The organism is Yoonia sp. R2331, assembly GCF_041103235.1.
Lineage (GTDB): Bacteria > Pseudomonadota > Alphaproteobacteria > Rhodobacterales > Rhodobacteraceae > CANMYO01.
Window position 1 is genome coordinate 1 of sequence record NZ_JBGCUN010000003.1, and the last position, 109,606, is coordinate 109,606.

119 protein-coding genes and 1 pseudogene (1 of these 120 cut by a window edge) are annotated in these 109,606 nt (G+C 59.7%); 54 read left to right on the plus strand and 66 right to left on the minus strand.

What is annotated here, in order from left to right:
- Positions 1-123: GTP-binding protein (locus AB3Y40_RS17905; protein WP_240611103.1), on the minus strand; the 123-nt coding region annotated here is incomplete at its 3' end.
- A 196-nt stretch (positions 124-319) separates the two neighbouring features.
- Between AB3Y40_RS17905 and AB3Y40_RS17910 the strand changes: the two genes are divergently transcribed.
- Positions 320-694 (plus strand): VOC family protein, encoded by a 375-nt coding sequence (locus AB3Y40_RS17910; RefSeq protein WP_369440255.1) that lies wholly within the window; start codon positions 320-322, stop codon positions 692-694.
- Between the two features lie 10 nt (positions 695-704).
- Here the strand turns inward: AB3Y40_RS17910 and AB3Y40_RS17915 are convergent, their stop codons facing one another.
- The 3 genes from AB3Y40_RS17915 to AB3Y40_RS17925 are packed head-to-tail and all read right to left on the minus strand — an operon-like array spanning position 705 to position 3,648.
- Complete coding sequence (locus AB3Y40_RS17915) at positions 705-1,733, minus strand: glycosyltransferase family 2 protein (RefSeq protein WP_369440256.1); 1,029 nt, start codon at positions 1,731-1,733, stop codon at positions 705-707.
- Positions 1,734-1,738: 5 nt separating this feature from the next.
- Positions 1,739-2,131 carry a GtrA family protein gene (locus tag AB3Y40_RS17920; protein ID WP_369440257.1) on the minus strand — a complete coding sequence of 131 codons (393 nt, stop codon included), beginning with the start codon at positions 2,129-2,131 and terminating at the stop codon, positions 1,739-1,741.
- Positions 2,128-3,648 (minus strand): glycosyltransferase family 39 protein, encoded by a 1,521-nt coding sequence (locus AB3Y40_RS17925; RefSeq protein WP_369440258.1) that lies wholly within the window; start codon positions 3,646-3,648, stop codon positions 2,128-2,130. The genes AB3Y40_RS17920 and AB3Y40_RS17925 overlap by 4 nt, the downstream gene beginning before the upstream one ends.
- A gap of 248 nt (positions 3,649-3,896) precedes the next feature.
- On the opposite strand from AB3Y40_RS17925, the gene AB3Y40_RS17930 reads away from it, so the two are divergent.
- Positions 3,897-4,418: a cell wall hydrolase gene (locus tag AB3Y40_RS17930; RefSeq protein ID WP_459554007.1), complete on the plus strand. Its 522-nt coding sequence runs from the start codon at positions 3,897-3,899 to the stop codon at positions 4,416-4,418.
- 259 nt (positions 4,419-4,677) lie between these two features.
- Positions 4,678-5,520, plus strand: a complete 843-nt coding sequence (locus AB3Y40_RS17935; RefSeq protein WP_369440259.1) for an abortive infection family protein — start codon at positions 4,678-4,680, stop codon at positions 5,518-5,520.
- Between the two features lie 70 nt (positions 5,521-5,590).
- Here AB3Y40_RS17935 and AB3Y40_RS17940 read toward each other — a convergent pair whose 3' ends face one another.
- The gene (locus tag AB3Y40_RS17940; protein WP_369440260.1) at positions 5,591-7,927 is read right to left on the minus strand and encodes a DNA topoisomerase IV subunit A; all 2,337 of its coding nucleotides are present in this window, start codon (positions 7,925-7,927) and stop codon (positions 5,591-5,593) included.
- A 140-nt stretch (positions 7,928-8,067) separates the two neighbouring features.
- Here AB3Y40_RS17940 and AB3Y40_RS17945 point away from each other — a divergent pair, with 140 nt between their 5' ends.
- The 6 genes from AB3Y40_RS17945 to AB3Y40_RS17970 all read left to right on the plus strand — a co-directional run bounded on the left by AB3Y40_RS17945 (position 8,068) and on the right by AB3Y40_RS17970 (position 12,164).
- Positions 8,068-8,616: an SH3 domain-containing protein gene (locus tag AB3Y40_RS17945; RefSeq protein ID WP_369440261.1), complete on the plus strand. Its 549-nt coding sequence runs from the start codon at positions 8,068-8,070 to the stop codon at positions 8,614-8,616.
- 39 nt (positions 8,617-8,655) lie between these two features.
- Entirely contained in the window at positions 8,656-9,483 is an 828-nt protein-coding gene (locus AB3Y40_RS17950) for an SDR family NAD(P)-dependent oxidoreductase (protein WP_369440262.1), read from the plus strand.
- A gap of 53 nt (positions 9,484-9,536) precedes the next feature.
- Positions 9,537-9,740 (plus strand): twin transmembrane helix small protein, encoded by a 204-nt coding sequence (locus AB3Y40_RS17955; RefSeq protein ID WP_369440263.1) that lies wholly within the window; start codon positions 9,537-9,539, stop codon positions 9,738-9,740.
- Between the two features lies 1 nt (position 9,741).
- Complete coding sequence (locus AB3Y40_RS17960) at positions 9,742-10,314, plus strand: cob(I)yrinic acid a,c-diamide adenosyltransferase (protein WP_369440264.1); 573 nt, start codon at positions 9,742-9,744, stop codon at positions 10,312-10,314.
- A 165-nt stretch (positions 10,315-10,479) separates the two neighbouring features.
- A complete protein-coding gene (locus AB3Y40_RS17965; RefSeq protein WP_369440265.1) occupies positions 10,480-11,238 on the plus strand; it encodes an electron transfer flavoprotein subunit beta/FixA family protein in 759 nt (252 codons plus the stop codon).
- Positions 11,238-12,164, plus strand: a complete 927-nt coding sequence (locus tag AB3Y40_RS17970; RefSeq protein WP_369440266.1) for an electron transfer flavoprotein subunit alpha/FixB family protein — start codon at positions 11,238-11,240, stop codon at positions 12,162-12,164. The genes AB3Y40_RS17965 and AB3Y40_RS17970 overlap by 1 nt, the downstream gene beginning before the upstream one ends.
- An 80-nt stretch (positions 12,165-12,244) precedes the next feature.
- Here the strand turns inward: AB3Y40_RS17970 and AB3Y40_RS17975 are convergent, their stop codons facing one another.
- Entirely contained in the window at positions 12,245-13,096 is an 852-nt protein-coding gene (locus AB3Y40_RS17975) for a DUF6473 family protein (protein WP_369440267.1), read from the minus strand.
- 165 nt (positions 13,097-13,261) lie between these two features.
- On the opposite strand from AB3Y40_RS17975, the gene AB3Y40_RS17980 reads away from it, so the two are divergent.
- The gene (locus AB3Y40_RS17980) at positions 13,262-14,137 is read left to right on the plus strand and encodes a 3-hydroxybutyryl-CoA dehydrogenase (RefSeq protein ID WP_369440268.1); all 876 of its coding nucleotides are present in this window, start codon (positions 13,262-13,264) and stop codon (positions 14,135-14,137) included.
- Here AB3Y40_RS17980 and AB3Y40_RS17985 read toward each other — a convergent pair.
- The 7 genes from AB3Y40_RS17985 to AB3Y40_RS18015 form a co-directional block, all read right to left on the minus strand.
- Complete coding sequence (locus AB3Y40_RS17985) at positions 14,134-14,982, minus strand: lysophospholipid acyltransferase family protein (protein WP_369440269.1); 849 nt, start codon at positions 14,980-14,982, stop codon at positions 14,134-14,136. The two genes, AB3Y40_RS17980 and AB3Y40_RS17985, sit on opposite strands and share 4 nt — an antisense overlap.
- A gap of 62 nt (positions 14,983-15,044) precedes the next feature.
- Positions 15,045-15,314 (minus strand): HPr family phosphocarrier protein, encoded by a 270-nt coding sequence (locus AB3Y40_RS17990; protein ID WP_369440270.1) that lies wholly within the window; start codon positions 15,312-15,314, stop codon positions 15,045-15,047.
- 2 nt (positions 15,315-15,316) lie between these two features.
- Positions 15,317-15,709: a PTS sugar transporter subunit IIA gene (locus tag AB3Y40_RS17995; RefSeq protein WP_369440271.1), complete on the minus strand. Its 393-nt coding sequence runs from the start codon at positions 15,707-15,709 to the stop codon at positions 15,317-15,319.
- On the minus strand, positions 15,706-16,608 hold the full coding sequence (rapZ, locus tag AB3Y40_RS18000; RefSeq protein ID WP_369440272.1) for an RNase adapter RapZ: 903 nt from the start codon (positions 16,606-16,608) through the stop codon (positions 15,706-15,708). The genes AB3Y40_RS17995 and rapZ overlap by 4 nt, the downstream gene beginning before the upstream one ends.
- Positions 16,605-17,027 (minus strand): HPr kinase/phosphorylase, encoded by a 423-nt coding sequence (locus AB3Y40_RS18005; protein WP_369440273.1) that lies wholly within the window; start codon positions 17,025-17,027, stop codon positions 16,605-16,607. Before AB3Y40_RS18005 ends, rapZ begins: the two co-directional genes overlap by 4 nt.
- Positions 17,028-17,030: 3 nt before the next feature.
- Positions 17,031-18,761 (minus strand): sensor N-terminal transmembrane domain-containing protein, encoded by a 1,731-nt coding sequence (locus AB3Y40_RS18010; RefSeq protein ID WP_369440274.1) that lies wholly within the window; start codon positions 18,759-18,761, stop codon positions 17,031-17,033.
- A gap of 3 nt (positions 18,762-18,764) precedes the next feature.
- Positions 18,765-19,466 (minus strand): response regulator transcription factor, encoded by a 702-nt coding sequence (locus tag AB3Y40_RS18015; RefSeq protein WP_369440275.1) that lies wholly within the window; start codon positions 19,464-19,466, stop codon positions 18,765-18,767.
- Between the two features lie 297 nt (positions 19,467-19,763).
- Here AB3Y40_RS18015 and AB3Y40_RS18020 point away from each other — a divergent pair, with 297 nt between their 5' ends.
- Positions 19,764-21,362: a phosphoenolpyruvate carboxykinase gene (locus AB3Y40_RS18020; protein ID WP_369440276.1), complete on the plus strand. Its 1,599-nt coding sequence runs from the start codon at positions 19,764-19,766 to the stop codon at positions 21,360-21,362.
- Between the two features lie 41 nt (positions 21,363-21,403).
- Positions 21,404-21,937 carry a DUF3859 domain-containing protein gene (locus AB3Y40_RS18025; protein ID WP_369440277.1) on the plus strand — a complete coding sequence of 178 codons (534 nt, stop codon included), beginning with the start codon at positions 21,404-21,406 and terminating at the stop codon, positions 21,935-21,937.
- Positions 21,938-21,954: 17 nt separating this feature from the next.
- On the opposite strand, the gene AB3Y40_RS18030 is transcribed toward AB3Y40_RS18025, so the two are convergent.
- The gene (locus AB3Y40_RS18030) at positions 21,955-22,689 is read right to left on the minus strand and encodes a TSUP family transporter (RefSeq protein WP_369440278.1); all 735 of its coding nucleotides are present in this window, start codon (positions 22,687-22,689) and stop codon (positions 21,955-21,957) included.
- A gap of 168 nt (positions 22,690-22,857) precedes the next feature.
- On the opposite strand from AB3Y40_RS18030, the gene AB3Y40_RS18035 reads away from it, so the two are divergent.
- From AB3Y40_RS18035 to AB3Y40_RS18045, 3 genes are read left to right on the plus strand one after another with little or no spacing between them, the layout of a single operon-like run.
- Positions 22,858-24,534 (plus strand): acyl-CoA dehydrogenase family protein, encoded by a 1,677-nt coding sequence (locus tag AB3Y40_RS18035; RefSeq protein ID WP_369440279.1) that lies wholly within the window; start codon positions 22,858-22,860, stop codon positions 24,532-24,534.
- Positions 24,535-24,590: 56 nt separating this feature from the next.
- Complete coding sequence (locus AB3Y40_RS18040) at positions 24,591-25,619, plus strand: SDR family oxidoreductase (RefSeq protein ID WP_369440280.1); 1,029 nt, start codon at positions 24,591-24,593, stop codon at positions 25,617-25,619.
- A gap of 2 nt (positions 25,620-25,621) precedes the next feature.
- Positions 25,622-26,014 (plus strand): META domain-containing protein, encoded by a 393-nt coding sequence (locus AB3Y40_RS18045; RefSeq protein ID WP_369440281.1) that lies wholly within the window; start codon positions 25,622-25,624, stop codon positions 26,012-26,014.
- Here AB3Y40_RS18045 and recO read toward each other — a convergent pair.
- The 3 genes from recO to era are packed head-to-tail and all read right to left on the minus strand — an operon-like array spanning position 25,999 to position 28,073.
- Positions 25,999-26,733, minus strand: a complete 735-nt coding sequence (gene recO, locus AB3Y40_RS18050; RefSeq protein ID WP_369440282.1) for a DNA repair protein RecO — start codon at positions 26,731-26,733, stop codon at positions 25,999-26,001. The genes AB3Y40_RS18045 and recO overlap by 16 nt on opposite strands.
- 59 nt (positions 26,734-26,792) lie before the next feature.
- Positions 26,793-27,122, minus strand: coding sequence for a DUF1491 family protein (locus AB3Y40_RS18055; protein ID WP_369440283.1), 330 nt, complete (start codon positions 27,120-27,122; stop codon positions 26,793-26,795).
- A 42-nt stretch (positions 27,123-27,164) separates the two neighbouring features.
- Complete coding sequence (era, locus tag AB3Y40_RS18060) at positions 27,165-28,073, minus strand: GTPase Era (protein ID WP_369440284.1); 909 nt, start codon at positions 28,071-28,073, stop codon at positions 27,165-27,167.
- A gap of 125 nt (positions 28,074-28,198) precedes the next feature.
- Between era and AB3Y40_RS18065 the strand changes: the two genes are divergently transcribed.
- A complete protein-coding gene (locus tag AB3Y40_RS18065) occupies positions 28,199-28,771 on the plus strand; it encodes a thermonuclease family protein (RefSeq protein WP_369440285.1) in 573 nt (190 codons plus the stop codon).
- Here AB3Y40_RS18065 and rnc read toward each other — a convergent pair.
- The 10 genes from rnc to folK all read right to left on the minus strand — a co-directional run bounded on the left by rnc (position 28,768) and on the right by folK (position 36,146).
- On the minus strand, positions 28,768-29,448 hold the full coding sequence (gene rnc, locus AB3Y40_RS18070) for a ribonuclease III (protein WP_369440286.1): 681 nt from the start codon (positions 29,446-29,448) through the stop codon (positions 28,768-28,770). The genes AB3Y40_RS18065 and rnc overlap by 4 nt on opposite strands.
- On the minus strand, positions 29,445-30,281 hold the full coding sequence (lepB, locus tag AB3Y40_RS18075; RefSeq protein ID WP_369440287.1) for a signal peptidase I: 837 nt from the start codon (positions 30,279-30,281) through the stop codon (positions 29,445-29,447). The genes rnc and lepB overlap by 4 nt, the downstream gene beginning before the upstream one ends.
- 55 nt (positions 30,282-30,336) lie before the next feature.
- Positions 30,337-30,765 (minus strand): holo-ACP synthase, encoded by a 429-nt coding sequence (gene acpS, locus AB3Y40_RS18080; protein ID WP_369440288.1) that lies wholly within the window; start codon positions 30,763-30,765, stop codon positions 30,337-30,339.
- Positions 30,762-31,217, minus strand: a complete 456-nt coding sequence (locus AB3Y40_RS18085) for a hypothetical protein (protein ID WP_369440289.1) — start codon at positions 31,215-31,217, stop codon at positions 30,762-30,764. Before AB3Y40_RS18085 ends, acpS begins: the two co-directional genes overlap by 4 nt.
- Positions 31,214-31,522: a Dabb family protein gene (locus tag AB3Y40_RS18090; RefSeq protein WP_369440290.1), complete on the minus strand. Its 309-nt coding sequence runs from the start codon at positions 31,520-31,522 to the stop codon at positions 31,214-31,216. Before AB3Y40_RS18090 ends, AB3Y40_RS18085 begins: the two co-directional genes overlap by 4 nt.
- Entirely contained in the window at positions 31,519-32,277 is a 759-nt protein-coding gene (locus AB3Y40_RS18095) for a pyridoxine 5'-phosphate synthase (protein WP_369440291.1), read from the minus strand. Before AB3Y40_RS18095 ends, AB3Y40_RS18090 begins: the two co-directional genes overlap by 4 nt.
- Positions 32,278-32,304: 27 nt before the next feature.
- A complete protein-coding gene (locus AB3Y40_RS18100) occupies positions 32,305-32,943 on the minus strand; it encodes a DUF2062 domain-containing protein (RefSeq protein ID WP_369440292.1) in 639 nt (212 codons plus the stop codon).
- A 31-nt stretch (positions 32,944-32,974) separates the two neighbouring features.
- A complete protein-coding gene (locus tag AB3Y40_RS18105; RefSeq protein ID WP_369440293.1) occupies positions 32,975-35,113 on the minus strand; it encodes a RelA/SpoT family protein in 2,139 nt (712 codons plus the stop codon).
- Between the two features lie 40 nt (positions 35,114-35,153).
- Positions 35,154-35,510: a DNA-directed RNA polymerase subunit omega gene (gene rpoZ / locus AB3Y40_RS18110; protein ID WP_369440294.1), complete on the minus strand. Its 357-nt coding sequence runs from the start codon at positions 35,508-35,510 to the stop codon at positions 35,154-35,156.
- Between the two features lie 84 nt (positions 35,511-35,594).
- Entirely contained in the window at positions 35,595-36,146 is a 552-nt protein-coding gene (gene folK, locus AB3Y40_RS18115) for a 2-amino-4-hydroxy-6-hydroxymethyldihydropteridine diphosphokinase (protein ID WP_369440295.1), read from the minus strand.
- 135 nt (positions 36,147-36,281) lie between these two features.
- Here folK and AB3Y40_RS18120 point away from each other — a divergent pair, with 135 nt between their 5' ends.
- A complete protein-coding gene (locus tag AB3Y40_RS18120; protein ID WP_369440296.1) occupies positions 36,282-36,860 on the plus strand; it encodes a LabA-like NYN domain-containing protein in 579 nt (192 codons plus the stop codon).
- 43 nt (positions 36,861-36,903) lie between these two features.
- On the opposite strand, the gene AB3Y40_RS18125 is transcribed toward AB3Y40_RS18120, so the two are convergent.
- Entirely contained in the window at positions 36,904-38,808 is a 1,905-nt protein-coding gene (locus AB3Y40_RS18125) for a hypothetical protein (protein WP_369440297.1), read from the minus strand.
- Between the two features lie 136 nt (positions 38,809-38,944).
- Here AB3Y40_RS18125 and ispH point away from each other — a divergent pair, with 136 nt between their 5' ends.
- From ispH to AB3Y40_RS18160, 7 genes are all read left to right on the plus strand, one after another.
- On the plus strand, positions 38,945-39,895 hold the full coding sequence (ispH, locus tag AB3Y40_RS18130; protein ID WP_369440298.1) for a 4-hydroxy-3-methylbut-2-enyl diphosphate reductase: 951 nt from the start codon (positions 38,945-38,947) through the stop codon (positions 39,893-39,895).
- A gap of 64 nt (positions 39,896-39,959) precedes the next feature.
- A complete protein-coding gene (locus AB3Y40_RS18135) occupies positions 39,960-40,631 on the plus strand; it encodes an HAD family hydrolase (RefSeq protein ID WP_369440299.1) in 672 nt (223 codons plus the stop codon).
- Between the two features lie 10 nt (positions 40,632-40,641).
- Positions 40,642-41,100 carry a YdeI/OmpD-associated family protein gene (locus AB3Y40_RS18140; RefSeq protein WP_369440300.1) on the plus strand — a complete coding sequence of 153 codons (459 nt, stop codon included), beginning with the start codon at positions 40,642-40,644 and terminating at the stop codon, positions 41,098-41,100.
- Between the two features lie 2 nt (positions 41,101-41,102).
- Positions 41,103-41,543, plus strand: coding sequence for a DUF3429 domain-containing protein (locus AB3Y40_RS18145; protein WP_369440587.1), 441 nt, complete (start codon positions 41,103-41,105; stop codon positions 41,541-41,543).
- The gene (locus AB3Y40_RS18150) at positions 41,543-42,139 is read left to right on the plus strand and encodes a class I SAM-dependent DNA methyltransferase (protein WP_369440301.1); all 597 of its coding nucleotides are present in this window, start codon (positions 41,543-41,545) and stop codon (positions 42,137-42,139) included. The genes AB3Y40_RS18145 and AB3Y40_RS18150 overlap by 1 nt, the downstream gene beginning before the upstream one ends.
- Positions 42,132-42,584, plus strand: coding sequence for a ribonuclease HI (gene rnhA / locus AB3Y40_RS18155; RefSeq protein ID WP_369440302.1), 453 nt, complete (start codon positions 42,132-42,134; stop codon positions 42,582-42,584). Before AB3Y40_RS18150 ends, rnhA begins: the two co-directional genes overlap by 8 nt.
- Complete coding sequence (locus AB3Y40_RS18160) at positions 42,581-43,204, plus strand: trimeric intracellular cation channel family protein (RefSeq protein WP_369440303.1); 624 nt, start codon at positions 42,581-42,583, stop codon at positions 43,202-43,204. Before rnhA ends, AB3Y40_RS18160 begins: the two co-directional genes overlap by 4 nt.
- Before the next feature lie 70 nt (positions 43,205-43,274).
- On the opposite strand, the gene AB3Y40_RS18165 is transcribed toward AB3Y40_RS18160, so the two are convergent.
- The 7 genes from AB3Y40_RS18165 to AB3Y40_RS18195 all read right to left on the minus strand — a co-directional run bounded on the left by AB3Y40_RS18165 (position 43,275) and on the right by AB3Y40_RS18195 (position 50,849).
- Positions 43,275-44,246, minus strand: a complete 972-nt coding sequence (locus tag AB3Y40_RS18165) for an NAD(P)H-quinone oxidoreductase (RefSeq protein WP_369440304.1) — start codon at positions 44,244-44,246, stop codon at positions 43,275-43,277.
- A 545-nt stretch (positions 44,247-44,791) separates the two neighbouring features.
- Positions 44,792-45,679 carry a branched-chain amino acid ABC transporter permease gene (locus AB3Y40_RS18170; protein WP_369440305.1) on the minus strand — a complete coding sequence of 296 codons (888 nt, stop codon included), beginning with the start codon at positions 45,677-45,679 and terminating at the stop codon, positions 44,792-44,794.
- Between the two features lie 3 nt (positions 45,680-45,682).
- Positions 45,683-46,396, minus strand: coding sequence for an ABC transporter ATP-binding protein (locus AB3Y40_RS18175; RefSeq protein WP_369440306.1), 714 nt, complete (start codon positions 46,394-46,396; stop codon positions 45,683-45,685).
- 10 nt (positions 46,397-46,406) lie between these two features.
- Positions 46,407-47,555, minus strand: coding sequence for an ABC transporter substrate-binding protein (locus AB3Y40_RS18180; RefSeq protein ID WP_369440307.1), 1,149 nt, complete (start codon positions 47,553-47,555; stop codon positions 46,407-46,409).
- A complete protein-coding gene (locus tag AB3Y40_RS18185; RefSeq protein WP_369440308.1) occupies positions 47,552-49,435 on the minus strand; it encodes a branched-chain amino acid ABC transporter ATP-binding protein/permease in 1,884 nt (627 codons plus the stop codon). Before AB3Y40_RS18185 ends, AB3Y40_RS18180 begins: the two co-directional genes overlap by 4 nt.
- Entirely contained in the window at positions 49,435-50,079 is a 645-nt protein-coding gene (locus AB3Y40_RS18190; protein ID WP_369440309.1) for a cysteine hydrolase family protein, read from the minus strand. Before AB3Y40_RS18190 ends, AB3Y40_RS18185 begins: the two co-directional genes overlap by 1 nt.
- Complete coding sequence (locus AB3Y40_RS18195) at positions 50,076-50,849, minus strand: N-formylglutamate amidohydrolase (protein WP_369440310.1); 774 nt, start codon at positions 50,847-50,849, stop codon at positions 50,076-50,078. Before AB3Y40_RS18195 ends, AB3Y40_RS18190 begins: the two co-directional genes overlap by 4 nt.
- A gap of 81 nt (positions 50,850-50,930) precedes the next feature.
- Here AB3Y40_RS18195 and AB3Y40_RS18200 point away from each other — a divergent pair, with 81 nt between their 5' ends.
- From AB3Y40_RS18200 to AB3Y40_RS18210, 3 genes are read left to right on the plus strand one after another with little or no spacing between them, the layout of a single operon-like run.
- Positions 50,931-51,770: a MurR/RpiR family transcriptional regulator gene (locus tag AB3Y40_RS18200; RefSeq protein WP_369440311.1), complete on the plus strand. Its 840-nt coding sequence runs from the start codon at positions 50,931-50,933 to the stop codon at positions 51,768-51,770.
- Positions 51,771-51,772: 2 nt separating this feature from the next.
- A complete protein-coding gene (locus AB3Y40_RS18205) occupies positions 51,773-53,074 on the plus strand; it encodes a type I glutamate--ammonia ligase (RefSeq protein WP_369440312.1) in 1,302 nt (433 codons plus the stop codon).
- A gap of 10 nt (positions 53,075-53,084) precedes the next feature.
- A complete protein-coding gene (locus AB3Y40_RS18210; protein WP_369440313.1) occupies positions 53,085-56,078 on the plus strand; it encodes an aminotransferase class III-fold pyridoxal phosphate-dependent enzyme in 2,994 nt (997 codons plus the stop codon).
- Positions 56,079-56,192: 114 nt separating this feature from the next.
- Here the strand turns inward: AB3Y40_RS18210 and AB3Y40_RS18215 are convergent, their stop codons facing one another.
- Positions 56,193-57,074, minus strand: coding sequence for a LysR family transcriptional regulator (locus AB3Y40_RS18215; protein WP_369440314.1), 882 nt, complete (start codon positions 57,072-57,074; stop codon positions 56,193-56,195).
- Between the two features lie 97 nt (positions 57,075-57,171).
- Here AB3Y40_RS18215 and AB3Y40_RS18220 point away from each other — a divergent pair, with 97 nt between their 5' ends.
- The 5 genes and pseudogenes from AB3Y40_RS18220 (at position 57,172) to amaB (ending at position 64,300) form a co-directional block, all read left to right on the plus strand.
- Complete coding sequence (locus AB3Y40_RS18220) at positions 57,172-58,368, plus strand: pyridoxal phosphate-dependent aminotransferase (RefSeq protein ID WP_369440315.1); 1,197 nt, start codon at positions 57,172-57,174, stop codon at positions 58,366-58,368.
- Positions 58,365-59,567 carry an acyl-CoA dehydrogenase gene (locus tag AB3Y40_RS18225; protein WP_369440316.1) on the plus strand — a complete coding sequence of 401 codons (1,203 nt, stop codon included), beginning with the start codon at positions 58,365-58,367 and terminating at the stop codon, positions 59,565-59,567. Before AB3Y40_RS18220 ends, AB3Y40_RS18225 begins: the two co-directional genes overlap by 4 nt.
- Before the next feature lie 11 nt (positions 59,568-59,578).
- Positions 59,579-61,765 carry a dehydrogenase E1 component subunit alpha/beta gene (locus AB3Y40_RS18230; RefSeq protein ID WP_369440317.1) on the plus strand — a complete coding sequence of 729 codons (2,187 nt, stop codon included), beginning with the start codon at positions 59,579-59,581 and terminating at the stop codon, positions 61,763-61,765.
- Positions 61,762-62,790, plus strand: a complete 1,029-nt coding sequence (locus tag AB3Y40_RS18235; RefSeq protein WP_369440318.1) for an ACP S-malonyltransferase — start codon at positions 61,762-61,764, stop codon at positions 62,788-62,790. Before AB3Y40_RS18230 ends, AB3Y40_RS18235 begins: the two co-directional genes overlap by 4 nt.
- Before the next feature lie 12 nt (positions 62,791-62,802).
- Positions 62,803-64,300, plus strand: a pseudogene (gene amaB / locus AB3Y40_RS18240) (L-piperidine-6-carboxylate dehydrogenase).
- Between the two features lie 346 nt (positions 64,301-64,646).
- On the opposite strand, the gene AB3Y40_RS18245 reads toward amaB, so the two are convergent.
- Positions 64,647-65,336: a COQ9 family protein gene (locus AB3Y40_RS18245; RefSeq protein ID WP_369440319.1), complete on the minus strand. Its 690-nt coding sequence runs from the start codon at positions 65,334-65,336 to the stop codon at positions 64,647-64,649.
- Positions 65,337-65,444: 108 nt separating this feature from the next.
- Here AB3Y40_RS18245 and rpsU point away from each other — a divergent pair, with 108 nt between their 5' ends.
- Positions 65,445-65,651: a 30S ribosomal protein S21 gene (gene rpsU / locus AB3Y40_RS18250; protein WP_072857096.1), complete on the plus strand. Its 207-nt coding sequence runs from the start codon at positions 65,445-65,447 to the stop codon at positions 65,649-65,651.
- A 113-nt stretch (positions 65,652-65,764) separates the two neighbouring features.
- Positions 65,765-66,277, plus strand: a complete 513-nt coding sequence (locus AB3Y40_RS18255) for a redoxin domain-containing protein (protein WP_369440320.1) — start codon at positions 65,765-65,767, stop codon at positions 66,275-66,277.
- 3 nt (positions 66,278-66,280) lie between these two features.
- Here the strand turns inward: AB3Y40_RS18255 and AB3Y40_RS18260 are convergent, their stop codons facing one another.
- Together AB3Y40_RS18260 and AB3Y40_RS18265 are read right to left on the minus strand one after the other, a co-directional pair.
- Positions 66,281-66,634 (minus strand): hypothetical protein, encoded by a 354-nt coding sequence (locus AB3Y40_RS18260; protein WP_369440321.1) that lies wholly within the window; start codon positions 66,632-66,634, stop codon positions 66,281-66,283.
- 118 nt (positions 66,635-66,752) lie between these two features.
- Positions 66,753-67,211: an Lrp/AsnC family transcriptional regulator gene (locus AB3Y40_RS18265; RefSeq protein WP_369440322.1), complete on the minus strand. Its 459-nt coding sequence runs from the start codon at positions 67,209-67,211 to the stop codon at positions 66,753-66,755.
- A gap of 137 nt (positions 67,212-67,348) precedes the next feature.
- On the opposite strand from AB3Y40_RS18265, the gene ald reads away from it, so the two are divergent.
- Complete coding sequence (ald, locus tag AB3Y40_RS18270; RefSeq protein WP_369440323.1) at positions 67,349-68,467, plus strand: alanine dehydrogenase; 1,119 nt, start codon at positions 67,349-67,351, stop codon at positions 68,465-68,467.
- 209 nt (positions 68,468-68,676) lie between these two features.
- Here ald and AB3Y40_RS18275 read toward each other — a convergent pair whose 3' ends face one another.
- The gene (locus AB3Y40_RS18275; protein ID WP_369440324.1) at positions 68,677-69,492 is read right to left on the minus strand and encodes a response regulator; all 816 of its coding nucleotides are present in this window, start codon (positions 69,490-69,492) and stop codon (positions 68,677-68,679) included.
- A gap of 99 nt (positions 69,493-69,591) precedes the next feature.
- Between AB3Y40_RS18275 and AB3Y40_RS18280 the strand changes: the two genes are divergently transcribed.
- From AB3Y40_RS18280 to AB3Y40_RS18295, 4 genes are all read left to right on the plus strand, one after another.
- Positions 69,592-69,756 (plus strand): NepR family anti-sigma factor, encoded by a 165-nt coding sequence (locus AB3Y40_RS18280; protein WP_369440325.1) that lies wholly within the window; start codon positions 69,592-69,594, stop codon positions 69,754-69,756.
- Positions 69,753-70,313 (plus strand): RNA polymerase sigma factor, encoded by a 561-nt coding sequence (locus tag AB3Y40_RS18285; protein ID WP_369440326.1) that lies wholly within the window; start codon positions 69,753-69,755, stop codon positions 70,311-70,313. The genes AB3Y40_RS18280 and AB3Y40_RS18285 overlap by 4 nt, the downstream gene beginning before the upstream one ends.
- Before the next feature lie 14 nt (positions 70,314-70,327).
- Positions 70,328-72,001, plus strand: a complete 1,674-nt coding sequence (locus AB3Y40_RS18290; RefSeq protein ID WP_369440327.1) for a sensor histidine kinase — start codon at positions 70,328-70,330, stop codon at positions 71,999-72,001.
- 94 nt (positions 72,002-72,095) lie between these two features.
- Positions 72,096-72,221 carry a hypothetical protein gene (locus AB3Y40_RS18295; RefSeq protein WP_369440328.1) on the plus strand — a complete coding sequence of 42 codons (126 nt, stop codon included), beginning with the start codon at positions 72,096-72,098 and terminating at the stop codon, positions 72,219-72,221.
- Positions 72,222-72,291: 70 nt separating this feature from the next.
- Here the strand turns inward: AB3Y40_RS18295 and mscL are convergent, their stop codons facing one another.
- Positions 72,292-72,720: a large conductance mechanosensitive channel protein MscL gene (mscL, locus tag AB3Y40_RS18300; RefSeq protein WP_369440329.1), complete on the minus strand. Its 429-nt coding sequence runs from the start codon at positions 72,718-72,720 to the stop codon at positions 72,292-72,294.
- Between the two features lie 154 nt (positions 72,721-72,874).
- Here mscL and AB3Y40_RS18305 point away from each other — a divergent pair, with 154 nt between their 5' ends.
- Positions 72,875-73,573 (plus strand): glutathione S-transferase family protein, encoded by a 699-nt coding sequence (locus tag AB3Y40_RS18305; protein ID WP_369440330.1) that lies wholly within the window; start codon positions 72,875-72,877, stop codon positions 73,571-73,573.
- Positions 73,574-73,621: 48 nt separating this feature from the next.
- Here AB3Y40_RS18305 and AB3Y40_RS18310 read toward each other — a convergent pair whose 3' ends face one another.
- Genes AB3Y40_RS18310 through pheT form a run of 3 tightly spaced genes read right to left on the minus strand, consistent with a single transcriptional unit; the run spans position 73,622 to position 76,907 of the window.
- Positions 73,622-74,071, minus strand: a complete 450-nt coding sequence (locus AB3Y40_RS18310) for a YtoQ family protein (protein ID WP_369440331.1) — start codon at positions 74,069-74,071, stop codon at positions 73,622-73,624.
- Positions 74,072-74,086: 15 nt separating this feature from the next.
- Positions 74,087-74,518: a GNAT family N-acetyltransferase gene (locus tag AB3Y40_RS18315; protein WP_369440332.1), complete on the minus strand. Its 432-nt coding sequence runs from the start codon at positions 74,516-74,518 to the stop codon at positions 74,087-74,089.
- Complete coding sequence (pheT, locus tag AB3Y40_RS18320; protein WP_369440333.1) at positions 74,511-76,907, minus strand: phenylalanine--tRNA ligase subunit beta; 2,397 nt, start codon at positions 76,905-76,907, stop codon at positions 74,511-74,513. Before pheT ends, AB3Y40_RS18315 begins: the two co-directional genes overlap by 8 nt.
- 131 nt (positions 76,908-77,038) lie before the next feature.
- Between pheT and AB3Y40_RS18325 the strand changes: the two genes are divergently transcribed.
- Both AB3Y40_RS18325 and AB3Y40_RS18330 read left to right on the plus strand, forming a co-directional pair.
- Positions 77,039-77,302 carry a hypothetical protein gene (locus AB3Y40_RS18325; RefSeq protein ID WP_369440334.1) on the plus strand — a complete coding sequence of 88 codons (264 nt, stop codon included), beginning with the start codon at positions 77,039-77,041 and terminating at the stop codon, positions 77,300-77,302.
- Positions 77,303-77,395: 93 nt separating this feature from the next.
- A complete protein-coding gene (locus AB3Y40_RS18330) occupies positions 77,396-77,656 on the plus strand; it encodes a hypothetical protein (protein ID WP_369440335.1) in 261 nt (86 codons plus the stop codon).
- Here AB3Y40_RS18330 and AB3Y40_RS18335 read toward each other — a convergent pair.
- Together AB3Y40_RS18335 and pheS are read right to left on the minus strand one after the other, a co-directional pair.
- The gene (locus AB3Y40_RS18335; RefSeq protein ID WP_369440336.1) at positions 77,653-77,889 is read right to left on the minus strand and encodes a hypothetical protein; all 237 of its coding nucleotides are present in this window, start codon (positions 77,887-77,889) and stop codon (positions 77,653-77,655) included. The two genes, AB3Y40_RS18330 and AB3Y40_RS18335, sit on opposite strands and share 4 nt — an antisense overlap.
- A 25-nt stretch (positions 77,890-77,914) precedes the next feature.
- A complete protein-coding gene (pheS, locus tag AB3Y40_RS18340; RefSeq protein WP_369440337.1) occupies positions 77,915-78,988 on the minus strand; it encodes a phenylalanine--tRNA ligase subunit alpha in 1,074 nt (357 codons plus the stop codon).
- 304 nt (positions 78,989-79,292) lie between these two features.
- Between pheS and AB3Y40_RS18345 the strand changes: the two genes are divergently transcribed.
- Positions 79,293-80,156, plus strand: a complete 864-nt coding sequence (locus tag AB3Y40_RS18345; protein WP_369440338.1) for an OmpA family protein — start codon at positions 79,293-79,295, stop codon at positions 80,154-80,156.
- A gap of 167 nt (positions 80,157-80,323) precedes the next feature.
- The gene (locus AB3Y40_RS18350) at positions 80,324-81,118 is read left to right on the plus strand and encodes a HupA family protein (protein WP_369440339.1); all 795 of its coding nucleotides are present in this window, start codon (positions 80,324-80,326) and stop codon (positions 81,116-81,118) included.
- 73 nt (positions 81,119-81,191) lie between these two features.
- Here the strand turns inward: AB3Y40_RS18350 and rplT are convergent, their stop codons facing one another.
- The 5 genes from rplT to pyk all read right to left on the minus strand — a co-directional run bounded on the left by rplT (position 81,192) and on the right by pyk (position 84,002).
- A complete protein-coding gene (gene rplT, locus AB3Y40_RS18355; RefSeq protein WP_369440340.1) occupies positions 81,192-81,551 on the minus strand; it encodes a 50S ribosomal protein L20 in 360 nt (119 codons plus the stop codon).
- Positions 81,552-81,563: 12 nt separating this feature from the next.
- On the minus strand, positions 81,564-81,764 hold the full coding sequence (rpmI, locus tag AB3Y40_RS18360; RefSeq protein WP_369440341.1) for a 50S ribosomal protein L35: 201 nt from the start codon (positions 81,762-81,764) through the stop codon (positions 81,564-81,566).
- Positions 81,765-81,887: 123 nt separating this feature from the next.
- Positions 81,888-82,268 carry a pentapeptide repeat-containing protein gene (locus AB3Y40_RS18365; RefSeq protein WP_369440342.1) on the minus strand — a complete coding sequence of 127 codons (381 nt, stop codon included), beginning with the start codon at positions 82,266-82,268 and terminating at the stop codon, positions 81,888-81,890.
- Between the two features lie 26 nt (positions 82,269-82,294).
- The gene (locus AB3Y40_RS18370) at positions 82,295-82,519 is read right to left on the minus strand and encodes a hypothetical protein (RefSeq protein ID WP_369440343.1); all 225 of its coding nucleotides are present in this window, start codon (positions 82,517-82,519) and stop codon (positions 82,295-82,297) included.
- Between the two features lie 34 nt (positions 82,520-82,553).
- Positions 82,554-84,002 carry a pyruvate kinase gene (pyk, locus tag AB3Y40_RS18375; protein ID WP_369440344.1) on the minus strand — a complete coding sequence of 483 codons (1,449 nt, stop codon included), beginning with the start codon at positions 84,000-84,002 and terminating at the stop codon, positions 82,554-82,556.
- A 134-nt stretch (positions 84,003-84,136) separates the two neighbouring features.
- Between pyk and AB3Y40_RS18380 the strand changes: the two genes are divergently transcribed.
- Positions 84,137-84,871 carry an N-formylglutamate amidohydrolase gene (locus AB3Y40_RS18380; RefSeq protein WP_369440345.1) on the plus strand — a complete coding sequence of 245 codons (735 nt, stop codon included), beginning with the start codon at positions 84,137-84,139 and terminating at the stop codon, positions 84,869-84,871.
- A gap of 12 nt (positions 84,872-84,883) precedes the next feature.
- Positions 84,884-85,183: a DUF1244 domain-containing protein gene (locus AB3Y40_RS18385; protein ID WP_369440346.1), complete on the plus strand. Its 300-nt coding sequence runs from the start codon at positions 84,884-84,886 to the stop codon at positions 85,181-85,183.
- A 19-nt stretch (positions 85,184-85,202) separates the two neighbouring features.
- Here the strand turns inward: AB3Y40_RS18385 and AB3Y40_RS18390 are convergent, their stop codons facing one another.
- The 4 genes from AB3Y40_RS18390 to AB3Y40_RS18405 form a co-directional block, all read right to left on the minus strand.
- The gene (locus AB3Y40_RS18390; protein ID WP_369440347.1) at positions 85,203-85,811 is read right to left on the minus strand and encodes a LolA family protein; all 609 of its coding nucleotides are present in this window, start codon (positions 85,809-85,811) and stop codon (positions 85,203-85,205) included.
- 185 nt (positions 85,812-85,996) lie between these two features.
- A complete protein-coding gene (locus tag AB3Y40_RS18395; RefSeq protein WP_369440348.1) occupies positions 85,997-88,180 on the minus strand; it encodes a putative bifunctional diguanylate cyclase/phosphodiesterase in 2,184 nt (727 codons plus the stop codon).
- A gap of 9 nt (positions 88,181-88,189) precedes the next feature.
- On the minus strand, positions 88,190-88,900 hold the full coding sequence (locus tag AB3Y40_RS18400; protein ID WP_369440349.1) for a substrate-binding periplasmic protein: 711 nt from the start codon (positions 88,898-88,900) through the stop codon (positions 88,190-88,192).
- 105 nt (positions 88,901-89,005) lie between these two features.
- Positions 89,006-90,238: a urate hydroxylase PuuD gene (locus AB3Y40_RS18405; RefSeq protein ID WP_369440350.1), complete on the minus strand. Its 1,233-nt coding sequence runs from the start codon at positions 90,236-90,238 to the stop codon at positions 89,006-89,008.
- Between the two features lie 64 nt (positions 90,239-90,302).
- On the opposite strand from AB3Y40_RS18405, the gene puuE reads away from it, so the two are divergent.
- A complete protein-coding gene (puuE, locus tag AB3Y40_RS18410; RefSeq protein WP_369440351.1) occupies positions 90,303-91,694 on the plus strand; it encodes an allantoinase PuuE in 1,392 nt (463 codons plus the stop codon).
- The gene (locus AB3Y40_RS18415; protein WP_369440352.1) at positions 91,691-92,182 is read left to right on the plus strand and encodes an ureidoglycolate lyase; all 492 of its coding nucleotides are present in this window, start codon (positions 91,691-91,693) and stop codon (positions 92,180-92,182) included. Before puuE ends, AB3Y40_RS18415 begins: the two co-directional genes overlap by 4 nt.
- A gap of 53 nt (positions 92,183-92,235) precedes the next feature.
- Here the strand turns inward: AB3Y40_RS18415 and AB3Y40_RS18420 are convergent, their stop codons facing one another.
- From AB3Y40_RS18420 to AB3Y40_RS18440, 5 genes are all read right to left on the minus strand, one after another.
- Positions 92,236-93,213: a type I glyceraldehyde-3-phosphate dehydrogenase gene (locus AB3Y40_RS18420; protein ID WP_369440353.1), complete on the minus strand. Its 978-nt coding sequence runs from the start codon at positions 93,211-93,213 to the stop codon at positions 92,236-92,238.
- On the minus strand, positions 93,210-94,025 hold the full coding sequence (locus AB3Y40_RS18425) for a bifunctional allantoicase/(S)-ureidoglycine aminohydrolase (protein ID WP_369440354.1): 816 nt from the start codon (positions 94,023-94,025) through the stop codon (positions 93,210-93,212). The genes AB3Y40_RS18420 and AB3Y40_RS18425 overlap by 4 nt, the downstream gene beginning before the upstream one ends.
- Positions 94,026-94,131: 106 nt before the next feature.
- A complete protein-coding gene (locus AB3Y40_RS18430; RefSeq protein ID WP_369440355.1) occupies positions 94,132-97,110 on the minus strand; it encodes a DNA translocase FtsK in 2,979 nt (992 codons plus the stop codon).
- A 12-nt stretch (positions 97,111-97,122) separates the two neighbouring features.
- Complete coding sequence (locus AB3Y40_RS18435) at positions 97,123-98,325, minus strand: aminotransferase class I/II-fold pyridoxal phosphate-dependent enzyme (protein ID WP_369440356.1); 1,203 nt, start codon at positions 98,323-98,325, stop codon at positions 97,123-97,125.
- Between the two features lie 95 nt (positions 98,326-98,420).
- Positions 98,421-99,749, minus strand: coding sequence for an amidase (locus AB3Y40_RS18440; RefSeq protein WP_369440357.1), 1,329 nt, complete (start codon positions 99,747-99,749; stop codon positions 98,421-98,423).
- A gap of 44 nt (positions 99,750-99,793) precedes the next feature.
- Here AB3Y40_RS18440 and AB3Y40_RS18445 point away from each other — a divergent pair, with 44 nt between their 5' ends.
- Positions 99,794-101,041, plus strand: a complete 1,248-nt coding sequence (locus AB3Y40_RS18445) for a UbiH/UbiF/VisC/COQ6 family ubiquinone biosynthesis hydroxylase (protein ID WP_369440358.1) — start codon at positions 99,794-99,796, stop codon at positions 101,039-101,041.
- Here the strand turns inward: AB3Y40_RS18445 and AB3Y40_RS18450 are convergent.
- From AB3Y40_RS18450 to AB3Y40_RS18460, 3 genes are read right to left on the minus strand one after another with little or no spacing between them, the layout of a single operon-like run.
- Positions 101,038-101,214: a Trm112 family protein gene (locus AB3Y40_RS18450; RefSeq protein ID WP_369440359.1), complete on the minus strand. Its 177-nt coding sequence runs from the start codon at positions 101,212-101,214 to the stop codon at positions 101,038-101,040. The two genes, AB3Y40_RS18445 and AB3Y40_RS18450, sit on opposite strands and share 4 nt — an antisense overlap.
- The gene (locus tag AB3Y40_RS18455) at positions 101,211-101,849 is read right to left on the minus strand and encodes an LON peptidase substrate-binding domain-containing protein (RefSeq protein WP_369440360.1); all 639 of its coding nucleotides are present in this window, start codon (positions 101,847-101,849) and stop codon (positions 101,211-101,213) included. Before AB3Y40_RS18455 ends, AB3Y40_RS18450 begins: the two co-directional genes overlap by 4 nt.
- Positions 101,850-101,875: 26 nt before the next feature.
- The gene (locus AB3Y40_RS18460) at positions 101,876-102,784 is read right to left on the minus strand and encodes a tetratricopeptide repeat protein (RefSeq protein WP_369440361.1); all 909 of its coding nucleotides are present in this window, start codon (positions 102,782-102,784) and stop codon (positions 101,876-101,878) included.
- A gap of 99 nt (positions 102,785-102,883) precedes the next feature.
- Here AB3Y40_RS18460 and AB3Y40_RS18465 point away from each other — a divergent pair, with 99 nt between their 5' ends.
- Positions 102,884-103,519 (plus strand): SGNH/GDSL hydrolase family protein, encoded by a 636-nt coding sequence (locus tag AB3Y40_RS18465; protein ID WP_369440362.1) that lies wholly within the window; start codon positions 102,884-102,886, stop codon positions 103,517-103,519.
- A 71-nt stretch (positions 103,520-103,590) separates the two neighbouring features.
- Here AB3Y40_RS18465 and AB3Y40_RS18470 read toward each other — a convergent pair whose 3' ends face one another.
- Both AB3Y40_RS18470 and AB3Y40_RS18475 read right to left on the minus strand, forming a co-directional pair.
- Positions 103,591-104,379, minus strand: a complete 789-nt coding sequence (locus AB3Y40_RS18470) for an exodeoxyribonuclease III (protein ID WP_369440363.1) — start codon at positions 104,377-104,379, stop codon at positions 103,591-103,593.
- A 10-nt stretch (positions 104,380-104,389) separates the two neighbouring features.
- Positions 104,390-105,385, minus strand: a complete 996-nt coding sequence (locus AB3Y40_RS18475) for an asparaginase (protein WP_369440364.1) — start codon at positions 105,383-105,385, stop codon at positions 104,390-104,392.
- 186 nt (positions 105,386-105,571) lie between these two features.
- Here AB3Y40_RS18475 and AB3Y40_RS18480 point away from each other — a divergent pair, with 186 nt between their 5' ends.
- The 3 genes from AB3Y40_RS18480 (at position 105,572) to AB3Y40_RS18490 (ending at position 107,904) form a co-directional block, all read left to right on the plus strand.
- Complete coding sequence (locus tag AB3Y40_RS18480; RefSeq protein WP_369440365.1) at positions 105,572-106,102, plus strand: invasion associated locus B family protein; 531 nt, start codon at positions 105,572-105,574, stop codon at positions 106,100-106,102.
- 154 nt (positions 106,103-106,256) lie between these two features.
- On the plus strand, positions 106,257-107,432 hold the full coding sequence (gene rlmN, locus AB3Y40_RS18485; protein ID WP_369440366.1) for a dual-specificity RNA methyltransferase RlmN: 1,176 nt from the start codon (positions 106,257-106,259) through the stop codon (positions 107,430-107,432).
- 34 nt (positions 107,433-107,466) lie between these two features.
- A complete protein-coding gene (locus AB3Y40_RS18490) occupies positions 107,467-107,904 on the plus strand; it encodes a relaxase family protein (RefSeq protein WP_369440367.1) in 438 nt (145 codons plus the stop codon).
- Here the strand turns inward: AB3Y40_RS18490 and AB3Y40_RS18495 are convergent.
- Positions 107,901-108,752, minus strand: coding sequence for an LOG family protein (locus AB3Y40_RS18495; protein ID WP_369440368.1), 852 nt, complete (start codon positions 108,750-108,752; stop codon positions 107,901-107,903). The two genes, AB3Y40_RS18490 and AB3Y40_RS18495, sit on opposite strands and share 4 nt — an antisense overlap.
- A gap of 154 nt (positions 108,753-108,906) precedes the next feature.
- Between AB3Y40_RS18495 and dapD the strand changes: the two genes are divergently transcribed.
- Positions 108,907-109,606, plus strand: the 5' portion of a protein-coding gene (gene dapD / locus AB3Y40_RS18500) for a 2,3,4,5-tetrahydropyridine-2,6-dicarboxylate N-succinyltransferase (protein WP_369440369.1). 128 nt of this gene lie beyond the right edge of the window; only the first 700 of its 828 coding nucleotides appear in the window; the start codon lies at positions 108,907-108,909; the stop codon falls past the right edge of the window.

Consider the following 109,606-nt stretch of genomic DNA (forward strand, 5'->3'; position numbering starts at 1 on the left):
GGCCTGGAAGTCGCCAAAGTACTTCGTGATCGCCGCCGTCAGCGTCGTCTTGCCGTGGTCAACGTGACCAATGGTCCCGATGTTCACGTGCGGTTTATTCCGTTCAAACTTTGCCTTTGCCATGGTGCAACTGCCCTTTAGTTTAAGGGGGCCGCTGTGGCCCCTGATCCAACATCGCGGGCGATGTATTGCGGATTGGCGGAGAAATCAAGCGTGGTTTGTGCTAAGCAGTCCCGATACACAAACCATGCAGGAACCATGCACCCCCGATCCGCATGATTTCCTGAATACCGATTAACGCATTTACGGAGCCCCTACGATGAAACTTGGTGCTTTTTCCATCAGCCTGAACGTCAAAGACCTTGCCGCCAGCCGCGCGTTTTACGAGACGCTGGGCTTTGACACCCTGGGTGGCGACATGAGCCACAATTATCTGATTATGAAAAACGAACAGACCCTGATCGGGCTGTTTCAGGGACATATTCCGGCCAATACGTTGACCTTTAATCCCGGCTGGGACCAGAACGCAGGCGAGGTAGAAGGCGAATGGGATGACGTGCGCGCCATTCAGGCGATCCTGAAAAGTGCCGGCATCGCGCTGGAAGCCGAAACCGATGCCGAAGCGACCGGCCCCGGCCATATCATGATGCTGGACCCTGATGACAACGCCATTCTGATCGACCAGCACCGGTAAGGCGCGGAGTTTAGCGCATGGGGTCAGCCGGCACCGGGGCGGGGTCATCGTCTGCGGCGGGTATCGCGCGGGTGGCCTCGCGCGGTGCTTCAAGTGCAGCGGGCCGCGCTGTGTGCACGGCGTTGATAAAATAAAGCGGCCTGTTCTTGACCTCATTAAAGGTGCGGCCAAGGTATTCACCGATGATCCCCAAGCCGATCAACTGCACGCCGCCCAGAAATGAGATTGCCACAAAGAGCGTTGGGAAGCCGGCGACTTCATCGCCGAAGATCAGCGATTTCAGCATGATGAACAGGCCATAGAAGAACGACAGAACCGCGACACAGAACCCAACATAGCCAAAGGCGCGCAGCGGCAGGGTTGAAAAGGACGTGATCCCTTCGAGCGAGAAATTCCACAGCTTCCAGTAGTTAAAGCTGGTCACGCCTCCAAAGCGCGGATCGCGGTCATAGTCGACAAAGGTGCGTTTGAACCCCACAAACGCAAAGATACCTTTCATGAACCGGTGTCGTTCCCGCATGCTGTTGATCGCATCTAGCGCCTTGCGGTCGATCAGGCGAAAGTCGCCGACGTTTGCGGGGATTGACGAATGCCGGTCGAGCCGCTTGATCAGCTTATAGAACAGTGACGCCGTCGCTTTTTTGAGGAACGTTTCCCCCTGCCGGGACCGGCGGCGGGCATCGACGACATCATAGCCCTCGCGCCATTTCGCAATCAAATCCACGATCAGTTCCGGCGGGTCCTGCAAATCCACATCAATCGGAATGGCTGCCCGGCCGCGCGCGTGGTCAAGACCGGCGGTCAGTGCGATTTCCTTGCCGAAATTGCGGCTGAGATCGACCACAACCACACGGGGGTCCTGTGCCTGAAGGGCGATCAGCATGGGCAGCGTGTTGTCCCGGCTGCCATCATTCACGAAGACGATTTCGCCGTCGATTTTGTTGCCGTCAAAGGTCGCGGTCAGGCGGTCATAGAAGGCCTGCAACGAGTCCTCTTCATTATAGGCGGGTGCAACGACCGAGATTTCAGGTGCAGCCATAGTGATTATTCAACCCGTTTGCGAAAAGTGATTTTGTCATGGGCCAGATAATTGCACAGAAATACGATCAGCGTACTGAGAACCTGCGATATCGGGACGGGCCAGCCAAAGACCCGGTAAAACACATAGAACAGGCACGTGTTCAACAGGATCGACAGCACCACAATGATCGCATAGCGCCAGGTGGTTTGCTGGTGGGGCTGGTCGCTTTGGAACGTGTAGACGTAGTTCAGCACATAGCCCAAGATCGCCCCGCAGACGGCCCCAAGGAACGACCAGACGACCGCCGCGTCCCAGACCAGCAGGCCTGCAAACATCACCGCGTAGTGCAGTGCGGTTGCCAGAACACCGGCAAAGCCGAACTTGACGAGTTTGTGCAGCGGTGACTGATCCGTCATCTGCCATCACCCGCCAGCACATCTGTTACGGTGTTCAGGAACTCTGTATCCTGCGACACTACAACAACACGATAGCCTGCAACATCCTGTTCGACATGGCCGGGGTGCTTGGCAATCAACGTGTCGGCCAGCGCATTCCATCGCGCGATAGCATCGGGATCAAAGCGGCTTAGCCGTTCGACGATCAGGATCAGGGACCGGCAGGGGCTGTCGGCCGTCAGGCACTGATCGGACGCCTTTGTGATTGCGGCGATATCGGCGTCCTGACTGTCGTGGCTGATCGGGGTGGCAAGTCCGACCAGGGCAGACCGCGCCACCACCATTTGCGGCATCAAGTATTCCTTGGCAAACACCTGATCCTGCGCCGGGTCCATCAGGGCCACAAATGTGCCGGTCCGGTCGGCAAAGTTGAATTCGCGCGCGGGCACAAAGCTGTTCTGGACGGTTGTCAGAGCATTTGCGACCAACAAGACCGCGCCGATCAGCACCGCAATGGGACGCGGCAGGCGCAACAACAGCATAGCGACAAAAATTGCCGTAAAAACAGTAAAGACCTGAATGGTGCGCACCAGATAGATCGGTTCGTAGATACCGATAACAGCGGCCAGAATCATGCCCCCTGCGGTGAACAGGAAAAACACAACAGCATCGTCACGGTCCCGCATCCAAAGCAGGACAAACCCGGCAACCATGGCCAGAAACGCAACCGGTTTGACCCACATCGGATAGGGGAATGCACCCAGCGTCGTCCCATAGAAGATGCGCAAAGTGGTGGCTTGCATCCATGATTTGTCCGGGTCGCCAAGCGAGCTGGAAAAAAGATGGTTCAGTTGCGGCAGCACCAGAATGGTCGCGATAAAGAGGCCAAGATAGACCCAGAAAAGGGTCATGCGGTCGCCGCGCAGCAGATAATAGAGACCCACCAACGTAAAGAGCATATAGAAAAGCGCCGCTGTGTAATGCGTGTAAAAGGCCAGCGCGAGGCTGACAGCAAAGCCAATGAGTGGCAAAACCCGCGACATGAGGCCGGCCCGGTCAGCACGCGGTGCCGACCGCAATCCCAGAAAGCAAAGGAATGAGAGCAGGAACAAGAGCCGCAACAGCGGATACATTCGGATGTCACGGTCAAACTGAATGGCCGTCGGGAAAGTTGCCAAAAAGGCTGCTGCAATCAGGGCCGCTGGAATGCCGTAGAGCCTTTTGACGATCACGAAGAGCAGACCGATTGCGGCCACGCCCAATGTGGCCGAGAACAGCCTTGCGGCGTCTCGGCTTTCACCGAATAGCGCGACCCATCCTTTGAGGGACAGAAAGTAAAGCGGCGGGTGAATATCGGTGGTGCGTCCGATGTCGATCAGATGTGCAACACTTGTGCGCGCATAGCTGAGCGAATGCAGCTCGTCCCCCCAGGGCGTTTTGTAGCCGATGGCCCAGATGCGCAAGGCAGTACCGACCGTCAGGATGATCAGCAGAAGAAATGGCCAGGACAGTTTGAAAGGGGGCACACTCTTATTCATGACTTTGATCCGTCTTGGACTGTTGAAACGCCTTTGAGCAGAAGATGTTATCGCAGGATATTGCTTTTGATTTTCCAATGCGTAGTGCCTGCAATGCTGTGAAACAAGCGGCGCAGTTTGGGTTTGCTGAAATGGTGTGAGTGGGGTCACAGGACCGCGCTGGGTTTGGCAAACAAAGTGAGGTATCGGTGTGATGCAGAGGTTGCCGGGGGCAACCGATGTTGTCGGAGACAAAAGGGATAGGCCGGATGCTGGGTAGAAGAGCCAAGGGTGCGCAAGTGATTGCTTTGGTGGCGGCCTGTGGCCTGTCCGGTTGTGCGCGGCAGCCGGACCCTGGTGGGGCGGACGTATCTGCGGCAGAGGTGAATTGCATGGCGCGGGCGATGTATTTTGAATCGAACCGGTCCAGCCGGGACGGGATGATCGCGGTGGGCAGCGTTGTGATGAACCGGGTGCAATCGGGTGATTTCCCAAGTTCCGTCTGCGCCGTGGTCAGCCAGCGAAACCAGTTCGCGCCGGGCGTCATGCGCAAGACCATGCGGGGCGAAGCACGGGCGCTGGCCGAAGCCTCGGCCATTGCGGTGCTGAGGGGCGAAAGGCACCCGAACGTCGGGCGCGCGCGCTTCTTTCATGCCGCGTGGTATAACGCCAATTTCAACAATATCCATTATGTTGTGACGGCGGGTGGAAATGCGTTTTACGAAAAGCGGCGACCGGAGGACGTCACATCACCAGAGCCCATACCGCAGGTTGAAGGGATTACCGGTTAAGGGTGATATGCGCGGTCAGAATTGAACAGTCCGGCAGAGGTCGCGGTGTGTCGGGCGATTGAGACGGCGTGGCGAACGTTGGCAATGAGCCCAAGGTGAACATAGTTTGCGGCGTAGCCAATGTCAGCAAAGTCGATCTTCCGCGATCGTCAGACCTAGGCGAACGAGAAACTGCGAAGGTTGTGGAGCACATTTCAGGCACTTGAAAAGTGTCACCAAAAAAAGATAGAACGCGCATCCACCATGTGAGGGCAGCGCTATGGACGGAAAGATACCGTCGCCCGTGATAGGCGTCTTGGGCGAGATTTTCAGTGACCACTATACGCACGCGGATATTGACCGCCTTTTCGCCTACGCCGATGCGCCCGAAGAAAACCCCGGCGGGAACAAGGTACAGAAAACCGTCGATTGGCTGCGCCTCACTAACAAGCGATGTCCGTCGCCTTTAGAGGTGCTTGGCCCACTCTTGGAGGATATTCTTGAGAAACCGGGTTGGGACCCTTCGAGCGGCGATAACTGGATGCGCGTTGAAGAGCCTGAATGGTCAGTCAACCTAAAGCGCAGACAGGAGCGAATACGGAAATCGCTGTCACGCTCCAGGCTGAGCTATTCCGTTGGCGGCAATATCGGCACCGCAAGCGCAACGCCAACGGCATCATTGGACGACATAGTTTCGCAGCGCGGTCTATCTGCCGTCGAAGTCGAAATGAAACGCGCGTTGAAACAAGTCGAAGATGATCCTAATGCAGCGGCGCAGTATGCGGGCAATGTGCTTGAAGCGACGTTCAAGGCCTATCTGAACAAAAGGAAAGTTACGTACAACGAGAACAGGGACACGCTAAACGATTTGTGGCGCTTCACTCGCGATGATCTTGGGATCAACCCAAAAGACTTAGAGGCAAAGGACCTAAAGAAAATCGCCTCCGGGCTTGGGAGCATCGTGGACGGGACCATGTACCTCAGGAACAAGCGCAGTGGCGCTCACGGGCGCACCGAAGCAGAGCACACGACGTCCGCGATACGTCCGCGGCACGCACGGCTTGTCATCCACTCAGCGCATACTTTAGCGGCGTATGTGTTGGAGTGTTTGGAGAACGCCTAAGGTGCACAGGTAACGAAGCGGACGTATGCGGCACTGTGGCAGACGGCAGCTTCGTCCGCAAAGCGGCAGTTCACCCAAACCGGTTGGTCTTCGGGAAACCGTAGGGGGGACGTTTGCCGACGCCGGCGCGGGCGCCTTTCCAGTCGGTCATGTCAGGCTCGGTGCGGGTTTTGTCGCCGCCCATGGGCCAGCTGAGGCCATCGGCCCAGTTGAAGGTGGTCACGTCAGACAGGCCGCCGTCCAGTTCAAGCGTACCCTGCCGGCCGCGGGCGGATTTGTATTTTTGCAGGCGCACGCCCTTGCCCCGGCCCAGTTCGGGCAGTTCATCAAGGGCAAAGACCAGCAGTTTGGCGTTTTCGGACACCACGGCCACGTGGTCACCTGCAACGCGGCGCACGACCTTGGCAACGGTATCCTTGACATTCAGCACCTGTTTGCCGGTGCGGGTCTGGGCGATCACATCGCTTTCGGGCACGACAAAGCCGTTGCCTTCGGCGCTGGCAACCAGCAATTTGGCGTCCGGCAGGTGCTTGAAGATGTCCACGATGGCCGCGTCATTGGGCAGATCGACCATCAGGCGCAGGGGTTCACCCATGCCACGCCCGCCGGGCAGGTTGGCCGCGGAAAGCGTGTAGAACCGCCCGTTTGAGCCAAAAACCAGCAGCCGGTCGGTGGTTTCGGCGTGAAAGATATGGCCCGGCCCGTCGCCGTCCTTGAACTTTAGCTCGCGCGCAAGGTCAATATGCCCGGTCATCGCGCGGATCCAGCCCATTTGCGAAACGACAACGGTAATCGGTTCGCGGTCGATCATCGCCTCGAGCGGGACATCGGGGATGTCGGCGGCATCACCAAAGGTGGTGCGGCGCTTGCCTGTCTCTGTGCTGTTACCGAATTGCTTGCGGGTCTCGCGCAGCTGGTCGGCGATCTTGGTCCATTGCAGGTCTTCGCTGTCCAGCAGGTCTTCGAGTTCGGCGCGTTCGAGCATCAGCGCGTCACGTTCGGCCAGCAGCTCAATCTCTTCCAGCTTGCGCAAGGACCGCAGGCGCATGTTCAGGATGGCTTCGGCCTGAACCTCGGACAGGGACACCTCTGGGTCGGCACCGGGGCTGATCGGACTGATGTAGTCTTTTTCGTCGGTTGCGCGGGGCTTGGGCGCGGCCCAGTCTTCGACCATCAGCGCCTGCTTGGGGTCGTCGTCGTAGCGGATGATGTCGATCACCCGGTCGAGGTTCAGGAAGGCGACGATGAACCCTTCGAGCACCTCTAGCCGGTGGTCGATCTTGTCCATCCGGTGCTTGGAGCGGCGGATCAGAACCGCGCGGCGGTGATCAAGAAAGGCGCGCAACAGTTCCTTGACGCCGCAGACGCGCGGTTCAAGCCCGTCGATCAACACATTCATGTTGAGGCTGAAGCGGGTTTCCAAATCACTGTTCTTGAACAGCAATCCCATCATCATATCCGCGTCCACGGTCTTGGCACGCGGTTCGAGGACGATACGGATGTCTTCAGCACTTTCATCCCGCACATCAGCCAACAGCGGGACCTTTTTGGTCTGGATGACCTCTGCCAGCTTTTCGATCAGCTTGGATTTCTGAACCTGATAGGGAATCTCGGTGACGACGACTTGCCATTGGCCGCGGCCCAGATCCTCGACCTCGTGACGGGCACGGGTACGGATGGAACCGCGCCCGGTGCGGTAGGCCTCTGCGATGTTTTCACGGCTTTCGACGATCACGCCGCCGGTCGGGAAATCGGGGCCTGGGATGTATTCCAGCAAGGTATCATCACGGGCGTTGGGCGCTTTGATCAGATGCAGGCAGGCGTCGATCAGCTCGTGCAGGTTATGGGGCGGGATGTTCGTGGCCATGCCGACCGCAATGCCGCTGCTACCGTTGGCCAACAGGTTGGGAAAGGCGGCGGGGAAGACAACAGGTTCTTCAAGCGTGCCGTCATAATTGGGGCGGTAGTCGACGGCGTTTTCGGTCAGCCCCTCCATCAGGGCCTCTGCCGCGGCGGTCATCCGCGCCTCGGTATACCGCGCCGCAGCCGGGTTATCGCCGTCGATGTTGCCAAAGTTGCCCTGCCCGTCGACCAGCGGGTAGCGCACGTTGAAATCCTGCGCGAGCCGGGCCATGGCGTCATAGATCGCAGCGTCGCCATGCGGGTGATAGTTGCCCATCACATCGCCGGAGATCTTGGCCGACTTGCGAAAGCCCCCCGCAGAAGCGAGCCGGAGTTCACGCATTGCGTACAATATGCGCCGATGCACGGGTTTTAGCCCGTCTCTGGCATCAGGCAGCGCCCTATTCATAATCGTGGATAACGCATAGGTCAGATACCGCTCGCCGATGGCTCGACGGAGGGGTTCAACAATATCCAGTGGGGTGTCGCCTGAATCTTCGCTCATTTGGGTATGGTCTAGCCGAGGGGTCAGTGGCCGTAAAGACGACATGACGCGGCACATGCGGTTTTTCCCCTCATCCGCAGGAACGAATCTCGCTAAGAGACGTTCGTGGGGAAGTAGCTAACGATTCTTTGGGGGTCGCCGTGGGCAAGTTTATCGTCGGAACGTTTCTGATTTTGGGTTGGACATTTTATGAGATGTCCGGCGGTGCAGATTTTGTGCCCGAAGAGCGTATTGTCGCCGAAGCCGAGGTCGTTGAACCTGCCGTCGAAGTGACCGCTGTGACGCGGTCAGCTAGCACGCCGCTGGTGAGTCTTGCAATGCCGGTGGCGACAGAGGTGACCGTGCAGACGCCCGAAGAGACCGCACAAATCGTGCAGGCCAGCGTTGAAACCGTGGTTGAGACCATTGAGACCGCAGCACTGACCGAGACTGCCGCGCTGACCGAAACGGTGCCAACCCCTGCCGCACCTGCACCTGTGGCCGTCCCGATCCTTGATCTGCGCTATGTTGCGGGCACACGCGTGAATATGCGCACTGGACCGGGCACCAATTTTGGCGTCATCGACACCCTGCCCGGCGGGACCGAGGCCGAGGTTATCGACGTGGATGTGAACGGATGGGCGAATATCCGCATCACGTCGACCGGTGTTGAGGGCTGGATGGCCGAGCGGCTGCTGACCGACGGGTAAACGCTTGCACCAACCGAATGGACGCGGCAAAGCTGCGCCATGACACAAAAAACCATACTGATCACGGGCTGTTCATCGGGCATCGGATACGATGCGGCTCACGGGTTGCGTGCCGCAGGCTGGCGCGTTTTCGCATCCTGCCGCAAGGCCACCGATTGCGGGCGGCTGATGTCCGAAGGCTTTGACAGCCCGCTGATCGACTATACCGACAGCGAAAGCATCTATAGCGGGCTGGCCGATGTTCTCGAGGCGACGGGCGGCAGGCTGGATGCGGTATTCAACAATGGCGCCTATGCCTGCCCCGGCTTTGTCGAGGACTTGCCGCGCGGCGCGCTGCGCGAGATATTCGAAACCAATCTTTTTGGTGTGCAAGAGCTGACCAATGCGATCATTCCGGTGATGCGCAATCAGGGGCATGGCCGGATCGTGAATTGTTCCAGCGTGCTGGGGCTTGTTGGCGGCAAGTGGCGCGGGGCCTATGTGGCAACGAAATTCGCCATGGAAGGGCTGACCGATGTGCTGCGGCTGGAAATCGCAGAGAGCGGCATCAAGGTGATCCTGATTGAACCGGGGCCGATCACCTCTGCCATCCGGCAAAACTCTATCCCGCATTTTGAAAAATGGATCGACCGCGAAGGGTCGGCCCGAGCGCGCGATTATGACGCGCTGCATGACCGGCTGTACGAGGACACCGGCCCTGACAAGTTTGAGCTGCCCGCCAGCGCGGTCACCCAAAAGCTGTTGAAGGCGCTGGAAAGCCCCAACCCCAAGCCGCGCTGTTACGTCACACGGCCCACATATTTGATGGGCTTTTTGCGGCGTATCCTGTCCAGCCGCATGCTGGATCGCGTTTTGGCAATGGACTAGCCCTTTTCTTTGCGGCCTGCCCTGCTACATCGGGGCGAACACGGGGGAAGACCATGGCAAATGATCCGCTTTTCATTCTGGTGATTATCGCCTGCCTTGTGGTGCTGGGCATCCTGATGTTTGGGGTCGGCACCTTTGGTAAGGGCGGCGAATACAATCGCAAACACGCCAACAAGCTGATGCGCTGGCGGATCATCGCGCAGTTCATTGCGGTTTGCCTCATCCTGCTGTTTGTCTGGCTGCGCGGAGGAAACTGACATGGTTGTGCTGAACAAGATCTACACCAAGGCCGGTGACGCCGGTGAGACCGCCCTTGGCAACGGCAGCCGGGTGGCCAAGCATTCAATGCGGGTCACGTCTTATGGCACGGTGGACGAATTAAACGCCACCGTCGGCCTCGCGCGGTTGCACGCAGAGGGGGATGTGGATGCCAAGCTGGCGATGATCCAGAACGACCTTTTTGATCTGGGCGCTGATTTGTGTCGTCCCGATATGGAAAAGGACGGCGAGGCGGAATACCCGGTGTTGCGGATGACCGACGCACAGGTGACCCGGTTGGAAACCGAACTGGACACGATGACGCAGGCTGTTGAACCATTGCGGTCCTTTATCCTGCCGGGCGGATCACCACTGGCAGCACATCTGCATCTGTGCCGGACAGTTGCGCGTCGGGCCGAACGGCTGAGCGTCGAGCTGGCCACGATGGAGGCTGTGAACCCCGCAGCGGTCAAATACCTGAACCGATTGTCGGACTGGTTCTTTCAGGCGTCGCGGATCGCCAATGATGATGGCCGCGATGATGTCTTGTGGGTTCCAGGCGCCAACCGGTGATTCTCGAGCGGCGTCCATGACGCTGCGTATTGGTGTGAAAAAGCGACCGATTTTTTCATGGCTGCGTCGATTTTGGATTGTCAGGTGTCTTTTGGTTCTACTAGACATTGGCCTAACTGACGCTTGCGGAATGTCCCGCAGGCCCACCACGAGGAGATACGCCCGATGAAGGTCCTGGTACCGGTCAAGCGCGTGATTGACTACAACGTGAAGGTCCGCGTGAAAGCGGACGGCAGCGGTGTCGATCTTGCAAATGTCAAAATGTCGATGAACCCGTTCGACGAAATTGCTGTCGAAGAGGCCATTCGTCTGCGCGAAGCAGGCAAGGCCGACGAAGTTATTGCCGTCTCGATCGGGGTCAAGCAGTCACAGGAAACGCTGCGCACGGCGCTGGCCATGGGTGCTGACCGCGCCATTCTGGTGGTCGCAACCGACGACGTGCACAACGACATCGAGCCGCTGGCCGTGGCCAAGGTGCTCAAAGCTATTGTCGACGAAGAACAGCCCGGTCTGGTGCTGTGCGGCAAGCAGGCCATCGACAACGACATGAACGCCACCGGCCAGATGCTGTCTGCCCTGCTGGGCTGGTCACAGGCCACATTCGCATCTGAGGTGGATGTCGAAGGCGACAGCGCCACCGTGACCCGCGAAGTGGATGGCGGTTTGCAGACCATCAAGGTCAAGATGCCGACAATCGTGACGGTTGATCTGCGCCTGAACGAGCCGCGCTATGCCTCGCTGCCGAACATCATGAAGGCCAAGAAAAAGCCGCTGGATGAAAAGACACCTGCCGATTACGGCGTTGATGTCACCCCGCGCCTGACCGTGGTGAAGACAACCGAACCCGAGGCCCGCAAGGCCGGGATCATCGTCGGCTCTGTTGATGAGCTGGTCGAGAAACTCAAAGAAGCGGGGGCTGTGTAATGGCTGTTCTTCTGATTGCAGATGTGAACGCGGGCGAATTGTCCGTAGATGCCACCGCCAAGGCGGTATCGGCCGCCGGTGCGCTGGGTGATGTGACCGTGCTGTGCGTCGGTGCCAATTCCAAGGGTGCCGCCGACGAGGCCGCCAAGATCGACGGCGTAGCCAAGGTGCTGTGCGCCGAAGATGCGGTTCTGGGCCACCAAATGGCAGAGCCTGCCGCTGATCTGATCGTGTCGCTTGCAGGGGATTATTCCCACATTGCCGCACCGGGCACGACGGACGCCAAGAACATCATGCCGCGCGTCGCGGCCTTGCTCGATGCGCAGGTTATCAGCGAAGTTACCGCGATTGTGGATGGCGACACCTTTGAGCGCCCGATCTACGCAGGCAACGCCATCCAGACCGTCAAATCGGCGGATGCAACGAAAGTCTTGACCATCCGCACCGCAGGCTTTGACGCCGCGGACTTGAACGGTTCTGCCGCGGTCGAGATGATCGGCGCACCGGCTGATCCGGGCCTGTCGTCCTGGGTGGAAGACAAGGTTGCCGCCAGCGACCGACCAGAGCTGACCAGCGCAGGTGTGGTTGTGTCCGGCGGGCGCGGTGTTGGGTCCGAAGAGGACTTTGCCCTGATTGAAAAGCTGGCTGACAAGCTGGGGGCCGCTGTTGGTGCGTCCCGTGCGGCAGTCGATTCGGGCTATGCGCCGAACGACTGGCAGGTTGGTCAGACCGGTAAGGTTGTGGCCCCCGATCTTTACGTTGCTGTTGGCATCTCGGGTGCGATCCAGCACCTCGCCGGTATGAAGGACAGCAAGGTGATCGTCGCGATCAACAAGGACGAAGAAGCCCCGATTTTCCAGGTGGCGGACTATGGCCTTGTGGCTGACCTGTTCGCGGCTGTGCCGGAGCTGACGGAAAAACTATAACCGGCACCGTCACAAGTTCGAAAAATGCCAAAGTCCCGCCCCCAAAAGGGGCGGGACTTTGCATTGGGAAGAATGATTTATCAGGCCGCGCGCTGCGCCATTGCAGTGCGTAGGCTGGGGACGAGCATATTGGCCGCCTCGTGATGGCAAGCGACGCCCATCATGGAACTGGCCGCCTTGGCCTGCAGCGGTGAATAGAACATCCCCTTGGTGCCCTGCGCGCGGGCCACGTCAGTGGGGTTTACCACGATGACATCACGGACAAGGTGCCGAAGATTGTCGACCATTTCTGCGGTCACAAACAGCGGATCGACCTGCAGCGGATTGTCGTGCTGGTCCCAGGGGTCATCAGTCATAGGTGTCTTGGAAAACCACAACAGAACCGAACGTGGACCGATCTGGCCCAGCATGTTCTTCATCCGCGCAACCCAGGCTTCGCGCAATTCTGACACCACAATGTCGAACCGTTCCGGCGACATGGCATGCAGCGTGCTGAGCATGTGGCGCGTAAAGGTGAAATCGGCAAAGTCGACGTCGTTAAAAATCGCCTCCATCACCGTGGAGGCACGCAGGAACCGGTCATTGCGGCGCGGATGCACCGAATAGAAGCGGTTCGACATGTAATTCGCGCCCATGATCTGCACCACGGTCATTTGCGCATCATTGCAGATGCCCATGATCGTGGGGTCGTTCACAAAGGCATCAACACCGCCGTTCACGCAACCGAGGTTGACGCAGGTCATGCCCATTTCTTTTTCGACCAGGGCAGGCACCGGTTTGTCGATGAATTTGCCAAACGTCTCTGTCCCGCCGATGAACGAGATATACGGACTGTCCAACCGACGTTTTGGGCCACGGAAAAAGATCCGCGACATCCCGTACCGGCAGGGTGCGTAGTGCAGTCCACCGCCATCTATAGCTTCATGTTTCATGGTTCCCAACGCCTCTTGTCTGTTACCCACGCAACAGAGATTCGCTGAAATGCATTTCGAATTCGCTAAAGTGAAAGTTTGAACATTCTTTTAAGCGACCGCCCGCCTTGTGGCGGCCCAGCGGGGGCGGCATAACATGCCCCAGAACAGTAAAGGATTTTGGCCATGACGATCAATTCTGTGGGCATTGTCGGTGCGGGGCAGATGGGCAATGGCATTGCCCATGTTTTTGCCTTGGCGGGATTTGAGGTCAAAATTACCGACATCAGTGATGATGCGCTTAAGGCCGCTGTGGCCCTGATTGACCGCAATCTGGACCGGCAAGTCGGCAAGGGTGCCATTGATGCCGCATCCAAGGCTGCCGCGATGGCGCGGATCAGCACCACCCAGACGCTGACCGATCTGGGCCCCAGCGATCTGATCATTGAGGCCGCAACAGAGCGCGAGACGATCAAGCAGGCCATATTCGAGGACCTTGTTCCGCATTTGAAGCCAGAGACAATCCTGACCTCGAACACCTCGTCCATTTCGATCACACGACTGGCAAGCCGCACGGACCGACCTGAAAAGTTCATGGGCTTTCATTTCATGAACCCCGTGCCAGTGATGCAATTGGTTGAGCTGATCCGCGGCATTGCCACCGATGAACCGACGTTCCGCGCCTGTCAGGATGTGGTCAAGAAGCTGGGCAAGACCAGCACCGCGTCCGAGGATTTCCCCGCGTTCATTGTCAACCGCATCCTGATGCCAATGATCAACGAGGCGATTTATACCCTGTATGAAGGTGTCGGATCGGTGCAATCCATCGATACTTCGCTCAAACTGGGTGCGAACCATCCGATGGGCCCGCTGGAGCTGGCCGATTTCATCGGGCTGGATACCTGTCTGGCGATCATGAACGTGCTGCACGATGGGCTTGCGGATACCAAGTACCGCCCTTGCCCGCTGCTAACGAAATACGTCGAGGCCGGGTGGCTGGGCCGCAAGTCGCAACGGGGCTTCTATGATTATCGTGGCGAGGTACCGGTGCCGACCCGCTAGGGTTTGAGCGCCAGCGTCTGTGCACGCAGCCAGGCCATGAAGCTGCGCGGCTCTGCTGCTTTATCGGCCCATTGGTCAGGGGTGATCGGATCACCAATGATCGGACGGAACACCGTGTTGCGGGACCGCACGATTTCGTGGATCAGCAAGCTTTGCCGCAAGGTCGCCGAGATCTGATGCGCCATTTGATAGGCGCGCGAATTGGCACCGGGAAAGAAGCAGGGCACAACCGTCGCGCCCGATTTGCGGATCATTTTGGCGGTAAAGACGTTCCATTCGGTTTCCACCGCAGGGCCGAACAGAGATTCCGACGTCGCGACAACGCCTGACGGAAAGAGCGCCACCAGCCCATCATTCTTGAGATGCGACATCGCCGCGTGGCGCATTTCGACCATGCGTTGCTGGGCGTCAACATGGTGCGGAAACGGCACCGGGATCAGGAATTGGCTGGCCACGGTATCAATCTCTGTCAGCAGCGAGCGGGTCAGGATCTTGTAGTCCAGCCTGCGGCGGCCGATGATTTCGGCCATAACCATGCCATCAACCATGCCGTGGGGGTGATTGGCGACAAAGACCACGGGGCCAGTTTCGGGGATGCGCGCCAGCTCTTCCGGCGGGGTCTGGATGTCGACACCCAGCACATCCAGCGCAGATGTCCAGAATTCCTGTCCCTGATAGGGTCCGCGGCGTTCAAATTCCCGGATCATGCGCACGACCTGCAACTTGCCGGTCATCCACTCGATCGAGCGGATCAGGCCAGACCTCAACGGGCTGTCGAACGAGGTGGCATAGCTGAGCACACCACGGTCGTAATGCACAGGATTAGCCTTGGTGGCGGGCGGCATGGTGGGCGCCTTGCTGGTCAAATCGGTCAATCCGTTGCCTTCCAATCATGACCGGGCCAACCCTAGTCGCCTTCCCCAAATTTATCGTTCACCAGGTCGGAAATGGCCTGACCCAAGGCGTCAGCCTGCGGGCCGCGCGTTTCCACATCTATAAATGTTCCGATGGTGGCTGCCAACATCAATAGCCCCATGATGCTGTCGCCTTCGGCTGACATCCCGTCCTTGCTGACGGTCGCCTCGGCGTCATGGGCTTCGACCACTTCGGCCAATCTGGCAGAGGCACGGGCGTGCAGGCCTTTGATGTTCTGAATCTCGAGTCGCAGATTTGCCATGTCTAACCGGGGCTGACGATGTGGGTGTTTATGTATTTATGCGCGGCATCAATGGCCGCGTTCACCGCCTCCGGCACGGGTTTGTGCCGGGTCTTGGCAAGCTTGATCAGCATCGGCAGGTTCGCGCCATAGATGATCTGACGCTTGGCAACGCCACAGGCCCGCAAGCTGAGGTTTGAAGGCGAGCCGCCGAACATATCGGTGACGATGATGACACCATTGCCATTGTCGACCGCGTCTGCAGCGGCACAGATCTCGGCCTGCTTGTCGGCACGGTTCTCTTCGGCAGCGATGGTGATGGCGCGGATGCCGTCCTGCTTGCCGACCACATGTTCGACTGCGGCCAGATACTCTGGCGCCAGCCCCCCATGTGCAACGATCACAATACCAATCAACCCAACCGTCCTTTTTGACCACCGGCGCGGCGCTCCATCTCACGATGTCTCTTAGACACCTGCCAACCGTCCGCTGCAAGGGATGCCGCAACCCTTTCGGCCATTGTGACGGAACGATGTTGCCCGCCGGTGCAGCCAAATCCGATGGCAAGGTGGCTGCGCCCCTCGTCCTTGTGGGCGGGCAAGAGCAGGGCCAGCAGGCCCGTCACCCGCTCAAAGAAGGGGGCAAAGTTGGGGTCGGCGGCGACGTAATCGGCAACGCCCGCGTCGCGGCCATCAAGCGGCCGCAGGTCGGGTTCCCAATGCGGATTGCGCAAAAAGCGGCAGTCGAGCACCATGTCCAGCCCGCGCGGCAGGCCGCGTTTGTAAGAAAAGGACTGGACCGAGACACCAAGGGTGGCCGATTGCGGGGCGAACAGACGCTCTACCTCTGCCTTGAGGTCATGGGGTGTCATCGCGGTGGTGTCGATCAGCACATCCGCGCGCGCCCGAATAGGTACCAGCAGATCGGTTTCGGCGGTGATGCCGGCAAGCGGCGGGCCTGCAGGCGCAAGGGGGTGCCGCCGCCGGGTTTCGGAGTAGCGCCGGATCAGGGTATCGGCGTCCGCCTCGAGAAACAGGACCTGCGTGGCGTCCCCCCGACTTTGGCTGACCCGGTCAATCGCGTCGATTAGCGCATTGGTGCCAAAGTCGCGGTTGCGCACATCAATTCCAATGGCCAGCGGGCGTGTTGCAGGGCCATCCAGCAGGCGCGGCAAAAGCGACAGGGGCAGATTGTCGATCACCTCGAACCCGATGTCTTCCAGCGCGCGGATCGCGGTCGACCGGCCACCACCCGACGGACCAGTGACCAAAAGCACCGGCGGATTGTCGTCTTGGATCGGGGTTGCGGTGGTCATGGAGCCTCTCGCCCGTGGCGCAGATAGATCAGGATCGCAGGGGCGAAATGTAGGCCCTCTGCCTTGTGAAGCAAGGGGATGGGACATCCCAAATGCGTGACCTGACGCGAAGGCGGCAGGCGGTTCGTTTCGCCCCGGTTCATGTCGACGGCCAGCGCAATCGCGGTACGATTGGCCAGCGGCGCGTGCATCAGGCCAACGCCGCGCGCCTCGATCAGAGGCGGCAAGTTGGCCGGGCGGCTGGCCCAAAGCTGGCCGTTTTTGGCCACCAGCGCGGTTTGGTCATCCGCGACAAGCCGCGCACCCAAAGCGATCAGTTGCAGGGCAAGGGACGATTTGCCGCTGCCCGATGCGCCGGTGATCAGAACCCCCTGCCCGTCAAGGTCAACCGTTGTGGCATGCAGGGTCGTGGCCGTCATGGCCTAGACCGGAAGCCCCACAACAAAGCGCGCGCCCAAGGGTTCTGACGTCATGTCAGCCTCTCCGGGGCGGATATTCTCGGCCCAGATGACACCGCCATGCGCCTCGATGATTTGCTTGGAGATCGCGAGCCCGAGGCCGGAGTTATTGCCAAACTGCCCTTCTGGCCGTTCCGAGTAGAAACGTTTGAACACCTTTTGCAGGGCTTCATTCGGGATGCCGGGGCCGGTGTCTTCGACAACCACAAGCACGCGGTTTTCACGTTTGCGGGCCCAGACGCGGATGGCGTCACCGTCTTCGCAGAACGAAATCGCATTTGTAATCAAGTTGACAAAGACCTGCGCGAGCCGCCCTTCGAGGCCCACAACACGGATCGGGTGTTCAGGCAGATCAGCGATAAACTCGATCCCCTTGGTCGTCGCCTCTTTGCCCAGAAATTCGTTCAGGTTGCCCAGCATCTTGAGTAGATCAAATGATTCCTCTTCCTCTTTGACCAGTTCACTGTCCAGCCGCGAGGCGTTCGAGATGTCGCTGACCAGACGGTCTAGGCGGCGCACATCATGTTCGATCACTTCGAGCATCTTCTCGCGCTGGTCATCGCGCTTGGCGATCCGCATGGTCCCAACCGCAGAGCGGAGTGAGGCGAGCGGGTTCTTGATTTCGTGGGCCACGTCAGCGGCAAATTGTTCATTGCCTTCAATACGTTCATAAAGCGCCTGCACCATGCCGCGCAGTGCGCCGGACAGACGGCCAATCTCATCCGGGCGGGCGGTCAGATCGGGAATACGCACCTTGGTCGGGGACATCTTGCGCGCGTTCTTGTCCCGGCCCAATTCGGCTGCGGCAGCCAGATCGGCCAGCGGGTTTGCGATGGTCGAAGCCAGCACAAGGCTGAGACCGATGGAAATCAGGATGCCCACAAGCAGGAGGCGGAATATCTGTTCGCGTTCGCGCGCGACAAGCGCGTCCAGCTCACCTGCGGCAGAAGAAATCAGGACAACGCCAACGGCGCGTTCATTTTGCAGAATGGGGGTTGATACAACAAAGGTTGTGCCATCTGCATTGCTGCTGGCGCTGACCCCGGTGCCGTCCTGCATGACGGCGCGGATATCTTCGGGAGTGACGTTTTGCAGCACATCTTCGGGGCGTGTGTCGACACTGACGACCGCGCGCATTGATCCCCAGACCTGCGCCAGAAAGTCGCTGATGAACGTCGCACTGTCGTCGCGTTCCAGACCATCAATGGCAGAGCCGCCGCGCGCACCTTTGGCGGTGGCGATCAGCGTCCCAGCGGGGTCATAGACGGCCACATCAATGCCGCCGCGCAGATCCATCTGCGCCAGCGTGTTGACCACGTCGATCCCGTCCCCGGTGATCAGGTCAACGGGGGCAGTTGCGGGCATCCGTGCTTCCAGCACATCGGCGATCAATTCCGCCTCGTTCACCAGACCGTTGGCCCGTTGGAACGCAAGGTTGTCGCGGCTTGGATTGAGGTACAGCACCCCCGCTACCAGCAAGAGCATCGCCACCAGATTGAAGGTGATGATCTTGCGGGCAATGGGTGAATTGCGCAGCTGGATCAGGCCGCGCTTGCGGCGTTGTTCCAGCATTTCCTGTTCATGAAACGCCGTGGGCGAGACCCAGTCATCCCCCAGCACAAGGTCCGGCTGGCTTTGCGCCGCACGCCGGACCGAGTTCAGATCACGTACATCAATGTCAGAGACATCGGTCATCACTTACTCTTCGTTGTAGCGATACCCGATACCGTAAAGCGTTTCGATTGCCGAAAATTCATCATCGGCCTGACGCATCTTCTTGCGCAGACGCTTGATGTGGCTGTCGATCGTGCGGTCATCGACATAGACCTGATCATCATAGGCCACATCCATCAGCTGATCGCGGGATTTCACGAAACCGGGGCGCTGTGCGAGCGCCTGCAGCAGCAGAAATTCTGTGACGGTCAAAGAGACATCCTGCCCCTTCCATTTCACCGCATGGCGCAGCGGGTCCATCGTCAGCTCACCGCGGACCATGATCTTGGTCTCTTCGGTTTCTTCCACCTCTTCGCCGGAAATCACATCCTGACGGCGCAAGAGCGCACGGATGCGTTCCACCAGCAGCCGCTGGCTAAAGGGTTTCTTGACGTAGTCGTCAGCACCCATGCGCAGGCCCAAGACTTCGTCAATTTCATCGTCCTTGGACGTCAGAAAGATCACCGGCATCGAGGTTTTCTGGCGTAGACGCTGCAACAGGTCCATGCCGTCCATGCGGGGCATCTTGATATCGAGAACGGCCATATCAGGCAGACGCTTGTTGAAGGCGTCCAGTGCCGATTGGCCATCGTTATAGGTTTCAACTTCGAAACCTTCAGCCTCGAGAGTCATGGAGACCGACGTCAGGATGTTCCTGTCGTCGTCCACAAGTGCAATTTTAGACATGGGTTTAACCCTTACTGCTTATTGTTGATCTTGCCTGCTTTTTTCAAAGGTTTCCCCGTTTTGGCGAAACGAATCAAGTCTCAACTACGAATCAGGCGGTCATGTGTGCCTTATTTGCGCCCGGAGGGGTTATTTTGCCATTAACTGCGTTTCAAAAAGGTCACGCTTTGGACTGGTGGCGTTAACATGGGAATGGTTGCGCTAACGTCCTGTCAGGGGGGTATTCGGACGGAAAATCATAGTGCTAAGTGGTGAAGTCCGGGCCGCAAACGGCCCTTTATCATATGGAGCACGCTGATGGACCACGGCACGGTCAACCCGCAGATGACACTTGCGCAACAAGGCATCACAGGGCTGGGTGCTGTCTATTATAACGAGGACGAAGCCACGCTTCAGGCCGCAGCCATCGCCGCTGGCGAAGGGGTTGAAGGCAAGGGTGGCACGTTCCTGGTCAGCACCGGCAAGCACACGGGCCGGTCGCCCAAGGACAAGTTCGTAGTGCGCACGCCAGAGGTCGAAGACACGATCTGGTGGGAGAACAACCCGCCGATGGACCCCGCCGCCTTTGACCGGCTTTACGAGGATATGGTCGCGCACATGCAGGGCGGCACCTACCGGGTGCAGGACCTGTTTGGTGGTGCCGACCCCGCCCACCGGCTGGATGTGCGCGTGGTGACAGAACTGACGTGGCACGGATTGTTCATCCGGCATATGCTGCGTCGCCCCGCCACCGAAGAGCTGGCGACGTTCGCCCCCGACTGGACGATCATCAACTGCCCCGGTTTCAAAGCTGATCCCGCACGGCATGGGTGCCGGTCTGAAACCGTAATCACGCTGAACTTTGCGCGCAAGATGATCCTGATCGGCGGCACCGAATACGCGGGCGAGAACAAGAAATCAGTCTTCACTCTGCTGAACTATCTGCTGCCTGAAAAGGGCATTATGCCGATGCATTGCAGCGCCAACCACGCACCCGGCAATCCGGTGGACACGGCCGTCTTCTTTGGCCTGTCGGGCACCGGCAAGACCACCCTGTCTGCTGATCCAACCCGCGTGCTGATCGGTGATGATGAACACGGCTGGTCAGAGCGCGGCACCTTTAACTTTGAGGGCGGCTGCTATGCCAAGACCATCGGACTGGACCCGGTGGCAGAACCCGAGATCTACGCCACATGTGCGATGCCGCATACGGTGATCGAGAATATGGTGTTTGACCCCGACACCAATGAACTGGATTTCGAGGACGACAGCCTGACCGCGAACATGCGCTGCGCCTACCCGCTGAATTACATCGGCAATGCGTCTGACAGCGCGTTGGGCGGTCATCCCAAGAATATCATCATGCTGACCTGCGATGCCTTTGGCGTGCTGCCGCCAATCAGCCGGTTGACCCCGGCGCAGGCGATGTATCATTTCCTGTCGGGCTTTACGTCGAAAGTGGCGGGCACCGAACGCGGTGTGACAGAGCCGGAGCCGACGTTCAGCACCTGTTTCGGCGCACCTTTCATGCCGCGCCGGCCCGAGGTTTACGGCAAACTGTTGCAGCAAAAGATCGCAAGCCACGGTGCCACCTGCTGGCTGGTCAACACCGGTTGGACCGGCGGGGCGTATGGCACCGGCAGCCGGATGCCGATCAAGGCAACACGCGCCTTGCTTGCCGCGGCGTTGGACGGCTCACTGGTTGAAAACCAGTTCATCAAGGACACAAACTTTGGTTTTGAAGTCCCTGTGACATGCGATGGCGTCGACAGCCGCCTGTTGAACCCGCGCGAGACATGGGCAGATAAGGCCGCTTACGACGTGCAGGCCGAAAAGCTGGTGACGATGTTCAGCGACAACTTTGAAAAGTACGTCCCCTTCATTGACGATGACGTGAAAGCCGCCGCTATCGGCTAAGGCCCGTTTTCAAGCCACGCGAAGATCATTAGGGTCGGGCCATGCGTCCGACCCTTTTTCTTATGGTGCTGCCGGTGGCGGCATGGGCCCAACCGGCCCCCGACACCGTCTCACCGGTTCTTGCCAGCGTGCAAAGCGGCGTGGTCTGCCCGCCGCCAACGGTCGGGTCGGCCCCCGCGCCTGACACGGTTGCGGGCACCACCCATCTGATCGAGGAAGAACCGCCGTTTGTGTCCCTGTCCAACCGGGTGCCTGCGGTGCTGGGGATCGGGTTCGGCGTCAAGGCGCTGTCAGAGGCGGCGATGGGCATCGACACCGTGACCATGACCGTGACCCACCCGCCGATGGGCGATGGCGGGGCTGTGCGCCAAAGCTTTGAGACGCGGATCAGCGGGATCGACCCTTCGCTGACGTTCTATCAGTTCGATTATGACTATGAGCTGGTGCAGGGCATCTGGCAGATGGAGGCGCGCAAGGGCGGCACGATCCTGTATCGCACTACGTTCGAGGTGGTGCCGCCGCAGATGGTGCCAGAGCTGGCGGCGATCTGCGGGTTTGAGAACCTGCTGTCCTAAGACGGGTCAATCGCCCATTACACCAGCGCGCGCCGGATCAGGTTGGCCCCAGCGATCAGCAGCACAAGTAGCGTTGCCCGGCGAAATGCGCGTTGATCAATCCGGTCCTGTATCGCCAGCCCTACCGCCATTCCCAGAAGCGCAGGTGCCAGCATCATCGCCGAAAGTGCCGCCGTTTCGAGCCGCAAGATACCGGACTGCACATGCCCCCCCACCAACAGCACCGCACCCAGCCCAAAGGCCGCACCTTGCAGACGCACCTGATCCACCTTGGGGGTGTCAAGTGCCGTCAGATAGGCCACGGTCGGCGGCCCCCAGACACCTGACAGCCCCCCGATGAAGCCGGTAAAGACACCCACGCCCGCCTCAACCCCTGTGTGTTGCCGCGCCAGTCGCGGCGCCCAGCCCGCCAATTGCAACAGGGCAAAGATGATGATCGGCACCCCGATAATCAGCAACAGCGCCCGCATCGACAAAAGCGGAACAAGCTGCGCCGAGAACAGCATTGTCACCCCGCCTGCGATCAGGAACACCCGAAATTTCACAATAGAGGCCCAGGCCGCACGCGGCACCTGCCGCAACGCCTGCCAGCCGTTTGTCACTAAGGTCGGCAATAACAACGCGGCCAGCGCCAGTTCCGGGGCCATCAGGCTGGATAAACCAGAGATCATGATCGTAGGCATCGCAAAGCCCACAGTGCCCTTTACGACGCCTGCGCCAAAGGCGACCATGGCCGCCAGCACGAACGTCATCAAAGGGAGGAGGTCAAACATGTGCGCAGACTGCCCCAAGCCGGGCGAACAGTGGAGAGAAAATCCAGTGCGACATTTTTTGTCTTTTTTTAGGTTTCTTGCGCATGAATATTGCGCTGCAGTTGCGAAATCTGTATTTCTGCACTTGCAAAATGAGAGGATTCGCCCATGCCCCGCGACATCGCAGAGACCGACATGCCAATCCTGACCGATCTGCTGACCCTGACGGCGGCCGCCCTGCCCGCGGTCGAGGATGTGACAGCCCGCGCCAAGGCCGCAGTCGCAGCGCTGGTCACCGTAGAGGGGCGCACGGCAGGTCATCTGATCGAAGCGCATCAGACGGCGGCCCACGGGCTGGCGTGGCTGGCCACCTATGCGGAGGCGCTGCGCCAGATGCAGGGCTGGGCCGAACGGTTGGACGCAGAGAGCAGGTTTGGCGAAACAGAGCAGCTGATCCACCAGATCGCCTTTGGCGAATACCTTTGGCAGATCTACGGCGGCATCCAGATGAACCAGGGCGAGGTCGTGCGCCTGCAGGACATGGGGCTGACGCAGGATGATATGCGCGCACTGATGCTGCCTGCGGTCATGACGCTATGCGATGCGGGCAACACGCAGGCTGCACGTGCCCGGCTTGTGGCGCTGATGCAGGAACACGCGGCCGATATTACCGTGGGCAAGACCGGTCTGGACGATGAGCTTGAGATGATCCGCGAGCAATTCCGGCGCTTCAGCCTGGACCGCGTGGAGCCACACGCCCATGACTGGCACCTGAAGGACGAATTGATCCCGCTGGAGATCATCAACGAGATGGCCGAGATGGGCGTCTTTGGCCTGACCATCCCCGAAGAATACGGCGGCTTTGGCCTGTCCAAGGCATCCATGTGTGTGGTCAGTGAGGAATTGTCGCGCGGCTACATCGGTGTCGGCTCATTGGGCACCCGCAGCGAGATCGCGGCAGAACTGATCCTGTGCGGTGGCACCGACGCACAAAAGGAAAAGTGGCTACCCGGATTGGCGAGCGCTGAAATTCTGCCGACGGCGGTCTTTACCGAACCCAACACCGGGTCAGACCTTGGGTCCTTGCGCACCAAGGCGCGTAAGGATGGCGACGACTGGGTGATTAACGGCAACAAGACATGGATCACCCATGCCGCGCGGACCCATGTGATGACCGTGCTGGCCCGCAGTGTGGAAGCCAGCGACGACTACAAGGGCCTGTCGATGTTTCTGGCCGAAAAGACCCCCGGCACCGACGCCGAGCCATGGCAAGACCCCGGCATTTCCGGGGGCGAGATCGAAGTGCTCGGCTATCGCGGGATGAAGGAATACACGCTGAACTTTGATGATTTCAAAGTAAAGGGTGAAAACCTGCTGGGTGGGGTCGAAGGCCAGGGCTTTAAGCAGCTGATGCAGACGTTTGAAAGCGCCCGTATCCAGACCGCTGCCCGCGCGGTGGGTGTGGCGCAATCGGCGCTGGACGAAGGCATGGCCTATGCCCAGACCCGCAACCAGTTCGGCAAGGCGCTGATCAACTTCCCCCGTGTGGCAGGCAAACTGGCGATGATGGCGGTGGAAATCATGATCGCGCGGCAAATGACCTATTTCAGCGCCCGTGAAAAAGACAATGATCGGCGCTGCGACCTTGAGGCCGGGATGGCAAAGCTACTGGCTGCGCGGGTCGCTTGGGCTGCGGCGGACAACGCGCTGCAAATCCATGGCGGCAATGGCTTTGCGCTTGAATACAAGATCAGCCGCATCTTGTGTGACGCGCGCATCCTGAACATTTTTGAAGGAGCCGCCGAAATTCAGGCGCAGGTGATCGCGCGGCGCTTGCTGAGTTGACCCCTTGTGATCCGACCCATGAACCCCCACCGTAGGAGGGAACAGGAGGCTGCACCATGACCCAGACCGTTTTTGTGACCGGTGCGTCCGGTTTCATCGCCAAGCACATCGTCGCAGGCCTGCTGAATCGAGGCCACCATGTTGTGGGCTCTGTCCGCTCGCTATCCCGCGCGGATGAGGTGCGGGACGCAGTCAAACCGGTGCTGAGCGACACCAGTGATCTGGACGCGCGTCTGCGGTTTGTGGCCCTTGATCTGGGCAGCGATGAAGGCTGGGACGCGGCGATGGCAGGGGTGGATGTGCTGATGCACACCGCCTCTCCCTTTCCGATGGTGCAACCCGATGATCCGCAGGCGATCATCCGCCCTGCGGTCGACGGTGCGCTGCGCGCGCTGAAAGCGGCCCATGCGGCAGGGATCAAGCGGGTGATCTTTACCTCGTCCATCGTGTCGGTGATGTATGGGAACGCGCCTGCCAATGGCACGGCGTTTACTGAAGAAGATTGGACCGACGTCGATGCCCCCGATGTCCTGCCCTATTCCCAATCCAAGACGCTGGCCGAACGTGCGGCCTGGGATTTCATCGCCTCTGACGCGGCAGAGATTGCGATGACCACGATCAATCCCGCACTTGTGGCTGGCCCGGCGCTGGATGCGCATTTTGGCACGTCCTTACAGATCATCGAGCGGCTTTTGGGCGGCAAAGACCCGATGTTGCCGATGTTCGGTTTCAACATCGTCGATGTCCGCGACGTGGCAGAGGCGCATATTCGCGCCATGGAACGCCCCGAGACGGCGGGCGAACGGCTTATCGTCTCAAACGGCTGGATGTGGTTCCCCGAGGTGGCGCAGGCGATGAAAGAGGGGTTACCGGGACGTCGCATCGTGACCCGCGTGGCGCCAACCTTTGTGGTCAAGCTGATTGGGCTGTTTGACAAATCGGTCAAATCGCTGATCCCAACGTTGAACCGCAAGGACCTGTGTGACGGCAGCAAGGCCGCAAAGATGCTGGGGCTGGATTATATCGCGCCAGAAGCTTCTGTCCTCGCCTCGGCCCAGAGCATCATCACGCACAAGGGTTTATAGCGATGATGCGCGCAACCCTCGTTGCGGGCGTGCTTAGCCTGATGGGCTGCGAGACGGATGAGACTGTCGCGGCCTTTGCCGGGGATGCCACCGTCTTTGCCCTGCAAAGCCTTGATGGCGCGCCTTTCCCGGCTAGTGCCTCGCTTGATGTCGGAACGCCGGGGCAGATCACCGGCGACGCCCCTTGCAACAGCTATTCCGCCGACCAATCCGCCCCTTATCCGTGGTTTGCACTGGGGCCAATCGCCGCCACCCGCCGCGCCTGTCCTGACCTTGCCGCGGAGGCCGCGTATTTCGATGCGCTCGCCGCGATGACATTGGCCGAAGTGGTTGGTGACACGCTGATACTGTCCAACACCGACGGCGGCGAGATGGTGTTTCAGGCCGTACCCTGACGGGCAATCGTTTCCAGCAAACGCGCGCGCGCCGCTGGCATCGGGCGGTCGCCCAGCGAGCGGATCAGGCGGTTGTCGATAAACCAGCCGGTGGTGCCCAGCGCGCGCACGATCTCGGCTTCGCTTGCGTCCCCTTTGCCCGCAAGGACAGGCGGCAGGGGCAGCAAACGGTCGGCCCATTCACCGGCGGCCTCGCGGCTGACCGCACGACCCGATTTGGGCGAGACAAAGGCCAGATCCTCGTTCACACCGCGCACCGCACAGGCCGAAAGGTCCATGCCAAACCCCATCTCTTCCAACAATGCCTGTTCCCAGCGCAGATAGGCCAGCGGCCAAACTTCTGACTGTCCTAGCAGGTCCAGCAGGTTTTGGGTCCGTTCATAAAGCGGCAGATGCGCCTCGCGTTCCGGCAAGATATGGTTGAGCAGCGCGCAGACCGCGTTCAGCCCCGCCAGCGCCAGACGGTCCGCCATCACCGCCGCTGCCCGACTGCGCAGGGGTTCAATGGTAAAGGCACCCAGATGGCCATCCAGCCGCGCCTTCCAGGTCACGGTGATCTGCCCGCCGGGTTGCAAATGCGGGGTCATCTTGCGGCTGACGCCACCGCGCACGACGCCTGCATGCCGCCCGCGCATGGGCGTAAACACCTCTAGAATAACGCTGGTTTCACCATGCGGGCGGGCGGCCAGCACCACGCCTTCATCCGTCCACTCGATCATGGGCGCAGCCTATCATCTTCTTCTGGCTAAAAATATCCCCGCCGGAGGCTCCGCCGTTATCAATCGGCAAGCCCCGGTTCATCCAAAAGGTGCCGTCCGTGCCGATCTTCCACCTCGATCACCCAAAGATCAGGGTCAAAACTGCATTGTTTGGCGACAGAGGCATCCACAGTGGCCTCTTCCCCTTCGACCAGCGCAACCCAGCGCCGATCCCCGGTCAAAAGGTCAAACGACCGCTGGTAACAGCAGGCCTGTCCATCCAATGTGTTCAGCTTGATCAGCACGGCACCCGCCGTGGCATCGCCCTTTTGCACCACAAAGGCCGGGATTTCGACCAGCCGCAGCCGGGTCAGATAGGCCGAAACCCAAACCTCAGCCGTCAGCCGCATGACATTGCGCGGAGCGCGCGCCAGCAAGCGACAAGCCCCCCCTCAGGCATTGCCGTCTTTGAAATCAAGGCCCATTTCGTCATAGCGTTCAGCCTCATCCAACCAGCCGGGCCGCACCTTGACCTGCAGAAACAGATGCACTTTACGGCCAAGAAACTCTTCCAGCTCTTCGCGGGCGGCTTTGCCCACGGCCTTGATCGTCTCGCCCTTGTTGCCCAGCACGATGCCCTTGTGGCCATCGCGGACCACATAGATCAACTGGTCAATCTTGGCAGAGCCGTCTTTGCGTTCTTCCCAATTCTCGGTCTCGACCGTCATTTGATAGGGCAGTTCCTGATGCAGCCGCAGCGTCAGCTTTTCGCGGGTCATCTCGGCGGCAATCATGCGCATTGGCAGATCTGCAATCTGGTCTTCGGGATAAAGCCAAGGGCCCTCTGGCAGTTCGCCCGCCAGCCATGATTTCAGCGCGTCGCAACCGTGGCCGCGTTCGGCGGAGATCATGAAGGTCTCGGCAAAGGGAAAAGTCGCGTTCATGTCTTTGGTGAGTTTCAGCAGAACTTCGGATTTCACCTTGTCGATCTTGTTGATCGCCAGCGCAACCTTCGGGCTGTCGGTGCGTTCGGTCAGTGCATCCAGGATCGCCTTGACCCCTTCGGTCATGCCGCGGTGCGCCTCGATCAGCAGCACCACCACGTCAGCGTCAGCCGCACCGCCCCAAGCCGCCGCGACCATCGCCCGGTCCAACCTGCGCCGTGGCTTGAAAAGGCCCGGCGTGTCCACGAACACAAGCTGCGCGTCACCGTCCAGCGCCACACCCCTGATCCGCGCCCGCGTGGTCTGCACCTTGTGGGTCACAATGCTGACCTTGGCACCGACCATGCGGTTCAGCAGGGTCGATTTCCCCGCATTCGGTTCCCCGATCAAAGCAACAAAGCCTGCGCGTGTGGTCATCTGCGTTTTCCAATCCATGCCGGGACAACCCCGACCTCGCGCCCCATCTAGGGGAGTTTGACGCCAAGGCCAAGCAATGCAACTCTAGGGTGAACGCGTTTGGCATTTTTCGAGAGAAGCATTCATTGGACTTCATACTAGTCATTGCGACAATTGCCTTTGTTGTATGGGTCGTCGCTGACGTGATCCGCAAAGGCAACGCCGCCGAAGATAGCACGCCCCCACGACCAAACACCAAGAAACGGCAAGCACCGCCACCCTACCGCCCCAAGACGTCACCGCGCCCCGCACCCCAACCGAACTGGACCCAACCAGAGGTCATTGCGGGCAAGTGTTATGTGATCGACGGCGACACCATCGTCATCAACAAGGTCCATATCCGTCTTTTCGGGATCGATGCACCGGAACTGAACCACCCGTGGGGCAAGAAAGCGAAGTGGGAAATGGTCAACCTATGCAAGGGGCGTGTGATTACGGCGACGTTGGACGGGTCCAGTAGCCACAACAGGGTTGTTGCGACCTGCCGTTTGCCAGATGGCACCGATCTAAATGAAGAAATGGTGAAGCGCGGTCTGGCGATTGACTGGCCAAAATTTTCCGGCGGCCACTATGCACAATTCGAAGTCGAGGGTATCAGAAAGAAGCTGTGGCGTTGTCACTACAGGCAGCTTGGCAAATTCTTCGAAGTCGAACGCTAACCGTCCACCCGGTCCAACAGCATCTGCGCGGCGGCCTGTTCGGCATGGCGTTTGGAACCGGCCTGGGCGGTGGCTGACGCGCCGCTGGTCAGTTGCACCTGAATCGTAAAAACAGGCTGGTGGTCGGGGCCGGTGCGGGCCATTTCGACGTATGTAGGGGGTGGCTCGCCGCGGGCCTGTGCCCATTCCTGAAGCGCGGTTTTGGCGTCGCGGGCATCATCGGCCACGTTTGTGACGCGGTCACCCCAGAGCCGCAGGATCGTCGCGCGTGCGGCGTCAAATCCCGCGTCCTGATAGACTGCGGCGATCACCGCTTCCATCGCGTCAGCCAGTAGCGCCTCTTTCCGGCGACCACCTGACTTCATCTCGGACCGGCCCAGTTTCAGCACTGCGCCCAGATCAATCTGGCGGGCGACATCGGCGCAAGCCTCGCGCCGGACAAGGGCGTTGTAGCGCGGAGCCAAGGTGCCTTCGGGGGCGTTGGCGTCAGCGGACAGCAGCGCCTCTGCGATCACAAGGCCCAGCACCCGGTCGCCCAGAAATTCGAGCCGTTGATTGTCGTCGCGGTGCACCGATACCATCGACGAATGGGTGACCGCGCGCACCAATAGTTCGGGCTTGGCAAAGGTATGGCCCAGCCGCCCCTGAAAGGCTGTCAGGTCCGCTGCGATCTTCACTCAATCGCCTTGAAGAAACGATCCGAGCGCCAAGTCCAGAAAGCAAACATCGACCTCCCGGCAGAAGAGAACATCACCCGATCCGCACGGCCCACGATGTCAGCGCGCGGCACAAAACCGACGCCCCGCGCAGCCTGCGCGACGCGGCTATCGGTCGAGTTGTCGCGGTTGTCACCCATGAAAAAGTAGTTGTCGGCAGGCACCGTATAGACGCCTGTGTTATCAAGCGCGCGGTCGCCGATATTCAGGATTGCATGACTGGCCCCGCCGGGCAGTGTTTCGATGAACTTGTCCTTGCGGCAAACTGCACCTTCGCCCACGGACCCGTTGGAACACTGCGGCCGCAGACGCTGCGGGCCTTGCGGGCTGTAGACCTCTTCAAAGACACCGACAGGTTCAACGGTGGCAGCTTCATCGTTGATATAAAGCAGGCCGTCCTTGACCTGAATGCGGTCACCCGGCAGGCCGATCAAGCGTTTGATAAAGTCGCGCCCGGTGACGGGGTGGCGAAAGACCACGACATCGCCGCGTTCGGGATCACCGCCCAGAAAGCGTTCATTGGTGCCCTCAAAAAAGCCGCAGAAATCCTCGGCCCCAACATCCACACCTAATGCGGGAATGCGGATCGACGGGCAAGAAGCGTAGGAGTAGCCGTAGGCAAATTTGTTCACGAACAGAAAATCACCGATCAGCAGCGTGTCTTTCATCGACCCTGAGGGAATCCAGAACGGCTGAAACAAAATAGTGCGAAAGGCCCCGGCGATCAGAAGGGCATAGACGATGGTTTTCACCGTCTCGATGACGCTGCCAAGAAAGCCGGATCGTTCTGCCATGGGTTCTGCCTAACCTTGTTTCTGCGCCGCTAAATGCGGGCAACATGGGTATGAGTCAACCCGACCCGTTTGCAGCGGGGTTATCTGCAATAGGAAGCGCTTCGATCACGACAAATGCCTGCGCCCAAGGGTGATCATCAGTCAGCGTGACATGAATAATGGCCGTGTGGCCCGGAGGGGTCATTTCTTCCAGCCGGGACTTGGCCCAGCCGGACACCTCCATCACCGGCTGGCCACTGCGCAGGTTACTGACCGCCATGTCGCGCCAGCTGATGCCCATACGCAGCCCCGTGCCCAGCGCCTTGGAACACGCCTCTTTCGCGGCCCAGCGTTTGGCATAGGTGCCCGCCACGTCCTTGCGGCGTTCAGCCTTGCGCTGTTCGATCTCGGTGAAGACGCGGTTGCGAAAGCGGTCGCCAAAGCGGTCCAGCGTGCCCTGAATGCGTTCGATGTTGGCCAGATCGGTGCCGATGCCAAGGATCATTGGGTGCCGTCCTCTGCGTAGGTGGCCGTCATCGCACCGGTGGATTGGTTGAGGGTGATCACCACAGGTTTGCGACTGAAGCCGTCGATTTTGGCGTCGTAGAACCGCGCATCTAGGGTAAACGTCAGCCCAGTCAATGGGTTATAGCTGGATTGCAGTGTGTCAAAGAACAGCCCGGCAAAGCCGATGTCGGCACTGGCACCGACCAGGCGGCATTGCCGATCGCCCAATTCGTTGAAGGGTGGCGAGAGCACCAAGAGCCACGCAAAGCCCACAGCGGGTTCAATGGTATCGAGCACCGCCACGCGGACCTTGCCGTTAGAAAAGGTGCGCGCGTTCTCTTCCCATGGCTCTGCGATGGCCTGCGCGCTGGCCTGCCAGTCACATTGAGACACGACCTGTGCCGTCGCGGGACTGGCCAGCGCCAGCAAAAGGGCAACGGTGCGGATCATGCGGCGGGCACGTCCAGATCAAAGACCATGATGCCGTCGCCGCCGCCATTGCACATGGCTACCAGCCGCGCGCCCAATACGCGGTGGCGCGGGTCGGCAGCATAGGCATCAAGGGCAGCACGGTCGTGAAAGGTGCAAACAAAGCCATAAGGGTAATCCGGCGATTTGCCTTCGGCGTCGATGTTGGGGCCATGTTCAAAGCCGGTGAAGCCATCAATCTGGCCAATCAGACCGCCGAGCCCATCCATGACGGCGGGCAAATCATCACGGGCGGAAAGGTTGAGCATGACGATATGGCGGATCATGCGCCTGTCCCAGCTGCCCGCGCCTCATCCATCAGACGGCGCATTTCCTGAATGGAACCGGTCAGCCCCCGAAAGATCGCTTCGCCAATCAGAAAGTGGCCGATGTTGAGTTCTTTGACCTGCGGCAAAGCGGCGATGGGGGCGACGCTGTCATAGGCGAGCCCGTGCCCGACGTGGACTTCGAGCCCCAGTTCGTGGCCATAGGCCGCCATATCGGTGATTCTGGACAGTTCACTGTCGCGCAGGGCCCAGTCGCCCTCGGCCCAGGCGTCGGAATAGGCGCCCGCGTGCAGTTCGATGACCGGCGCGCCGATACGGTGGCTGGCCTCGACCTGTTTTTGATCAGCAGCGATGAACATCGACACGCGGCTGCCGGCGTCCCGCAGGGGCGCGATATAGGCGGCAAGCGCGTTGTCATTGGCGGCCACGTCAAGGCCGCCTTCGGTTGTCCGCTCCTCGCGCTTTTCCGGCACGAGGCAGACAGCGTGGGGTTTGTGGCGCAGGGCGATGGCCTGCATTTCCTCTGTCGCGGCCATTTCAAAGTTCAGCGGCACTGTCAGCGCCTCCATCAGGCGTTCGATGTCGCTGTCGATAATGTGGCGGCGGTCTTCGCGCAGGTGTGCCGTGATGCCATCTGCCCCGGCCTCTTGCGCCAGCAACGCCGCGCGCACCGGGTCCGGCACCGCACCACCGCGGGCGTTGCGGACGGTGGCGACGTGGTCAATGTTCACCCCAAGGCGCAGTTCGTTGGACATGTGCAATTTCCTTTTACTGACCGGATATTAGCCCAGATCGGGGCCATCACCATCCTGCGGTTTGCGCAATTGATCAAGCTTGGCGCGCAACCGCTTGCGGCGGCTGTTCTGGTAGGCCCCAATGAGCGGCACAGAGAGGTAGTAGCAGATGGTGGCGCAGATCACGCCGGGGATCACGCCGCCGACCATGTAGGGATAAAATACATCGTCATAGAACGACGCCAGATAGTCCCAATGGGCCACGTCGTCGGTGAAGATCGCCATAAAGTTATGGCGCAAATCTTCGAACGCGCGGGCAAAGTTGCGCCCGATCCCTTCGACATCGGTGCGCACACCGGTCAGAAGATACCCCGATTGCAGCGCGGCCACGGCGATGGGGATATAGGTCAGCGGGTTGCCAAAGAAGGTGCCCATCAGCGCCGCCAGGATGTTGCCGCGCATCAGTTTGGCGATTACCGCGGCAATCAGAAAGTGCAGCCCGTAAAAGGGCGTGAAAGAGGTGAACACCCCGGCCCAGACGCCGCGGCTGATCTTTTCGGGCGTATCGGGTAGCCGCCGCACCCGGTGTTTGACGTATTCAAAAGCCCGCGCCCATCCCCCACGGGGATAGAGAAAATCCAGCACAGCCTGCCAGATTGGTCGTCTGTCCCTGCGCTTGAATACCACGTCTACGTCCTTACAAGGGGCAAAGCGCCCGCTACGATGCGTCCTGCTGCGCCCGCGCCCGGGCCGGATCACGATACCGCAGGATCGAGGACACGGCGCTTTCAGCATCAAGGGCGGTCATCACCCGGTGCAGATGCGCGGCCTCGCTGAGGTCTACGTCGATCAGAAGCCTATAGTAATCTGGTTTGCGGTCGATGAACTTCAAATCCGAGATATTGGCCTTCTGCTCTCCGATCAATGTGCAAATCCGACCCAGCACCCCGGCATCGTTGCTGATCGCCACATCGAGGGTGACGGCATTGATGGCGCGGTGGTTGCCTTCGGCCCAATGCAGGTCAATCCAGCGGTCAGGCTGATCTTCGTATTCGACAAGAACATCGCAATCGATGGCATGGACAACAACACCCTGCCCCCGGAACGCAATGCCGACGATGCGTTCGCCCGGCAGCGGTTGGCAGCATGGCGCGCGCTGGTGGGGTTGATCAGCGGTCAGACCCACAACGGCGCGGCCTGCGTCAATCTTCTCGCCACCCTTTTCGGCCAGTTCGGGGTAGATCGCGCGCACGATCTGGCGCGCCGACATTTCAGCGCTGCCAAGGCGCACCAGCATGTCGTCCACATCATCCAGCGCCAGCGTCTTGGCCGCTGTGCGCAGGGCCTTTTCGGTCAGCCGCTTGCCAATCGTTTCAAATGCCACCCGCGCCAATTCACGGCCCAGCCGGATATAGCGGGTGCGATCTTCCTCGCGCAGGCTGCGCCGGATCGCTGTCTTGGCGCGACCGGTCACGGCAATGTCGATCCACGTGGCTTGCGGTGTCTGGCCTTCGGCGGTGATCACCTCGACCGATTGCCCGTTCTTGAGTCGGGTCCAGAGCGGCACCCTCAGCCCATCCACCTTGGCGCCCACGCAGGCCATGCCGATGCGGGTGTGGATCGCAAAGGCGAAATCAATCGGTGTCGCCCCACGGGGTAGTTTGATCACATCGCCCTTGGGCGTGAAGCAGAACACCTGGTCGGTATACATCTCGAGCTTGACCGCTTCGAGAAATTCGTCGTGATCCTGGTCATCATCCAGCCGTTCGGTCAGCGCCGAAATCCATTTCACCGGATCAACGGCAAAGCGGTTTTCGACCCGTTCACCGTTCCGATATGACCAATGGGCCGCCACCCCGGTTTCGGCCACTTCGTGCATTTCGCGGGTGCGGATCTGCACCTCGACCCGCTTACCGTCCCGCCCCGAGACGGTGGTGTGGATCGAGCGGTAACCGTTGGTCTTGGGCTGGCTGATGTAGTCCTTGAACCGGCCCGGCACGGCGCGCCAGCGTTGGTGGATCGCGCCGAGCACACGATAGCAATCCGCCTCTGTCGCGGTGATGACCCGAAAGCCGTAGATGTCGGACAGCCGGGAAAAGCCCTGGTCCTTTTCCTGCATTTTGCGCCAGATCGAATAGGGTTTCTTGGCGCGGCCTGCGACCTCTGCGCTGATGCCCGCTTTTTCCAGTTCCACCCGCATGTCGCTGGTGATGCGTTGGATCACATCGCCGGTTTCGCGTTGCAGCGTGATAAAGCGGCGGATGATGGAATTGCGCGCCTCTGGGTTCAGGACGCGGAATGCCAGATCTTCCAGCTCTTCGCGCATCCATTGCATGCCCATGCGGCCCGCGAGTGGCGCGTAGATATCCATCGTCTCGCGCGCTTTTTGCGCCTGCTTTTCCGCGCGCATCGACTTGATCGTGCGCATGTTGTGCAGACGATCAGCCAGCTTCACAAGCGTGACGCGCAAATCCTTGGACGTCGCCATAAAGAGCTTGCGGAAATTTTCGGCCTCTTTCGATTGGGTCGAGGTCAGTTGCAGGTTCGTCAGCTTGGTCACACCATCGACCAATTCCGCGATTTCGCGGCTGAATCGCTTTTCGACCTGCGCAAAGGACGCATCGGTGTCTTCGATGGTGTCGTGCAAAAGTGCGGTGATCAGCGTGGCATCATCCATCTGCATTTCTGCGAGGATCAACGCCACAGCGACAGGATGAGTGAAATAGGGCTCGCCTGAGTGGCGGAACTGCCCGTCGTGCATCTGCGCGCCATAGGCAAAGGCGTCGCGCAGCATCTTTTCATGTGTTCGGGGGTTGTAGGTGCGAACCAGCGCGATCAGATCGTTGTCAGTCGTCATGCTGGTCCGGCGCCCTTACAATGTGGCCGGTTGCGCGGCCTTAACGCTGCCCCTGCGCTTCCATCAGCGCCCGCAGCAGTTTCTCTTCGCTCAGATCATCCTCGGCCGGTTTGTCGGCGGCTTCGGCACCCATCAGCAAGGACATGCTGTCCTCTTCGGGTTCATCAACCTCGATCTGGGTCTGGTTGGCTTCGATCATGCGCTCGCGCAGGTCGTCCGCCTGCTGAGTTTCATCGGCAATCTCGCGCAGGGACACGACAGGGTTCTTGTCGTTGTCGCGGTTGACCGTGATCGGCGCACCGGCAGAAATTTCGCGCGCACGGTGTGCGGCGAGCATGACAAGTTCGAACCGGTTGGGAACCTTATCGACGCAATCTTCTACGGTGACGCGGGCCATTGGCGCACTCCTGTCCAGACAAAGCGGTATCGCAAGCCCTTCATCTAAGGGCTGCGTTCTGGATTGACAAGTCGATTCGGGCGGCTAGTCCAAAGCGACTACGGCGGCGATATCGGCAGGATCACAGCGCGCCAGCATGGCGTCCACATCAAGGCCCAAAACCGGATGGACCCAGGCGGGACACAGATCGCGCAGAGGCACCAGAACAAAAGGCCGATCCTGCGCGCGCGGATGCGGCAGGATCAGCTGATCCGGGGCCTTTTGCATTTGCTGGTCAAGCGGCAGGTCGTGCCAGCGCTGCCAGACAGCCAGATCAGGTGCCACGGTGTCGCCATATGCGATCAGATCAAGGTCAAGAACCCGTTGCCCCCAACGCTGATCCCGCACCCGGCCTGCATCCGCCTCCAACCGGTGCAAATGGACAAGTACGTCCTTGGGCGACAGGGTCGTTGGCACAGAAAAAACCGCATTGGCAAAGTCGGGACCCGCGCCCGGCGGAAACGCCGGGGTGCGATAGATTCGGCTGGCTGACACAGGCGCACCCAGTGCCAAGGCCAGATCTCGCTTGCACTTTTGTACAATTGCCGCCGCGTCAACTATGGTCGCAGTTGCGTTACTTCCTGCGGAAATCAGCACTTTTGGGCCTATTCGGTCCGTTTCGGGGCATTGTGTCAAAACGAAAACATCCTATTATCGACATGTTTTGCGAAACTAGACCACTCACATACGACCCACCACTCTCGCAGAACATACATTTTGGAAGGACGATTAATGTTTTATCGTGACGAGCGCCTGGCGCTCTTCATCGATGGATCGAACCTGTATGCGGCTGCCAAGTCGCTGGGGTTTGACATCGACTACAAGTTGCTTCGTCAGGAGTTCATGCGCCGTGGCAAAATGCTGCGCGCCTTTTACTATACGGCGCTCTTGGAGAATGACGAGTATTCACCCATCAGGCCGCTGGTTGATTGGTTGCACTACAACGGTTTCACCATGGTGACGAAACCGGCCAAGGAATACACCGACAGCATGGGCCGTCGGAAGGTGAAGGGGAACATGGATATCGAACTTTGCGTCGATGCCATGGAACTTGCACCGCATGTGGACCACATCGTGCTGTTTTCCGGCGACGGTGATTTCCGCCCGCTGGTCGAAAGCCTGCAGCGCAAGGGTGTGCGTGTCTCGGTTGTCTCCACCATCCGCAGCCAGCCACCGATGATCGCGGACGAGCTGCGCCGTCAGTGCGACAACTTCATCGAACTTGATGAATTGCGCGATGTTGTGGGCCGCCCACCGCGCGAGCCGCGCCCGGCAGAGGATGCCGACGAAGAAATGATTACGGCCAAGTAGTCAGGTGGTGGGCCGGATCGCTGGCCCATCCCACCCTGCCCGGCTAAAGCGGTTCTTTGTTCTTGGACCGAAAGCTGGAGCCCCAGCCGATATACAAAAAGAACGCTGATACGGCGGCAATGCACGCAGGCCAGAAGAACAAGCGCTGCATCTCAGAGAACCATCCCGCCAACGCAAGTGCTGCCCCCCAGATCACCAATGTCGCCAGAAAGCGATAGATTGCTCCGCTGTTGGAGTTGGCGTCAGATTTGAAGTCCAGATGTGTGTAGTCGCGCCCGTTCCTGGGGTTGTCGTCGATAAAGCCAACCGTATCGCCATCATAGTTGCCGCGGCCAAAGTAGATCATGTCAAACACCTGAGAAATCACCGTCCGGTTCTGAAAATACGCGGAATGCGCCGCGCCGGGACTGGGGAAATGCAGGTTTGAGATATGCACATTGTTGACCCGGTTCGTCATGCTGTCGGCCCCCGTGGGCGACTGCAAACTGCCAGAGATCACATCGGCCAGATCCCAATAGTTGACCCAATGGATATAGGGTTGCGATTCATTGCGGCTGAAGGGCGGTGACTTGATATCGCCGCGCATGGATTCGTAGGCGCGGCTATAGTGGGCAAAGCCTGTGCGGTAACTTTCGAAGAAGTAATTGATCTTGTCGATGGGCGAGGCAATCGTGACCAGATGCCGGATTTTGGTCAGCGCCACCGGCCCCTTCATGACATCGCCATTGTTGTTGTGGCCGTGATTGCGCTGCGCCAGCGCCAGCAGTGTATCATGCGCCACCGAGGTGCCCAGACTATGGCCCACCACGATCACCCGCTTGCACTTTGGATCGCTGAGCACATGACGCATCACGTCCATGCCTTCGTTCAGTACCGCTTTGCGCCGTTCATGCAGCGCATCGGTTTCCGACAGGCTGGCCCATGCCTCGACGTCGCCCATAAAGCTGCCCAGAAACTTGCCCAGACCGCCCGCAATCGCCAAAGACCCCGCAAGCCCGGCGGCCGTCGTCCAATCCGCCGAAAGCCAGTCCGGCACGGGTATGTTGAACCCTGTCAGATAGTCGGTGGTCAGGGACAGCAGGCTGAGCACAAGGCTGACAAAGACCCCGGCCACCATCAGGCCGGCCAGTGCAACGGTGATCATTACGCCCAGATTGAACACCTCAATATAAAAATATTTCCACCACCACGTCTTTGCCAAACCGGTCAGGCGGGTGGCCTTGTCGGGGTCATCGGCGTGGGTCCGTTTCAGAAACGTCTCAAAGGCGCTGAACTTGCCGCTGTCTTTCAGTGCGGCAGTGGTTTCGCCGCCGTCGCTGGCAGGGTCATCGTCTTCGGGGGTCACGCCGCGGCCAAAGAGATAGTAGGTGGTCAACAAATCCTCAAAATCCGACTTTGGCGTGCCTTCGGGCTTTTCAGCGGCGCGTTCGGCCATCTCGGCAAGGGTCGCGCGGCGCAGGCGCTGCCGTTCGCGCCAGGGTGTGACCATCATGATGAAGGGTCGCCAGATCTGCCGCATGATCCATTTGGTCACACCCAAGGGGTTGCGACCCTGCGCCATTTGCGGGGCCCAATACACCTCAAAAAAGCGCGCCGCGCGCACCGGATCTGGCTTGCCGTCCGCGTTCTTGTTGCTGTGACCTTCGGCGAAATGGCGGGTCTTAGTATAATAGACCTGCTCTTCGTTGCGGTTCTTGACGCGGTGCGGTTCGCTGACGGTCTTGATCTCTTTGAGGTAGCCAAGCGGTTGCCCGTGCACATGTCTTGAACGGCGCAAATAGGTGTCGATGCTTTCCACAAGGCGGCTGACCTCTTCCATGCGGCGCTGTTCGCCCATGCCATGAAAATAGATCACGCCGACGTAGCCTTCCGTCACCTCGCCCGGGACAGAGTCGGCCTCTTGAATCGGCGGGTCGCCTTCGTGGGTAATCACGTCTTGTTCGGTCATCAAATCACCTGTGGAAAATTGAAAACGGTCGGAATAATGCGCCCAGCCTAATCGCAACCCGCATTTGCGCCAAGTCTGGTGGCTGCGACGTGGTTGCGTCTGGACCTGTGCGGCCAAAGTGACTAGCTCTAGGCGCATGACACAACAGCCCTTGACCCTGTACCTTGCTGCGCCGCGCGGTTTCTGCGCGGGCGTGGATCGCGCGATCAAGATCGTAGAGATGGCATTGGACAAATGGGGCGCACCGGTCTTTGTGCGTCATGAGATCGTGCACAACAAATTCGTGGTCGACGGGCTGCGCGACAAGGGTGCGGTATTCGTGGAAACGCTGGATGAATGCCCCGATGACCGCCCTGTGATCTTTTCCGCCCACGGTGTGCCCAAGGCCGTGCCCGCCGCCGCCGCCAAGCGCGAGATGGTCTATGTCGACGCCACCTGCCCACTGGTCAGCAAGGTCCATATCGAGGCGCAGCGCCACGCGGACAACGGCTTGCAGATGATCATGATCGGCCACGCGGGCCACCCCGAAACGGTTGGCACCATGGGGCAGTTGCCCGATGGCGAAGTGCTGTTGGTGGAAACCGTTGAAGACGTGGCAACCGTCGCGGTGCGCGATCCGGACAAGCTGGCCTTTGTGACGCAGACCACACTGTCGGTAGACGATACGACTGATATCGTGGCCGCCCTGCAAGCGCGGTTCCCCGGCATCGTCGGCCCGCACAAGGAAGACATCTGTTACGCCACCACCAACCGGCAAGAGGCGGTCAAGGCGATGGCGCCAAAGTGCGACGCGATGCTGGTTGTTGGCGCGCCAAATTCCAGCAATTCCAAACGCTTGGTCGAGGTTGGCGCGCGTGCCGGCTGCAACTACGCGCAACTGGTGCAGCGTGCCACCGACATCGACTGGCGCAGCCTCGAGGGGATCAAGAGCATGGGGATCACAGCCGGTGCCTCTGCCCCCGAAGTGCTGATCAACGAAGTGATTGACGCCTTCCGCGACCGCTATGACGTGACCGTGGAAATGGTCGAGACCGCCGTCGAAAACGTCGAATTCAAAGTGCCGCGCGTGCTGCGCGAAACGGCCTGAGCCGCGCCGCCCTGGTGGGCGATCGCCCTAACCTTGGCCCCTCCCCAACACCCGGATCATCCCGATGCCCCACACAACCCCCAAAGGCGTCATTTTCGATATGGACGGCCTGCTGCTGGACACCGAGCAACTTTATTTTGACGCTTTCCGCCGCACTTTGACGGCCCTTGACCTGCCGCAGGATGATGCGCTGTTCCAAAGCCTTGTGGGCACCAACAACACGCTAGGGAACCAGCTGTTGACCGCCGGATTGGCCGGGCGCGTCACATTGGAGGCGTTTAATGTGATCTGGGACGCGGACATCGCGCAAGAAATCGCGAAAGGCATTCCGGTCAAACCCGGTGTCCGCAGCTTGGCGCTGGCGCTGCAGGATGCCAGCATTCCCTACATCATTGCCACAAGCACCCGCACCGCGAAGGCGCATAAACATCTGGACCAATCCGGAATTGCGGACCTGTTTGGCGACGTGGTTGGCGGTGATCAGGTGAGCGCCAGCAAACCCGCGCCCGATATCTATCTACTCGCTGCCACCCGTCTTGGGCTTGATCCGGCGACCTGCGCCGCCTTTGAGGATTCAGAGAACGGCGTGCGGGCAGCCCATGCGGCTGGCATGATCACCGTGCAGGTGCCTGACACCGTGCCACCAACCGATGAGTTGCGCGCGCTGGGGCACCACATCGCACCTGATCTGTTATCAGGGGCGCGGCATATTGGGCTTCGCCCAGCCGCGTGCTAAGTCACGCGCCATGACCGACTACATCACATTTGAGGGCCGCGTGGTGCCGATGATCTGGGGCGAAAGCACCTATACCGTGCTGCCTCTGCCCGATGAGGTGACAGCGGAACTTGCAGCGCAGGGAGCCCGCCGCGTTGAGGGTGAACTCAACGACTACCCGGTCAACCTCGCCCTGACCAAAGCGCCAGTGATCGATCAAACATTCGTTTACGCAGGGAAATCTCTGTTGCGCGACTGTGATATCACCCCCGGAGAAGTGATCGACGTGCGTCTGCGCAAGGCCGATCCAAATCTGGTCGAGGTGCCAGAGGATTTGACCCTCGCCCTGCGAGCTGCAGAGGCGACACACCAATGGGACGCCCTGACGCCCGGCAAACAGCGCGGGCTGTTGCATGGTGTCACCTCCGCAAAACGGGCGGAAACACGCGCCAAGCGGATTGCCTTGCTGATCAAGGAGCTTGCCCGCTGATGCTGCGACAGATCCCACGCGGGCCGCTTTTGCTTGGTCTTGCAGGCCTCCTGCCGTTTCTTTGGGGTGCTCTGACGCTGCTGATCCCGGACCTAGGGACCTGGGCGCAAATGAACCTTGGCGGGCGCTTTGTCGGTCCCTTTGTGCAGCTGTCTTATGGGACGATCATCCTTGCCTTCATGTCCGGTGTGCTTTGGGGTTTTGCCACAAAGTCAGACGGTTGGATCGGCTACGCCCTGTCCGTGATCCCCGCCCTTTGGGCGTTCTTCATGGTTGGCGGCGGCCCTACATCTGCCGCGATCAACCTCGCCGTGGGGTTCCTTGGGCTTTTGCTTTTGGACCTGCAATTCTGGCAAAAAGGGCTGACGCCGCGCTGGTGGATGGCGCTGCGTGTCCTGTTGACCACCATCGTTGTCCTGACCCTTTTGCCATTGATCCTGTGATGCCCGACGCCAAGACAATTCAATTTTATGACACGGCGGCTGCGCGCTATGCCGCATACGTAGACACCCCTAAACCCAGCGCGCACCTGACCGCCTTCATGGCGCTTTTGCCTGCGGGTGGCCGGGTGTTGGACCTTGGGTGTGGACCTGCACGCGCCTCGGTCCATCTGCGTGATGCCGGGTTTCGGCCTGACCCGGTAGATGCCTCGCAGGGGATGGTTGATCTGGCCAATCGGGACCATCAGATCGGCGCGCGTTTGATGACGTTCGACGGGTTGGATGCGGTGGCAGCCTATGACGGGGTCTGGGCCAATTTCTCTTTGCTGCACGCACCCGCGGCCGACCTGCCGCGCCATCTTTTGGCGATTGCGACCGCGCTGAAGCCAAACGGCGTGTTCCACATTGGGATGAAGACCGGCACCGGAGAGGACCGCGATGCGATTGATCGGTTCTATAGCTACGTCACCGTGCCCGACTTGCAGCGCCTTCTGAGTGATGCAGGCTTTGACGTCCTTGATATTCATGAGGGCAAAGAGGTTGGCTGCGCCGGCACCAATGACCCCTTTGTCGTGATGCGGGCGCGCAAACATGGCTGAGCTTTTCGCCTATACAGATGGGGCTTGTTCGGGCAACCCCGGCCCCGGCGGCTGGGGCGCGCTGTTGATCGCGCGGCAGGGTGATACTGTTCTGAAAGAGCGTGAGATGTCCGGCGGGGAAGCCCAGACGACCAATAACCGGATGGAGCTGATGGCGGCGATCACCGCTTTGGAAACATTGGATAAACCATCCAAGATCACGATTGTGACGGACAGTTCTTATGTCAAGGACGGGATCACCAAGTGGATTTTCGGATGGAAGGCCAAGGGCTGGAGAACCGCCAGCAAGAAGCCGGTCAAGAACGAAGAGTTGTGGAAGCGGCTGGATGACGCCACCCAGCGCCATGATGTGACGTGGGAATGGGTCAAAGGCCACGCGGGCCACCCCGAGAACGAGCGCGCGGACGAACTGGCACGGGCCGGGATGGCCCCGTTCAAGCCATGACACTGCTTGCCGCACTTGATTACGCCTCGGTCTTTGTCTTCGCCCTGACCGGCGCGCTGGTAGCGAGCCGGGCGCAGTTGGACATCGTTGGGTTCGTCTTTGTCGCCAGCCTGACGGCGGTGGGTGGGGGCACGCTGCGCGATGTGCTGCTGAACCGCGACACGGTGTTCTGGATCGCAAACCCCTATTTCATTGGGGTCGCGACGCTTGCGGCTTTGATCGTTTTTCTCTCTGCCCATCTGTTGGAAAGCCGCTATCGCAGTATCGTCTGGTTTGATGCCATGGCCCTCGCCGTTGCGGTCCCGGCAGGGGTTGGGGTGTCGTTTGCGATGGGCATGGACTGGCCCGTCGTGCTGATCATGGGGATCACCACGGGGTGTTTTGGCGGGCTGATGCGGGATGTGGTCTGCAATGAAGTGCCGCTGGTGCTGAAACAGGGCGAGCTCTATGTGACCTGCGCACTGGTTGGTGCGGGCGCGGCGGTGCTGGCCGATTTTGCCGGTTTGTCTGCGCCAGTTGCACTGATGATCTGCGGTGGTGTGACCTTTGCCTTGCGCGGCGGCAGCATCGCCTTTGGCTGGCGTTTGCCAGTATACAAGAGCTTCCCCCCCCGCCAGTGACGTCGCAATCTGGGCGGGGCCAAAATCTTTGAAAGATTTTGGACACAGACTTTTTCAAAAGTCTGGCGCCTCAGGCCACCCGCAGCACGATCTTGCCGATATGTGCGCTGCTTTCCATGCGGGTATGGGCCGCAGCGGCATCTGCCAGCGCAAATTCCTGATCCAGCACCGGTGCGACCGTCCCGGCTACCAGCAACGGCCAAACCTGCGCGCGCAGCGCATCCCCAATGCGCGCCTTTGCCAGGTCCGATTGCGGGCGCAGGGTTGAACCTGTCATCGTCAGGCGACGGGTCATCAGTTGCACCAGATTCAGCTCTGACTTGGGGCCTTGCAGAAGCGCGATTTGCACAAGGCGACCGTCATCGGCCAGGGCTTTGAGATTGCGCTGAATGTAGGGCCCGCCGACCATATCGAGGATGAGGTCCACCCCGCCGTGGTTGCGCATGACCTCAACGAAATCAGCGTCGCGGTAGTTGATGGACTGTTCTGCCCCGAGCGCCGTGCAGGCGGCACATTTCGCATCCGATCCCGCGGTCGCAAAGACTCGTGCGCCAAAGGCACGGGCCAATTGGATCGCCGTCGTGCCAATACCGGAAGAGCCGCCATGAATCAGAATACGCTCGCCCGCTTGCAGGTTCCCGCGCATGAACACGTTGGACCAGACGGTAAAGAAGGTCTCTGGCAGGCAGGCCGCTTGTTTGAGGCTCAGCCCATCCGGCACAGGCAGGCAATGGGCAGCCGGAGTGGCCACGTATTCCGCATAGCCCCCACCGGGCAAGAGCGCGCAAACCTGATCGCCAATCGCAAGATCGGCGACACCGGTGCCAAGGGCCACGATTTCACCAGAGGCCTCGAGCCCCGGCAGGTCGCTGGCCCCTTTGGGCGGGTCATACAGCCCCGCGCGTTGCAGCGCGTCGGGACGGTTTACCCCTGCATAAGCCACTTTGATCACCACCTGATCATGACCCGATTCCGGCATCGGCCGCTCCGTCAGTTGCAGGACATCCGGCGGGCCGGGTTGGGTGATCTCGATGGCTTGCATAGGGTGTCCTTTCGCCGCGTTGGGTTATGGATATGGTGGCAGGGGCCGGTTGCCAAGATTGGCGTGGCTTTCGGCTGACGTCACTGGCCCACCCAGGCCGGGCCATCAATGTCCCGCATGTGGCGACCCGGGATTCCCGGTGAAGCGTTTTATGGTCCCTGTGGTCAATTTTCTTATCGTCGGCGAGCGCGCGCAGCGTGAAGATTTCTGCAATAGCGTAGATTTTTCGGCCGCTGTGCCACGAGGTGATCGGCCATTCATGCGAACTGCAGCGAGAACGAGATCCCCACAGAACAAGTTGTGGGACGAAAAGGTCTTATACGGATGCGGTTGTTGCTGCCGCAGTATTTTTTCCCACCCGATGCCGCTTTAGCACTGCGATACCAACTGGATGAGCCCTACACACTCTTCCTGCGGGTCGCCGTTGTTCCAAAACTCTGACGAAGAACAGGGCCGGCTGCACTGCCATCATCCCCAACGATGACCACAAACGTCCCAACTAGTGTCGTGCTCGGTATCCATTTTCTGGAGGGTCGACGATGTGTTTACGAACGTGCGCCGCTACGTGCGGGCATTAAGCCATCGGGCCGGACCAGAAGGGCCGCAATCACCGCACTCAGTACGATGGCATCGCGGTAAGGTGCCAGCGCATCGGGAAGAAATGCCTGTGTCAGCACTTCGAAAGTCCCGACGACAAAGCCCCCCAAGACAGCACCACCGAGGCTGCCAAGCCCACCAAGGACCGTTGCAATGAATGCCTTCAGGACAGGGAAGAAGCCCATCATCGGGTCAACAGAACCCCGCTGAGCGGTCCAGATGACAGCCGCGACGCCAGCAAGGAGGCCCGATATCGCAAAAGATATGGCCACGACACGGTTTGCCTTTACCCCAAGCATGCGCAGCATTTCAAAATCTTCTGCAGCCGCGCGCATGGCCATCCCCACTGCTGTTCGCCTGAGGACAAATGTAAGCAGTCCCAGCGAAATGATCGTGATCAGGATTGATACCGTCGGGGCAATGCCGATCGTCATGCCAGAAATCTGAAATGTTCCCGACCAAGAGGAGGGAAACGAAATAGGCACTGGGCGCGGTGATATTCCATTCTGGAAGAGAATCTTCAGTATCTCGGATACGGCGAAACTTGTGATCAGGAGTGAGATGACATCGGCCCCGCGCATCGCACGAAAGGCTGCCCTTTCCATTGCAAGCGCCATGACGACAGAAGCGCCAATCCCAACTGTCAGAGCCGCGAGCGGCGGAAAACCGAAAGCCATCGACAGGAAAATACCATACCCGCCAAAGGTCATGATTTCTCCGTGGGCAAAGTTGATCAGCTGGACGATGGAAAACACAATTGCCAGTCCAAGCGCCAGCATCGCATAGGTGCCACCGAGGCTTAGCGCGTTGATAAGTTGTTGAAGCAGTTGATCCATTGTTTATGCCGCCAAATATGCAGATTTAAGAACATCATTGTTGGCCAGGTCTGCAGGTGTCCCGGATGCCGCGACCGCCCCATTTGCCAGCACCACCGCGTGATCGGCCACTTCCAAGGCGAGTGATGCATTTTGTTCAACCAAAAGAATCGAAATCCCTTCGTCGCGGAGTTCTTCCACGATAGAGAAAATCGCGTCGACCATTTGCGGTGCAAGGCCAAGGGACGGTTCGTCCATCAACAAGAGCTTTGGCGCACTCATTAAGGCGCGTGCGACTGCCAACATCTGTTGCTCTCCCCCTGACAAAAGACCGGCAAGCTGTTTCCTTCGTTCGCCAAGGATCGGAAAACGCTCCATCATTTCACGTCGTCGAACAGTGGAAACGTCAGCGCTGCTCACCGCTGAACCGGCGAGTATCAGGTTCTCTTCCACGGAGAGGGACGCAAAGATGCGCCGCCCCTCTGGGCAGATGCCAACGCCCGACCGCACAAGGGCGTCGGGCGTCGACTTGTTCGCGTTTTTCCCAAAGATGGATACCTCGCCAGAGGCCACGGGTACGACGCCCGCAATTGCCATCAGCGTGCTGGATTTACCCGCGCCATTCGCGCCAAGGAGGGTTGTGATCCCACCTTTTGCCACAGAAAAACTAATTCCGCGGACAGCGTTGACGGGCCCGTATCGGACCTCAAGCGCATTTACATCAAGGACAGCATCCATCGTTGTGATCTCACGGGTTGGGAAGTGTTTCGGGATCGGCAAGCGCGCGCATCACGAACTCTTTTTCACCCGCCTCTGAAATCCGTGCCACGACAACATCGCGAAGCGGCATTCTGTCGGTGCCTGCAAAGGTGAAGTTGGACATGATGCCCTCGCCATCTTCGATTTCGGCCATTGCTGCGGTGACTGCAGCAGGGTCGGTCGAGCCTGCTGCCGCGACGGCCTGTTCGATCATATGGGCGATGTCACAGCCGTTTACGTAATAGTTGTTGTCAGGTGTTGCGCCGGTCGCCGCTTCGAACCGCGCGACAAAATCGGCATAAGGCGATCCTTCATCGGGAAAACCGCCTGATGTGTGCAACACACCTGTCACGACATCACCCAACCCGCGCACCGTTGGGGTATCCAACGCATCGCCGCCCATCACCTGGGTATCAAGCCCCGCACCGCGCAACGCCCGGATAAACGCAGGGAAATCGGGTTCCCATGCCCAGGTCACGATGACATCCGGTGCGGAATCCGCATTTTGGATATTTGTGACGATCGCGGAAAAGTCAGGCTGGTTGAGGGAAAATGTACTTTCTCCCACGACGTTACCGCCGAGCTTTTCGAACACCTCACCGAAATACCGCGGCCCGCTGAGTGTGTAGGCACTGTCCGGTGAGGTAAGAAGCCATGCGTTCTCTAACCCGGCCTCTCGCGCATGGCCGGCAAGAACGGCGGCTTGCTGGTTATCTGCCGGATAGCTCCCGAAGACATGCGTGCCGACTTGCGTCAGGACGGGTGCGGTGCCGGCGAAGGTCATTGTCGGGACCATATCCGCGGCGGTGATCTGTGCCGCCGCAATTGTCGGGTCTGCATCTGCGGACGACACGATAAACTGCGCGCCGTCATCCAGCATTTCCTGAACAACCTGCACACCCATCGCAATGTCAGAGCGCGTGTCCTTGACGATAAGCCGGACCGGGAGTGTCCCGTTCAGGCCGCCATTGGCGTTCATCTCATCAATGCAAAATTGAAATCCGGCATAGGACGGCCCGTCATACGATGCCAGATAACCCGATTGCGCCGACATGACGCCGATTACGTATTCATCTGCGAATGCAGTGCCACTCACGGCGACCAGCGCACTGGAAAGTAGAATTGCCTTCATCTTCATGTCATTTCTCCTTCTGTTGGTTCTGTGCGGTCTGGGCGTGTTTTGTTTTCGGCGGCGCGTGCCGCACGGCCGCGCCCTATGTAAGCCTCAATGACTTGTGGATTGCCCCGCACCGTTTCCGGCGTTCCTTCGGCAATTTTCTGACCGCGGTTCATCACCACGATGTGGCTGGACAATCGATTCACGAAATGGAGATCGTGATCGATGAGCAAAATTCCAATGTTGCGCTCACTGCGGATCGCCAGGAGACGATCAGCAAGATCATCGGTCTCGGCCGGGTTCATCCCCGCCGCCGGTTCATCAAGGAGTAAGATCGCCGGATCTTGGGCCAGCGCACGGGCAATTTCGAGCCGCTTGCGGGCGCCATATGGCAGGTTATCTGCCTGCATCGCCGCAATGTCACCCAGATCGAACGCCTCCAGTTCGCGGATGGCAATGGCGTTTGCCTCTGGCCGGGTGCATCCTGCGGCCAATGCGGCAACAAGCACGTTTTCAAAGGCCGTGAGGCCGGAAAACAGTCGCAGGTTCTGGAAACTGCGCGCAACGCGGTGGTCTATTATGCGGTGACGGGGAAGCCCCGTGAGGTTCGTGTCGCCCATATGAGCTGTGCCGACATCGGCGTCATATTGGCGCGTCAAAAGGTTCACCAATGTTGATTTTCCAGCGCCATTGGGACCAATCAAACCGGTGATCTGGCCAGTCGGGGCGGTGAAGCTGACATTATCCACCGCCTTTACACCGACGAAGGACTTTGAAAGGCCCTTGGCCACCAGTGCGGTATCGCCGATTGGGTTGGGCTTGGGGGCAGGTTTGGTGTTGCCTTTGATCCGTCGCAAGAAATTGGCATCCGCGCCGGGCCCAAGTTCAAACGCCCCGACAATCCCTTGTGGCCGCAGCCAGATCACCAGCAAGATCGCGAGGCCAAGGGAAATTGTCGTCAGGCCGAAAACCTCGGGGAAGGTCACCCCTGCAAACGAAATGCCGCCTTCCAGATTTCGGACCGAATTCTGCAAAAGCGCGACCGCGATTGCGCCCACAACGGCACCGCCGACAGAACTCATCCCGCCCACGATCATCATGACAATCAAACCAAAAACGAGGCTCAGATAAAATGACGCCGGCGAAAAGGCACCAAGAATATGGCCGTAGAGCGCGCCTGCAACTGTCGCCATCATACCCGAAAAACTCCACGCGATAAGGCGGGCGCGGCGCGGGGAGATTCCAAGCGCCGTCGCAGCATCCTCATCATCACGCACCGCACGGACAAACAGGCCCCAGCGGCTTTCGCGATAAAGGCGGGCAACCAGAATGAATATTACGGCCGCAAACAACAGGACAGGCAAATCTGTGAGGCGCGGAACGCCATAGAACGTCTGACTGCCCCGCGTAAAATCCCGGGCGCTGATCGCGATGGAATGAACAATAATGAGAAGCCCAAGGGTCGAAATGGCGGCGGACGGTCCCAAAAGCCGTGCGATTGCACTCCCCGTGAGCAACGCAAATGCCAGCCCGGCCAGAATGACAAACGGCAATGCAGCCCAGATTGAAAGCTCATGTCCGGCCAGCCACCCCGGAAGATTGGGCAATGCAGATCCTTGGAGGCCGGCGGGCATCGTCAGAATGCCGGACAGATAGGCCCCCAATGCCATAAATGCACCATGGCCAAAGGACACGATGCCTGTATTGCCGCAGAACATCGCCAAGGCCACCACGGCAGTGACGTTGACGCACAACAGCACCGCGATGCGTTCGCCTGTTCGCCCAAACACCAGCGTCAGCAGAACGACCGTCACGATCAAAGCCCCGATCGCGGTCAGCGTGCGCAGCCAGTTTGCAATGCGAAGTCGCGATGCGTGGGATTGCAAGACCGTTTCGGACATCAGCCTGCGCCTGCCAATTCAGACACCAGCTCTTTTGTGGTGACCTGTCGGCAATAGCCCTGAATGGCCCGCAGGGAATTTTCGTGCCGATCCTGCGAATAGGTCAGGCAGGCATCGGTGACCTGTGTGACCAGATAGCCCAGATCACAGGCGTCCCGGATCGCGCTTTCGACACATTGATCCGTGATCAGCCCCGAAATGACGATTTGACGCACTCCCAAGTTGCGCAAAACATAATCAATATGCGTCGAGACAAAGACAGAAGACGACGATTTGGGCAGTACGATTTCATCGCCCTTGGGTGCGATCTGATCAATCACCTTTCCGTCCCAACTGCCTTTGGGCACATTGAACCCCGTGATCTTGTAGTCGAGTGAGCGATCCCGCCCATCAAGGGTGAGGCTTTCGATGGTGGTATACATCACCTCGACACCCGCATTGCGTGCCGCGTTCTGGAGGGCCTGCATATTGGGAACAACGCGGGTTTCCAGTTGTTCGAAATACCAGCTATACTTCGCCGCGAATTCATCAGGGGGCAGATCTTTGAATTCAGCGCCCTGCCGATGGGCGGAAAAGTTTTGGGTATCGACAAACAAGAGAGCCGATTGCTGCGGCACCAGCGGAAGATTTCGGGTCAAGGTCATGTTTGTTTTTCCATCACAGCCGAAATGGCATCGGTCAGCAGCCCTGCCCACATCTCGCAGTCATCATCGGTGGAGATGTTGTCATTCCTGATTTCGATCAGGGCATGAGCAATCTGGCGCGACTCAGCGTGTTTGGGGATGAACCAATCGGTTTCATCATCAATCTGGTAAGGTTGGTTCACCGCAAGGGTCAGCGCGGGTTGCTGCCCTGCGATGACGTTCATCATGTCATGCGCTGTGTCAGTATCCTGTCTGCTTAGAAAACCTGCATCCCATGGCCGCACATCACCGCCCCCGAGGGTTGGGTTAAAAGAGTGGATTGAGAAACAGGCACTGCGCGGTGAGCGAGCAAACAACTCGCTTAGCGCAGTGTCCATCGGCAGAAAAATCTCTGTGACGCGCTGGGTCCGCTCTTTGGGAGATATTGCCATGTTGCCAGGGACCGGGACGCCATCAACCTCGGTCGTTATTGCGTGGGGCCCTTCCGGGGGGCGATTGGCGTCGATCAACAATCGGCTGTAATTCTGCAGAACCAGCGGCGCGTTCAACCGCGCGGCCACTGAACGCGCCACAACCTGCGCCCCGATGTCCCAACCACGGTGACTGTTGATCACGGCTTCTGATAGGCCCAGATTGCCCAGTGACTTTGGAATTGCCCGTCCGGCATGTTCACAAAGCAACACAACCGAAGCCCGACTGTCAGGGTTCACGATATCAATTGGATCTGGGTCCAGATCGCTAAGAATCGTCTCTGTGGCATCAGTTGTCATTTAGGAACCGTAGGAGAAATTTAATTTCACTGTCAACTTATTTGATATTGACTGAAAATTCATTTTCACAATACTGGCCCCATGACTGTAAAAGACATGATCGAAAGAGCCGCTGAACACCTTACGCAATCCGAGCGAAAACTCGTTGCGGCGTTGCTGTCAGATTACCCGTTCGCCGGGCTGCTCAACATTCAGGAACTCGCCAGCGAGGCAAGTGTATCTGCGCCTTCGATTTCCAGATTCACAGCCAAAATCGGGCTGTCCGGTTACCCGGAAATGCAACGACTGCTTCTGGAAGAGTTACGCAGCGGCGAAATTTCACCTGTGGATTTGCACGACTCCGGCAAGCGGATCGAGGGCAGCTATCTGGCGGGTTTCCTGAGCAGAGCCGCCAGTCAGATTGAATCTGCGGGCCGGGCCATAACCGACGAACAGTTTAACCGGATAACGGCGCTTCTGTCAGATCCCAAACGTCAGGTTTTTGCTTTAGGCGGACGTATCAGTGACACGATCGCACGGCATATGACGTTCCACCTCGATCAGTCGCGCGTGGGTGTACACCATATTTCGCGCGACCCTGAATCCTGGCCCGGTCATATTTTGCGCATGAATGCAGGCGATGTGGTTTTTCTGGTGGATTTCAGACGGTACGAACCGGCGCTGGCGCGTTTGGCAAAGGCCGCCGCAACCAAACGGGTGAAAATCGTACTTCTGACGGACAGTTGGATTTCTCCAATCAAGAAAAACGCGGCTGAAGTGCTTGCGGTTCCCATTGAAACCGGCACTGTCTGGGACAGCTATGCTGCGGCCCTTGCGATCGTCGAGGCCATCGTCGCCAGTACAGCAGAAGTGACCTGGGACGGGACGCGCACGCGCATCGAATCCTGGGACGCCACCCGCATCCTGACATCGGAGACATAGGTATGAGCGATCTGGTTTTTGCCGCGACGTGTGATTTGGCAGGTAAGGTCCGGGGCAAAGCGTTTCCCGCAGATCAATTGAACAAACGGTTGCAGCGCGGCGTCGGCTGGACGCCGACCAATGTGCAAATCACCTGTTTTGACGGAATTGCCGAAAGCCCATTCGGGTCTTTTGGTGATCTGCTTTTGGTGCCGGACGAGAAAGCGGATGTGTGTGCGACATTTGGTGCCACGACCGAAAGATTCATGCTTGGGGATATTGTCACGTTAGATGGTGATCCTTGGGATTTCTGTATGCGTTCCCTGCTGCGCGCGGCGCTTGACCGGTTGCGCGCACTTGCAGGTGTCGACGTGTTGGCCGCGTTTGAGCATGAGTTTCAGCTGAAGGGGGATTCAGACATCACGGGCGGCGCGTTCGGGCGATCTGCGTTCGAACCCCGCCGCGCGTTTTGTGAAACCCTGATCGCAAAAATCGCTGAGGCCGGGCTGAGCCCTGACAGCATCATGAAAGAATATGGCGCAAATCAGTTTGAGGTTGTTATCGGTCCGGAACTCGGTGTCCGTGCTACCGATGCATCCGTTATTGTTCAGGAGATCACCCGCTCGACCGCACGGCACGTGGGTGAAACGGCGACTTTCGCTCCGATCCTTGACCCGGCCGGGGTCGGCAATGGCGTCCATGTCCACATGAGTTTTCTGCACAAGGACGGCTCTCCGGCAACGCATGATCCCGAAGGACCTTGTGGCATGTCTGCCTTGACAGCGGCCTTTTCCGCCGGGGTTCTGAAGTATCTCGACAGTATTTTGGCCCTGACCGCGCCCTCGGTGGTGTCTTATCTTCGGCTGACGCCACACCGATGGTCTGCGGCCTACAACAATCTTGGGTTTCGCGACAGAGAGGCATCGCTGCGGGTTTGCCCCGTCACAGCCCAGGATCCAACAAGCGTTGCGCGTCAGTTCAATATTGAATTCAGGGCCGCCGATGCTGCTGCTTGCCCGCATCTGGCACTGGCGGCAATTGTCCACGCGGGGTGTCAGGGTATTGAGGACAATCTGCCTGCGCCATCACCCACCGAGGAGGATCTATCCCTTTTGTCAAAAGACGAACTGACATCACGCGGGTTGGTGCGATTGCCGCAAACGCTGGAATCCGCGCTGGACCTGTTTGCAAACAACCCAACGGTCACAGGATGGTTTCCAAAAGGATTTGCAAGCGTTTACGTGGCCCACAAAACCGCCGAGATGGACCATGTAAAAGGGATGGATACTGCCCAGAAATGTGCTGCGTATTCCGAAACATACTAGGATGGACATGATGAGCCATTGGCAACAGGCGCTGGCAGATAAATGGCATATCCACACGACTCTTACCCAGCTTGACGGCGAATACGACCTTAATTTTCTGGCGCGCGACGATGCTGGAAACGGTTTCATCCTGAAGGTCATGCGCCCGGATTGCGAAGAGTGGTTGGTTGACCTGCAGGTCCGCGCGTTCGAGCATTTGGCAAAGCGCGAACCAGATTTGCCGTGTCCAAAGGTGATCCCCGCCGCCAACGGGGAGGCCTACGCAACGATCAACGATGCCGCCGGTCGACCACGACTTGTGTGGCTTTTGAGTGAACTCTCAGGGCGCTGCTATGCCGAAATGAAGCCCAAAAGCCCTGCGCTGGCCCATGAGATCGGGCAGATATTGGGCACCTGCGCCAAAGCACTCAGCGACTTTGCGCACGACAAACTGGCCCGCGATTTCAAATGGAACCTTATGCAAGCTGGCTGGATTCGTGACCAACTGTCGTGCCTGACGGACCCAACCCGAAAAGCCATGATCGACACGATTTGCGACGGGTTTGATGCCGTGCTGCCGACCCTAACCGCGTTGCCGCAGCAGGCTATTCACAATGACGCCAATGATTACAATATCCTCGTCGCAGGTCAGTTGAATGAACCGCGCCGGGTCTCTGGTTTGATTGATCTGGGCGATATGTGCAAAGCGCCGCGCATTTGCGATCTTGCCATCGCGGCGGCCTATCTGGTGCTGGATGTTGACCATCCAGAGGCCATGCTGGCGGCGCTGGTTGCGGGCTTCCATAGCACCGCGCCGTTGACCGCCGCCGAGGTTGATCTGATCTGGCCGCTTGTTCGCATGCGGCTTGCCGTCAGCGTTGTCAATTCCACCCTGATGGCAAAGGACAACCCGAACGACCCCTATGTGACGATCTCGCAAGCGCCAGCTTGGAGGTTTCTTGAAGGCAACGATCTTGACCCGAAATTGCTGAACGTGCGCCTGCGCGCAGCCTGTGGCCTGCCAGTGGTTGAGGGGGCGGACCGGGTTTTGAAATGGATCAGCACCGAACGCGGTCATTTTGCCCATGTCATGGGACAGGATATTTCAGATGCCCCGATGGGGTCACTATCGGTCGAAAACGCCAGCACCCCGCTAAACCCCTTTCATTTGCCCCAGGAAGAAGCCGCCTTGATCGGGCAGGAGTTCAACGACAAGGGCCGAGTGTGGCTGGGCTATTATAACGAACCTCGACTGATCTATGCTGATCCGGCGTTTCGCAACGGGCCATGGAAAGCGAGCGATCGACGCACGGTTCATTTGGCGGTGGATGCATTTGCCCCCGCAGGCACCCCGATCTTCGCTCCGCTCGATGGCACCGTCTATTTGGCCACGTATCGCGAAGGGCATCTGGATTACGGTGGCTTGATCATCTTGCGCCATGAAACCCCTGCGGGGGATGCGTTTTACACGCTGTATGGCCATCTGGATCCCGAATTTCAGGATAGGCTGAGCGCAGGCGATATGGTGTCCAAAGGGCAAGCATTTTGCCAATTGGGTGATCCCACAATGAACGGCGGCTGGGCGCCTCATTTGCATTTTCAAATGGCACTGACCATCGATGGCATGGGCTTAGACTGGCCCGGTGTGGCAGATCCGGATGATCTGTACCTTTGGAATGCGATCTGCCCCAATCCTGCGGCACTGCTGAATGTTCCAGATGGCAATGTGCTTTATCAACCGACCGACAAGGCGCGGATTGCCGCCGAACGCCGCGCGCATTTCGGGGGCAACCTGTCGTTGACCTACAACGACCCGATCATGCTGGTTCGGGGCTGGAAACACCACATGTTCGACGAATGGGGCAGACCATACCTTGATGCCTACAACAACGTCCCCCACGTCGGTCATGCCCATCCCCGGATTCAGGCCGTGGCTGCGGATCAGCTGAAGCGGATGAATTCAAACACCCGATATTTGCATCCGGCCCAAACGGCATTTGCCGAAAAGGTACTGTCAAAGCTGCCCGACACGTTCGAAACCTGCTTTTTCGTCAATTCAGGGAGCGAAGCCAACGAATTGGCCCTGCGCCTTGCCCGTGCGCAGACCAACGCCAGAGGAATTGTCACGCCCGATCACGGCTATCATGGCAACACGAACGAAGCCGTCGCAATATCGGCCTACAAATTCAATAAACCGGGCGGAGTTGGTCAAGCGGGTTGGGTCGAATTGGTCGAAGTGGCCGACGACTATCGCGGATCCTTTCGCAGGGGCGATCCGGAACGCGCGCAGAAATACGCAGACCTCGTTCGTCCGGCCATCGCCGCGTTGCAGGCGAAAGGCCACGGCGTCGCTGGCTTTATCGCCGAGACTTTCCCCTCGGTCGGGGGACAGATTATCCCGCCGATTGGGTATCTGGCGGCTGTCTATGAAAAGATCCGCGCGGCCGGTGGGGTCTGTATCGCCGATGAGGTCCAAACCGGATTGGGCCGTTTGGGCGACTACTACTTTGGCTTCGAACAACAAGGCGTTGTGCCGGACATTGTGGTGTTGGGCAAACCGATTGGCAATGGTCACCCGATTGGTGTGGTCGTCACGACCAAGGAAATCGCCGCACGCTTTGACAATGGGATTGAGTTTTTCTCGACCTTCGGTGGGTCGACGCTTTCATGCAGGATTGGCAAAGAGGTTCTGGATATCGTCGACGATGAAGACCTTCAGGGGAATGCGCAGCGCATGGGTGCGCGCCTTATGAACGGGCTAAAGACGCTTGAGGCGCAATTTGCCTGCGTCGGTGATGTGCGGGGCATGGGGCTTTTCCTGGGGGTGGAACTGATCAATCCAGATGGATCGGAAGCGACCGAAATCTGTGCTTACATCAAGAACCGTATGCGGGACCACCGCATCTTGATTGGAAGCGAAGGGCCCAAGGACAACATACTCAAAATCAGGCCGCCCATGACGATTGAGGCGGACGATGTGGATATGATCGTGACTGTGCTCGATAGCGTCCTATCGGAAGTTTAAACGCGCTGGGCTCTGCGCCCAGCCGATTCAGGGGGCAGAAAAGCGAACATTTATGTGCCTCTGTGCGTGTTTTCACCGTGCCGAGCAAAAAGGTAAGGTGGGTCTTTCTGCCGCTCATAAGGTACCGACAATCCAGGTCATGAATTTCTCGACCTGAGGCTTGATCGGAGCCTGTTCCGGCCAGACGAGGAAATACTGCCCATCGGTGTGGGTCGGGCTTCCAAACGCCGAGGTCAGCCTGCCACGCGCGATCTCGGACTGCGCCAGATAGTCCGGCAACAGCGCAACTCCCATGCCGTGAACGGCGGCTTGTGCCATTGTGGAAAACTGATCGAACAACATCCCCGGAACAGCGCCGACACTCACACCCTGACGGCCAAACCAGTCTTGCCAAGCACCGGATCGCGTTTCCAGATGTAGAAGCGGCAAGTCCGTCAAGTCAGCAACGCTGGCGAGGGGCTTTGCCAGAAAACTTGGCGCGCAGACTGGCAACAGCTCTTCGCCGGCAAGGCGCAGATACCCAACGCCCGGCCAGTCTTGGGCGCCGTAGTGGATGGCGGCATCCAGCGGTTCGCGGTCAAAATCAAATGGCCTGAGCCGCGTCGACAGATTGACAGTTACTTCGGGATGCTCCACCGCGAATGATTTCAGGCGCGGGGCCAGCCAATGCATCCCGAACGCAGGCAGGATCGCCAGATTAAGGCTACCACCCGCCGGATTTGCCCGTAGGCGCAGCGTGTTTTGCGACAGATCAGCCAGCATGGCGCGTATCTGTCCGCAATAGTCATGTGCCGCAGGTGTCAATTTCAAACCAACGCCGTCACGCACCACCAGTTTGACGCCAATCTGCCCCTCCATGACTTTGATCTGTCGACTGACTGCGCTGTGGGTCAACGACAGTTCGTTTGCCGCAGCTGTCGCCGTGCCCAGCCGGTCAACCGCTTCCAATGCAAGAAGAGACGGAATGGACGGAAGATAACGGCGGGGACCAAACATGTGAGTTTTTCTCAAATAGATGCGCGTGAGTCTTGATAGCCGTTTGCATTAAAACATGGCAACACAAGATAGCTGTCCACCCTTGGCCGTGAGAAAAATGCAAAATATCCCTGCTTCATCCGAACTTAGGCCCGCCAACAGGTTGGACGGCATCGACCTTTCTGAGATCGTGCAGATATCGGAACGGGCGGCGCGGTTGCGGGCGGCGGGGGAAGATATCGTAACGCTCTCGACCGGTGAGCCGGACCTGCCAACACCCGATCACATCATAGAGGCGGCGAATACCGCAGCGCGCGCGGGCCAGACGCGTTACACCGCGACGGCTGGCACGCCAGAATTGCGCAACGCCGTTGCCCAAGATGCAGGCGTCGCGATGTCCGATGTCATGATTTCGACCGGCGCCAAACAAGTGATCGCCAATGCCATGCTGGCGACGTTGAACGCGGGTGATGAAGTGATCATGCCTGCCCCGTTTTGGACCAGTTACGCCGATATTGTGCGTCTTGCCGGTGGCGTTCCAGTGATCGTCCCCTGTGGCATGGACACTGGGTTCAAGCTGACACCCGAAGCACTGGCCGCCGCCCTGACACCGCGCACACGGTGGCTGATGCTGAACTCTCCCTCGAACCCGTCGGGTGCTGTCTATGCTGCGGAGGAGATCGCCGCCCTTGCCACCGTTCTTGAAACGCAACCCGGCGTCATGGTGCTGGCCGACGAGATTTACCGCGAGCTGTGTTACTTGCCTTTCGCCTCTTTCACAGACGCGGCCCCTGATTTGCGTGACCGCACCTTGATTGTGGACGGTGTCTCAAAAGCGTTTTCAATGACCGGATGGCGCATTGGCTGGGGCATCGGCCCTGCGGCGCTGATCTCGGCGATGATCAAGGTTCAGGGTCAAGTGACCTCTGGGGCGTGCTCTGTCGCGCAAGCCGCCGCACTGGCTGCGGTCACCGGGGACCGCAGCCTGCTGGACACCCGCCGAGCCCTGTTTCTGAAACGGCGCGATACGGTTGTATCAGGGCTAAATGCAGTTGCTGGACTTACGTGTCCCGCGCCGGATGGCGCATTCTACGCATTCCCGTCTTGCGCTGATCTGCTGACGGACGCGGGCGGTCCCTTTGTCGATGACGCTGCCCTTTGCGCATGGCTGTTGGACACCGCAGGTGTCGCGATTGTTCCGGGCCGCGCCTTTGGTCTGCCCGGCCATTTGCGCCTGTCATTTGCCTATTCTGACGCAGACCTGTCGACCGCTTTGACGCGGGTCACCGACGCCCTTGAGAGGAAAACACAATGAAAGACGGCTTTGGCCCCTCGCTCAGCGGATTTGATTGGGAAGATCCATTCCGCATGTCCGACCAACTGACCGAAGAAGAGCGGATGATCGCAGAAGGCGCGCGCGCCTATGCCAGCGACAAGCTCGCCCCGCGCATCACGGACGCCTATCTAAACGAAACGGTCAGCCCAGAAATATTTGCTGAAATGGGTGAAATGGGGCTGCTGGGCGTTACGATCCCCGAGGCATACGGTGGCATCGGCGCGGGTTACGTGGCTTATGGTCTGGTCGCCCGCGAGGTTGAGCGGGTGGACAGCGGATACCGGTCAATGATGTCGGTTCAAAGCTCTTTGGTGATGTATCCGATCCATGCCTATGGGTCAGAGGCGCAAAAGCAGAAATACCTTCCCGGTCTGGCCGCTGGCACATTGATCGGCTGTTTCGGTCTGACCGAACCGGATGCAGGCAGTGACCCTGCGGGTATGAAAACGACCGCCAAAAAGACCGAGGGCGGCTATGTCATCAACGGCGCAAAGATGTGGATTTCCAATTCACCCATTGCGGATGTCTTTGTGGTCTGGGCCAAATCAGAGGCTCACGGCGGAAAGATACGCGGCTTTGTCTTGGACAAGGGCATGACAGGCCTCAGCGCGCCCAAGATCGGCGGCAAGCTATCGCTCCGGGCGTCCGTCACGGGCGAAATCGTGATGGACAACGTCGACGTGGGTGAAGACGCGCTGTTGCCCGGGGTCGAGGGGCTGAAGGGCCCGTTTGGCTGCCTGAACCGCGCACGTTTCGGCATTTCATGGGGTGTCATGGGCGCGGCAGAAGATTGCTGGCACCGGTCGCGGGCTTACGGTCTGGATCGCAAGCAGTTCGACCGCCCGCTGGCCCAAACGCAGCTGTTCCAGAAAAAGCTGGCTGATATGCAGACCGACATCGCCCTTGGCCTGCAGGGCAGCCTGCGGGCGGGCCGGATGTTGGACGCAGGCACCTGCGCGCCCGAGGTGATTTCCCTGATAAAGCGCAACAATTGCGGCAAGGCATTGGATATCGCACGACATGCGCGCGACATGCATGGCGGCAATGGGATCATGGCGGAATACCATGTGATGCGGCACGCCCAGAACCTTGAAACTGTGAACACCTATGAAGGCACATATGATGTCCACGCATTGATCCTTGGCCGCGCGCAAACCGGCCTTCAGGCGTTTTTCTGAGGGTTTTGAGAATGGATCGTGCGTCAATCGTGCATGAGAACTTTGCGGTGCGGGTCGGGGCGAACGATCTGCCCCAGGGAAACGCGCCGACCGGTCCCTTGCGGCCTGCACAGGCGGTGGGACTGTTTCGCGCCCAGGTTCTGAGCCGCGCGCTGGATATGCAAGCGCGGGCGATGCAAAAGGCGGGGCAAGGGTTCTACACCATTGGATCGTCTGGCCACGAAGGCATGGCTGCTGTTGCTGCGGCACTGCGCCCGACAGACATGGCGTTTTTGCATTACCGCGATGCGGCATTTCAACTGGCGCGCGCCGATCAGGCGCCGGGCCAATCGGCGACTTGGGATATGCTGCTGAGCTTTGCAGCCTCGTCCGAGGATCCGATTTCCGGTGGTCGCCATAAGGTGTTGGGCAGCCGCGCGCTGATGATCCCGCCGCAGACCTCGACCATTGCAAGCCACTTGCCCAAAGCGGTCGGGGCGGCCTATTCCATTGGCCTTGCACGACGTCGACCACCTGAACACCGCTTGCTGAAAGACGACGGGCTGGTGATGTGTTCGTTTGGCGATGCCTCGGCCAACCATTCGACCGCCCAAGGGGCGTTCAACACCGCGAGCTGGACCGCCTATCAATCCGTGCCGCTGCCCCTGATGTTCGTGTGCGAAGACAATGGCATCGGCATTTCCACCAAGACGCCTGACGGCTGGGTCGCCGCCAATTTTGCTGGGCGGCCGGGCCTGAAATACTTTTCCTGCGACGGGTTGGATATCTTTGACACCTTCCGCGCAGCACAAGAGGCTGCGCATTTTGTGCGTAGCCGCCGCAAGCCTGCATTCCTGCACATCCGGACCGTGCGGCTTTTCGGACATGCCGGCGCAGATATGCCCACGACTTATCTTCCAAAAGCCGAAGTCGAAGCAGACGAGGCAAACGATCCGCTTTTGCATTCTGTGCGCCTGTTACGAGATACCGGGGCGCTTGAGCCATCAGATGCACTGACGATCTACAACGAGACTCAGGCGCGTGTGGGTCGCGTCGCGGCCGAAGTCGTGACGCGACCGCGCCTGAAATCAGCCAGCGATGTTATGGCGTCGTTGATCCCGCCGCGACGGGACTGCAAGCCCACCAACGGGCCGACACCGGAGGCCCGGGCAAACGCCTTTGGCAGTGATTTGAAATCCATGGATCAGCCCCAGCCGATGTCCCGGCTTCTCAATTGGGCACTGACCGATCTGATGCTGGAATACCCCGAAATCGTCATGATGGGCGAGGACGTGGGCCGAAAGGGCGGCGTCTATGGCGTGACGCAAAAGCTGCACGCACGTTTTGGCCCTGACAGGATGATCGACACCTTGCTGGACGAACAATCTATTCTGGGTCTCGGCATCGGCCTTGCGCAAAACGGCTTTTTGCCGATGCCTGAAATCCAGTTTCTTGCCTATCTGCATAACGCCGAGGACCAGCTACGCGGTGAGGCAGCAACCTTGCCGTTTTTCTCCAATGGTCAATTTACCAACCCGATGGTGCTGCGCATCGCGGGGCTTGGCTATCAAAAGGGCTTTGGCGGGCATTTCCATAATGACAATTCCGTCGCCGTGTTGCGCGATATTCCCGGTCTGATCCTCGCCTGCCCGTCTGACGGGGCCGATGCAGCCCGGATGCTGCGCGAATGCGTAAGACTGGCGCGCGAGGAACAGCGGTTGGTGGTCTTCCTGGAGCCCATCGCGCTTTATCCAATGCGAGATCTGCACAAAGACGGCGATCGCGGCTGGATGCGGACATACCCGGCCCCGAATGAAAGCATCGCACTTGGCAATGTCGGAATGACCGGCGACGGCCCCGTCGCGCTGATCAGTTTCGCCAATGGACACCGCTTGTCGCTGCAGGCACAGGCGCGGCTGGCCGCAGATGGCATTGACACCCGTGTGATCGACCTGCGTTGGCTGTCGCCGCTGCCAAAGGCCGCCCTCATGGCCGCTTTGGAAGGATGTTCACACGCCCTGATCGTCGATGAAACCCGCCGCACAGGCGGCGTTTCCGAAGCGGTGATGACATTGATCGCCGAGCAAACAGACCTGCCACAAGCACGCCTTGCGGCCCATGACAGTTTTATCGCAACCGGCCCAGCCTATGGCGTCACGATGCCTGACACGGACGGTATCATTGCAGCCACAAAACAGCTGATTGGGGCGGGTCGATGAAAACAGCCGTGCTGATTTGCCCCGGTCGCGGGACTTATAACAAAGACGAGCTTGGCTATCTGTCGCGCCATTTTCCCGACCGCCAGTTGATGGCCGAATTTGACACGACCCGCACAGCGGCGGGTCAGACAACAATTTCGGACCTTGATGGCGCAGCCCGGTTCAGCGCAGCGACTCATACACGTGGCGACATCGCGTCAGGTCTGATCTTTGCGGCAACGATCGGGGACCACCTGAGTATCAACCGCAATGAAATCGACATCGTCGCTGTGACCGGCAATTCGATGGGCTGGTATTCGGCCCTTGCCTGCGGCGGGTCCGTCACCCCGCAAGCGGGCTTTGAGATCAGCAATACCATGGGCACGCTGATGCAAGAGGCATTGATCGGAGGGCAGTTGATCTATCCGTTTGTTGGGGAAGATTGGGTGCCGGACCTTGAACGCAAAGCCGCTCTTCTCGACACTGTCGCAGAAATTAACGACCGCAAAGGCAACGTTCTCGCCCTGTCCATCGACCTTGGCGGCATGCTGGTTCTGGCAGGCAATGACGCAGGCCTTGCCGCGTTCGAGGCGTCCGTCCCACCCGTTCAGGGCCGTTTCCCCATGCGTTTGCCAAATCACGCGGCCTTTCACACAGCCCTTCAGACCCAGGTAGCTGACCAAGGTCGCGCACGCCTGTCCCGTCATCTGATCGGTCAGCCGAACCTGCCTTTGATTGATGGGCGCGGGGCAATCTGGTGGCCGGATGCGTCTGACACCGACGCTCTTTATGACTACACGTTGGGAGCCCAAGTGACTGAAACCTATGACTTTACGCGCGCCATCGCCATAGCTGCGCGAGAGTTTGCGCCCGACCTGTTCATCATCACCGGACCGGGGACCACGCTTGGCGGCGCCGTTGCCCAGTCGCTGAATTTGTCGAATTGGCAGGGCCTTGCGACCAAAGCCGATTTTCAATCCAGACAAGCCGACGCGCCGTTCCTTATCGCGATGGGTAACGCGGCGCAGCGGGCTATCGTGACTTAAGGAAAGAGCCAAATGACAATTCATGGCGATACTCTCAAAGCCGCAGGACTGACCGATGCCGAACTGAAAGGGGGTAGCCTGACTGTGTGCTCCCCCATTTGACGGGACGGAGGTCGCGCAGGTCCATGAACCCCCCTTGTCGGACATGGATGCAATCATCGAAGGGTCTCAGGACGCCTTCGAAGCGTGGCGTCAGGTGCCCGCCCCGCGGCGCGGCGAATTGGTCCGCCTTCCGGGCGAAGAACTGCGCGCCGCCAAGGCCGAATTGGGCGCCGTCGTAACGCTGGAAGCAGGCAAGATCACCTCCGAGGGCTTGGGCGAGGTGCAGGAAATGATCGACATTTGCGACTTTGCGGTCGGTCTGTCACGCCAGCTTTATGGACTGACAATTGCGTCCGAGCGTCCCGGTCATCGCATGATGGAAACTTGGCATCCGATGGGCCCTTGCGGCGTGATCACGGCCTTTAACTTTCCCGTCGCGGTTTGGTCGTGGAACACTGCCCTTGCGCTTGTGTGCGGCAATCCGGTCATCTGGAAACCCTCTGAGAAATCCCCGCTAACGGCGCTGGCCGCGATGAAGATCATGAAACGCGCGCTGGCGCGGTTTGGCGATGCCCCCGAAGGTCTGGTTCAGGTTGTCATCGGCGGTGCAGATGTGGGTGCAGCCCTTGTGGCCTCGCCCGACGTTCCGATCCTTTCTGCCACCGGATCAACGCGCATGGGATCCATCGTCGGCCCGCAGGTCGCCGCCCGGTTTGGCCGCCCGATCCTTGAACTTGGGGGCAACAACGCCATGATCGTGGCCCCTTCCGCCGATATGGACATGGCGGTGCGCGCCATTGTCTTTTCAGCTGTCGGGACCGCAGGCCAACGCTGCACCACATTGCGCCGCTTGATTGTCCACAATTCGGTCCGCGTTGATCTGGTGAACAAACTGGCCAAAGCCTACGCAAGCCTGCCTGTCGGCGATCCGCGCAGCGATGGCACATTGGTTGGCCCACTCATTGATCAGCACGCCCTGACCGCGATGCAATCCGCATTGGCCGCAGCAAAGGTGCAGGGCGGCACCGTATACGGCGGCGAGGCCGTGAAGGTTGGGACAGGCGGTGCCTACGCAGCCCCTGCCATCGTTGATATGCCCAAACAGTCAGACATAGTGCGCACGGAAACCTTTGTACCCATCCTTTATGTCGTGGGCTACGATACCTTTGAGGAGGCCATGGCGCTGCACAATGGTGTCCCGCAGGGCCTATCATCGTGCATCTTCACGATGGATATGCGCGAGGCCGAAACCTTCATGTCAGCCACAGGGTCTGATTGCGGAATTGCGAACGTCAATATTGGGCCATCGGGTGCGGAAATTGGCGGTGCCTTTGGCGGTGAAAAGGAAACAGGCGGCGGGCGCGAAAGCGGCTCGGATGCTTGGAAAGCCTACATGCGGCGTCAGACAAATACGGTGAACTATTCTGACGAATTGCCGCTGGCCCAAGGCGTCAAGTTCGACTTCTGAACGTTATGAGGCCGGGAAATTTTGTGCCCTTGCCGTGCAAGGCTGGTTTGGGCGCGGCGGGGAAAGCAACAGACGCTTTTGCCCGGAGAGGCGGCCCTTGTACGATGCTCTGCGTTTGGGTGTGTTGGCGGGAAGTTGAAATCCGGTCATGATATGTCCTGTATTACGCGATCCAGCTCAATCAACCAGCGACAGGATGATTGAATATTGCCTGGTTTCGGCTTTCTGAATGACCGGTTCAGTGACACCTTTTGTACTGCAAGAAGTTCATCGCTACACCTGCAATGCAGTGCTGCGTCAGCAATGGCAGCCACAGCACAAGTCGGCTTTGTCCCGCAAAGCGGACCTATTGCTCCCGCCACATCCCCGGGAGGTCATCAAAGTCTGGCATCTGGCGTGGCGCTTTGACCCGCGCGGCAAGCTGGCCCAGGGGACCAGTCAAAGGCTTCAAGAGCGGGTTGTCACGCAGTTGAGCCTTCACCTTTTCGAACTGCATCACATCAGCGATACGTCGGTCGATGAAGGCATCGGTGGCGGCCCCGTCGGGCGAGGTATCGCCGAGCCAATACAGCACAACAGAGCCGTAGACCGCAGAAAGGGTGGCGCGTTTGGAATACCAGTTGATGTCGTCAGAGGTGTCGCCCAGTGCTGTCCAGATCGCATCCGCTGTGCCCCAGATCAGCCGCGCGCCATCGGGCGACATATGCGGTAGCGCAAAAAGCGCCGTAGCGCGGCGCACCGCCTCTTTGTCGGGCACCGCCGCCAGACGCAGGCGGATCGCATGGGCCACCTTCTCGCTATACCGCATGTCCCCAAGGTCCGCGGCCCGCATCGCGGCGATCATCGCCGCATCGCCTTGTTGGTGAGAAAGGATCGCCAGGTCGACCGCCCCGCGCGGGCAAAGTGTGGCGGCATGGGCGGGGTCGATCCCGACCTCGGCCACGGCGGCGTCAAACGTGGCAGGCGACCACCCGTCAAATGCCACATGGGTCAATGCCGCGTCCAAAAGTTGTAGCTTTAGTGGGTCGGTTTGCATTGCAATCTCCGGCTTTGTCTGAAGACTCGACAAGATAGGGCGGCCTTGCTATATGCCCACTTCCTGCAACTTATTGCAAATCCAGATTAGAAAGGTGGTGTAAACCACATGCAGGTAAGTGTTCGTGATAACAACGTCGATCAGGCGTTGCGTGCCCTGAAGAAGAAACTTCAGCGTGAGGGCGTTTTTCGTGAAATGAAGCTCAAGCAACATTTCGAAAAACCGTCCGTCCGCAAGGCGCGCGAAAAGGCCGAAGCAATCCGCCGTCAGCGCAAGCTGGCCCGGAAGAAGGCCCAGCGTGAGGGTCTGCTCTAAGAGCAGCTCGCGACGTTACGAATAGGCCCCCGTCAGAGCAATTTGGCGGGGGTTTTTCATTCTTGTGCGTTGCTGCTATCGACATGCAGCAAATAATCCCGGAAAGGACCGATATGACTCGCCTTCCCAACCCCGGTGCGCCTTTCCCCAATGTGATTGTGTCCGCGCTCGAAGGTGGCCAAATGTCACTGGGCCAAGTGCCCGATTGGGGTCTAGTGGTGATCTATCGCGGGTTGCATTGCCCCAAGTGCAAAGATTATTTGCGCCAGCTCGAGGCGCTGCGCGATGATTTTGCAGCCCTTGATGTGACGGTCATTGCAGCCTCTGGCGATCCGGCAGACCGAGCACAGGCGATGGTCGATGAAACGGGGTATGGCGGGCCGATGGGCTATGATCTGAGCGTGCCGCAAATGCGCGATCTGGGGCTTTATATCTCGGACCCGCTATCAGATACGGAAACGGATCGCCCCTTTGCCGAACCAGGGCTTTTTGTGATCAACCCGGCCGGCCAATTGCAGGTCCACGACATCTCGACCGCGCCTTGGGCACGGCCCGATCTGACGATGGTCCGAGACGGGATCAGGTTTGCGCAGGATAAGGGGCGGCCGCCGCGCGGCACGCACTAGGCGCTATTGCTTCACGTATTGGGTCTGCTTGCCGCGACCCTGGTCGCGCACCGTGACAAGCGCGTTGCCGTCCACCAGCACCACGATGCAGTCAGCTGGCAGGTCTTCACCACCCAGCGCGCGGTTGAAACAGGCCATGCCATTCTGATAGCGCCATGTGCCAGTCAGATCCTTGCCTGCGGCCCCACCTGACAAGGTGCCGTTGCCATTGAACCGGAACCAATTTCCATTGGCGTCGGCATAGGCGTTATCAACGACCTGCGCGCGAAATATATCGCGGTCGCCGATTTGCTGCCACTCGGCCAGCACCGGGGTTGCAAGGGTCAAAGGGATGAGGGCGGCGAGAAAACTACGCATCAAATGCTCCATTTACCAATCTCAACAGAAGTGGTGTCAGCCAGCGCCCGGGTCAAGACCCCGGGATGGCGGGCGGGGCGTTTTGCGCGGGCATTCGCCCGTGCAAGAGCGGCGCACGTCAGACCGGCAGGGCCGTCGTCTGCCGCACAGTGCGCAGCGCGAAAGACGATTGCATCTGCGCCACTCCGGGCAATGTCGCCAGATAGCGGCGGTGGATGCGGGCAAAATCCTCGGTATCGCCTGCCACGACCTTCAATAGGTAATCCGCCGTGCCCGCCATCAAATGACATTCCAGCACATCCGGCACGCGGGCAACTGCGCGCTCAAAGGCGTCAAGCACCTCATCCGCCTGGCCTGACAGGGTGATTTCGACAAAAACTGTCGTGGGCCGTCCCATCTTGCGAGGGTTCAACAGCGCGACATAGCCCGCGATGATCCCGTCCTTTTCCAACCGCTGGATGCGGCGGTGACAGGCCGAGGGGGACAGGTTCACCTTATCCGAAAGCTCTGCATGGGACATCCGGCCTTGCTTTTGCAACACCTCAAGGATTCGGCGATCTATGTGGTCGATTTCCATCTGACGCAGGTTCCTATCGAGATTTCTGATTTCAGCGCAAGATTTCACGACAGATTGCGCTATCACCGCATAATCAAGGCTGGGACATTGCGCAAGAACGCTCCGATGCTGGACCCAACACTATCAGGAGACGTGCCATGCATATCGGATGCCCGACAGAGATCAAACCGCAAGAATTTCGGGTCGGCATGACGCCCAACGCCGCGCGCGAGGCTGTGGCCCACGGCCATCAAGTCACCGTGCAATCCGGTGCCGGGGTGGGTGCGGGGTTCACCGATGAGGATTATCTGGCCGCCGGTGCGCAGATCGCGGGTAATGCGGCAGACATCTTTGCCGCCGCCGATATGATCGTGAAGGTCAAGGAACCCCAAGCGGTTGAGCGCCAGATGCTGCGCGCGGGTCAGATCCTGTTCACCTATCTGCATCTGGCTCCGGACCCCGATCAGACCCACGACCTGATCGCCTCGGGCGCCACTTGCATCGCCTATGAGACGGTGACAGACGCCCAAGGTGGTCTGCCGCTGCTGGCACCCATGTCAGAAGTGGCCGGGCGATTGGCCCCGCAGGTTGGCGCCTGGACATTGCAAAAGGCCAATGGCGGGCGCGGTGTGCTGATGGGTGGCGTGCCCGGCGTTGGCCCGGCCCGCGTGGTGGTGATTGGCGGCGGGGTTGTTGGCACCCATGCGGCGCGGATCGCGTCAGGTATGGGCGCGGATGTGACCGTGCTGGACCGGTCCCTGCCCCGGCTGCGTTATCTTGACGATGTCTTTGGCGCGCAGTTCAACACCTCTTACGCCAGTGCGGGCAACACCGCTGATTTGGCGGCAGAAGCTGACCTGATCATCGGTGCGGTTCTGATCCCCGGTGCCGCAGCACCCAAGCTGATCAGCCGCGCGCAATTGGCCGACCTCAAACCTGGTGCTGCACTGGTGGATGTGGCGATTGATCAGGGCGGTTGCTTTGAAACCTCGCGCGCCACCACGCATCAGGACCCGATCTATGACGTCGATGGGATCATGCATTACTGCGTGGCTAATATGCCGGGTGCCGTGGCGCGCACCTCGACCATCGCCCTTGGCAATGCAACCATGCCTTTCATGCTGGCATTGGCAGATAAAGGCTGGCGACAGGCCTGCGCGGACGATCCGCATTTGCTGAATGGACTGAATGTGCATGCGGGTCAGTTGACCTATTATGCGGTTGGCAAGGCTTTGGGCATCGACGTGCTGGCCCCCAGCCTTGCCCTGAAAGCCTGAACAGGGTCTGAATGCGCCGCACGGCAAGTGTGTGCGGCGCTAATTCATAAGCTTTTTCAGCGCATTACGTGCAATCTAAAAGAACGTCCAAAATTTCGGGGAACCGAAGTGTATCTTGGGTCGTTATCACAACTCAAAGGCGCCTGTCCCCGTGCCTTACAGACCGGTAACGCGCCTTCCCGAAACTTGCGCGTTGCCGGTCTTTCCCGTCAGGCTTGCAGCGTTTCGGTCGAGGCAAAGAACATCGCCTGCGCCACCGCAGACCGCACCTGATCTTCGGCATAGGGTTTGGTGATCAAGAATGCCGGTTCCGGCTTGGCACCGGTCAACAGCCGTTCGGGAAAGGCTGTGATAAAGATCACCGGCACATCGCCGAACAGGCCCAGCAGATCATTCACCGCGTCAATGCCTGACGATTTATCCGCCAGTTGAATATCGGCCAGGATCAGCCCCGGACGCGCCGTTCGCGCCAATTCAAGTGCGGCTGCATGGGTCCGGGCGACGCCGGTGACGGTATGGCCCACTTCTGACACGATGGTTTCAAGGTCCATGGCGATGACCGCCTCGTCCTCGATGATCAGGATGTCGCCCACCACGCTTTGCGCCATCTCGGCGTGCGCGATGCCAATCAGACGCGCGGCCTTTGCCGCGGTGGTGCCAATGATCTGCCCCACCTCGTCGTCGCTGAACCCTTCAAGCGTTTGCAGCAACAAAGCCTCGCGCGTGGCAGGTGTCAGCTTGGCCAGGTGCGCCTGCGCTGCTGCCTCAATCCGGGTCGCGGCGTCATCAGCGTCAACTGGCGGACGACCGGTCCAGATCCGGTGCATCACCGCAAATAGCGCCACTTTGACAGGGCCATCACCTGTCAGCGCACCGGGGTCCGACAGAATGTCTTGCAGCGTGGCAAGGGCAAAGGCGTCACCGCTGTCCTGTGATCCGGTCAATGCACGCGCATACCGCCGCAAATAGGGCAAATGCGCCGCAACCGTCGCTGAAAGGTCATCCTGCGCCGTCGCAATTGTCATCACGTTTTCCATTTTCCTAGGTTGTTATGGAACTTAACGCCTATCTTGGCGTTTAGTTCCTGAAAACACATTTACCCTCAATCCGCGGTTTCAAACAGCATGTCAAAAGACCAACCCAGCGAAACGGCCAAAGCGTTGATCGACGCCAACCTGCGCCGGGTCTTTTCGGAGGCTGCCGAGGAAGAATTGCCCGAACGCTTTCACGAGCTTTTGGCCCAGCTCAAGACTCGCGCGTCGCCACAGGACGACGGGCCGCAGAAATGACGACCGCCCCCGATCTTGAAGAAGAGTTGGTCAGCCACCTGCCAGCCTTGCGCGCCTTTGCAATCAGTCTGGCGCGCAACAAGAGTCAGGCTGATGACCTGGTGCAAGACACCATCGTCAAGGCCTGGACCAACATTGGCAAGTTCGCAGCCGGCACCAATATGCGCGCCTGGCTGTTCACCATTTTGCGCAACAATTTTTATTCCGAACGGCGCAAGGCCAGGCGCGAGGTGGCCGATATTGACGGCGCGATCACCGCAAAACTGGCGGAAAAGCCCGCCCATGACGGGCGCTTGCAGTTTCAGGATTTCAAGCGGGCGTTTGACACGCTGCCTGTGGAACAGCGCGAGGTGTTGATCCTCGTGGGGGCCTCTGGCTTTTCCTATGAAGAGGCCGCAGCCATGTGTGGCGTCGCCGTGGGCACGATCAAAAGCCGCGCAAACCGGGGCCGCAAGCAACTGGCGGTGCTGATGCATTTGGATACCGATGGCCCGGTGGAATTGACCGACCGGGCCACAATGGCCGTGGTCGCAAGTAGCGGCGGTAAGACGGTGTGAAGGCGCGCTTGGGCATGGCCGGGCGCTTGCCAGTTCGGATCATGCTGCTTCTGACGCTGGCGTTGCTGCCGCTGGGCTATCTGGGCGTGATCCAGACCACCGCAACAACAGCCGTGGCCGATAACCACCTGCGCCAATCCTTGATCGGCGCGACAGAGGTCGCCACACAATCCGCCACGCTGACGTTGGAAAACGCAATGGGCGTGGCCGCCGCAATGGCAGGGTTGACCGTGCCGGTGCTGGATCAGCCTGCGGCCTGCCGCGCGGTTTTGTTGGGGGGCCTGCACGCGGTTCCTGCCCTGGCAGAGGCAGTCATCGTGAACCCCGAGGGCCACGTGATATGCGCGACCGCTGATACCATCGCCGCCCCGGCGCTGCCCACCGATCTGGCCGATCGCACCGCAGACGGCGGCCTTGTGATTTATCCTCAAACCCATTCCATCGCGACCGGCGATGCGATGGTGAGCCTGCTGTGGCCGGTGACCAGTGCGCAAGGCGTGCCGCTTGGACATGTGGCGTTGTATGTCCCCTTGGACCCGGTGCCACTCAGCGCGCCGGACGCACCACTGTCATTGTCGCTTTATACGCCGGATGGGCTGTCGCTGCTGTCAGGCGGTGACGCGCCAACGATGGACCAGGTGGTTGCTATAACAGGCGGTCAACTGCAACAGGCGACCGCAGGCGAGATCACAGGGCCGGACGGTACTGTGCGCATGCTGGTGGTGCGCCCTATGATCCCTGACCATGTCTATGCCGTGGCCACTTGGCCGCGTCCGCCGCGCGATGCTGCCATTTTCGGCCTGCCGGGGCCGCTTTTTCCACTCCTGATGTGGGGGGCAAGCCTTGCTGTGGCATATCTTGCCATGCACCGGCTGGTGGTGCGCCATGTTCAAAGACTAGACCTTCAGATGCGCGATTTTGGCCGCCATCGCCGGATCAGTCCGCCGACCACCGACGCCGGTGTTCCCGCTGAAATCCGCGCGCTTGAGGCGACGTTTCAGGGCATGGCGCTTGATCTGATCAGTGAAGAGGCACGGATGGAAGACGCGCTGCGCGACAAGAACATCCTGATCAAAGAGGTGCACCACCGGATCAAAAACAACCTGCAACTGGTGTCGTCGATCATGAATCTACAGGTGCGTGAAACCCAAAGCGCAGAGGCGCGCGATATTCTGGACCGGCTCAAGGATCGTGTGCGCGGATTGGCGACGGTCTATGGCCACCTTTATGCCGCGCAGGACATGCAGCGCACGCAAGCCGCGCAATTGCTTGAGGATGTCTTTGGCCCGGTGCTGAACCCCAGCACCTTGCCCGGCGCGCGGATTGATGTGCAGACCGCCTATGACAACGCCAACTTGTCCGCAGATCAGGCCGTGCCGTTGACATTGCTGGCCAGCGAATTGGCGATGTTGACATTGCGCGTGGTTCTGGACGCCGCCGATCAGCCGCACCAAATTGCGGTTACGTTCTCGGCGCCGTCAAGCAAGCTGGCGGAACTGCGGATTGATCATCAGGTCCCCGAAGGCGGCATGACACCCCAGGAACAGGACGGGTTGGAGATGCGGCTGGTGCAGGCCTTTGCCCGGCAACTGGACAGCACCGCGCAGATCACCCGCACCGATAGTGGTCGCAGCATCGCTGTTGCCTTTGATCTGCAGGCTTTTGACTATGCGGATCGCAGCTTTTGAGGCGGGTTTCCGCCTACGTCAAGCAGAATTGGAATTAAGAGGGAACCAGATCGCCGCTGCCGCGTTAACCATTTGTTAATAAATGGGTGAGCGAATGGACGGTACCACATATCTGATTGCAACGGCGGGGCTTGCGCTTGCGGCCTGTGTGATCTTGATGCTGACCCGTTCACAATCACCAGCCAAGCGCCCCGACCCGGCGCGCCGCACAAAGCACTGATGCACAAATTAGAAAGGCCCGCCGATCTTGGCAGGCCTTTGCATGTTTGTCCGGATGATCCGGCGCGGACTTATTTTGCCAGCGCGTCGCGGATTTCCTTGAGCAGGTCCAGCTCTGTGGGGCCGGGATCTTCTGCCGGGGCTTCCTCTTCTGCTGTTTCAGCAGCGGCTTTGACCTTGTTGACGTAGCGCACCAGCATGAACACCACGAACGCGATGATCAGAAAATTGATGATCGCCATGATGAAAGCACCATAGGCAAAGACGGAGGCACCCGCTTCGCGTGCGGCTTCGAGTGATGCGCCCTCTGGCACTTCACCACCCAGCACGGCATAGTTGTTGGTGAAATCAACACCGCCCGACACAAGGCCGATAATCGGGTTAATCAGATCGCCAACCAGCGATGTCACGATGGCGGTAAAGGCCGCGCCGATGATGATACCAACGGCCATGTCCATGACATTGCCTTTGGCGATGAAGTCCTTGAATTCAGATAGCATAGTGTCCCCTGTTCCAGTTTTTTAGCTTGCGCAGCATGACTTCTGCGCGGGCGTGCACAGTCGTATCGCATTTCGTTAACATTCCAAGGGGTTTTATTCGGTCAATGCTCCCCCCAAGTTGACTGTCTGATCCACTTTTAGGGGAAACCGCAGAATGACGGACCTTTCACACTTTCCGATCACCAAACGCTGGCCTGCGAAGGACCCGTCGGTGATCCAGCTTTATTCATATCCCACGCCCAACGGGGTCAAAGCCTCAGTTGCACTGGAAGAAATGGGCCTTGCTTACGAACCGCATCTGGTGACGTTGGCCGACGCTGACGTCAAAAGTGACGCCTTTCTGTCGCTGAACCCCAACAACAAGATCCCCGCAATTATTGATCCTGACGGCCCTGACGGACCGATTGGTCTGTTCGAAAGCGGTGCGATCCTGCTGTATCTGGCGGAGAAGACAGGCAAGTTCATTGGGCAAGACGCCCGTGACAAGGCCCACATAACCCAGTGGCTGATGTTCCAGATGGGCGGCGTTGGTCCGATGTTCGGGCAGATGGGGTTCTTTCACAAGTTCGCAGGCAAGGATATCGAAGACCCGCGCCCGAAACAGCGCTACGTGGACGAGGCCAAGCGCCTGCTGAACGTGCTCGAGGGCCAACTGGCATCGCGCGACTGGGTTGCCGGTGACTATTCCATTGCGGATATGGCGATTGCGCCCTGGCTGAACGCGCTGGAATTCTACGGCACAAAGGACATCACGGGCTACAATGACCTGACCCATGTCCCGGCCTATGTGGAACGCTTCTACGACCGCCCCGCGGTGCAAAGGGCCAAGCGCATTCCCAACCCCGACGGCTAAGCGCCCACGGGGGCGGGTCACCCGCCCTGCCCGGTTTGACCTGATGGGTCAGCCGGGCAGCTTGTCCGACAGCACATAGTCCAAAATCTGGACCACCTGCTGCGGCGTTTCCACAACGGCGAGCGCCGCGGCATCCACCTCTTTCAGCGCATGCTGATGGTCGGCCCCGTGCATGACGATGAGCGATTTGCCAAGGGCGGCGGCCATACCGGCATCAAAGGCGGCGTTCCACTGCTTGTACTTTTCGCCAAAGCGAACAACGACCACATCAGCATTCTCGATCCCATGCCGCGTGCGAATCGCGTTCAGCTTGGCGCCCTTGTGGTCATGCCAGAACTTGTCCGGCTCTGGCCCCATGATCGCAACGCCGCAATCATCTGACGCCGCATGATCAGTGACCGGGCTGTCAAAGACAACATCCAGCCCCGCCGCACCGGCGGTGATCTGGTCACGCCAATCGGTATGGATTTCGCCAGAAAGATAGATGCGCAGGGTCATGGGGTGTCCTTTTCTTTATAGTTGCAAGGTCATGTAGACCTTGTTGCCGTCCTGCCCAGCGTCGGTCCAACCGAGGCGGGCGTAGAACGCGCGGGTTGCGGACATGTCGGCGTGGGTTGTCAGTTGGACCTGCCGGTGGCCCGCCGCGCGGGCGGCATCGGTGGCGAGGTTTACCAGCTTGCGGCCCAGCCCCTGCCCTTTGACGTTCGGATCAACGGCGAGGTTGGCGATTTTGGGCGGGTCCGACAGGATCAGGACAATGCCACCGACGATTTGACCGTCAAGTTCCGCCACCCAAACAGGGTGATCCCGGATATCGGCATCCAATCCTTCGGCCACAGGTGGCAGATCAAGATCAGCAAAGGCCGCATAGGCGGCCTTTACAACCCGCACCAAACCCTGCGCATCGGACGCAACGGCCCGGCGCAGGATCAGGGCATCAGCCACGCAGGGCGCCCCCGGTGGCCTTCGTCACCTTTTCGACGATCTTGGCACCGACCGCTGCGATGTCGTCATCCTTCAGCGTCTTGTCCATCGGTTGCAGCCGCACGGTGATGGCGAGCGATTTCTTGCCCTCGCCCAGCGATCCGCCGATGAATTCGTCAAAGACGCGCACGTCTGTGATCAGCGCCTTGTCAGCCCCTGCAGCGGCATTGACCAGCGTCAGCGCCTCGACATCGGCGTCCACGACAAAGGCGAAGTCACGTTCAACCGCTTGCAGATCGTTAATCTTCGCAGCCCCTTTGTTGGTGGTGCGGTTCTTTGGCTGCGGAATCTCATCAGGCCAAAGCGTAAAGCCCATCGCGGGGCCTTTGACATCCATTTCGCGCAACACCTTGGGATGGATATCACCAAAGACACCCAGCACCTTTTTCGGCCCCAGACAAATCATGCCGTGGCGGCCGGGATGCCACCACGGGGCGGCACCGCGCAGGATTTGCACCTTTGCAGGCGCACCCATTGCGGCCAATACAGCCTCTGCATCCGCTTTCACGTCATAGACATCCACCGCGCGGGACGCCCCAAGGACGTCCTTGGGCCCCGTCCGGCCGACCAGCAGGCCAGTGACAAGCGTGTGCTGCTCGCCCGGTTCGCCGCCGTGGAAAGCGTCACCCACCTCGAACAGGGCCATGTCCATGAAACCACGCGCCTGATTGCGGGCGGCGGCCTGCAACAGGCCGGGCAAAAGCGCCGGGCGCATATGGCTCATCTCGCTGGAGATCGGGTTTTCCAGCATGGTGTTGTCTTCACCGCCCATGAACAGCGCGGCGGTCGGCTGGTCGATGAAGCTATAGGTCACACATTCATTGTAGCCAAGCGCGGCTGCTGTGCGGCGCGCCGTACGCGCGCGCGTCTGGCTTTGCGTCAGGATCGGCTTCGGCACCCCTGCATTGATCCGCGGCAATGGCTTGCCCTCAAGCTTGGTCAGCGAGGCGATGCGCGCGACTTCTTCGACCAGATCAGCCTCTCCCTGCACATCGGGACGCCAAGGCGGTACATGGGCCATGTCACCTTCGAGCCGGAAGCCAAGTGCGGTGAGCGTCTGGCGCTGGGTCGCTTCTGGGATGTCCATGCCGACAAGGCTGATCACCCGCTTGGCGTTCAGCTTGTAGCTGCGCATGGTGTCTGGCACCCGGCCCGCAGAGACGAGGTTTGAGGCCTCACCCCCCGCAATGTCGAGGATCATCGCCGTGGCATGATCGACCCCGTTGGGGGTAAAGGACGGATCAACACCGCGTTCAAACCGATAGCGCGCGTCAGAGTTGATTTTCAACGCGCGGCCCGTATAGGCGATCTGGATCGGGTCCCAATAAGCGCTTTCCACAAAGACATTCACCGTCTCGGGTGTGCAGCCGGTCTCGGCCCCACCCATGATACCCGCGATGCTTTCGGGGCCGTTGTCGTCAGAAATGACCATCTGGCCCTTGGACAGCGTGTAGGTCTTGTCATCCAGCGCTACGATCTCTTCCCCACCAGTGGCACGGTGCACGCGCAGATTGCCCGAAACCTTGTCAGCGTCAAAGACATGCAGCGGGCGGTTCAGGTCGTAGGTGAAGAAGTTCGTCACATCGACAAGAAAGGAAATCGGGCGCAGGCCAATGGCGCGCAACCGGTCCTGCAGCCACTGCGGGCTGGGGCCGTTTTGAACGCCACGGATCAGGCGGCCATAGAACGCAGGGCAGCCGTCGCGCGTATCGTCATCAATGCTGACGGTGAGCGGCGACTGAAAGCTGCTTTCGACCGCTGGCGTGGTGAGCGGCTTAAGCGTCCCAAGGCCGCGCGCCGCCAGATCGCGTGCGATCCCATGGACACCCAGCGCGTCAGGGCGGTTCGGGGTAATCGCGATCTCAATGACCGGATCGACCTTGGCGGGGTCATTTTGCGCCAGCCAGTCGGTGAAGGATTGACCAACCTCGCCAGAGGGCAATTCGATAATGCCATCATGTTCGTCCGACAGTTCCATCTCGCGTTCTGAGGCCATCATGCCGTAGCTTTCGATCCCACGGATCTTGCCCACGCCAATGGTGGTGTCGATCCCCGGAACATAGACGCCCGGTTTGGCGACAACCACGGTGATGCCTGCGCGCGCATTGGGCGCACCACAGATAATCTGCAACTCACCCTCGTCAGTGTCGACCTTGCACACCCGCAGCTTGTCGGCATCGGGATGCTTTTCCGCGTGGGTGACATAGCCAAGTGTGAAATCCCGCAGCTTTTCAGCCGGGTTTTCAATGCCTTCCACCTCAAGCCCAAGATCGGTCAGGGCCTCGGCGATGGCATCCACGGATGCATCGGTTTCAAGGTGGGTTTTCAGCCAGGACAGGGTGAATTTCATCGGGCGAGGTTCCGCAATATCAGGTGTTCGCGCGTTCTTAGCGCATGTCACGGCAGGGCGAAAGGTGGGGGTTTAACCCATGCTTTACCGCAATGCGCCTATACCAGAGGCCCCATGCAAAGGAGCGGCCAATGCAGTTGTCTGGTCGAAGCTATATCTTCGTGGCGGCGACCCTGTTGCTTCTGGCAACGGCGCTGAAATTTTATGCCGACTACGCCGCGACAGAAGCGGGTCAAGCGCGGCTTTTTGCGTTGAAGATCAAGGTCTGCAACGCGATCTCTGTCGATCTGTCAGGACTTCGAATGGGCTGTGATGCGGGCCTGATCACAGACACAACCGGGGCCGCCAACATCATGCCCAAAGGCGGCGGCAGCACGATCCAAATGGGCAAATAAGGGGCTGAATGGTCGCCTAATCACCGACATTCCGGCAAATTTTCGGCAAATTGTTCCCGTATCCAGCACAATGAGAACTGCTGAGGCTGGATCATGGAACTGACCGGACGCACATATATTTTTGCCGCTGCAACGCTGGTGCTCTTGGCCGGCGCATTGGGGCTATATTCAGATCACATCGCCAAAGGTGGCAAGATGAACCTTGCGGGCATGAAGATTTCGAGCTGCCAAAGCAGCTCTGTCCGGACCAGCAATGTGCAACTTGGGTGTCAGTCCGATACGCTGGGCAGCTCTGTCGGATCGGGCCAGATTTCGCTGCGCGGATCGGCCAAGACCATCCGGGTCGGTGGCTAGTCCTTTTTCTGATCCTGCCAGTAGCGATGGTGCACCGTCATGTAGGGTGCAGCCACGATGAACACCACGATCAACAGCAAGAACGCCCAGCCCGAGCGCAAGACCTCAAAGAGCAGCCAGAAGAACACCAGCGGCACAATCCAGACTGCATAGCCCTGCACGCGGGTCAGACGTGCCGCCAGCAGATGGCAGGCGGTTAGATAGCGCTGGAACAGGTTGGGCGGATTGGTCATACGCTCCCCCTTCTGGGCTATTGCGTTACCGCGACAAGCCGCCATGCAGCGTTGGTACGTCCAGCGCGGCAAAGCCATAGTGGCGCAGCCAGCGCAGGTCGGAATCAAAGAAAGCGCGCAGATCGGGGATGCCGTATTTCAACATCGCGATCCGGTCGATCCCCATGCCAAAGGCAAAGCCCTGCCAGTCTGCCGGGTCAATGCCACCGGCCTGCAGCACCTTGGGGTGCACCATGCCAGAGCCAAGGATTTCCAGCCAATCGTCGCCTTCGCCCACTTTCAGGGTGCCGCCTTCCCATGAACAGCGGATGTCGACCTCTGCCGACGGTTCGGTGAACGGAAAGTGGCTGGCGCGGAAGCGGATGTCGACATGGTCGACCTCAAAGTAGCTTTTGACGAACTCTTCCAGCACCCACTTTAGGTTCGCCATCGAGATGTCTTTGTCGATCGCCAGACCTTCGACCTGGTGGAACATCGGTGTGTGCGTCTGGTCATAGTCAGCGCGGTAGACACGGCCCGGACAGATGATCCGCGTCGGCGCGCCTGTCGCCTCCATTGAGCGGATTTGCACCGGACTGGTGTGGGTGCGCAACACATGCGGCGGGCGGTTATCGCCGGGCGCGCGGTGGGTGTAGAACGTGTCCATCTCGGCCCGCGCGGGGTGATGGCCGGGGATGTTCAGCGCATCGAAATTGTACCAGTCGCTTTCGATTTGCGGCCCTTCGGCTACGCGGAAACCCATGTCTGCAAAGATCGCCGTGACCTCTTCTGTGACCTGGCTGATCGGGTGGATCGTGCCGGCAGGGCGCACCCGGCTGGGCAGTGTGACATCCAGCCATTCCTCGCGCAGGCGCGCATCAAGGGCGGCATCAGCCAGGGCGGATTTCTTGGCGACAAGCGCGCTGTTGATCTCATCCTTCAGGGCATTCAGCGCCGGGCCTGCGACTTGCCGCTCTTCCGGGGTCATCTTACCTAAGCCGCGCATCTGCAGGCTGATTTCGCCCTTTTTGCCCAGTGCGCTGACGCGCAGATCCTCGAGCGATGCCTCGTCATCGGCCTTGCCGATCAGGTCCAGATATTTTGCTTTCAGATCGTCCATGTCACGCCCTTATGTGCCTGAACGTCCTGCTACCGCGCCCCGGTTGGCGGTGCAAGCCACCGTCGCCTGATCCGTGTGCCCGGACCACCTGATCCAGTTTGATTCCTTAACAAAAGCGCGATTTTCGATCACACCAGACAAGATGACGCAAGGAGAACTTTTCAACCCACAAGATATATAATCCTTCACAAGATGTTGTGTGAGTATAGAATTTGCGAATTACAGGATGATTCTGTTGCGCTGAATTTTTGTGCGCTGCGCGCGAAAACTGCCAATTCGCGAAACGTTGGGGGTAATTGGGATGATGACGAAATTTAGTGTCCGGCAATCGCTGGACGAAGCAAAGGCCGAAGGTCGCACCACTGAAAAGATCTTGCTAGGATTTGTCGCCTTGGTGCTATGCGGCGCGCTGGGATTGGGCGCAGGGATCATGTTGACCCGCGATGGCAGCACCGCACCAGTACAGACCGCAGCCGTGATCACCGACACCGCACCCGCCACTGGCCAGACCACCCGGCGCGGGGTCCGCTGGCGGCCTGGGGCGGCGGAGGCAGAAGTCGCCGAACGGCCTGCTGACTTGCCCGTCCCGGTCGTCCCAGTGGCTGTTGCCAGCACCGCAGAGTCGGAACCGGCGCCAGAATGGCAAGAGCTTGTGACCCGCGCAACGGATGCGATGGCGACCGCACCCATTGCGCCAATACCCACCACAGCGACGGCAACGGCTACAGTCACAGAAGAGATTGCCGCAGCCGCCGACCCCGCAACGGCCGTGCCGCTGTGTGTCGAACAGCTTGGCATTGTGTCATCGGCCACCACCGTACCCTTTGAAGTCGGTGCCGTCGCCCCAGACCCCGCTGATCTGGGGCTTGTGCGGCGGATGCTGCAGATTCTGGCAACCTGTGACGGGATCATGCTGGCGGTCGAGGGACACTCGGACGCCACCGGTTCGGAACTTCAGAATATCGCCCTAAGCTGGCAGCGCGCCGAGGCCACGATTGCCATTCTCGCTGCTGAAGGGTTTGACACTGCACGGGTTGAACCGCTGGGGTTTGGCGCGCGCAAACTGCTTGATACCACTGGCACACCGGAAGGTGACGCGCTGAACCGCCGGGTGGCCTTCCACATCGCGCCGGTCGAAGGCAGCGATCTGGCGGCCATGTTCCAGTAGGGCGCAACGCCCCCTCAAGTACGACAGGGCCGTCCGCCGGGCGGCCCTTTTGCTTGGGCGACCTTCGCATCAGAAACGACAGCGCCATGTCAGGCCCCATCCCTTGCTAAGCAAATGACCAGATCCCGCACGCCAAGTGCGGCATGGAATTGGTAAAGGAGTAAGAGATGAAAAAGGTCTTTCTGATAGGCGCGGCTTGCCTGACATTGGCAGCTTGTGGCGGCGGCGGAGGCACCACAGTCACCACGCCAAAATTTGCCCCGGTTCAGGCACATCAGGGCGATGGCCCCGGTGAGCTGGAATTGAATGCCGCGGGCGACCGGATCAAGGTTGATATGGGTGACGTGACCACCACCCTGACGGCGGGTTCCATCGCATCGGCAGGCACGTTCGTCGGCGGCAGACAAACCGGTTCGGAACAGGCTACGGCCTTTGTCAGCGCGACCGGCAATTCGCGTGCAGGCGTGGCCTTTACACGCAACGGCACCGACCCACAGCACCTGTCATCGCAATTCGCACGGCTGACACAGACCGATGCACCCACCACGGGCAGTGCGACGCTGACCGGCGATTATGTCGGCATTCTGACCAACAATAACAACGCGATTGGCCGTATGACGGGTGATGCTCGCATCACAGCAAATTTTGGCAACGACACCGTGCGGGGCCGGATCACCAATCGTGAATACGGCAGTCTGACAACCGGCAATGTCTTTGCCACTGTCAGCGTGGACGACATTGTGCTGGAACAAACCGGATTTAATGGCAATGGCCGTTTTAGCGGCGACATCAGCGGCGGGGCTTTTTCCACCGCGGCCATTACCGGAACCTCGAACGGCGGCAATTTTGCTGGGTTGATTGCCGGTGTAACTGGCGACGAAATCGTCGGCGGCCTGCAAGTTAACAGCACCTACGGCGGGCAGCAGTTCGTGGAACAGGGCGCGTTTGCGGCCGGTCACTGACGGTCACGGCGGCAAACAAAAATGGCCCGGATGATCACTCATCCGGGCCATTGATCTATCTGGCAATATGGCCTTAGGCCATTGCTGCCTTGGCTTTACCAACGATGGCGGCAAATGCCTCTGGTTCGTTCACGGCGAGGTCAGCCAGCACTTTGCGGTCAACCTCGATCCCGGCCAGTGTCAGACCGTTGATGAACTTGGAATATGTCAGCGACTCGTCGATTGACCGCACACCTGCGTTGATCCGCTGGATCCAGAGCGAGCGGAAGTTCCGCTTGCGGTTATGACGGTCACGGGTCGCATATTGGTTGGCTTTGTCGACGGCCTGCTTGGCGACCTTGAAGGTCTTGGAGCGGCGATCATAATAGCCTTTCGCAGCGTCGAGAACTTTCTTGTGACGACGGTGCGTGACGGTTCCACCTTTAACGCGCATATCAAATTCTCCTTATTTTGCGTAGGGCATCATAGGCTTGATGATACCTTCATCAGCCTTGCACAGGGTTGTTGTGCCGCGTGCGTTACGCAGGAACTTGTTGGTGCGCTTGATCATTCCGTGGCGCTTTCCGGCCTGAGCCGCCACCACGCGGCCAGAAGCCGTCACCTTGAACCGCTTTTTGCAGCTCGACTTTGTCTTCATCTTCGGCATTTCCGTCTCCGTCTTTTGGGTCGGTTTACACGCGACTCGGCATGCCATTTCGGCCGGACGCGCGGGTTGAAGCGTTCCTTTAGGGGGAATCGGGTGGTGTGACAAGGGGCAAAGCCCCAGCCATCAGGCATTTGCGGCCTCGTATGCGGCAAATAGATCCGTCACCAGCACACCGTTGATCCGCATGCCCGTCAGATCGGCGTTCTGAATACTGCAATCCGCCAGGGTGACACCATCAATCGACAGGCCCGACAGGTTGGCATTGCTGATCGTAGTGCCCGCCAGCGTGACATTGTTGAACCGCGCCTGCGACAGGTTCACGTCGTCGAAATCGGCCTTGTGCAGATTGGTGTCAGTGAACTTGGCATCGGTGAGCACAGCAAAAAACCGCGCCCCTATCAGGTTGACCCCGTCAAAATCTGATCCAGCCATATTGGCACGGTGAAAGCGGGTGTCTTGCAGTTGATCGCCGTCAAACGGTGTGCCTTTGGATTGATCGTTCATATCCGCCCACCCTGATTGAATACGGTCTAACTGGTGTATCGCCCAATGACGCGCACGACAACGTCTGGGATCGTGTCAAAGCCATATGCCATCGGGCGCTGCTGCACCGCGTAGCCAATCATCAGCCCACCAATGATGAATAGGTAAGCTGGCAGGCGCGGGGCGCGCCCGTCCAGCAGTGCGCTGAAAATGGCTGGGATCGCCAGAACGGCCATCGCCAGCCCAGCAACAAAGAACAGATCAGGATCCATAAGACGCCCTTACGCTAACAAGGTTAACGCAGGCTTACTCTGGATCCGCTGCATAGATCAATCGTTCCGCACAAGGCGCCACACGCAGAATGTTCGTGGACCCCGGCGTGTTGAACGGCACACCGGCGGTGACGACGACCATGTCGTCTTCTGTGGCCATATCCTGTTCCAGCGCTGCGCGGACCGCGGCGATCACCGCGTCCTTGAACCGGTCAACCGGGCCAGTGACGACGCAGTTGGTGCCCCAGCTCAGGCACAGGCGGCGCGCGGTGCTGGTGTAGTTCGTCAGCGCCACAATCGGCACACGCGGCCGTTCGCGTGCAACCAGCGATGCGGTGGCACCCGACTGCGAGAAACAGCAGATCGCTTTGATGTCCGTCGTCTCGGCGATTTCGCGGGCCGCAGCGACGATGCCGTCGGCCACAGACTGCCGCTTGGCGGTGCGCGACGCTTCGATAATTTCGGTGTAGGTCGGGTCTTCTTCGACCTCACGCGCCACGTTGTCCATCGTGGTCACCGCCTCAATTGGGAAGCTGCCAGCGGCACTTTCCGCCGACAACATGACCGCATCGGCACCTTCATAAATAGCGGCGGCCACGTCAGAGACTTCGGCGCGGGTTGGCATCGGCGATTCAATCATCGACTCCAGCATTTGCGTCGCCACGATCACCGGTTTTGCAGCCGCGCGACACTTGCGGACCAACTGCTTTTGAATGGGCGGCACGTTCTGCACCGGCAGTTCCACACCCAGATCGCCACGGGCCACCATAATGCCGTCGCTCACCGCAAGAATGCTGTCAAACGCCTTCACGGCCGCCGGTTTTTCGATCTTGGACAGGATCGCGGCACGACCCTTGCACAGTTTGCGCGCTTCTTCGACGTCTGCGGGGCGCTGCACAAAGGACAGCGCCAGCCAATCAACGCCCAGATCACACACGAAATCGAGGTCTTTGCGGTCTTTCTCGGACAAGGCCGCCAGCGGCAGCACCACATCAGGCACATTCACGCCTTTGCGGTTCGAAATCGTCCCGCCCACGAGGACTTCGCAATCTGCAAAATCCGCGCCACAATCCTTGACCTGTAGCTTGATTTTGCCGTCATTCACCAGCAGGTGCGAACCGGGCTCAAGCGCGTCAAAAATCTCTTTATGGGGCAATTGCACGCGGCTCACGTCGCCGGGGGCATCGCTCAGGTCCAGACGGAATGACGCGCCAACCTCAAGCTCTTCACCGTCATCGTTGGCAAACACGCCAACGCGCAGTTTGGGGCCTTGCAAGTCGGCGAGAATGCCGATCGGGCTGTTCAAGTCCTTTTCAATCTGGCGAATGATCTCGTGCCGGGCACGGATTTCGGCGTGATCTCCGTGACTCATGTTCAGGCGAAACACATCGGCACCCGCCTCATGCAAAGCGCGGATCATTTCATAGTCATTGGAGGCCGGACCAAGCGTGGCCGTGATCTTGACGTTGCGGTGGCGTCTCATGGGTCATCCTTCAGGGTCTTGCCGCAAACGAAGGGAGGGTCGTTAGCGGTAACGAGATATTCGCGCCCTTATTGCGCAATTCCATTCCGGTCACAACTGGCCTAAGTCCGGTAACAAGGGAATGACAGGTAGATATGACACAGGACGCCTTTGAAATTAGCGGTGTAGATCGACCCGGACGCTGGCTTGTGACTTGCGATCACGCCAGCAATCGCGTGCCCGCTTGGGTCAACGGTGGCGATCTGGGGCTGCCCGCGGCAGATATGGAACGTCACATCGCTTATGATGTGGGCGCGGCGGGGGTGACAACGGCGCTCGCCGATCTGCTGGATGCGCCCGCGATCCTGTCGCAGTTCTCGCGGCTGGTGATTGACCCCAACCGGGGCCCGGATGACCCCACGCGACTGATGCGGCTTTATGACGGCACGATCATTCCCGCCAATGCTTATGCCGACGCGGACGAAAAGGCGCGGCGTGTCGCGCGACTATATGATCCCTACCATGACGCACTGGCCGAACTGGCGGCGCGACCGGGCACCGTGATTTGCGCCGTGCACAGCTTTACCCCGCAATTGCGCGGCCGTGCGCCACGCCCTTGGGAAATTGGCGTTCTTTATGCCAATGACGACCGCCTTGCCCGCCCACTGATGGATGCCTGCCGCGCGCAAGGCTGGGCCACCGGCGACAATGAGCCCTATTTGGGCCACTTGCCCGGCGATAGCATCGACCGACACGCGCTTACGGACGGGCGGCCCAATGTGCTGATTGAATTGCGCAATGACCTGATTGCCGATGCGGCGGGCCAGACCCTTTGGGCCCAGCGATTGGCGCCTATATTGAAACAGATATTGGCCGATACCGGCCTGTGACAGGAGACACCGATGGACGACCAGACCCGGATAGAGATTGAAGCCGCCGCCTTTCGCCGCTTGCAACAGCACCTGATGCAGGATCGGCCTGATGCCCAGAATATCGACATGATGAACCTTGCCGGGTTCTGCCGGAATTGCCTGAGCCGCTGGTATCAGGAAGCTGCCAATGCGCGCGGGATCGACATGTCGAAAGACGAAGGGCGCGAGGCGTTCTACGGCATGCCCTTTGCGGACTGGAAAGCCCGGCACCAGACCGAAGCGTCCGATGCCGCCAAAGTCGCCTTTGCAAAAAGCCACCCCAAGGAATAATCTCCGGGGTGGCCTGAGGTCAGCCGCGTTTGTTGGTCTCGGCCAGAATATTGAACTTGATATTGTCGATCGCCCCGCCCGCGCGCAGATCGTTGAGGATCACAGTCGTGGTCTGACCCACATCATCAGTGACAATCCATTGCCGCAGCTCAACCGGGTTTGCAGTGAACACCATCTGGATGTTGCCGTATTGCGGGTTGTCGGGATCCTGGGCTGTGATGGTGGTGCTGGTGCCGTCGCTGGTGTGGCCGGTGACCATGCGGGCGCGGCCGAGATCGACGTTTTGTTCCAGAATGATCTTCAACGGGGTCTGGTTCAGCGGGTAGCGTTCCGGCCCGGTGTTGGATCGGGGATCAAAAACCGCGACCGACCCGCCGCCCGCCATCACAAGGCTGTTGTCGGGCGGGTTATATTCAAACCGGATGCGCCCGGGCCGTTTGATGAAAATCTGGCCGGTCGATAACGTGCCATCACCATTGATCTGGGTAAACCCGCCTTGGGCTGTCTGCAACCGGTTCAGGTAATTCGAAACCTCTGCCAGCGACAGTTGTTGTGCCTGTGCGGAACCGCCTGCAGCGACCAGCGCCGTTGCGGCAACGCCCGTCATGAAATTGCGTCGTGTCGTCATATCGTTCACCTGACTTCTCGTCCTTTGCGTCTTGATGCACCTTAGCGATATGGGGGCACAACAGCGGATTGTCGTTTGCTAAGCGATAACATGCCTGTGTGAACCGATGACGGCACCGCCCCTTGGCGGGCCTGGCGGGTATTCCGGATATTGGGAAATGCGCGCAGGCCGCGGGTGCCTGCGTATCAAGAGGCCGCCTTGTGCAACCCTGCATCGCTGCTGCGCAAAAGGGTCAGAAAGTCGCTTTTTGGCATGGGTTTGGCATAGAAATAGCCCTGATGCAGGGTGCAATCCATGTCCTGCAGCAGGCGCGATTGCTGTTCGGTTTCGACGCCCTCTGCAATTGTGCCGATGCCCAGCACCCGGGCGGTATCAACCATGTAACGCACCAGCGCCAGCGCAGCGGGGTCATCGCTGATCGGGGCGATCAGTTCCTGTGCGATTTTCAGACGATCCGGTTGCGCCACCCGCAACCCCAGAACAGAGGTTTGGCCGGTGCCAAAATCATCAATCTCGATTGAGACACCGGCGCTGCGCATCGCGTCCAGCTTGGCAAGGGCCGTATCGTCAAACCCGTCAATCAGCGCGGATTCGACCAATTCGACTGACAATGCGGTGTCTGAGCGCCGCGCCATTTCGATCACATACGGCACGTAAGCATCACCCAGCAGGTCCTGTGCGGTCGCGTTAACCGACAAATGTGGCAGATGCAGGCCCTTAGCGGCGAGCTCCGATAGAAAATCCCCGCATTTCTCAAGCATGATCAGATCAATCATTTCCATAATGTTCATGCCTTCGGCTTCAGCCATGAAACTGCCGGGGGCCTCGATCCGGCCATCAGGGGTGCGCCAGCGCACCAAAGCCTCCGCCCCGTAAAGCCTGCCGGTTGAAAGGTCATATTGCGGCTGGAACACAGGTTCGAATTCGCGCCGCTCAAGCGCCTGCAGCAACATATCCTTGCGCGCGCGACGATCTTTCGCCTCTGCCCGGATACGACCCGTGACGAACACGGTCTGGTTGCGGCCCCGACGTTTGGCCTCATAAAGCGCTTCGTCGGCATCGGACAGCAGCGCCTCAAGGGTGGTGGTGTCGTCCGGCACCTCCCATGACAGGCCAATGCTGACGGTCAGATGGTTAGCATGGGCGGCGCGTTGGTGCGGGATCTGTTCGGATCGCACACTGTCATGCAGGGCTACGGCATAAGCTTCGCACGCTTCGACAGAGGCGCCGGTCAGCATGATCACAAACTCTTCGCCGCCATAGCGCGCACAGATGCGGGTGTCCGTGGCTGCCACGCGATCAATTGCTTGCGCCACACGGGTCAGACAAGCGTCGCCCGCCTGATGGCCATAGAAATCATTGTAAGCTTTGAATTCATCAACATCGATCAGCAGGATCGCGACTGGTTCTGGCGCAGCGCTGCTGCGGGCATAGCTTTCGACCGCTTTGCGATCAAAAGCGCCGCGATTGTTCAGGCCTGTCAGCGCATCGTGTTCCGCCAGTCGCACAAGCCGTTGGTTGGCGCGGCGCAATTCCTCTGACTTTTTCTTGAGCCGTTCAGTGCGTTCTTCCACCGCGCGCAGCAGCGCATCGGATTGTTCGGTCAGGACGCTGTTGTCCTTTTCCACCAGATCAATCGCCAATTCGGCCCCTTCGGACATGCGTTGAATACGCCCGCTCAGCACCTCGACTTCTGTTCCTTGCAGCATGGTAGGCGCATCGGGGACGTTGATCGCGCCCTTACCAGGTTGCCAACGCGCAGCGGCGTCCGCGAGTTTGAGGATATAATGCGCCATGATCCCAAAGACCAAACCGGCGATGACAAGGCCAAAGACCACATTCTTGGCCATCGACAACAGGAAATACGATAGCATACGGCTGACAATTGCAGGCGATACAATCGCGCGGTCGACTTCTATGCTTATCTTTCCAAATGGCGTATCGCTGCCGGTTTCTTCGGGCAGGACCAAAACCCGTGACAAGGTGATCGGATCCGGCGCTGTCACCCAGCCAAGACCGGGTAACGTGGGCTCAACGATGCGTTCTTCTGATACCATGATCGCACCATCGTTGATGATTTCAACTCGCCGCACTGCATTCAGCGTGAACAAGCCATCGACAACCTGTTCCGCTGCCTCGTCATGGTAGTTATAGGCCGCAGAAGCCGCAGAGGGCGCAAGGCTGACCAGATAGTCTTCTGCCACCAATTCCACGGCTCGTTTTTGTTGCGAAAAGTCCATTAACAACTGAAGCACCGCTGCCGCTGTTCCCAAAATGAAAGCGATCAGCAGTGTGCGCTTGAGCAGGACAACACTCAACCTGCGACGAGGCACATCAAGGTTGCCCAAAGGTTCTATTTGGTCCGTCACGACACCGGCCTAGTTGGACATCAGGGCAGATGTGATAGCGATGCTTTCTACAGGCAGATCATCCAAAGCAGATTGCAGTGCAGCCGCAACAGCCTCTGCGTCTGGGATCGCACGCGACACCAGCAGATACCCTTGAGTCTCCACCAGTTCGTTCGGATGAACCGTCAGCTGGGCCCGCTCTTGCCCGCTAAACAATTCTTCAATCAATCTTAGACCATTCATCTCACTCATTGGGAAAAGGTCGATCCGTCCGGACATCAGCTTCTTCAGATTGGCTTCATCGGTTGGGGCGGTCACAACGGTCAGCGTACCATTCTCAGCCAATTCCCAAAGCTCTGGCGTATAGGTAAACTCTGGCACTGCGCCAATCCGCAGGCCGGACAGGTCCGACAAATCCTGCCAGTCCGGCAGGGTCCGGTCTGTGCGATGGAAAAACACGAGCCTTTCGCTCGACACAGGGCCGACGTGGATGAAATCAGCGTTCCGCTCTTCGCTGAAATACCAAAACGACGAGGCGTGAAAGGTGCCGCGCCGAACGGCCTCAAGCCCGCGTCTCCACGGCATAAATCTGAAGTCGGGTTCATATCCCGCGTTCTTGGCGATCTCTGCAACCGTTTCGTTCACAAAGCCACCGTTTTCCAGTTGTTCGCCGGTATACGGAGAATACTCGCCCGTCGCGACAACGAGAGCCTCTGCCCGGGCCAGGGCAGGCATTGTCATCAGAACAATCGCAAAGACAAGTTTTAGCAGACGCATCGCGGCCTCCATTCAGAATGGGAATTGCCGCAAGCCTTAATGCCAATGTTTTAAGAAATGACTGCCACGTCAATTTTTGGACGAACGTGCCGCGCGATACCAATTCGCCAACACGAACCGGTCCGCATCCGGCAGCTGCGTGATATTGGCGGGTGGCATTGCGTGACTGACCGCCGATTGCAGATAGATTTCGCGGGCATGTGCCGCGACATCCGCGCGGGTTTCCAGAAACACGCCCTTGGGGGCCCACTGCATGTTGCCCCAGACCGGTTGCCTGGCATGGCACATGGAACACCGCCCGCGCACGATGTCATGGACCTGATCAAACCCCTCGGCTTCGGCAAATCGCGTTTCATAGCCGGTCAACGCACGGGCCTCTGATACCTCATATGTGTCATGGCCCGGAAAGGTCGATAGCCAGGCGATGGTGATGAATAACAGCACCGTCGCGGCCCACGTCCAATGCGGCTGACCCTGCCGCGCGTGCATGGAGTTGAAGTAGTGCCGGATCGTGACCCCCATCAGGAACACGAGTGCGGCGATAATCCAAGCATATTCCGTGCCAAACGACAGTGGGTAATGGTTGCTGAGCATCAGGAAGATGACGGGCAGCGTCAGATAGTTATTATGGGTCGACCGCAGCTTGGCAATCTTGCCGTACTTGGGGTCCGGCGTGCGCCCGGCCTGAAGGTCAGCCACGACGATCCGCTGGTTCGGCATGATAATCAGGAACACATTGGCCGTCATGATCGTGGCCGTAAACGCCCCCAGATGCAGCAGCGCCGCCCGGCCGGTAAACACCTGATTGTAGCCCCAGGACATGACCACCAACACCCCAAACAACAGGACCATCAGCGTGGTTGGCGTTTCACCCAGCGGCGATTTGCACAGCGCGTCATAGATCAGCCACCCCACCGCCAGCGACGCAGCCGACAGCCCGATCCCCTGCCAGATCGCAAGGTCCGCCTTGGCCGGGTCGATCAGATAAAGCTCTGCCCCGACCCAATAAATCACAGCCAACATGGCGAAACCGGACAGCCATGTGGCGTAGCTTTCCCACTTGAACCATGTCAGATGCGCGGGCATCGCCTCTGGCGCGACCAGATACTTTTGAATGTGGTAGAAACCGCCGCCGTGGACCTGCCATTCTTCGCCATCCGCCGGACCCTTGATGTCGCGGTTCAGACCCAGATCAAGGGCGATGAAATAGAACGACGACCCGATCCAGGCGATCGCCGTAATCACATGCAGCCAGCGCACCGCAAAGGCGATCCAGTCCCAAAGGATTGCGGCGTCATACATTTTGCTGTTCCCTGTGCCAGTCCCTTGGGCACAATCAATTCACGACCAAAAGATGGAAGTCCAGATGAACCGTTACCCGCGCGATATGTCAGGCCACGGCCCGACGCCCCCAGATGCCCAATGGCCCGGCGGTGCGCGGATCGCGGTTCAGATCGTGGTGAACTACGAAGAAGGTGGTGAAAACAATCTGCTTCACGGTGATCCCACGTCAGAGGCGTTTTTGTCCGAAATCGTCGGTGCCGCCGCCTGGCCCGGCCAGCGGCATTGGAACATGGAGACGATCTATGAATACGGCGCGCGGGCCGGGTTCTGGCGGTTGCACCGGATCTTGGGCGACCTGCCAGTCACGGTTTTTGGCGTGGCCACTGCACTCGCCCGGTCCCCTGATCAGGTGGCCGCGATGCAGACCAGCGGTTGGGACATGGCGACGCACGGGCTGAAGTGGATCGAATACAAGGACATGCCCGAAGACGAAGAACGCGCCCATATTGCCGAGGCCATCCGCCTGCACACCGAAGTGACCGGCACCCCGCCCACCGGGTTCTACCAAGGCCGGGCCAGCATGAACACGCTGCGGCTGGGGGCCGAGGCCGGGTTCAACTGGCTGGCCGACAGCTATGCCGACGACCTGCCCTATTGGCAGCGGATCGGGCGCCGCGATCATCTGGTCGTGCCTTATACGCTGGATTGCAACGACATGCGCTTTGCCACGCCGCAGGGGTTCAATGCAGGCGCACAGTTTTACGATTACCTCAAGGCGACGTTTGACGGGCTTTATCGCGAAGGCGGGCGAATGATGTCCATTGGCCTGCATTGCCGTCTGGCGGGCCGCCCCGGCAGGGCAGAGGCGTTGCGCGACTTTATCGCCTATGCGCAGGGCCATGCGGATGTCTGGTTCGCCTCTCGCAGCCAGATCGCGGATCACTGGCGCGCCACCCATCCTGCCGGGACGGGCGACAAGCCCAGCCAGATGGACCGCGCGCGTTTTGTGGACACCTTCGGGGGCGTTTTCGAACACTCCCCCTGGATCGCCGAACGCGCCCATGCGCTGGAACTTGGGCCAGCCCACGACAGTGCTACCGGTGTGCACAGCGCGCTGTGCCGGATGTTCCGCAGTGCCAGCGCGGATGAACGCCTTGGCGTACTGACTGCCCACCCTGATCTCGCGGGCAAACTGGCCGCTGCAAAGCGTCTGACGGCGCATTCCGCCGCCGAACAGGCCAGCGTCGGCCTTGATGCGCTGACCGACACGGAACGCGCCACCTTCGAACAGGCCAACGCCGCTTACGTCGAAAAATTCGGATTTCCCTTCATCCTCGCAGTGCGCGACAACACCAAAGACGACATCCTGCGCGCCTTTGAGACACGGCTGCAGAACGACCGCGAAACCGAGTTTGCCACCGCCTGCGCCCAGGTCGAACGGATCGCAGAATTGCGGCTGCGGGACATGCTATGAAGATCACCGCCCACCCCTTGACCGCCACCGAATTCGCCCCTTTTGGCGATGTGCTGGAGTGTTCAGGCGGCCCCGACAAGATCATCAACGCCGGGCTTTGCGGCCGCTACAATGACCGCGCTTTGCTCGATTTCGGCACCGGACGCGCCGGGATCAGCCTGTTTGACGCAACCCCTCGCAATCTGCCCTATACTTGCGACCTGCTGGAACGGCATCCCGAAGGGTCACAGGCCTTTATCCCCATGCACCAAAACCCGTTTCTGGTGATCGTGGCCCCCGATGCCGCAGGCCTGCCCGGCACGCCGCAGGCTTTTGTCACTGCCCCCGGCCAAGGCATCAATCTGCACCGCAACATATGGCATGGCGTGCTGACACCGCTGGCAGCCCCCGGCCTTTTCGCGGTGATCGACCGTATTGGTACCGGCACAAACCTTGAGGAATTCAAGCTGCCTACACCGTTTATGGTGGTCCCCCCTTCTTCTGGCTAAAATAATCCTCGGGGGGCACCGGCTTGCCGGTGCGGGGGCAGACAGCCCCCTCCTCAGCACGCCATCCGGCGCGCCATGTCGATCATGCGCGCCGAAAATCCCCATTCATTGTCGTACCAACCAAAAATCCGCACTTGATTTGGTGTTGTTGCCATCGTTTCCGGCGTCGCCACGATCAGGCTTTCGGGTCGGCTGCGCAGATCAGATGAGACAAGCGGCAAATCCGTCACCCCGATTATTCCGGGCGCGGCGCGCGACAACATGTCATTCAGCCCCGCGACCGTCACATCCGTTTTCAATGTTGCTGTCAGATCAATAGCTGAAACGCTCGCAACCGGAACCCTGACCGCCGCTCCGGTCAACCGCTCGCGGAGGTGCGGCAGCACGACCTTGACCATCTCGGTCGCACTTGTGGTCGTGGGCACCATCGACAGCGCCCCTGCCCGACTGCGGGCAAAGTCGCCACGCGGTGCGTCGATCATCGGCTGACTGGTCGTGTAACAGTGGATCGTTGTCATATGCGCGGCGTCGACACCAAAAGCCTCGTCCAGCACCCGCACCAGCGGCGCAAGCGCATTGGTGGTACAGGACGCATTCGAGATGATCTTTTGATCCGCAAGCGCGGCCTCATTCGCGCCCAAAACGACGGTTTCATCCGCAGCAGGTGACGGGCCCGAGATCAGCACCCTTCGCGCCCCGGCCTGCAGGCCGCGCGTCGCAATGTCACGGGTTTTGGCATGGCCCGCGCATTCGAGCCAAAGGTCGATACCGCTCAGGTCCGTCTTGCTCAGATCACTGTCTGAGACAAAGCGAATGCGCCGCCCGTCGACCACCAGCACATCGCCCTGAACCGTCACGGCCCCCGGATAGGGGCCAAAGACGCTGTCATAGCCAAAAAGATGGGCGCAAAGCGCGACTTCTGCGATGTCGTTGATCAGCGCCACCTCGATATCCGGATGACCTGCGAGCACTTGTCTCAGGATGGTCCGCCCGATCCGGCCAAAGCCGTTGATCCCGATGCGCAGCGTCATAGCCCCAGCGCTGCGTGCCGGTTCACGTCCTTGTACAGCAGATAGCGGAACTGTCCGTCACCGGTTGCCCGACAGGCCTGCGGGCAAAAGGCGCGCAGCCACATGTAATCACCGGGACCCACACTGACCCAATCATCGTTCAGACGATATTCGGCGGTGCCTTCCAGCACGTACAGCCCATGTTCCATCACATGGGTCTCCATAAAGGGAATCACGCCGCCGGGTTCAAAGTTCACGATGTTGACGTGCATGTCATGGGCCATATCCGTGGGGCTGACAAAGCGGGTGGTGGACCAGCGCCCGCCTGTATCGGGCATCTCGATTACCGGTGCGTCCGCCTCGTGGGTCACAAAGCCTACTGGCGCGGCCACATGCGGGCTGGGCCGGTAGCGTTTGCGCAGCCAGTGAAAAGTGAAAGCCTCAGCATGGTCGTTCTTGATCTGCCAGTCCGCACCGGCAGGCAGATAGGCATAAGAACCGGGGCGCAACAGATGCGTCTGACCATTCAAGGTCAGCTCTCCATGCCCACCGACAACAAAGATCACACCTTCAGCAGCGGGGTTCTCTTCGGGCGCGTCACTACCTCCCAGATGGTCCAGTTCCACGATGTAATGGCTGAAACTTTCGGCAAAGCCGGTCAGGGGCCGGGCAATGACCCACATGCGCATTCCCGTCCAGCCTGGTAGGAAACTGGTCGTGATGTCGCGCATCGTGTCGGCGGGGATAAAGGCATAGGCGGCGGTAAAGACCGCGCGTTCATCCAGCGTCTTGTCCTGTGGCGGCAACCCGCCGGGCGGTGTGGCGTAGGTCATGTCTTGGGGCCCTTGTGGTTCCCCCGCATTAAGGGGGCAGAACCTTCCAATGAAAAGGGCCGATCTTTTGATCGGCCCCTTCAAGATACGTGATGGTAAGGTGGTGTCAGTGCTGTTCAGGCACCAAAATCTCGCGCTTGCCCACATGGTTGGCCGATGACACGACGCCTTCATCTTCCATCTGCTCCACCAGACGCGCGGCTTTGTTGTAGCCGATGGCCAGCTTGCGCTGAATATAGCTGGTCGAGCACTTGCGGTCCTTGATGACGATTGCGACGGCAGTGTCGTAAAGCGCGTTTTCGCTATCGGACCCGTCGCCCAGACCCAGCACCAGATCAATGCTGCTTTCAGCATCTTCATCGGGGCCGTCCACAACGCCAGACATATACTCAGGCGGACCGAAGCCTTTAAGGAAGTTGACGATTTCCTCAACCTCTTCATCCGAACAGAACGGCCCATGCACGCGGGTGATCTTGGAACCGCCGGCCATATACAGCATGTCACCCATGCCCAGCAGTTGCTCGGCCCCCATCTCGCCCAGAATGGTGCGGCTGTCGATCTTGGAGGTCACCTGGAACGAAATCCGGGTGGGGAAGTTGGCCTTGATCGTCCCGGTGATCACATCGACCGACGGGCGCTGTGTCGCCATGATCAGATGGATGCCAGAGGCACGCGCCATCTGCGCCAGACGCTGAATACAGGCCTCGATCTCTTTGCCCGCGACCATCATCAAGTCGGCCATCTCGTCCACGATCACGACGATATAGGGCAGCACTTCGGGTGCAAATTCTTCGGTCTCGAACACCGGATCGCCGGTTTCATCGTCAAATCCGGTCTGCACCGTGCGGCTGAACATCTCGCCCTTGGCCAGCGCGTCCTTCACCCGGCCATTGTAGCCGTCGATGTTGCGCACGCCCATCTTGGACATCTTGCGGTATCTCTCCTCCATCTCGCCAACGACCCATTTGAGGGCCACCACAGCTTTCTTCGGATCGGTCACGACCGGCGAGAGGAGGTGCGGAATGCCGTCATAAACGGACAATTCCAGCATTTTGGGGTCGATCATGATCATCCGACACTCTTCCGGTGTCAGCTTATACAAGAGCGACAGGATCATCGTGTTGATTGCCACGGATTTACCGGACCCCGTGGTCCCGGCGATCAGCAGGTGCGGCATCTTGGCGAGGTTTGCGATGATCGGCTCACCGCCAATGTCCTTGCCCAGCGCCAGTGGCAGTTTCTGGTTGCCGTCGCCAAAGTCGCGGTGCGACAGGATTTCGCGCAGCACCACCTTTTCGCGGTTTTCGTTGGGCAGTTCGATCCCGATGACCGACCGGCCCGGCACGGTGGACACACGCGCAGACAGGGCCGACATGCTGCGGGCGATGTCATCGGCCAAACCGATCACACGGGAGGCTTTCAAACCCGGTGCAGGCTCCAACTCGTACATCGTGACCACAGGGCCAGGGCGGACTGAAACGATCTCACCCTTCACGCCGTAGTCATCAAGCACGCTTTCCAACATCCGAGCGTTTTCTTCCAGCGCTTCGTCCGACAGCACATGGCGCTGAATTTCGACCGGGTTGGTCAGCAGGTTCAGCGGCGGATGCTCGTAATCGGCATATTTGTCTTCAAACTGCAACGCGGGCTGTGCTTCGGCTTTGGCCTGCTTGCTGGGTGCGGCCTTGGGCGTGGAGTGCACGACCTTTTTGGGTGCCGCGGGCGCCTCTGGATTAAACAGCGGCTCTGCCACCAACGGTTTCGCCTCGGCCTGTGGCAGGGTGCTGCGCTGATAGACGGCAGGTGCGGGCGTTGCTGCAGGCGTGTCTTCGATGATCTCATCCTCGATCACGGCCATCTCAACGGCTTCGGGTTCAACAGCTGGGGCCGTATCAAGGATCATCGGGCGTGGGCCTTTGCCTGCGGTCAAGGACGGCTCAATCCGCACACCGGTCAGGGTTGGCGGCACGATGGGTGCCACGCGGGCGCGGATGGCGTCGGAAATCCGGGCCTTAACGCGGTCTTCACTGCCCGGTGTTTCGTCAAAGGCGCGGGGTTCCTGCGCCACCAGTTCGGGGTCCGGCATAGCGTCATTGCGCCGCAAAAGGCCCGACAACAGGCCTTTGGGTGCGGGCGCAGGCGCGGGTTCCGGCGCACGTGCAGGTGCGGCGAGTGGCGGTTCTTCGGCATAGCCAGCCGGGCGCACAACGGGCGGCATTTTGCGGGCGGCCGGGTCCGCGTCGCGGGTTGGCATCACCGGGTTGGCGCGCACCACCGCAGCGGCGCGAGCTTTTGCGTCGCCATCCGGGATCAGGCGGCGTGCGGCTTCTTCCTCTGCCGCCTCGCGAGCCATCGCCTCGCGCACCGCGCGGCGTTCCTCCATCTTTGCGGCCATGCCCGCGCGCATTCCGCCTGCCATCCGGGCCGAGGCGCCTGCGCCCTGCCCCAAAACTTTGAGGATCAGCGCATAAAGCATCACGGTGCCCAGCAGGACAAAGCGGCCACCAACGCGCAGTTCTGGCCGGGTAAAGCCCAGCGCAAAGGCCAAAAGCGCCAATGAAATCAAACCGGTGACCAGGGACATCAGCTTGATCGAAAAGACTTCTCCGAACGGGATCACGGTCAGCACGACACCCAGGGCCGTGTCGCCCACCATGCCGCCCAGTCCAAAGTTCGGCGGCCATGCGGCCCCCGGCACCAATGTCGCGGCGTAAACAGAAGCCGCGGCAATCGCCATCGGCGCATAAAGCAAGCGGCCAAGCGCCCGTTCCTGACCCCAGTGACCCACGAACCGTGCGCCCCAAGCGATCAGCACCAGTGGCAGCACCCAAATGCCCTTGCCCACCACCATCATCAGCGGTGCGGCAGTCGAGGCCCCGAAGCGGCCCAGCCAGTTTTGGACGGGTGCATCAGTGGCGGAAATCCAGCTTGGATCATCAGGCGTGTAGCTGATGAACATCGCGGCGGCCAAAAGCCCCATCACGATCAGACCGATCCCCAGCAACTCCTTGCTGCGTTTTTCCAACGCCGCCTGGGTGTCACTGTCCAAGAGCGGATCGCGCTGCCGTGATTGATAAGATGCCATGCTACTCTTCCCTTAGTCCTTGATGCAGTCACGCAGCAGGTTCAGCCCGCGCTGCACGTCTTCTTTTGGGGCGACAAGTGCCACCCGGATATAATTCTCGCCGGGGTTTCCGGCTGGTGTTGGTTGGCTCAGATAGGCGCCCGGCAAAGTGCGCACGCCGGTTTCCCGCCACAGCTTGAGCGCTGACGCCTCACCGTTATCGACGGGCAGCCACAGGAAAAATCCCGCAGGCGGCGACCGGTAGCCCGGCAAATTGCCCAGTATTTCGTCTGCTGCATCGAATTTCTCAGTATAAAGCGCCCGGCTGGCGGCAACATGGGTATCGTCGGCCCATGCGCGGGCCGACACAGCCTGCACGGGTCCGGGCACCGGCGCGCCGGCATAGGCGCGCAGCGATCTGATATGTTTGATGTTTTCCGGCCCACTAGCGACAAAGCCTGAGCGGATGCCTGCAAGGTTCGACCGCTTGGACAGCGAATGGAACGTCACGATACGTTCAGGGTTTGCGCCGACCACTTTGGCGACCCCTAGCACACCAACAGGGGGCGTTTCGCGGTACACTTCCGCATAGCATTCATCCGCAAAGATGATGAAATCGTGTTTTTCAGCCAGCGCGATAAGTGCCGTCCAATAGGCTGCGTCCGCCACGGCGCCCTGCGGGTTGGCGGGGCTGCAGATATAGGCAATCGCCGTGCGATCTAGTACATCCGCCGGCAGGCTGGCAAAATCCGGCAGATGTCCGGTCTCGGCCGTGGCATTGACGTAAACCGGCTCTGCCCCCACCGAGAGGGCGGCCACGGCGTATACCTGATAAAACGGGTTTGGCGTCAGGACGACAGGCTTTTGGCCGTTCTTCGTCTCAGGGCACAGCGCCATCGCGGCATTGTAAAGCGCCTCGCGCGTGCCATTGGCGATCATCAGGTGATCGTGGTCGAGCGTCACGCCATAGCGCCGCGACAGATAGCCCGCGATCGCATCCAACACCGCTGGTTCGCCGTTGTTGTTGGGATATTTCTTAAAGCGATCAAGGTCTTGCGCCAAAACCTCGCCCACAAAATCGGGAAAGTCGTGCTGCGGTTCACCGATGGTCATGTTGATGACATCACCACCCGGCTGGACAGCGTCCAACAGCCCACGCAAACGGGGCCACGTCGCAACCGGAAGGTTCGCAAACCGCTCAGGGTAAACCATAACTGCCTCAACTTGCGGGATCATTTCGCCCCGCTTTGGATGCAGATTAGCCGCAAGCGCCCTATGCTGTCCAGAATAAGGCAGCCGTGCGCAGGGTGACTTGGGCCGAATTGTGTCTTTTAGGCCAGCGCGCGCTCTGCCGCTGCCGCAAGACGCAAAAGCCGGTTATCCTGCCCAGCTGTAACGTTGAGCATGATGCCGCAAGACGCCACGCCCGTCGGCAAGGTCACAGCCGCGCCGCCCATCAGATTGGTGACCCGCGTGTTGCGCAACGCCAGCAGGTTTTCGCCTTTGTAATAGTCATCGTCGGTCAACAGGCGCTGCATGTTCGGCGGCAGGATCGGCGCGCTTGGCATGATCACCGCATCAAATCCGGCGGTGGCGGCGGCATAGTCCGCCCGGATCGCATCCAACCGGTGCCAAGCGGCGATATAGTCCGCGGCCTTCACGTTGCGTCCTGCGCGGACACGTTCAAGGATTTGCGGAAACATCTTGTCAGGTTCCGCCTCGACCCGGTCACGCCACCACGCATAGCTGTCCGCTGTATAAAGCGCCCCCGCATCGTCAAACGCCTGTTCCATTGGCGCAAAGGCAAAAGGGATGACCTGCGCACCGGCTGCGATCAGCTTGTCGCGCGCGTCTTCAAACGCGGCCAATGGCGCATCGCGCACACCCTCCATCGCAATGGTATCAAGCACCCCGAACCGCACGCCTCGCAAGCTGGCCCCCGTCAGATCAGGCGTGCCGCTGCCCTCCAGCGCCGCTGTCAGCAAAGCGGCATCGGCCACCGACCGGCAAAGCGGACCGACAGTGTCAAAGGTCAAGCACAACGGCACCACACCGTTCAGCGTCAAGCGCCCGTGCGTTGTCTTGAACCCCACGATATCGTTCCACGCCGCAGGTATGCGCACGGATCCGCCGGTGTCAGACCCGATGCCAGCCGCCGCCAACCCAAAAGCGACAGAGGCCGCGGCCCCCGAAGACGACCCCCCCGCCACCGCGTCCAGATCGTTCACGCAAGGCGGCGTTGCCGTCATCGGGTTCAACCCAAGGCCTGAAAACGCAATTTCTGACAGATGCGTTTTACCAAGACAGACCAGCCCAGCGGCAGTCGCATTGGTCAGCACCTCTGCGTCACGGTCCGGCACGCGGCCTTCCATCAGTTTGGTGCCGGCCTCTGTCCCCACACCCGCAGTGTCAAACAGGTCCTTCCAACTGATCGGCACACCGTCCAATGACCCGCGCCGCAACCCCGACTTGGCACGCGCGCTGGCAGCACGCGCCTCTGCCCGGGCACGGTCGTGGGTGACGCGGGCATAGATGCGGTCGCGGTGCTCGTGGGCATCAATGGCGTTCAGATAAACCTCTGTCAGGGCCACCGGATCAATGTCGCCCGCAGCAATCCCCTGCCCCAGCGCCGCCGCCGTCATCCACCGCCATTGATCCATTGTCGTCCCCTTGCCTTTGGCGAAACGTAGCGGGCGCATGTCGCATGGACAATCCCGCGCGCATCCCCATATTGCGCCCTATGGACGCCGATATCATCATCGTGGGTGGCGGGCTAAACGGCCCAGCCCTTGCCCTTGCCGCTGCACAGGCCGGGTTCCGCGTGACGATCATCGACGCGCTGCCGCTCGACACCCGCAAAGACCCCGCCTTTGACGGACGATCCTATGCCTTGGCGCTTGGGTCACAGCGACTTTTGAAAGGCATCGGTGTCTGGCCTGCGATTGCCGATAACGCCCAGCCCATGCTGGAAATCAAGGTCACCGATGGCCGCGCAGGCGAAGGACCCAGCCCTTGGGTCATGCACTTTGACCACGCCGAAATCGAAGAAGGCCCCATGGGCTATATGGTCGAAGACCGCCACCTGCGCAGTGCCTTTCTGGATGCGATGGCAACGGACGACCGGATCACGCACCGGGCAGGTGAAACGGTCATCGCCCAAACCACCGGCCCGGCCCAAGTCTCTGTGACGCTCGAGAACGGCGAAACCCTGACCGCCGGTGTCCTGATCGGCAGCGATGGCCGCGCATCCGGCACCGCCCGCCGCGCAGGCATCACCCGCACCGGTTGGGGCTATGACCAGACAGCGCTTGTCTGCTGCGTGGCGCACGAAAAGCCGCATGGCGGCATCGCGCACCAGTTCTTCATGCCCGGCGGCCCGCTTGCGATCCTGCCCCTGACCGGCAACCGCAGTGCGATTGTCTGGTCCGAGGATGCCGGGCGCGCCGCGACACTTGCGGCTTTGGACGATGACGCCTTCCTTGATGCGCTCAGACCCGCCTTTGGCAGCTTTCTGGGACAGATCAGCCTGACCGGCGCGCGGTTCAGCTATCCGCTGGGCCTGACACTGGCCGACCGCTTTGTCGCCAACCGCGTCGCTTTGGTGGGTGACGCCGCCCACGGTGTACATCCCATTGCAGGGCAAGGGCTGAACGCCGGCCTGCGCGATGTCGCGGCTCTCGCACAGGTTCTGACAGAGGCGCGCCAACGCGGCGAAGATATCGGCGCGTCCTTGGTGCTGGACCGCTATCAAAGCTGGCGGCGGCCGGATGCTGCCAAACTGGCGCTGGCGACGGACACCTTTAACCGGCTGTTTTCAAACGATAATCCGCTGATTCGCGCGGCGCGTGATCTCGGCATGGGGGCGGTCAACGCCATGCCCGGCCTGCGCCGCAGCTTTATCCGCGAGGCCGCCGGACTAACCGGCCAGTTGCCCCAGCTGATGCGCGGCTAGTCCAGCACGCGCGCTTCATCGACCAGCATCACCGGGATGCCATCGCGGATCGGATAGGCAAGGGCTGCGGGTTTCGACACAAGCTCTTGCCGCTCTGCGTCATAGCGCAACGTGGCCTGAGTCTGCGGACACACCAATGCCTCGACCATCTTGGGATCAAATTCAGTGTTCATTGCATCACCTCTTCCGTACTGCCGCGTCTTAGCGCAAATTCAATCAGCGTGACCAGTGTTTCGCGCCGCCTGCTCAGCGATTGCGCCTCAAGCAACGCCTGCTTGTCCTCTGGCTCAAACGGGCACAGCATCGACAGCGAGTTGATCAGCAGCTCATCCTCTGCTTCGCCCAGCGATTCCCAATCGGTTTTCAGGCCCTGATCATCAAAGAACCGCCCCAGAAGCTCCATGAACTTTTCGCGTTGGAAACCGGTGTCGCGCTCTGCCGCCCCTAGGTCACGATCAAACCCGCCCCAGTCTACGGTGCAGCGTCGATAGGGTGTGAATCCCTCAACCTCTTCCTTGATCCGAAAACGCGACATGCCCGACAGGGTTACCATATAGCGCCCGTCTTCCGTTTCGGAAAAAGCGGTCAGCCGCCCGGCACAGCCGATATTGTGCAGCACACCCGACTCACCCGGCGCGTCATAGGGCTGCACCATGCCGATCAAGCGATGAGAGGTCTTCAGCACATCATCCAGCATCGCCAGATAGCGCGGCTCAAAAATATGCAGCGGCAGCCGGGCGCGTGGCAACAACAGCGCGCCGGGCAGCGGAAAGACGGCAATCGTCTCTGGCAGTTCGCTTGGTGTCATAAAGAAAGAGTAGCGCGGTCAGCGCATCAGGCAAATATCATCGACGACAACTTGCGCCGTCCATTCAGCGCAATGGGATCCTTGGCATCAAGCGCGTCAAAGATCTTGAAAAGCTGCGCCTTGGCGGCCCCATCGTTCCATTCCCGGTCGCGGCGGAAAAGGTCCAGCAAATGATCCACCGCCGCCTCTGTCTGACCATTGGCATGAAGTGCGGTTGCCAGATCAAGCCGCGCTTGATGATTGTCTGGCTCCGCCTCGACCTGCGCCTGCAACTCCGCCACGGGACCGGCATCCGCCGCTTCTCGCGTGAGCGCGATCTGGGCTGCGACCGCTTCCAGCGCAGGGTCGGTTGAAATCTCCGCCGGTGCGCCGTTCAGGATCGCCTCTGCCTGGTCCACGTCATCAAGCGCCAGATAGGCGCGGACGAGTCCGGCATAGGCCGCGGCCGAGTTGGGGTCTTCCTGCAGGATCGCAGCGAAAGTCTCAGCCGCATCAGCAGCCGCGCCCTCTTCCAGCATCGCCTCAGCTGCAGCAATGGCATCGTCCAGGCCGTTGTCAGGTTCCCCCCCCAAAGCGGCGACTTTTTCAACAAATGCGTTGACCTCAGACGGCGGCAAGGCGCCCTGAAAGCCGTCAACCGGCTGGCCGTTGTGAAAGGCATAGACCGTCGGGATCGACTGCACCCGCAATTGGCCCGCATAACCGGGGTTTGCGTCCACATCGATCTTCACCAGCTTGACGCGCCCACCTGCCGCAGTGACGGCTGCTTCAATCGCCGGGCCAAGCGTTTTGCAGGGGCCACACCACGTGGCCCAGAAATCCACGATCACCGGGACAGTCTGTGACGCCTCGATCACGTCTTCCATAAAGGTGGCATCGCTGCCATCGATGATGTTGTCGCCCACGGCGGGCTGACCTTGTCCCAATTCCAACATCTGATGCCTCTCGTATCCGATTGTGCGCCCTATATGTGCGCAAAGCCCGGAAAGTCCAAGGGGGTAGCGTCACGCCAAAGCGCCGCTTAGGCTGAACCCATGCAAACGATCCTGACCTTTGGCGACAGCAACACCCACGGCACCCCGCCCATGACCACGCGCGGCACGCCTGCGCGCTTTGACGCAGCAACCCGTTGGCCCGGCGTGATGCAAGCCGCGACCGGCTGCACCCTGATCGAAGAAGGCCTGCCCGGTCGCTCCGCTTGCGCCGCCGCTGACCCTATCATGGGCCCCCATATGAACGGGCATCTGGGCCTGCGGATTGCCCTGCAAAGTCACGGACCCATTGATGTGCTGACGATCATGCTGGGGACCAATGACCTCAAGGCGCATTTCGGCCTGACACCGGATGCCATCACCTCCGGTGTGGCAGGCCTGCTGGGGCTGGCCCTGGGCGACGATTACCAGACCCGCCATGGCGGGTTTCAGGTCGTTTTGATCTGCCCACCGCCGGTCTTGGAAACCGGCATCCTCGCCGCAGAGTTTCAAGGCGGTGCTGCCAAAAGCCACGAGCTGCCCGCACGCTACGCAGCACTCGCACAATCACGCGGCGCATCATTCCTGAATGCCGGCGATCATATCACAAGCAGCCCGATTGACGGCATCCACCTTGATGCCGCCAACCACGCAGCCCTTGGCCAGGCCGCAGCGCAGCGCATTCTTTCTTTTGAATAAAAATATGCCCGCCGGAGGCACCCGAAAATTTGCAAATTTTCGGACCAGATTTTTTGAAAAAATTTGCGGCCCTACAGATCAAATGTCGCGAATACGGGCGCGTGATCGCTCGGCTGCTCCCAGCCGCGCACGTGTCGCAACACCCGGCTCGAATGCGCAGCACCGGCAATATCAGGCGTGGCCCAGACATGATCCAACCTGCGCCCCTTGTCGGCCCCATCCCAATCGGGCGACCGATAAGACCACCAGCTGAACAAAGGCCCGTCCGGGATATCCGTGCGCGTGACATCAACCCAACCGGCTGCATCTTTTACCTCTGCCAGATGTTCCACTTCGATGGGCGTATGGCTCACCACTTTCAAAAGCTTCTTGTGGTCCCAAACATCGTCTTCGCGGGGCGCAATGTTCAGATCACCTACCAAAATGGACTTCTGTGGCGCATCCGCGCGAAAGGCATCGCGCATCTCGGTCAAGTAATCGAGCTTTTGCCCAAATTTCTCATTCACCGCCCGATCCGGCTTATCGCCACCGGCTGGCACATAGAAATTGTGGATTGTAACACCATTGTCCAACTGCCCCGCGATATGGCGCGCATGGCCAAGACTTGCATAATCGGCAGCGCCAACCTCTTTGATCGGCAGCTTGGAAAAGATGCCAACGCCGTTATACCCCTTTTGCCCGCGCCCCACGAAATGCCCGTAGCCAAGGCTTTGGAACTGCTCCATAGGGATTTTTTCAACCGGGCTTTTGCACTCCTGAAGGCATAGCACATCCGGCGCCTCCTCGCGCATCAACTGCGCCACGAGGTTCTCGCGCAAACGGACAGAATTGATGTTCCAGGTGGCAAGCGTAAACGGCATGATGTTTCCTTCAGCTCAATGCGGCAGCTGGGCGCAGAACACCCGTGGCAAAGCCGCGACGATTCAAAATAAGTGGGGTCATGTGGCGTTGCGCTGCCGGGTGAACCGGGTCCAGAACCCCTGACCGTACCAGCAAAGCAGCAATCGCGGCATTGGCCGCGCGGGTCGTGCCATCAGCGATCTTCAGGGCGATGCCCAGCTGATTTTCGGGCACAATCGCGACGAACACTCCTTCGGCCCCGGTCTTGATCGCGGCCCGGCCTTGCATGGCTTGCATCAGCTCTGTGCAGGCCCGCTTGTCCCCCGCCACAAGATCAGGATGGGTGACCATCGCCTGATAAAGTGCCGTTGCCGCGCGCGACCGAGTGTCATCTTTGCCCTGTGCGGCTGCAAAAGCCGCCATCGCCCGGGCCAACCCGTGCAGGCTGCAAGTGTGATTGGGAGCAGAGCATCCATCGCGCGCCCAACCCTCGCTTGTCTCGCCCGTGACCTCTTCAAACGCGGCTTTGACGGCTTGCTGCACCGGGTGATCGATCAGATCATACTCCGCATCCCCGCCCAGATGCTGTGACAAGGTGAGAAATCCAGTGTGCTTGCCCGAACAATTGTTGTGAACTTGACAGGGCGAAGTATCCGACTTGATCAGGCCTTCACGGGCGGGACGATCATCGGGCATCTGCGGGCCGCAACGCAGGGCCGTATCATCCAGCCCAAGTGCGGCCAGCCAATCGCGCACCCGGTCGGTATGAATCGCAGCCCCCTGATGCGACGCGCATGCCAGCGCCAGATGCGCTGGCGTCAGTTGCCGGGCGGCGGCGGCACCGCTTTCGACCAGCGGCAGGGCCTGGATCATCTTGCAGGACGACCGTGGATAAATGACCTGTGCGGGATTGCCCCAGCTTTCGACAATCTGCCCCGTAACGTCGCAAATCACCGCGTGGCCCTGATGAACTGATTCCAGCAGATCGCCGCGCCACACTTCGACCAGATCGACCCCAAGGCTCATATCGGTTGCATTCCTCTTTGGACCACACGGGTTTGTGCCCGATTGGGGCTTTCCCCATTGGGCGGTTTTTTGCTACGATCATGGCTATCGAGTTGAAAGACAACCTGCCAGCCGAAAAGGTGCCGTCAGATGCACCGCTGCTGAACAGGTGGACCCAGAGGCAAGGACAGCTTGGAGGCTGTAGGAATGATTTTGAAATTGGCGCGCGTATGCGGCACGGCATTGGCACTTGTCGGGGCGGGACCTTTGAGTGCGCAGGAAACAACAGACAACCGCGTGGCGGCGAATACCGATTGGAGCGTGTTCGTCGAGGATAACCCGACCGAATGCTGGGGCGTCTCTGCCCCCAAAGAGACGGTGAACACTCGTGACGGTCAGGTCGTTCAGGCCCGGCGTGGCGACATTCTGCTCTTTGTCTTTTACCGGCCCAGCGCATCGGTGCAGGGTCAGGTTGCCTTTACGGGCGGATATCCATTTGCAAGCGGATCAACTGCCGCACTGACAATTGCGGGCACCGAATTCCAGCTGTTCACCGAAGGTGAATGGGCCTGGCCCGCCACGCCCGAGGATGACGCCAAGATCGTAGCGGCCATGAAGCGTGGGTCGGATGCCACCGTTGTGGCCCGATCAGGGCGCGGCACGACCACTACGGACAAGTTCAGCCTTCTGGGCTTTACCGCAGCCGTGGAAGAAGCGGCCAAACGGTGTGCAGGGTAGTAAAATCCTGACACAGGATTTTGACCAGACTTTTTAAAAAGTCTGGTGCCTCCGGCGGGCATATTTTCATTCAAAAGAAAGAGCGGGCGGTTTTTCATTGGAAACCGCCCCTTTTGGCTTATATGGGGCGCAATCCAGACCCAAAGGTGATGCGATGACGGCCAAAGCTCCGATTACACAGGACGTGCATACTATCCCGCGCAAAGCGCCGGAGGGTAAGCCGAACCTTGTGGGCATGACCCAAGACCAGATGAAGCAGGCGCTGATTGCCGCAGGTACGCCTGAAAGGCAGGCCAAGATGCGGATGGGGCAGCTTTGGCAGTGGGTCTATCACTGGGGTATCCGCGATTTTGACGCGATGACGAACCTTAGCAAAGACTATCGCGCGATGCTGGCCGAGACATTTGTGATCGCGCTGCCCGAGGTTGTGACCCGGCAACTCAGCGAGGATGGCACGCGCAAGTATCTGGTGCGGATCGCAGGCGGTCACGAGGTTGAGGTGGTATATATCCCCGAGGATGATCGCGGCACGCTGTGTATCTCCAGCCAGGTTGGCTGTACCTTAACCTGCACCTTTTGCCACACTGGCACCCAAAAGCTGGTGCGCAATCTGACCACGTCCGAGATCGTCGGCCAGATCATGGTGGCCCGTGACGATCTGGGCGAATGGCCCACCCCTGGTGCGCCCAAGGACGAAACCCGGCTCTTGTCCAATATTGTGCTGATGGGCATGGGCGAGCCGCTTTACAACTTTGAAAACGTCCGCGACGCGATGAAGATCGCGATGGACCCGCACGGTATTCAACTGTCGCGCCGCCGCATCACCCTGTCGACCAGCGGCGTGGTGCCAGAGATTGCCCGCACGGCCGAAGAGATCGGATGCCAACTGGCGATTTCCTTCCATGCCACCACCGATGAGGTGCGCGATGTGCTGGTGCCGATCAACAAGCGCTGGAACATCGCAGAGCTGCTGGACGCCCTACGGACCTATCCCAAGGTCAGCAACTCTGAACGGATCACATTTGAATATGTGATGCTGGACGGGATCAACGACAGTGATGAAGACGCCCGTCGTCTGATCAAACTGATTGATGGCATTCCGGCCAAGATCAATCTGATCCCCTTCAACGAATGGCCCGGAGCGCCTTACAAACGGTCATCCAACAACCGGATCCGCGCGTTTGCCGATATCATTTACAAAGCCGGCTATGCCTCGCCCATTCGCAAACCCCGTGGCGAAGATATTATGGCCGCTTGCGGACAGTTGAAGTCTGCGACAGAGCGTGCGCGCAAGAGCAAAGCACAGATCGCAGCAGAGGCCGGGCTTTAAGGCGGCGTTAACCCTGTTTCGACAGGGTTTCTCCATGCGATTCCATCTTGAAATGCCTGAAGACACGATCCGCGCCTTGTCGGCAATTGCGCGACAGACCGATGTGACGGTGGGGCAATTGATCCGTGATGCCGTTGCTTTGGATTTGCGCCGTCGCCGCGCGCCGAAGAGGGACGCAAGGACTGATGAGGCGCTCGTCGCCTCACTCCGCTCGCTCCTCGCTCAGGATCTTGCCGACGCGACCGGCTGGCCAGACCTTGACCAGCGTCTGATGCAGCACGGCTTTGCACTGCGCCCCGCTGGCGGTGGTCTGATCCTCACGCGGTTGTCGACCGGTGCGCGGCTGTGCAAGGCGTCAGACCTTGGTTATGCCCACAGCACTCTTGCACGCCGATTCGGCGCCGCGTTTCCGGGTCATCCTCACGCCCATCTGTTTGCAGCGCCGGACGACGACGCTGTCCTGGAAGACTAGCGCCCCGGGATCGCGCCGCGCTTTTCGCCCTTGCCTTCCCAGTCATCAAGCGCGGCAATCGCCTCGTCCGCGGTTTCAACAAAGCGGAACAGCTTCAGATCATCGGCAGAGATTGTACCTGCGTCCGACAGCGCATCCCAGTTGATGATCTTTTCCCAGAAGGCGCGGCCAAACAGCAGGAATGGCACCTGCGCCATGCGGCCCGTCTGGATCAGGGTGAGCGCCTCGAACAATTCGTCCAAGGTGCCAAAGCCGCCGGGAAAGACGCAGACCGCACTGGCGCGCATCAGGAAATGCATTTTGCGGATCGCAAAGTAGTGAAAGTTGAAGCACAGCTCTGGCGTGACATAAGCGTTGGGGGCCTGTTCGTGCGGCAACACGATGTTCAGCCCGATGGACCGCCCGCCTGCCTCTTCTGCGCCGCGGTTGCCCGCCTCCATCACACCGGGGCCGCCGCCGGTGACGATGATGTCGTCGGTGCCTCCACTTTTCAGCGACCTTTCGGTCATCAACCGGGCAAAGCGCTGCGCCTCGGCGTAATAGGTCGACAGATCGGCCAGTGTCTGGGTGCGCGCGGTTTGCTTGGCCTCGGGCGCGGGAATGCGCGCGCCGCCAAACATCACGATGGTCGAATTGACGCCCGCCTCGTCCAGCATCAACTCTGGCTTCAGCAGTTCCAACTGCAACCGCACGGGCCGCAGTTCTTCGCGGCACAAAAAATCGTCATCAGCAAAGGCCAAGCGATAGCTGGGCGCGCGAGTCTGCGGCGTATCAGGCACATGCCGCGCCTCTTCCCGGTCCTGATGGCTGCGCCGAAACGGGTGCGTGCGGTTGGGTTCGTCTTTCATGGCGCGTGCTCCTGGCCTGCAATCTTGGTTGCGGGCATGAGGGCGCATCCCACCGGGACTGTCAAACACTTCATCCCTGACGGACACATCACCCCATTGCCAGTATCAAGGCCGCGCGCTATGTCCGCGCAAACCGCATCAAGGGAGACACCCCATGTCCAATGCCGCCCTGGAAACCGCGATCGAAGCCGCCTGGGACACCCGCGACCAGATCACGCCCGCCACCACTGGCGAAACCCGCGAAGCCATCGAGGATACGCTGAACGCGCTCGACAGCGGCACGCTGCGCGTGGCCGAACGCCGCGCCAATGGCGATTGGCACGTGAACCAATGGGCCAAGAAAGCTGTGCTGTTGTCGTTCCGCCTGAACGATATGGAGCCGATCTCTGGCGGCAACGGCGGCACGGACTGGTGGGACAAGGTGCCCTCAAAGTTCGCAGGCTGGGGTGAAAACCAGTGGAAAGCCGCCGGTTTCCGTGCTGTTCCCGGATCCATCGTGCGCCGATCCGCCTTTATCGCACCCGGTGTGGTGCTGATGCCTTCGTTTGTGAACATCGGCGCTTATGTCGACGAAGGGTCAATGGTGGATGGTTGGGCCACGGTGGGGTCCTGCGCCCAGATCGGCAAGAACGTGCACCTCTCTGGCGGTGTCGGCATCGGTGGTGTGCTCGAACCGATGCAGGCAGGCCCCACGATCATCGAAGACAACTGCTTTATCGGTGCCCGGTCAGAGGTTGTCGAAGGCTGCATCGTCCGCGAAGGGTCCGTCCTTGGTATGGGCGTCTTCATCGGGCAATCCACCAAGATCGTCGACCGCGAAACCGGAGAGGTCTTTTATGGCGAAGTGCCGCCCT

What these genes read in the sequence shown, in the direction of transcription:
- AB3Y40_RS17970 (WP_369440266.1), top strand. Translation starts at nt 11,238, where the DNA reads ATGGCTGTTCTTCTGATTGCAGATGTGAACGCGGGCGAATTGTCCGTA.
- AB3Y40_RS17940 (WP_369440260.1), bottom strand. Translation starts at nt 7,927, where the DNA reads ATGAGCGAAGATTCAGGCGACACCCCACTGGATATTGTTGAACCCCTC.
- AB3Y40_RS18450 (WP_369440359.1), bottom strand. Translation starts at nt 101,214, where the DNA reads ATGAACACTGAATTTGATCCCAAGATGGTCGAGGCATTGGTGTGTCCG.
- AB3Y40_RS18195 (WP_369440310.1), bottom strand. Translation starts at nt 50,849, where the DNA reads ATGACAACTGATGCCACAGAGACGATTCTTAGCGATCTGGACCCAGAT.
- AB3Y40_RS18085 (WP_369440289.1), bottom strand. Translation starts at nt 31,217, where the DNA reads ATGATCCGCACCGTTGCCCTTTTGCTGGCGCTGGCCAGTCCCGCGACG.
- AB3Y40_RS17985 (WP_369440269.1), bottom strand. Translation starts at nt 14,982, where the DNA reads ATGCCGCCCGCCACCAAGGCTAATCCTGTGCATTACGACCGTGGTGTG.
- AB3Y40_RS18495 (WP_369440368.1), bottom strand. Translation starts at nt 108,752, where the DNA reads ATGAAAGACGAACCCAACCGCACGCACCCGTTTCGGCGCAGCCATCAG.
- AB3Y40_RS18305 (WP_369440330.1), top strand. Translation starts at nt 72,875, where the DNA reads ATGACGGACCTTTCACACTTTCCGATCACCAAACGCTGGCCTGCGAAG.
- era (WP_369440284.1), bottom strand. Translation starts at nt 28,073, where the DNA reads ATGACCACACGCGCAGGCTTTGTTGCTTTGATCGGGGAACCGAATGCG.
- AB3Y40_RS18230 (WP_369440317.1), top strand. Translation starts at nt 59,579, where the DNA reads ATGGATCGTGCGTCAATCGTGCATGAGAACTTTGCGGTGCGGGTCGGG.
- AB3Y40_RS17980 (WP_369440268.1), top strand. Translation starts at nt 13,262, where the DNA reads ATGACGATCAATTCTGTGGGCATTGTCGGTGCGGGGCAGATGGGCAAT.
- AB3Y40_RS18215 (WP_369440314.1), bottom strand. Translation starts at nt 57,074, where the DNA reads ATGTTTGGTCCCCGCCGTTATCTTCCGTCCATTCCGTCTCTTCTTGCA.
- AB3Y40_RS18005 (WP_369440273.1), bottom strand. Translation starts at nt 17,027, where the DNA reads ATGACGGCCACGACCCTGCATGCCACAACGGTTGACCTTGACGGGCAG.
- AB3Y40_RS18190 (WP_369440309.1), bottom strand. Translation starts at nt 50,079, where the DNA reads ATGACCTTGACCCGAAATCTTCCGCTGGTGCCGCAGCAATCGGCTCTC.
- pheS (WP_369440337.1), bottom strand. Translation starts at nt 78,988, where the DNA reads ATGGACGATCTGAAAGCAAAATATCTGGACCTGATCGGCAAGGCCGAT.
- recO (WP_369440282.1), bottom strand. Translation starts at nt 26,733, where the DNA reads ATGATCGAGTGGACGGATGAAGGCGTGGTGCTGGCCGCCCGCCCGCAT.
- AB3Y40_RS18330 (WP_369440335.1), top strand. Translation starts at nt 77,396, where the DNA reads ATGGAACTGACCGGACGCACATATATTTTTGCCGCTGCAACGCTGGTG.
- ispH (WP_369440298.1), top strand. Translation starts at nt 38,945, where the DNA reads ATGACACAACAGCCCTTGACCCTGTACCTTGCTGCGCCGCGCGGTTTC.
- pyk (WP_369440344.1), bottom strand. Translation starts at nt 84,002, where the DNA reads ATGAGACGCCACCGCAACGTCAAGATCACGGCCACGCTTGGTCCGGCC.
- AB3Y40_RS18220 (WP_369440315.1), top strand. Translation starts at nt 57,172, where the DNA reads ATGCAAAATATCCCTGCTTCATCCGAACTTAGGCCCGCCAACAGGTTG.
- rnhA (WP_369440302.1), top strand. Translation starts at nt 42,132, where the DNA reads ATGGCTGAGCTTTTCGCCTATACAGATGGGGCTTGTTCGGGCAACCCC.
- rlmN (WP_369440366.1), top strand. Translation starts at nt 106,257, where the DNA reads ATGACGGCCAAAGCTCCGATTACACAGGACGTGCATACTATCCCGCGC.
- AB3Y40_RS18470 (WP_369440363.1), bottom strand. Translation starts at nt 104,379, where the DNA reads ATGCCGTTTACGCTTGCCACCTGGAACATCAATTCTGTCCGTTTGCGC.
- AB3Y40_RS18430 (WP_369440355.1), bottom strand. Translation starts at nt 97,110, where the DNA reads ATGGCATCTTATCAATCACGGCAGCGCGATCCGCTCTTGGACAGTGAC.
- AB3Y40_RS18370 (WP_369440343.1), bottom strand. Translation starts at nt 82,519, where the DNA reads ATGGATCCTGATCTGTTCTTTGTTGCTGGGCTGGCGATGGCCGTTCTG.
- AB3Y40_RS18045 (WP_369440281.1), top strand. Translation starts at nt 25,622, where the DNA reads ATGATGCGCGCAACCCTCGTTGCGGGCGTGCTTAGCCTGATGGGCTGC.
- AB3Y40_RS18260 (WP_369440321.1), bottom strand. Translation starts at nt 66,634, where the DNA reads ATGCGTAGTTTTCTCGCCGCCCTCATCCCTTTGACCCTTGCAACCCCG.
- AB3Y40_RS18325 (WP_369440334.1), top strand. Translation starts at nt 77,039, where the DNA reads ATGCAGTTGTCTGGTCGAAGCTATATCTTCGTGGCGGCGACCCTGTTG.
- AB3Y40_RS18185 (WP_369440308.1), bottom strand. Translation starts at nt 49,435, where the DNA reads ATGTCCGAAACGGTCTTGCAATCCCACGCATCGCGACTTCGCATTGCA.
- AB3Y40_RS18290 (WP_369440327.1), top strand. Translation starts at nt 70,328, where the DNA reads ATGGCCGGGCGCTTGCCAGTTCGGATCATGCTGCTTCTGACGCTGGCG.
- AB3Y40_RS18245 (WP_369440319.1), bottom strand. Translation starts at nt 65,336, where the DNA reads ATGCAAACCGACCCACTAAAGCTACAACTTTTGGACGCGGCATTGACC.
- AB3Y40_RS18140 (WP_369440300.1), top strand. Translation starts at nt 40,642, where the DNA reads ATGACCGACTACATCACATTTGAGGGCCGCGTGGTGCCGATGATCTGG.
- pheT (WP_369440333.1), bottom strand. Translation starts at nt 76,907, where the DNA reads ATGAAATTCACCCTGTCCTGGCTGAAAACCCACCTTGAAACCGATGCA.
- AB3Y40_RS18210 (WP_369440313.1), top strand. Translation starts at nt 53,085, where the DNA reads ATGAGCCATTGGCAACAGGCGCTGGCAGATAAATGGCATATCCACACG.
- AB3Y40_RS18285 (WP_369440326.1), top strand. Translation starts at nt 69,753, where the DNA reads ATGACGACCGCCCCCGATCTTGAAGAAGAGTTGGTCAGCCACCTGCCA.
- AB3Y40_RS18010 (WP_369440274.1), bottom strand. Translation starts at nt 18,761, where the DNA reads ATGACCGATGTCTCTGACATTGATGTACGTGATCTGAACTCGGTCCGG.
- AB3Y40_RS17960 (WP_369440264.1), top strand. Translation starts at nt 9,742, where the DNA reads ATGGTTGTGCTGAACAAGATCTACACCAAGGCCGGTGACGCCGGTGAG.
- mscL (WP_369440329.1), bottom strand. Translation starts at nt 72,720, where the DNA reads ATGCTATCTGAATTCAAGGACTTCATCGCCAAAGGCAATGTCATGGAC.
- AB3Y40_RS18015 (WP_369440275.1), bottom strand. Translation starts at nt 19,466, where the DNA reads ATGTCTAAAATTGCACTTGTGGACGACGACAGGAACATCCTGACGTCG.
- acpS (WP_369440288.1), bottom strand. Translation starts at nt 30,765, where the DNA reads ATGATCCTTGGCATCGGCACCGATCTGGCCAACATCGAACGCATTCAG.
- AB3Y40_RS18135 (WP_369440299.1), top strand. Translation starts at nt 39,960, where the DNA reads ATGCCCCACACAACCCCCAAAGGCGTCATTTTCGATATGGACGGCCTG.
- AB3Y40_RS17990 (WP_369440270.1), bottom strand. Translation starts at nt 15,314, where the DNA reads ATGGCAAATCTGCGACTCGAGATTCAGAACATCAAAGGCCTGCACGCC.
- AB3Y40_RS18400 (WP_369440349.1), bottom strand. Translation starts at nt 88,900, where the DNA reads ATGACAATGCCTGCCCTGGCCCGGGCAGAGGCTCTCGTTGTCGCGACG.
- AB3Y40_RS18380 (WP_369440345.1), top strand. Translation starts at nt 84,137, where the DNA reads ATGACACAGGACGCCTTTGAAATTAGCGGTGTAGATCGACCCGGACGC.
- lepB (WP_369440287.1), bottom strand. Translation starts at nt 30,281, where the DNA reads ATGGCAGAACGATCCGGCTTTCTTGGCAGCGTCATCGAGACGGTGAAA.
- AB3Y40_RS17915 (WP_369440256.1), bottom strand. Translation starts at nt 1,733, where the DNA reads ATGGCTGCACCTGAAATCTCGGTCGTTGCACCCGCCTATAATGAAGAG.
- rplT (WP_369440340.1), bottom strand. Translation starts at nt 81,551, where the DNA reads ATGCGCGTTAAAGGTGGAACCGTCACGCACCGTCGTCACAAGAAAGTT.
- AB3Y40_RS18175 (WP_369440306.1), bottom strand. Translation starts at nt 46,396, where the DNA reads ATGGATGCTGTCCTTGATGTAAATGCGCTTGAGGTCCGATACGGGCCC.
- AB3Y40_RS18390 (WP_369440347.1), bottom strand. Translation starts at nt 85,811, where the DNA reads ATGACGACACGACGCAATTTCATGACGGGCGTTGCCGCAACGGCGCTG.
- AB3Y40_RS18235 (WP_369440318.1), top strand. Translation starts at nt 61,762, where the DNA reads ATGAAAACAGCCGTGCTGATTTGCCCCGGTCGCGGGACTTATAACAAA.
- AB3Y40_RS18415 (WP_369440352.1), top strand. Translation starts at nt 91,691, where the DNA reads ATGAAGATCACCGCCCACCCCTTGACCGCCACCGAATTCGCCCCTTTT.
- AB3Y40_RS18020 (WP_369440276.1), top strand. Translation starts at nt 19,764, where the DNA reads ATGGACCACGGCACGGTCAACCCGCAGATGACACTTGCGCAACAAGGC.
- AB3Y40_RS18490 (WP_369440367.1), top strand. Translation starts at nt 107,467, where the DNA reads ATGCGATTCCATCTTGAAATGCCTGAAGACACGATCCGCGCCTTGTCG.
- AB3Y40_RS17925 (WP_369440258.1), bottom strand. Translation starts at nt 3,648, where the DNA reads ATGAATAAGAGTGTGCCCCCTTTCAAACTGTCCTGGCCATTTCTTCTG.
- AB3Y40_RS18265 (WP_369440322.1), bottom strand. Translation starts at nt 67,211, where the DNA reads ATGGAAATCGACCACATAGATCGCCGAATCCTTGAGGTGTTGCAAAAG.
- AB3Y40_RS18160 (WP_369440303.1), top strand. Translation starts at nt 42,581, where the DNA reads ATGACACTGCTTGCCGCACTTGATTACGCCTCGGTCTTTGTCTTCGCC.
- AB3Y40_RS18475 (WP_369440364.1), bottom strand. Translation starts at nt 105,385, where the DNA reads ATGAGCCTTGGGGTCGATCTGGTCGAAGTGTGGCGCGGCGATCTGCTG.
- ald (WP_369440323.1), top strand. Translation starts at nt 67,349, where the DNA reads ATGCATATCGGATGCCCGACAGAGATCAAACCGCAAGAATTTCGGGTC.
- rpmI (WP_369440341.1), bottom strand. Translation starts at nt 81,764, where the DNA reads ATGCCGAAGATGAAGACAAAGTCGAGCTGCAAAAAGCGGTTCAAGGTG.
- AB3Y40_RS18385 (WP_369440346.1), top strand. Translation starts at nt 84,884, where the DNA reads ATGGACGACCAGACCCGGATAGAGATTGAAGCCGCCGCCTTTCGCCGC.
- AB3Y40_RS18460 (WP_369440361.1), bottom strand. Translation starts at nt 102,784, where the DNA reads ATGTTGGAATTGGGACAAGGTCAGCCCGCCGTGGGCGACAACATCATC.
- AB3Y40_RS18055 (WP_369440283.1), bottom strand. Translation starts at nt 27,122, where the DNA reads ATGCGGCTGACGGCTGAGGTTTGGGTTTCGGCCTATCTGACCCGGCTG.
- rpsU (WP_072857096.1), top strand. Translation starts at nt 65,445, where the DNA reads ATGCAGGTAAGTGTTCGTGATAACAACGTCGATCAGGCGTTGCGTGCC.
- AB3Y40_RS18095 (WP_369440291.1), bottom strand. Translation starts at nt 32,277, where the DNA reads ATGTCCAACGAACTGCGCCTTGGGGTGAACATTGACCACGTCGCCACC.
- AB3Y40_RS18150 (WP_369440301.1), top strand. Translation starts at nt 41,543, where the DNA reads ATGCCCGACGCCAAGACAATTCAATTTTATGACACGGCGGCTGCGCGC.
- AB3Y40_RS18310 (WP_369440331.1), bottom strand. Translation starts at nt 74,071, where the DNA reads ATGACCCTGCGCATCTATCTTTCTGGCGAAATCCATACCGATTGGCGT.
- AB3Y40_RS17955 (WP_369440263.1), top strand. Translation starts at nt 9,537, where the DNA reads ATGGCAAATGATCCGCTTTTCATTCTGGTGATTATCGCCTGCCTTGTG.
- AB3Y40_RS17930 (WP_459554007.1), top strand. Translation starts at nt 3,897, where the DNA reads ATGCTGGGTAGAAGAGCCAAGGGTGCGCAAGTGATTGCTTTGGTGGCG.
- AB3Y40_RS17965 (WP_369440265.1), top strand. Translation starts at nt 10,480, where the DNA reads ATGAAGGTCCTGGTACCGGTCAAGCGCGTGATTGACTACAACGTGAAG.
- AB3Y40_RS18280 (WP_369440325.1), top strand. Translation starts at nt 69,592, where the DNA reads ATGTCAAAAGACCAACCCAGCGAAACGGCCAAAGCGTTGATCGACGCC.
- AB3Y40_RS18255 (WP_369440320.1), top strand. Translation starts at nt 65,765, where the DNA reads ATGACTCGCCTTCCCAACCCCGGTGCGCCTTTCCCCAATGTGATTGTG.
- AB3Y40_RS18125 (WP_369440297.1), bottom strand. Translation starts at nt 38,808, where the DNA reads ATGACCGAACAAGACGTGATTACCCACGAAGGCGACCCGCCGATTCAA.
- AB3Y40_RS18435 (WP_369440356.1), bottom strand. Translation starts at nt 98,325, where the DNA reads ATGATCCCGCAAGTTGAGGCAGTTATGGTTTACCCTGAGCGGTTTGCG.
- AB3Y40_RS18335 (WP_369440336.1), bottom strand. Translation starts at nt 77,889, where the DNA reads ATGACCAATCCGCCCAACCTGTTCCAGCGCTATCTAACCGCCTGCCAT.
- AB3Y40_RS18480 (WP_369440365.1), top strand. Translation starts at nt 105,572, where the DNA reads ATGATTTTGAAATTGGCGCGCGTATGCGGCACGGCATTGGCACTTGTC.
- AB3Y40_RS18040 (WP_369440280.1), top strand. Translation starts at nt 24,591, where the DNA reads ATGACCCAGACCGTTTTTGTGACCGGTGCGTCCGGTTTCATCGCCAAG.
- AB3Y40_RS18105 (WP_369440293.1), bottom strand. Translation starts at nt 35,113, where the DNA reads ATGACGACTGACAACGATCTGATCGCGCTGGTTCGCACCTACAACCCC.
- AB3Y40_RS17975 (WP_369440267.1), bottom strand. Translation starts at nt 13,096, where the DNA reads ATGAAACATGAAGCTATAGATGGCGGTGGACTGCACTACGCACCCTGC.
- AB3Y40_RS18030 (WP_369440278.1), bottom strand. Translation starts at nt 22,689, where the DNA reads ATGACGTTCGTGCTGGCGGCCATGGTCGCCTTTGGCGCAGGCGTCGTA.
- rapZ (WP_369440272.1), bottom strand. Translation starts at nt 16,608, where the DNA reads ATGACCACCGCAACCCCGATCCAAGACGACAATCCGCCGGTGCTTTTG.
- AB3Y40_RS18365 (WP_369440342.1), bottom strand. Translation starts at nt 82,268, where the DNA reads ATGAACGATCAATCCAAAGGCACACCGTTTGACGGCGATCAACTGCAA.
- AB3Y40_RS18295 (WP_369440328.1), top strand. Translation starts at nt 72,096, where the DNA reads ATGGACGGTACCACATATCTGATTGCAACGGCGGGGCTTGCGCTTGCG.
- AB3Y40_RS18200 (WP_369440311.1), top strand. Translation starts at nt 50,931, where the DNA reads ATGACTGTAAAAGACATGATCGAAAGAGCCGCTGAACACCTTACGCAA.
- AB3Y40_RS18405 (WP_369440350.1), bottom strand. Translation starts at nt 90,238, where the DNA reads ATGTATGACGCCGCAATCCTTTGGGACTGGATCGCCTTTGCGGTGCGC.
- AB3Y40_RS18465 (WP_369440362.1), top strand. Translation starts at nt 102,884, where the DNA reads ATGCAAACGATCCTGACCTTTGGCGACAGCAACACCCACGGCACCCCG.
- AB3Y40_RS18165 (WP_369440304.1), bottom strand. Translation starts at nt 44,246, where the DNA reads ATGCAAGCCATCGAGATCACCCAACCCGGCCCGCCGGATGTCCTGCAA.
- AB3Y40_RS17935 (WP_369440259.1), top strand. Translation starts at nt 4,678, where the DNA reads ATGGACGGAAAGATACCGTCGCCCGTGATAGGCGTCTTGGGCGAGATT.
- AB3Y40_RS18180 (WP_369440307.1), bottom strand. Translation starts at nt 47,555, where the DNA reads ATGAAGATGAAGGCAATTCTACTTTCCAGTGCGCTGGTCGCCGTGAGT.
- AB3Y40_RS18420 (WP_369440353.1), bottom strand. Translation starts at nt 93,213, where the DNA reads ATGACGCTGCGCATCGGGATCAACGGCTTTGGCCGGATCGGGCGGACC.
- AB3Y40_RS18225 (WP_369440316.1), top strand. Translation starts at nt 58,365, where the DNA reads ATGAAAGACGGCTTTGGCCCCTCGCTCAGCGGATTTGATTGGGAAGAT.
- AB3Y40_RS18120 (WP_369440296.1), top strand. Translation starts at nt 36,282, where the DNA reads ATGTTTTATCGTGACGAGCGCCTGGCGCTCTTCATCGATGGATCGAAC.
- AB3Y40_RS18455 (WP_369440360.1), bottom strand. Translation starts at nt 101,849, where the DNA reads ATGACACCAAGCGAACTGCCAGAGACGATTGCCGTCTTTCCGCTGCCC.
- AB3Y40_RS18350 (WP_369440339.1), top strand. Translation starts at nt 80,324, where the DNA reads ATGAAAAAGGTCTTTCTGATAGGCGCGGCTTGCCTGACATTGGCAGCT.
- AB3Y40_RS17910 (WP_369440255.1), top strand. Translation starts at nt 320, where the DNA reads ATGAAACTTGGTGCTTTTTCCATCAGCCTGAACGTCAAAGACCTTGCC.
- AB3Y40_RS17950 (WP_369440262.1), top strand. Translation starts at nt 8,656, where the DNA reads ATGACACAAAAAACCATACTGATCACGGGCTGTTCATCGGGCATCGGA.
- AB3Y40_RS18205 (WP_369440312.1), top strand. Translation starts at nt 51,773, where the DNA reads ATGAGCGATCTGGTTTTTGCCGCGACGTGTGATTTGGCAGGTAAGGTC.
- AB3Y40_RS18345 (WP_369440338.1), top strand. Translation starts at nt 79,293, where the DNA reads ATGACGAAATTTAGTGTCCGGCAATCGCTGGACGAAGCAAAGGCCGAA.
- puuE (WP_369440351.1), top strand. Translation starts at nt 90,303, where the DNA reads ATGAACCGTTACCCGCGCGATATGTCAGGCCACGGCCCGACGCCCCCA.
- AB3Y40_RS18445 (WP_369440358.1), top strand. Translation starts at nt 99,794, where the DNA reads ATGGACAATCCCGCGCGCATCCCCATATTGCGCCCTATGGACGCCGAT.
- AB3Y40_RS18425 (WP_369440354.1), bottom strand. Translation starts at nt 94,025, where the DNA reads ATGACCTACGCCACACCGCCCGGCGGGTTGCCGCCACAGGACAAGACG.
- AB3Y40_RS18035 (WP_369440279.1), top strand. Translation starts at nt 22,858, where the DNA reads ATGCCCCGCGACATCGCAGAGACCGACATGCCAATCCTGACCGATCTG.
- AB3Y40_RS18170 (WP_369440305.1), bottom strand. Translation starts at nt 45,679, where the DNA reads ATGGATCAACTGCTTCAACAACTTATCAACGCGCTAAGCCTCGGTGGC.
- AB3Y40_RS18440 (WP_369440357.1), bottom strand. Translation starts at nt 99,749, where the DNA reads ATGGATCAATGGCGGTGGATGACGGCGGCGGCGCTGGGGCAGGGGATT.
- AB3Y40_RS18025 (WP_369440277.1), top strand. Translation starts at nt 21,404, where the DNA reads ATGCGTCCGACCCTTTTTCTTATGGTGCTGCCGGTGGCGGCATGGGCC.
- rpoZ (WP_369440294.1), bottom strand. Translation starts at nt 35,510, where the DNA reads ATGGCCCGCGTCACCGTAGAAGATTGCGTCGATAAGGTTCCCAACCGG.
- AB3Y40_RS18275 (WP_369440324.1), bottom strand. Translation starts at nt 69,492, where the DNA reads ATGACAATTGCGACGGCGCAGGATGACCTTTCAGCGACGGTTGCGGCG.
- AB3Y40_RS18090 (WP_369440290.1), bottom strand. Translation starts at nt 31,522, where the DNA reads ATGATCCGCCATATCGTCATGCTCAACCTTTCCGCCCGTGATGATTTG.
- AB3Y40_RS17920 (WP_369440257.1), bottom strand. Translation starts at nt 2,131, where the DNA reads ATGACGGATCAGTCACCGCTGCACAAACTCGTCAAGTTCGGCTTTGCC.